The organism is Streptomyces sp. NPDC040610 (assembly GCF_055594065.1).
In genome coordinates, this window is the sequence record NZ_JBVIXA010000002.1 from 1,216,682 (window position 1) to 1,322,973 (window position 106,292).

A 106,292-nucleotide genomic window follows, 5' to 3' on the forward strand; every position below is an offset into this window, starting at 1 on the left:
TGCGCCGCCCCACGAGCCGCACGCCGTGCTCCCGCGCCAACGGGTCCGCCCCGGCGAGCGCGTCACCCACGAGGTCGTACACGGAGATCCGCGACAGCGACAGGGCGAGCGCGCCCGCGTGGATGCGGGAGAGTTCGAAGAGGTCGCCGACCATGCCGTTGAGGCGCTCCACCTCCGTGCGGATCTGCCGCAAATAGCGGTCGGGCTCCGCCGCCACGCCGTCCTCCAGGGCCTCCGCCATGGCCCGCAGGCCCGCGAGCGGCGTCCGCAGGTCGTGCGAGATCCAGGCGACCAGCTCGCGGCGGGAGCTCTCCAGGGCCCGCTCGCGCTCCCGGGACTCGGCGAGCCGCGCGCTGGTCGACTCCAGCTCCCGGGTGAGGGCGGCGAGTTCGGCGGTCGCGGGCTCGTCGGGCGCGGCGAAGCTGCCGCCCGTGCCGAAGGAACGGGCCGCGAGCGTCAGCGCCCTGCTGCGGGCCACTACCCACCGGCCGAGCAGCAGTGCGGTGGCCAGCGACACCGCGGCGGCCATGGCGACGACCACGGTGACCACGGTCAGGTCGTGCCGGGACAGGAACATCTGCCAGGCCACGGCCAGCGTCCCGGCGAGCATCGTGGTCACGGCCACGGCCACGACGACGGTCAGGGACACGACGAGGGAGCGGTGCCGCAGCAGGCGCAGGGCGAGGGCGCCGAGCAGTCCGGCGGCTACGGCGCCGAGGAAGGCGTAGACGGCGATGAGGAGGATGTCGTTCATGGGTGGGGGGGGCTCCCGCCGGGCTTGGTGTGCGGGGCCGCGACCGCGTGGGCCGGGTCCGCGGCCGTCTTCGGGTCCGCGCCCGCAACCGACCGCGGAGCCGCGCCCCCACCCGCCTGCGGAGCCGCGCCCGAGCCCCTCTCCGAGGCCGAATCCGCTCCCGGCCCCGAGGCCGTGTCCGCACCCGTCCCTGGATCCGCCTCCGCACCCCGCTCCGGATCCCCGCCGTCGAGGCGATACCCGACCCCCCACACCGTCTGGATCAGCCGCGGCGCCGCCGGGTCGTCCTCCACCTTTCCGCGCAGCCTGCGCACATGGACCGTCACCGTGGACAGGTCGCCGAAGTCCCAGCCCCACACCTCCCGCATCAGCTCCTCCCGGCCGAAGGCCCGCCCGGGGTGGCACAGGAAGAACGCGAGGAGGTCGAACTCCCGTACCGTCAGGGCGAGTTCGGCGCCTTTCTTGGTGGCGCGGCGGCCCTCCGGGTCGAGGCTGAGGCCCGCCGCGCGAAGCAGCGAGCCGCCGGGGCGCGGGCGGGGCGCGGACGCCTGACTGCGGCGCAGCACCGACTCCACCCGCAGCACCAGCTCACGCGGGCTGAACGGCTTGGTGACGTAGTCGTCGGCGCCTATCTCGAGGCCCAGGATCCGGTCGTCCTCGTCGCCCCGAGCCGTCAGCATGATCACGGGCACGGGCCCCCGCGCCCGGAGCCTGCGGCACACCTCCAGGCCGTCCATGCCGGGCAGCATCAGGTCGAGCACGACGAGGTCGGGCCAGCGGGCACCGGCGCGCTCGAGGGCGGCCGGGCCGTCCTCCGCCTGCTCCACCTCGTACCCGGCGCGGTCCAGATAGCCGGTGACGACCTCGGCGACGGTGCGGTCGTCGTCCACGACGAGGACGTGGGCGCCGGGGCCAGGGGCGGCGCCCACGCCAGAGCCGGGTCCGGTGCCGGTGCCGGGGCGGGGTCCGGGTCCGGTGCCGGAGCCGAGGCCGGGTCCGGGGCGGGGGCCAGGTGCGGTGCCGCCGACCCCCGGTCCGCTGCCGGGGGTCACGGGCTCGCGGGCCCCGGACCCCGAGGGTGCTGTGTCCATGCGACAAGCCTCGCACCACACCCCCGCGCGCGAGGCCCGGAAGCCGCCGCGGCCTGCGGCTGTCCTCGTTTCGTAAGGACTGGCGGCCGCTCGCGGGCAGGGGCGGACGGCGTCGGCGAGGGCCCGGCGTCGCCCCCGTGCCACGCGGATCCGGCGTCCGTGTTTCGTAAGGACGCGGCACCCTTTTTGCCCCTTTTCGCTTCGTAGGGTGAATGCCGTGAACCCCTCCTCCCCCGCCATCCGTGGCCCCCTCGGCGACCCCCCGTCCCCGGCCTCCGCGCCCCCGCGCCCCGCCGCGCCGCCTCGACCCGCGCGGGCCGACATCGTCCTCCCCTGCCTCAATGAGGCCGCCGCGCTGCCGTGGGTGCTCGCGCACGTCCCGGCGGGCTGGCGCGCCATCGTCGTGGACAACGGTTCCACCGACGGCTCCGCGGAGTTGGCGCGCTCGCTCGGGGCGACCGTGGTGCGGGAGCCAAGGCGCGGTTTCGGCGCCGCCTGCCACGCGGGGCTCACCGCGGCGGACGCGGACGTGGTCTGCTTCTGCGACTGCGACGCGTCCATGGACCCGCGCGAGCTCGAACCGTTCGTACGCGAGGTGGCCGCGGGCCGCGCCGATCTCGTCCTCGGCCGTCGGCGCCCCCAGGCACGCGGCGCCTGGCCACCTCACGCGCGCGCGGGCAACCTCGCGCTGGCCCGGATGCTGCGCCGCCGCACCGGCCTGCGCCTGCACGACCTGGGCCCGCTGCGGGCGGCCCGCCGCGCGGACCTGCTGGCCCTGGCCCTGTCGGACCGGCGCAGCGGCTATCCGCTCCAGATGGTGGTGCGGGCCGCGGACGCGGGCTGGCGGATCGAGGAGCGGGACGTGCCCTATCTGCCGCGCACCGGAAAGTCGAAGGTCACCGGTACGTGGCGGGGCACCTGGCAGGCGGTACGGGACATGCGCGCCGTACTCGCCGAACCTCCGGGCACGGGGGCGCGACCGACGCGGGAGGGGCGGGAGGGCTCGACGCGATGACCCCCGACCTCACCCTCCTGATCATCGCCAAGGCCCCCGTCCCCGGCCGCGTGAAGACCCGGCTCACCCCGCCCTACACGCCTGAGGAAGCCGCTCGGCTCGCCGAGGCCGCGCTCGTCGACACCCTGCACGCCGTGCTCACCGTGCCCGCGCGGCGGCGTGTGCTGGTGCTCGACGGGGCGCCGGGGCGCTGGCTCCCGGACGGCGTCGACGTGGTGCCGCAGTGTGCGGGCGGGTTGGACGAGCGGCTCGCCGGGGCGTTCGGCGCCTGCGCGGGGCCGGCGCTGCTCGTCGGCATGGACACCCCGCAGGTCACCCCGGCGCTGCTCGCGCCCGCGCTCGCCGCGGACGCCTGGCGCGACGCCGACGCCTGGTTCGGCCCGGCGGCGGACGGCGGGTTCTGGGCACTGGGCCTGGCCGCGCCCGATCCGGGGCTGCTGCGGGGCGTGCCGATGTCCACGCCGACGACGGGGGCCGTCCAGCGCGCCCGCCTCACCGCCGCGGGCCTGCGTGTGCGGGACCTGCCGGTGCTGCGGGACGTCGACACGGCGTCCGACGCGGCGGCGGTCGCGGGGGCAGCGCCGGACACCCGGTTCGCGGCGGAACTCGCCCGCCTGGCCGGGGCCGGGCGCCGATGAGCACGGTCGTGCCGCCCCCGGACGCGGTCCCCTCGTGGTGCGCGGGGCCGTACGCCGACGCGCTGCGCGCCGGGCGCGGCCCGCTGTTCCTGCGCCGCACGGACGGCTGGCTGCTGCCGCTTGACGTGGAGCGCTGGTGCGCGGCGCCCGACCCGGCCGACCTGTCGGCGCTGCGCCACTGCACGGGGCCCGTCCTCGACATCGGCTGCGGCCCGGGCCGCCTGGTGGCCGCGCTCGCCGCCCTCGGCCGGCGCGCACTCGGCATCGACGTGAGCGAGGCGGCGGTCCGGCACACGGTGGGGCTCGGCGGGACGGCGCTGCGCCGGTCGGTGTTCGAGACGCTGCCGGGCGAGGGGCGCTGGGGCACCGCGCTGCTCATGGACGGCAACATCGGCATCGGGGGCGACCCCGCCGCGCTGCTCGCGAGGGTGGCCGAACTCCTCGCGCCGCGCGGTCTTCTGATCGCCGAGACCGCGCCCGTCGACGTCGACGAGCGGGTGTGCGTGCACCTCGACGACGGCCGGGGGCAGTCCGATCCCGACGAGGTGTTCCCGTGGGCCAGGATCGGCACGCCCGCGCTGCTCGGTCACTCCCGCGCGGCGGGCTGGCAGGTCGCCGACCAGTGGTCGACGGGCGGCCGCCGCTTCGTGGCGCTGCGCCGCCGGTAGCCGCGCGAGGGGGCGGACGGGCGTGGGGCGTACCGGATCCGCGCCGGGCGGGCGCCGCACACACTCCCCCCCCCGCACCGCACACAACCCCACCGCACATCAGCCCCGCCTCGCGCCCGCCTCCGGCCCCGCTCCCGCCTCGCGCCCGGTGCCTGCCTCCCGCCCGACCCCCGTATCCCGCCCCGGCCGCGACGCCGACCACCCGCGCAGCACGCACCACAGCGCCGACCCCGCGAACAGTGCCGCCGTCACGAGCAGCCAGCGCGTCAGGAACACGTCGGCGGGCAGGGTCGTCGACCGTTCGTAGCGCGGGACCTGACGTGTGATCAGCGGGTACCAGACCAGCAGGAGCAGCAGCGAGAGCGCCGCCGGGACGCGGACGTACATCGTCCGCTCCCGGCGCCCACCAACACGCCCGCCGACCAGCGCCGTCACCGCGCGGTCGGCGGCCGCGTACACCGGCACCAGGACCAGGTCGTGCAGCAGCGCCGCGCCCACGAACCACACCGTGACCATGAGCCAGTCGTCGGCGAGCAGCCGCACACCCGCGTAGAGCGCGAGCGCGAACGAGGCGAGCAGCAGCAGAAGGTGGAGCGGGCCTTCCCCGTACCAGCGCCGCAGCAGGGAGGTCACCTGCTTCATCTGCTTCACCTGCTTCATCACAGTTCTCCGAAGGTCAGCCGGGACACCCATTTGGTGTTCAGTACGCCGGGTGCGGCGGGCACGATGACGCGGGCCGGGTAGCCGTGGTCCGGCGTCAGATCGGCGCCGTTGACGCGCAGCGCCAGCAGGGAGCGGGTGTCGCGCACCTGGTTGTCGCGCAGGGCGGCCTTGCGGAAGGCGCCCCGGAGTTGGAGGGATTCCACGAGCACGCCGGGTACGTCGGCGGCGTTCCCGTCGTATCCGGCGAGCGCGGCGAGGTCCCGCAGACGTACGCCGCTCCACTCCTGGTCGGACGTGGACCAGCCCTCGACGCAGGCGATGGGCAGGTCGGCGGTGTGCTGGGCGAGGTCGAGGAGGTCGGCGCGGGTCAGGCGCAGGGTGCGGCCGGGGCCCGCGACGACGAGGCGCCAGGACGCGCCGGTGCGGTCGGGGCCGACTCCCACGGACCGGGCGGTCTTGTTGATCTGGAAGGCGCCGGGCCCCCGGCCGGGGTCGTCGCCACCGTGCGGGGCGAACAGCGCCGTGGCGCGCGGCCATCCGTCGAAGCTCTGCCCCGCCGTCGTGGTGAACAGCAGCAGCGAGCCCCCGCCGACGAGGCCGAGCGCACCGCGCCGGGACACGGTGGGCTCGGCGGGCCGGGGCGCGGCAAGCCCGTCCCCGCCCTCGGCACCGCCGTCCGCCTCGCGCCCGGCACCCCCGTCCGCGCCACGCACCTCCCGCGTACGCAGCCGCTCCCGCAGCCCGCCCGCGCGCAACACCCGCACCGTCTGCGGCAGTTTGAGCGCCGCGTGCGCGACGAAGGCGGCGAAGAACACCCACGCGCCGTAGAAGTGCAGCGGGTAGAAGGACCCCGGGAAGACGTACTCCAACTGGACGTTGAGGACGCCGGTGGCGAACACGAAGAGCGCGCCGCCCACGAGCAGCAGCAGCGAGAGCCGTTCCAGGGCGTGGCCGAGGGACCGCGCGGGCGGCAGCGCGAAGAGCTTGGGGAGCACCGACCACAGCTTGGCGAGGAGCACCGGGATCAGCGTGATCCCGACGGTGACGTGCAGGCCCTGCGTGAGCCGGTACAACCAGTGCGGGTCGGTGGGCCAGGCGAAGAGGTAGAAGCCGAGCAGGCCCTTGTCGGGTGTCTTGTCGTTGACCGGCGCGAGGCCGGGGTTGTACGCGGCGTACGACAGCAGGCCGGTGACGAACAGGAGGGTCACCCCGAACAGGAGCACCGTGCCGAGCACGGCGGTGAACCACGTCCCGCGCAGCGGGCTGCGCCAGAAGCCGGGCGCCGACGGCATGTGGTCCTTGAGCCTCGTCGGCTTCGTCGGCTTCGTCGGCGCTTCGCGGAACGAGGTCCGACGAGGGGTCCTGCGGGAAGGTGGGGGTGCGTCGCGCATGCTGCGTCCTCGGCGGTCCACGCGACGTGGGTCCGTCGCCCTGTCCCGACCGTAAGCCGCGCGACCTGCGGTTCGGCGTCCGCGACAGATGACGAAACGCTGACGGGGCGCCCCGGATCCACAAGATCTGACGGTCCGGTGACGCGGCCCCGCGCGCACACCGTCCGAAGCCTCCGGCGACCTACCGTGCCAAGCGTGAACCACCCCGAACCACGCCACCCCGCACCACACCCGTCCGCACCGCACCCGTCCGGATCACACCGGTCCGGCCCCCGCCGCGACCTCGTAGCCGCCGCCCTCGCCGTCCTCCTCGTCACCGCGGCCGTCGTCGTCGGCCGCTACCTGGAGGACCACGACGGCAGCCTGCACGTCAACTGGCCTCCCCTGTACGCCAAGTGGGACCCGCACCTCGGCCCGGGAACCCCGGCCGCGCTCGCCGTGGCCGCGGCCGTCGTCGCGTACGGGCCCGCGCTCGCCGCACGCCTGCCCTGGCGGGCGCTGCTCGCGGCCGCGTGGGCGGCCGCCACCGCGTGGATCTGGTCCCTCGCCCTGGTCGACGGCTGGCATCGGGGCGTCGCCGAGCGCCTCACCACGAAGTACGAGTACCTGCGGGTGATCGACCGGTTCGACGACATCCCGGCGGCGCTGCGGGAGTTCACGCGGCACATCGTGCAGGTGCCCGGCGAGTACCACTGGCCCGCGCACACCGCGGGCCATCCCCCGGGCGCGCCCCTGACGTTCGTCCTCCTGGACCGGATCGGCCTGGGCGGCGGCGGATGGGCGGGCGCGTTCGTCATCACGGCGGGCGGTACGGCGGTGCTCGCCGTGCTCCTGACGGTACGGGCCCTCGCGGACGAGTCGACGGCCCGCCGCGCGGCGCCGTTCCTGGTGCTCGCGCCCGCCGCCGTGTGGACGGGGGCGTCGGCGGACGGCTACTTCGCCGCGGTCACGGCCTGGATGACGGCGCTGCTCGCCCTGGCCGCGACGCGCACGACCCGCCACCCCGCCCTCGCCGCCACCGGTGCCGGTCTGCTGTTCGGCCTGGCCTGCTATCTGTCGTACGGCCTGACGCTCTTCGTCCTGATCGCCGCCGGTGTCGTGCTCGTCGCCCGGACAGCGCGCCCGCTGCCGTACTTCGTAGCGGGAGCGGCGGTGGTGCCGCTGGTGTTCACGGCGTTCGGCTTCAACTGGTGGGAGGCGTACCACCTGTTGGTGGACCGCTACTACCAGGGGGCGGCGGGCGTGCGGCCGTACTGGTACTGGGTGTGGGCCAATCCGGCGTGCACGGTGTTCGTCGTCGGGCTCGCGACGGTGGCCGGGCTGCGGCGGACGCTCGCGGTGGCACCGGGCGCGGTGCGCCGCCGCCGCACCCGGGACTCCACGGCGGCCGACCGCCTCGTGGGCCTGGCCCTGGCGGCCCTCCTCGCGGTCGCCGCCGCGGACCTGTCCGGCATGAGCAAGGCGGAGACGGAACGCATCTGGCTGCCGTTCGCGCTCTTCCTGCTGCCCGCGGCGGCGCTGCTGCCCCGCCCGTCCGCGCGGGCGTGGCTGACGGCGCAGGCGGTGCTCGCCCTCGCCGTCAACCACCTTCTGTTCACCGGCTGGTGAGCCCGGCCGGGGCGAGCGGGGCCGCGGTCAGACGCGGTCGGTGATCCGCTCCAGCGGTACGTACTTGAAGTTCTGGTTGCCACTGGAGCCGGGTGCGCCGTTGGAGCCGTCCTGGCAGATGAACACGCCCTTGGGGAACGCGGAGCCGAGGCCCGTGGCGGTGGCGTCGATGCCGTCGGTGTCCTCGCAGTCGTCGGCGGCGGTGCCGGACGCGACGCCGAAGCGGCCGAGGTAGGCGCCGCTGCGCCGGTCGTACACGGTGAAGTCGTTGCTGCCCTGCGAGGAGACGAACAGGCGGTTCCCGGCGGCGGCGATGCCCTCGGTGTCGGCGGTCAGGTGACCGCCGGAGCCGGTGGAGTCGAGCTTGGTGCGGGCGGTCCCCGCGCCCGGCTCGGCGCCGTACACCCACACGCCGACGTCCTCCTCGCCGAGGTAGAGCTTGCCGGTGCTCTCGTCCGCGTAGCAGCCCTCGACCGCGGACCCGGCGTCGAAGAGCCGCACGGAGGTCGCCGTCACCGTGTCGCCGCTGACGGCGAGTTCCCACTGCTCGACGCGGCCCGAGGTGGAGTTCGGGTAGGCGTAGAGCTTCCCGGACTGCGGGGATTCGTACAGGCAGACGCCGTGCGCCGTGACCTCGGTCGGCACGTCCTTGAGGTGCTTGAGGCGTCGCGTCGCGGGGTCGATCCGGTACACGTGCAGCGCGCCGTCGCCGCCCGCCGCCTCGTCGTCCGCGGACACGACGACGTTGCCGCGTACGTCGACGTTGTTGCCGTGGTCCCCGTCGACCCGCTGGAGGCGCGCGCCCTTGAGGTCGTAGACCTCCAGCGCGCCCTTCTTGTCCGTGCCCACCACGACGGACTTCGCCGGGTCGTCCGGGTGCACCCAGATCGCCGGGTCGTCGGCGGCGTCCCCGCTGTGCGACACCGGCGCGGTCTCCACCGTCGCGGTCACGTCGAAGTCCGCGGCGGCCCGCGCGGGCAGCGCGGCCTGGAGGACGAGCGCGGCGGCACCGGCCATGGCACTCGCGGAGAGCAGGGAGGTACGGAGCTTTCGGGTGACGGGCACCGGTGGTCCTCTTTCGTAGGGGGTGGACGAGCGGGACGAGCGTGCCAGCGGTGCGCTAGCGCCCCGTGAACACGAGTTGAACGTACGCGGTCACGCACCGTGGCTACGAGAGGGCGCCCCGCCCGTGCTCCCCGGCCGCCTCCGCCGACGCCGCGTCCACACCCGCGCACACCGCAGCCCACGCCTGCGCCGCGAGCATCTTGCGGTCGTGCCCGTGCAGCGGCTCGTGCGCGGTGACCCGCACCGTGAGTCCCCGCGCGACCGCCACCCGCCGCAGCGACCCCCCGAAGCCCTCGTCCGCGAGGAACGCCGCCGCCGTACTCGCCGCACCGCCCTGCCGGTACGCCACCGTCACCGGCCGCACCGGCACGCCCGCGTCCACCGCGGCCTGGAACGCGGCCCGCCGGAACCTCCCGGAGCCGACCGAGCACCACGTGGTGGCCTGCGGGAACACGAGCACCGACCGCCCGGACGCCAGCGTCTTGGCCAACTCGCCGACCATGAGCGGAAGTTCCCTGCGGCCGCCCTCGCGGTCGATGAACTGTGTGCCCATGCGGCGGGCGAGCGTGCCGACCACGGGCCAGCGACCGATCTCCTTCTTGGCGACGAAGGACACCGGCTCGACCGCGAGCAGCGCGACGACGTCCAGCCACGAGATGTGGTTGGCGACGATCAGGGTTCCGGTGTCGGTGCCCGGCACGCTCAGCGGCGCGAGGGCCGCCTCCAGGTCGACGCCGAGCGCCCGCAGGACCCGCCGCGCCTGCACGCGCGGCGCCGTGTCCCCCGCGAGGCGTTCCCCCAGGAGCAGGCTGCGCCCGAGCTCCCGGGCGACGGCCGCGTACCGCAGCGCCTCCTCGGGGGGCCCGACCCGGGTCGCGGGCCGTACCGCACAGGCGCGCGGACAGCCCGCGTCCACGGCCCAGGGGTTCACGCGCTCCTCCCCGTCGCGGCGGAGCCACGCTCGGCGTCGCCGAGGAAGAACCGGCGGTGCCGGTCGCTCAGCCGCTCGGTGTCGAGCAGCACGAAGAAGTCGGCGGAGTCGAACTCCGGGTCGTGCGCGGGCGCCCCGCACATCCAGGCGCCGAGGCGCAGATAGCCGCGCAGGAGCGGCGGCAGGTCGGCGTAGGTCGGCCGGTGTCCGGCGGGATCGCCGGGCGTCCACGGGCGGTGCGGGTGCACGCGCAGCTCGGGCGGCGAGACGTGCTTGGCGGTGCCGAGCAGCCAGGCGCTCGCGGCCGCCGTGCCGCCGTCGGCGAGCGGCACGGAGGCGCAGCCCGCCAGGTAGCGGTGGCCGGAGAGCAGCACATAGCGGGCGAGGGCCGACCACATCAGGTTGATCACGGCGCCGGAGCGGTGATCCGGGTGCACGCAGGAGCGCCCGGCCTCGACGGTGGCGGAGCGCAGCGGAAGCAGGACCGAGAGGTCGAACTCGCCGTCGGAGTAGAGGCGTTCGGTGCGCCCGGGCGGGATCAGGCGGTAGGTGCCGACGACGTCGCCGCTGATGGTGTCGGTGATGATCAGGTGGTCCGCGAGCGCGTCGAACGCGTCGATGTCGTGCCCGGGCACGGGGGTGTCGAGCGCGGCGCCCATCTCCTCGCCGAAGACCTGGAAGCGCAGCCGCTGGGCGGCCCGGATCTGCTCCTCGGAGTCGGCGATGGACGGGACGTAGCGCGGGGTGTCGGGGGTGACCGGGGCGCCTGGGGCAGGGGCGGTGGTCGGGGTGACCGGGGCGGCGGGTGCGGCCGGGGTCGCGGGGATGAGGGGTGTCGCGGGGGTGAAGGGTGTCGCGGGCATGACACGTTCTCCGTTCGATGGGGACGGACGGGGAGTCCGCTGAAACCGACGGGCGGGAGTGACAGGAGCGGGGAGGGGGAAGCGGGGCGACACGGGGAAGCGAAGGGAGTGCGGCGATGCGGTGGTACGGGTGAGCGTGCGGCCGACTGCGGGAAAGGCGCCTGTTCAGCACGGTGACCGCCCTGGCTGAACTGCGCACAAGGTGCGCGAGACCGATCGTGCCGACCCTCGTGAGCATCAGGTGAACGGCGGTGGTCGCGCCCAGGCCCGCGCCCCCGGGTACGGTCGTCGCACGCCGGCGGGCGATCCCGTCCGGCGCGGCCACGGGAGGGGCGTTCCGCATGATGGGCAGCAAGCAGCTGAAGATCGGCCTGCGGGTCAAGGATCTCCAGGTCTCCGGCGACCTCTACTTGAAGCTCGGCTTCCGCGAGCTGCCGAACGACGAGCAGCCGCACCTGCGCTATCTCACCTTCGGCCACACCTGGCTGATCCTGACGGCCCGGGAGGCGCACGGGTACTACGACGAGGAGCGCGGCGCGGCGGCCCGCCGGGGCCCGCTCGGCCTCGGCTTCACGCTGGCCGTGCCGACGCCCGACCTCGACGCGGCCCACGCCCTGTGGCGCGCCGAGGGCCTGCCGGTGCTCACGGAGCCCGAGGACACGGACTGGGCACGGATCTTCGTGGGCCTGGACCCGGACGGCTACGAGGTGTCGTTCGAGCAGTTCCACGAGGAGTACCGCGGGACGAGGGGCTGAGGGGCCGTGCCGCATCCGCTGCCGCTCACCGGCATCACGGTCCTCAGCCTGGAGCAGGCCGTCGCCGCGCCCTTCGCGACCCGCCAGCTCGCCGACCTCGGCGCCCGGGTGATCAAGGTGGAGCGCCCCGGCGGGGGCGACTTCGCGCGGCGCTACGACACCACCGTGCACGGCGAGGCCAGCTATTTCGTGTGGCTGAACCGCTCCAAGGAATCGCTCACGCTGGATGTGAAGTCGGCGGCCGGACAGGAGGTCCTGCGCGAACTCCTCGCGGGCGCCGACGTGTTCGTGCAGAACCTAGCGCCGGGCGCGGCCGACCGTCTCGGCCTGGGGGCGGCGGACCTCCAGGCCCGCCACCCGTCCCTGATCACCTGCACGGTCAGCGGCTACGGCACCAGCGGCTCCTGGGCGGACCGCAAGGCGTACGACATGTTGGTGCAGTGCCAGACCGGCCTGCTCTCGCTCACGGGCACACCCGAGGAGGCCGTGCGGGTCGGGATCTCGGTGGCCGACATAGCGGCGGGGATGTACGCCTACAGCGGCATCCTGTCGGCGCTGTTCACGCGCGCGACGACGGGCCGGGCGCCCGCCGTCGAGGTGTCCCTCTTCGACGCGCTTGCCGAGTGGATGAGCCAGCCCGCGTACTACACGCGGTACGGCGGCACGCAGCCCCCGCGCGTCGGCGCCCGGCACGCGACGGTGGCGCCGTACGGCGTGTTCACCGCGGCCGACGGCAAGGAGGTGCTGCTCTCCGTACAGAACGAACGGGAGTGGGCGGCGCTCTGCGAGGACTTCCTCGGGCGGCCCGAGCTGGTGGCCGACCCGCGCTTCGCCGACGGTTCCGCGCGGGTGGCGCACCGCGAGGAGCTGGACGCGGCGATCCAGGCCCGGTTCGCGGAGCTGGACGGCGCGGCGGCGACGGCGCTGCTCGACGCCGCGAACATCGCCAACGCGGGCGTCAACACCGTGCCGGACTTCCTCGACCACCCGGCCCTCACCGAGCGCGGCCGCTGGCGCGAGGTGGGCCTGCCGGGCGCGGCGGCCGCCTTCCAGGCCCTCGTGCCGCCCGCCGACCTGTCCGGGGTGAGCCCGCGCATGGACCCGGTGCCGGGCGTGGGCGAGCACACGGAGCGCATCCTGGCGGAGCTGGGCCGACAGACGGCGGACATCGAGCGGCTGCGCGCCGAGGGCGTCATCTCCTAGGTCCCGGAAGGGTGTTGGCGCCGACCGACGCGGAGGTCAGGACGTCCGCCCCGGCCCGCCCTGTCAGACGCCGAGCCCCTCGATCACCGTCGCGTTCGGCAGCCCCACGAACGCCTTGCCCGGCACGATCAGCTTGCCGCGTCGGCTGCCGCTGCCGATCAGGACGTGCGGCAGGTCCGCCACCGCGGCGTCGACAAGGAGCGGCCAGGTGTCGGGGAGGCCGATGGGGGTGATGCCGCCGTACTCCATGCCGGTCTCGCCGACGGCGGTGTCCATCGGTGCGAACGACGCCTTGCGGGCGCCGAGTTGGCGGCGTACGACGCCGTTGACGTCGACGCGCGCCGCCGACAGGACCAGGCACGCGGCGAGCGTCGTCTCGCCCCCGCGCTTGCCCGCGACGACGACGCAGTTCGCGGACCGGGCGAGCAGTTCGGGGCCGTAGTGCTCCACGAACGTGGCGGTGTCGGCCCACTGCGGGTCGGTGTCGACATGGATCAACTCGTCGGCAGGGACAGCCCCGCTCCAGCCGCGGACGGCGGCGGCGACGGGGGCGACAAGGAGGTCGAGGGCTTCTGGGGCGGTGCGGACTACGTCGAAGTCACCGAGAGGAGCGCGCATGGCGGCACGGTAACTCAGTACGCTCCCGCGTGAGCGGGCGGGACCGACACGGCCATCGTCATCTCGACCGGCTCCGCACCCTTGTTGTGATACCCGTGCGCCACATTGGCCTCGAACGACGCCGCCGACCCGGCCGCCACGAGGTGCTCCTCGCCGTCCACGACCAGGGTCAGCTCGCCGGACCTGACGTGCAGCAGCTCCATCGTCCCCGGCGGGTGCGCGTCGGAGTCGCTGCCGTCGCCCGGCATCAACTGCCACGTCCACAGCTCGAAGGGGCCCCGCGACTCGGTCCCGACCAGGAGCGTCGTGCTGCTGCCCGCCTCCGTGGACCACATCCGCACGGCCTGCTCGGGCGGCACAAGCCGCACGTGCGACCCCTGTTCGTAGTCGAGCAGGGTGGTGATGCTGACGCCGAGCGCGTCCGCGAGCTTGACCGTGATGCCCACGGAGGGGTTCGTACGGGCCTGCTCGATCTGGATGATCATGCCGCGGCTGACGCCCGCGCGGGCCGCGAGCGCGTCGAGCGTGAAGTTCCGTTCGGTGCGCCAGCGCTTGAGGTTGCGCGCGAGCGACTGAGTCAGCTGGTCGAGGTCCGACACATTCCGTCCAATATTTTGGATGACAGAGTTCACTGTACTGAACTACGGTGTGGTGCACCTGATGGTTCCCGAAGGTTCACCACACTGTACTGCGAGGCTTCCCATGACGGGACTGACAGCACTGTTCGCCCTGGCCACCAGCCTGCTGTGGGGCCTCGCCGACTTCGGCGGCGGACTGCTGACCCGACGCATCCCGGCGCTCACGGTGGTCGTCGCCTCCCAGTGCGTCGCGGTGGCCGTCCTCGGCGTGATCGTGGTCTCCACCGGCGCCTGGAGCGAGTGGGGCCCGCAGCTGTGGTTCGCGGTCGGCGCGGGGCTCGTCGGCCCGGTCGCGATGCTCGCCTTCTACAAGGCCCTCGCGCTCGGCCCCATGGGCGTCGTCTCGCCGCTCGGCTCGCTCGGCGTGGCCGTGCCGGTGGGCGTCGGGCTCATGCTGGGCGAGCGGCCGGGCCTCGGGCAGTTCGCGGGCATCGCGGTGGCCGTCGTGGGCATCGTCCTCGCGGGCGGCCCGGAGCTGCGCGGCGCCCCGGTGCAGCGGCAGGCGGTGCTCCTGACCCTCCTCGCCGCGTTCGGCTTCGGCGCGGTCATGGCCCTCATCGCGGAGGCGTCGAGCAGCGTCACCGGCCTGTTCCTGGCGCTGTTCGTGCAGCGCGTGACCAATGTGCTCGCGGGCGGCACGGCGCTGTACGTCTCCGTGCGGCGGGGCGCCGTCGCGCTCCCCGAGGGCCGGGGAATGGGCGTCATCCGGTCCGCGCTGCCCGCGCTCGCCTTCGTGGGCCTCGCGGACGTCGCCGCCAACGGGACGTACGCGATGGCGGCCCAGCGCGGGCCCGTCACCGTCGCCGCCGTGCTCGCCTCGCTCTACCCGATCGTGACGGCGCTCGCGGCGCGCGGCCTCCTCAAGGAACGGCTGCGCGGGGTGCAAGCCGCGGGGGCGGGCCTTGCGCTGGTGGGCACAGTGCTGCTGGCGACGGGCTGAGCCGCGGCAGCGCGCCGCCGGATGTGCCACACCGGGCCGTCGTGCGCCCGCAGGTCCGTCGTGGCTGGTCGCGCCCACGCGGCGGAGCCGCAGATCGACACAGCCCCTCGCCCCTTCAGGGCGCCACCGGGACCGCTCAGACGTTCCCCTCGACCTCGGCCAGCCGCGCCGCTTCCAGGTCGGTCAACTCGCCCAGCGCGAGAAGCTGTTCCGGCGTGATCCCCTCGGGTATCGGAACCGGCGCCGGAGTCCGCAGCGGCGGCTCCCAGCCCCGCTCCGCGCACCACGTCCGCACGACCCGGGCGGGCGCCCCGGCCACCACCGCGTGGTCGGGCACCTCGCCCCGCACCACCGCACCGGCGGCGACAACCACATTGCGGCCGATCCGGGCCCCGGGCAGGATCACGGCGCCGGTGCCGACCCAGCAGCCGGGCCCGATCTCGACGGGCTCCATCCGCGGCCACTGCTTGCCGATCGGGGTATGGGGGTCGTCGTAGGAATGGTTCGTCGAGGTCACGTACACATACGGACCGAAGTAGCAGTCGTCGCCGATGGTCACCGTCGTGTCCGCGATGACATGGCTGCCGCGGCCGAGCACGACGCCGTCGCCGATGCGCAGGATCGGGTCGGGGCCGAGGTCGAGGTCGGGCATCAACCCGGCGGTCAGCGTGACCTGTTCGCCGACGACGCAGTGCGCGCCGAGCCGGATCCAGGGCGCTCCGAAGACCGTGCCCTGCGGGAACGCGAGGCGCGTGCCCTCGCCGATCGCGCCGAACCGCAGCCGTCCGGGCCGCCGCGCGGTGACGGCGCCGGTGCGCTGCACCCAGTCCCACCCGGCGTGGACGGCGCGCTGCGCCACGCGGCGCCGCCAGGCGGCCAGCGATGAGAACACGTTCTTGTTCCTGGGCACCCGCTCACGTTACTCAGCCGGGCGCGCGCCGAGCACGCCGACGACCTGTGATCTTCACCCCACACGGCGGCGGCCGCCCCGCCGTCCCGTACGGTTCGCTCAGGCGCGACACGGGGACGACGACGCGATGCCGCCACCCGCGGCACGGGTAGGCACGGGAAAGCACGGGAAAGCACGGGAAAGAGGGAGCGAGCCGATGAGCCAGCAGGCACTCGTCATGGGCTTGGCCGGCAAGGAGCCGAAGGTCGACCAGGAGGCCTTCACCGCACCCACGTCGGTGGTGATCGGCGAGGTGACGCTGAGCGCGGGCGCGAGCACCTGGTACGGCGCGGTGCTGCGCGCCGACTGCGGGCCCATCGAGATCGGGGCCGACAGCAACATCCAGGACAACTGCACCCTGCACGTCGACCCGGGCTTCCCGATGTCGATCGGCGAGCGCGTCTCGGTCGGCCACAACGCGGTCCTGCACGGCTGCACCGTCGAGGACGACTGCCTCATCGGCATGGGTGCGACGGTCCTCAACGGCGCCGTGATCGGCGCCGGTTCCCTCGTCGCCGCGCAGGCGCTGGTGCCGCAGGGGATGCGGGTGCCGCCCGGCTCGCTGGTCGCGGGCGTCCCCGCGAAGGTCAAGCGCGAGCTGACCGAGGAGGAGCGCGCGGGCATCTCCCTCAACGGCACGCTGTACGTGGAGCTGGCCAAGGCCCACCGCGAGGCGAACGCGTCCCGGGAGAGCAACGGGCCCCGGGAGAGCTAGGGCCTGTGCCATCGCCCGCCCGGACCGAGGCGGTCCGAGCGGGCGGTGGGTCCGTCAGCCGTCCTGCTTGACGCAGGTCAGGTCCTTGCCCGGCAGCTTGCCGGTGGCCAGGTAGGCGTTGACCCGCGCGTCCACGCAGGCGTTGCCGTAATAGCCGTAGATCCCGTGCCGGTTGGCGCCCTTCAGGGTGATCAGCTTGGAGCTGGGCAGCATGCCGTGCAGCGCCACGGTGCCCTGGTAGTCGCTGCGCGGGTCACCGGTCGCGCCCACGAGCAGCGCCGGGGTGTCGTGCCGGACCTGGGTGGGCTTCTCGCGGGGACGGTCCCAGAAGGCGCACGGGTTGATGTTGTTGGTCAGCGGTCCCATCAGCGGGTGCGCGGCGCGGCTGCGCCGGATGTCCCGCCAGTAGCGCTCCGGGTCGCGCGGGGCGGCCGCGTCGCCGCACAGGATGGCCGTCTGCACGCTGCCGTAGTGCGAGTCCCTGCCGGTGATGTAGGACCGCAGGGCGTCGGTGAACTCCGGGGAGAGCCGGGTCGGTTGCCCCTTGGCCGCCTTGACCAGCACGGACACCTGCTCGCCGAGGGCCGCGCGGGCGGCGTCGGTGTCGTCGGCGATGCCCATGACGAGCAGGGTCGGCACGATGGTGTCGTCGAGCCGGAAGGTGTCGGGCGCGGTGCCGACGGTCAGGCCGCGCGCGGACGCCTCGATGGTCCGGTCGACGGCGGCGAGCACCTGGGCGCGGGTGCGGCCGAGGCCGTACGTGTCGTGCCGCCGCGCCGCCCATCGCGCCCAGTCGGACAGCGCCTGCTCGTTCTCGGCCTCCGTGCCGCGCAGCAGCCGGGGGGTGTAGCGGCGCGGGTCGAGCACCCCGTCGAGGACGACGCGGTCGTAGCGGCCGGGGAACATCTGGGTGTAGACGGTGCCGAGGTAGGTGCCGTACGAGTAGCCCAGGTAGGAGATCTTCCGCTCGCCGAGGGCGGCGCGGATGACGTCCATGTCGCGGGCGGTGTCGCGGGTGCTGACGAAGGGCAGCACGGACTTGTTGGTGGCGCGGCACTTGGCGGCCAGGTCCTTGTGCAGGGCGACCTGCCGGTCGAAGCCCGCGCGGCCGACCCCGGCGGAGAAGATTGCGCTGGAGACGGGCCACCCGCAGTCCAGCGGGGTGCTGCGGCCGACGAAGCGCGGGTCGACGCCGACGATGTCGTAGCGCGCGCCGACGTCCTTCATCGCCTTGCGGATGTCCGGGGCGTCACCGAGCGAAGTGCCCCCGGGGCCACCGCCGTTCAACAGGATCGGGCCGACGCGGTGGCGGGTGTCGGTGGCCTTGATCCGCGATATGGCGACGGTCATGGTGCGGCCGCCGGGGTCGGAGTAGTCGATGGGGACGGTGACGTCCGCGCAGCGGGCACCCGCCTCCTCCAGGGCGTGGCCGGTCTCGTCGTCCGGCCCGAGGACGCAGCTGCGCCAGTCGAGGCGCTGGTCGTGGAAGCGCCCGAGACCGGCGGCGGGAGCCGTGGTGCCCGCGCCGCGCTCCGCCGCGGGGGTCGTGATCGCCGAGGCCAGGGTGGGCGTGGTGGTGAGGCAGGCGGCGAGGGCGAGGCCCACTGCCGAGGTGCGGCGCACGGCGGCGCTGGTGCGTGTCACGGGTTCTCCTTGAGGCGCGAGGTGCGGTCGGGCGGACACAGGGCGGTGTCGACGACGGCCCGGAAGTCCTGTTCGGCGTGTTCGGTGGCGGGCACCTGGTTGAGGGCGAGGGCGACGGTGCGGCCGCCGGGGCCGACCGCGCCGAGGGCCCGGTGCCCGCCGGGAACCGTGCCGCCGTGTCCCCACCAGTGGCCGCCGCACGCCAGCGGCGAGGAGATCAGGCCGAGGCCGTACCGGGCGCCGGGCCAGAGCCGGTCCGGGTCGGCGGGGACGGTGCGCTTCATCTCGGCGAGCCAGCGGGCGGGCAGCAGCTTTCCGCCGAACAGCGCGCCGAAGAAGCGGTTGACGTCGTTGGGCGTCGAGACCAGGGCACCGCCGGCGCCGCCGAAGGTCATGTTCCACTCGGTGCCGTCGACGCGGGCGGGCGCCGTGCCGTCCCGCTCGCCGCCGGCCCGGGAGGGCATCAGGTCGCTCCGCGCCCCGTCCGGGCCGGGGAAGTAACTGCGTGAGTGCCCGCCCCGAATCCGCGTGGCATCGCCCGGCCAATAGGTGTCCCGCAGGCCGAGCTTCCGGATGACACGGCGGTTCACCTCCGCCTCGACGCGGTGCCCGGTGACCTTCTCGACGATGAGCCCCGCGACGACGGTGTTGGTCGTCGCGTAGTGCCACTTCTTGTCCGGGTGCGGCATCGTGAGGGCGGTGGCGATCTGTTCGCGGGGTTCGAAGTGCCGGAAGCGCCACTCGTTCACGGGTCGCTCGGCGAGGGCTTCGACGTAGTCGGGAAGTCCGCTGGTGTGCTGGAGGAGTTGGCGCACGGTGATCTTTCGCCCGTCGTATCCGTTGCCCCGGATCAGGCCCGGCAGATAGCGCTCGACGGGCGCGTCGAGGCCGATCCGGCCCTCCGCGGCGAGTTGCACGACGACGGTGACGGTGAACGTCTTGCTGACGCTGCCGATCCGCAGCCGGTCCCCCGCGTCCATCCGGCGGCCGCTGCCCAGGTCGGCGACGCCCCGTGCGACGGACCAGCGCCCGCAGCGCCGGTCGACCACTTCGGCGGCGACGCCGGGGATGCCGTGGCGGTCGACGAGGGGTCCCAGGGAGCCCTTGACCGCGCCGCGCGCCGCGTCGCAGCCGGGCGGCGGAGCGGGAGTCGGGGCGGGAGTCGGGGCCGCCGGACGGGGCCCGGTGCCGGGTCGGGCCGCCGCGTCCGCCACGGGGACGAGCAGCGTCAACGCCGCCGTCACCACGGCCAACACGGTCGCCCGCCCGGCTCGACGGCGCCCGGGCAAGGGCGATAAGGCCGGCGAAGCCGTCAAGGACGCTCTCTTCTCGGTGCGCTCTACACATGTCATGCCGACCGACGCTAGGGACCTGACAGCCCGCGCTCACTGGAGCCTGCCCCCGGAAGCGGACGGGGGCAGACCCCCCGGACCCGGGGAAGCGCAGGCCACACCCCCTGGCGGGGCCGTGGGCGGACCTGGACGGCGCCGGGCGCGCGGAGGCAGGGGCGGGGGCCACGGCGGGCGGTGGCGCCGGGCGCACATGCGCGTACCCGCTCGCGCGCGACGCACGAGCGGGTACGAAAGAGCGGGTACGAAAGGGGGTGCGGGAAAACGGGAGTGCGGGCCGGTCCGCACCGGACCCGGCACACGGCTCAACTTCCGGCGGAACTCCGCGTGGCCGCGAGCGCCGCCTCGTCCTCGGCGGCGGCGACCCCGTCGGCCTTCGCAGCGGCCGCGCCGTCCGTCACAGCGTCCCCAGCGGTCTTCGCGGCAGCCCCATCGGCCTCCGCCTGCGCGGGCACCCCGGCCCCGGCCAGCGCCGCGTGCTCCTCCGCCGCCTTCTTGGCCCGCCGCTTCACCAGCAGCATCGAGCCGATGCCGATGAGGACGGCGATGCCGAGACCGACGTACGAGAAGCGCTTGAGCCAGTCCTCCGCGACCACGCCGATGTAGTAGATGACGGCGGTGGTGCCGCCCGCCCACACGATGCCGCCGAGGACGTTGGCGATGGCGAACTTCCAGTACGGCATGCGCAGCACACCGGCGAGCGGCCCGGCGAAGATCCGCAGGAGCGCCACGAAGCGGCCGAAGAAGACCGCCCACATGCCCCACTTCTGGAACGACCGCTCGGCGCTGCCGACGTTCGCCTCACTGAAGTGCTTGGGGAACTTCCGCCCCAGCCAGGCGAGAAGTGGTCGGCCGCCCTTGCGTCCGATCGCGTAGCCGATGGAGTCGCCGATCACCGCGCCCGCGACGGCGCAGGCGCCGAGGATCACCGGGTTCACGTCGCCGTGCTGGGACGAGAGCAGCGCGGCGGAGACGAGGACGATCTCGCCGGGCAGCGGGATGCCGAGTGACTCCAGGCCGATCACGAGGCCCACGAGCAGGTAGACGCTGACGGCCGGTACATTCTCCAGCCACTCCTGGACGTGCAACCCGGTTCCTTCCGCTGTGCTGGTGAATCCCCCGGCGTGCGCGTCCTTGTCGATCACGCACGACGGGGAAGCCTACCTGCTCAGCGGGGTGCGGCCGCGTCCCGCAGATCGCGGTGGCGCGCCCGGTGCGCGACCGCGTCGATCATGGTGCCGCCCGCCGATCCGGTACGCGGGGAAAGGGTGGCGCCGGGGTGAGTCCGCTGGTCGGGAGCCGACGGGGTGCCGCCCGCGGGCGGGGCACTCCGGAGTGGACGAAGGAGCCCGGGTACGCGGTCATCTGCCGGGCCAGGGCGCGCTGTTCGGCGTTCAGGGGCGAGCGCGGGCCGAAGTGTTGGAACAGATATTGCCCTGCGTTTACGTGCGTCGCACCGTTCTGCACCGGCACCGGCACCGGCACCTTCACCGCCCCGTACCCGCGCACTCATCGCTGTCGCCCCCACTGCGGCATCCCACTTGCCCCTGCCAGGTGGACGCGGGCGCGGGCCGCTCCTGCTCCCGCTCCTGCTTCCGGTCCGGGTACGCCGGGCCGCAGAACACCGCCGCGGCGATCAGCGCCGCCATGAACCCCTGGCTCCACGCTGTCGCCACGGCCCGCTTCCGGCAGGCGGCGGCAGCGGCCAGGACGGCGAAGAGCCCGACCGCCCCGGCGGCGATGAGGTAGCCGTCCAGGCGGTCGGGCTCTGCTTCGGTGCCGCCCGCGGGGAAGAAGGAGACCCCCGACAGGAGCCACGCCCCGAACACCACGACGAGGACGGCCCCTTCGAGCAGGAAGAGGCCGACGGCGGCGGTGATGTCGGCGCGCCGGTCGGCGCCGGTGTCATTGGAGGCGTCGAAGGCGGGCGGCGCGCTCGGCAGGCTCATGCCACCCATGCTCGACGCCGGGCCCCGCGCGTGCCTGAGTACGCATACTCAGGCGGTCGGCAGGACGCGGCCACCGGGCCGTACCCCCGGGCTACTTCGGGTCGTTGGGGCGCAGCGTCCACACCACGGTCATCTCGCCGGTCACGGCGCCGTCCTCGCGCGTGATGGCGATCGCGACCGGGAACTCCGGGCGCTGCCCCGCGTCCAGCTCGGCGACCACGTCGGCGACCGGGCGGCCGAGCGTGGCGGTGGCCGTGACCGTCCCCATCGCGAGCTTCTTGTACGCGATGTCGGCGCGCACCGCGAGCGGCACGGCCCGGGAGAGGTGCGCACCGAAGGCGGCGAGCACGATGGCGCCACTCGCGGACTCGCCCAGCGTGAACATGGCTCCGGCGTGCGGTCCGCCCACGTGGTTGTGGTACTCGCTCTGGTCCGGCAGCACGACCACGGCCCGCTCGGGCGTGGTCTCGCCGAACTGGAGGTTCAGGGTCTTGGCCATCGGCACGGTGGCGGCGAGCATCTCGCCGATCGACATCTGGTCTGCGCTCATGCGGGGATGTTACCCACGAGTAGCCTTCCTTGGCCAGGGGTTCACCGAGCGGAGACCGGGACCATCCGGCACCCCGCCCCTCGCAGAGCCGCCACCCGCGACCGCACCCAATCCCCCAGCATCCGGGGCACTCTCGGCAACGGCGAGGGCGCTCGCGGCCGCCGCGACCCCGCACCCGTATCGTGATCCGCCATGAGCCCGCAGGACCAGAACCCGTACCAGCAGCCGAACCCCTATCAGCAGCCGGGATATCAGCAGCCTCAGCAGCCGCCCCAGCAACCTGATTACCCGCAGCCCGGCGCCTACCAGCAGCCCGCCGCCGCGCCGCAGGGGCAGTGGACGGGCGCCCCGACGCACCCGGGCGCGCCGCAGCCGCCGGGCACGGGCGGGAACGGGAGCGGTGGCGGCGGGAACAGGACCAAGGTCGTCGCGATCGTCGCGGCGGCCGCCGTGGTCGTGGCCGCGGGCGTCACCGGCTTCCTGATACTCGGCGACGACAACGACAAGGCCGACAAGGCCGACAAGGCCGACTCCTCGGAGCAGGCGAACGACAAGCCGTCGTCGCCGTCGGACGGTGACGACAGCGACCGGGGCACGGACAGCGGCGGGCCGAAGGCGACCGTTCCGGGCTGGAACGTCGTCGTGAACCCCAAGTGGGGCACCGCCTTCGACGTACCGCCCGACTGGCAGGTGGAGGGTCCGAACCGGGCCATCAACATGGAGGACCACAAGACGGGCGAGCCGGTGGCGACGATGGGCTCGCCCGCCGTCCTCAAGCCCAAGTGGTGCACCTCCGACGAGGACAAGGACGGCCGGTACGAGGACACCGAGCTGGCCGCCGCGGGCACCAAGGGCGGGCGCGGCGGCAAGAACACCGACGAGGTCGCGATCAACACCGTCGGCTGGTGGATCTACGGCGGCTACACGCAGCCGGACAAGAAGACGATGACGTACGACGAGAAGGCGAAGCCGTACACCACCAAGTCCGGGATCAAGGGCAGCATCGCGTGGGGCAAGTCGACGAACACGCCGCAGCGGGGCAAGTGCGCGTCGGACGGCAAGGCGATCACGTTCGGCTTCAAGAACTCCGAGGGCGAGTTCGTGTCGTGGAGCCTCTACGGCGCCCGGGGCGTCAAGGAGGAGATCCCGGACTCGACGATCATGAAGATCCTCGCCACGGTGCGGCTGCACGGCAAGCCGACGGGCTGACGGCGCAGTCGGGCTGACGCCGCAGTCGCCTGGGCGGCGGGCGGCACGGTCCGGCGGGGGGCGCGAGACGTGATCTCGCGCCCATCAGTACTACTTCTTCACCACTTCGTCACCGCTTCGTCCGCCCCCGGCTCCGGTGCCGGTCCGGCAGACGACCGGGCGTGGCACCCGGGGCCCGTGCCCATCTATGGTTACTGGCCATGTGGCCAGAACAGCAGCCGCCCGGGGGCGAGCAGAACCCGCAGGACCAGGGTCCCAACCCGTACCAGCAGCCCGGGTACCAACAGCCCAATCCGTATCAGCAGCCCGGATACCAGCAACAGCCCGGGCCCCAGCAGCCCAATCCCTACCAGCAGCCGCCCGCCGGGCAGCCCCCCGTGGGCCAGCCCGCGCAGCCGGGGCAGCCGCAGTGGGGCGCGCCGACGTTCCCGATGGGGACGCCCCAGGCGGGCGGGCCCGACCCTAGCGGCGGCGGGAACGGCGGCGGCAACAGGACGAAGGTCACGGCCATCGTCGCGGCGATCGCCGTGGTCGCGGCCGCGGGCGTCACCGGCTTCCTGGTCCTCGGCGGCGACGGCGACGACAAGGCGGACAAGGCGGCCCCCAAGCCGTCCAAGTCGGTCACCAAGAAGCCGAGTCCCACGGCGTCGGACGACGACAACCCGCGCGGCACGGACGGCGACCCCAAGCCGACCATCCCCGGCTGGCAGGTCGTGGTGAACCCCAAGTGGGGCACCGCCTTCGACGTACCGGCGGACTGGACGATCAAGTCGCCGGACACCTTCATCGGTTTCGAGGACCGCAAGAAGGGCGACGGCAGCGCGCTGATCATCATGTCCGCGCCCGCGATCTACAAAGAGAAGTGGTGCACGTCCGACGACGACAAGGACGGGCAGAAGGACGACACCTCGCTCGCGGTCGTCGGCACCAAGGGCCAGAACGGCGCCAAGAACACCAAGGACGTGTCCCGCAACGACTCGGCGTGGTGGGTCTTCGGCGGCTACACCGGCCAGAAGAAGTCCGACAAGAAGAAGATCAAGATCGGCAAGGTCAAGTCGTACACCACGAAGTCCGGCATCACGGGCAGCGTGACGACGTCCACGACGTCCGGTGCCGACAAGTCGGACAAGTGCGACTCGGACGGCAAGGCCACGACGTTCGCGTTCAAGAACGCGTCGGGCGACTACGTGGCGTGGTCCATGTACGGCGCCAAGGGCGTGAAGGACGAGGTCTCCGACGCCCAGGTGAAGAAGATCCTCTCGACGGTGCGGCTGCAGGGCGACCCCGAGGACGCCTCCTGATCCCCGGCTCCCGCCGCGCTGTGTTCTGACCCCTGCCGGGCCGCGTCCCGGCGCCTTCGGACCAGGCCCTCTCCCGGGCCGGGCCTGAGTCCTGAACCGATTCTCCGGCCGCCGTCACGGCGGCCGGAGAATCGGTTTGTCAGGGTGGTGGTCCGCCGGGGATAGTCCCGTGGTGACCTCACCCACCACCTCCCGCCGCCCCTCCTGGGCCGGGCGCAACTACACGCTCCTCACCGCCGCCGCGATCATCACCAACCTCGGTGGCCACGGCGCGCTCATCGCGGCGGCGTTCGCGGTGCTCGACGCCGGGGGCGACGGCGGTGACGTGGGTCTGGTCGCCGCGGCCCGCACGGTGCCGCTCGTGCTGTTCCTGCTCATCGGCGGCGCGGTGGCCGACCGGCTGCCGCGGCACCACGTCATGGTCGCCGCCAACACCCTCAACTGCCTCTCCCAGGCCGCGTTCGCCGCCGTCGTGCTCGCCGGTGACCCGCAGCTTTGGCAGATGATGCTGCTCACCGCGCTCGGCGGCACCGGCCAGGCGTTCTTCGGGCCCGCGTCCGAGGGCATGCTCCTGTCCTCCGTCAGCGGCGAGCAGGCCGGGCGCGCCTTCGCGCTGTACCGGATGGCCATGCAGGGCGCGGGCCTCGGCGGCGCCGCGCTCGGCGGCCTGCTGGTCGCGGTGATCGGGCCCGGCTGGGTGCTCGCCGTGGACGCGGTGGCGTTCGCCGCGGCCGGTGCGCTGCGCGCCTTCCTCGACGTCGGCCACATACCGCGGCGCGAGCCCGGCGGTGGCCTCCTCGCCGATCTGCGGGACGGCTGGCGGGAGGTCGTCGGGCGGCCCTGGCTGTGGTCGATCGTGGCGCAGTTCTCGGTGGTGGTGGCGGTGGTCGGCGCGGCCGAGTCCGTGTTCGGGCCGCTGGTCGCCGAGGACGAGTTGGGCGGCGCGGGACCCTGGGGGCTGGCGCTCGGGGCGTTCGGCGCGGGCACGGTCGGCGGGGCGCTGCTGATGATGCGCTGGAAGCCGCGGCGGCTGCTGCTCGCCGGTACGTTGTGCGTCTTCCCGCTGGCCGCGCCGTCCGCCGCGCTCGCGGTGCCGCTGCCGGTGGCCGGGCTCGCGGCGGTGATGTTCGTGAGCGGCGTCGCCATCGAGGTGTTCGGCGTCTCGTGGATGACGGCCATGCACCAGGAGATCCCCGAGGACAAGCTGTCGCGCGTCTCGGCGTACGACTGGTTCGGCTCCGTGGCGATGGTGCCGCTGGCGACGGCGCTCGCGGGCCCCGCCGAGCAGACCTTCGGCCGGTCCGCCTCGCTGTGGGGGTGCGCGGTGCTCGTGGTCGTGGTGACGGCGGCGGTGCTGCTCGTTCCTGACGTACGGAATCTGACGCGGCGTACGAAGGCGGTGGTGGCCGCGGGACCGGGAGCCGGGGCCCCGGACGCGGACGCGGTCTCGTCGGAGAAGCCGTCCGTCTGAACGAAGGCCGAGGAACGGAGCGGTTCCGACGGGACCGGGTCGGGCCCGACGCCCCCCTCAGCCGACGCTGAACGCCCCGTCCGGCGGCTGCGGCGAGGCCTCGGCGTCCGCGTCCCGTACGACCCGCGCGTCCCCGATGAAGCTCCGCAGCGCCTCCCCCCGCACGACCCGCGCGGGGAACGCGTCCGCGGCGGTGCGCCGGACGAGGGCGTCCACGTCGACCGGTTCGCGGGAGGCGAGGAGGACGGCGTTGCCGAAGCGGCGGCCGCGCAGCACGGCGGGCTCGGCGATCAGCGCCAGCTCCTCGAAGACCGTGGCGAGGGTGGCCAGTTGGGAGCGGAGGAAGGCGAAGGGCGCGCCGTCGGCGAGGTTCGCGGCGTAGCAGCCGTCCGCACGCAGCACCCGGCGCACGGCACGGGCGTACGCGTCCGACGTGAGGTGCGCGGGCACCCGGGAGCCGCCGAACACATCGCCCACGAGCACATCGGCGACTCCCGCGGGCGCGGCCTCCACCCAGGCGCGGGCGTCCGCGCCGTGCACGGTGATCCCGGAGCCCGGCGGCAGCGGCAGCTCCTCGACGACGAGTTCGAGCAGCCCCCGGTCCGCGTCCACGACGTCCTGGCGCGACCCCGGCCGGGTCGCGGCGACATAGCGGGGCAGGGTGAGCGCGCCCCCGCCGAGGTGCACGACGTCGAGCGGACGGCCCGGCGCGGCGACGGTGTCCAGGACGTGCCCGAGCCTGCGGGCGTACTCGAACTCCAGGTACGTGGGCTCGTCCAGGTCGACATAGGACTGCGGGGCCCCGTCGACGGTCAGGAGCCAGGCCCGCGCCCGATCCACGTCGGGGAGCAGCTTCGCGGTGCCGTGGTCGACGGCGCGGGTGATGGGGAGCGGCTCGGTGTCGGGGGGTGGGGTGGGCGACGTCTCGGGGGGCGTTGCGGGTGCCGTCGCGGCGGGCGCTTCGGGCGGCGCCTCAGCGGGCGTTGCCGGTGTCGCTCCGGCGGGCGTTGCGGTTATCGCCTCGGGGTCGGATCGCTCGGCGGGCTCGTTCACCGCTCCATTGTGCCCGTGTCCGGCCCTCCTTCCATGCCTCCGGCAGGGGGTGGGCCCGCCCCCTGACCGGAAGCGGGCCCACCCCGCCGCGACGCCCCGCCGCCGAACAGCGGCGGGGCGTCGTCCCGGACGGGTCGGACGGCACGGCGTCAGCCGACCTCCGTGACCGTGCCCGCCCCCACGGTCCGCCCGCCCTCGCGGATGGCGAAGCCGAGCCCCGGCTCCAGGGGGATCTCGCGGCCCAGCTCGACGGTCATGGTGACCGTGTCGCCGGGCCGGGCGACGGCCGCCTCGCCGAGGTCGATGTCGCCGACGACGTCCGCGGTGCGGATGTAGAACTGCGGGCGGTAGCCCGTGGACACCGGGGTGCTGCGGCCGCCCTCGCGGGTGGACAGGACGTACACCTGCGCGGTGAAGCGGCGGCGCGGACTGAGGCTGCCGGGGGCCGCGACCACGTGGCCGCGGCGGACGCCGTCGCGTGGCATGCCGCGCAGGAGCAGAGCGACGTTGTCCCCGGCCTGCGCGGAGTCCATCGGCTTGCCGAAGGTCTCCAGGCCGGTGACGACCGTCTCCGTGTCGCCGTCGGCGCCGAGCACCTGCACCCGGTCGCCGACGCGGACGGTGCCGCGCTCGACGGCGCCGGTGACGACGGTGCCCCTGCCGGTGATCGTGAGGACGTTCTCGACCGGGAGCAGGAAGGGCGCGTCGACGTACCGCTCCGGCATCGGGACGTAGGTGTCCACCGCGTCGAGCAGCGCCTCGATCGACGCCGTCCACCGCGGGTCCCCCGCCAGGGCCTTGAGCCCGGAGACCCGGACCACGGGCACGGCGTCCCCGCCGTACCCGTGCGCGGACAGCAGCTCGCGGACCTCCAGCTCGACGAGGTCGGTCAGCTCCGGGTCGCCCGCGTCCGCCTTGTTCAGGGCCACCACAATGTGGTCGACGCCGACCTGCCGGGCGAGCAGCACGTGCTCGGCGGTCTGCGGCATGACGCCGTCGAGCGCGGACACGACGAGGATCGCGCCGTCGAGCTGCGCGGCGCCCGTGACCATGTTCTTCACGTAGTCGGCGTGGCCGGGCATGTCGACGTGGGCGTAGTGCCGGGTGTCGGTCTCGTACTCGACGTGCGCGATGTTGATGGTGATGCCGCGCTGCGCCTCCTCCGGCGCCCGGTCGATGCGGTCGAAGGGCACGAACGTGCCGGTGCCGCGCTCGCTGAGGACCTTGGTGATGGCGGCGGTCAGGGTGGTCTTGCCGTGGTCGACGTGGCCCATCGTGCCGATGTTGAGGTGGGGCTTGGTGCGGACGTAAGCCGTCTTGGACATGGTGGTTCCTTCTCCGGAACTCGAAAGGTGTGGCCCGCGGCGCGGACGGCCTGCGGACGGGGACCCCCGGGGGCCTGGCCGACCCTCCCCCTGCGGGGTCCGCCGGAATGTCCGGGGAGGGTCAGCTTCGGGCGCCGTCGGAAGGAAGCGCGGCGAGTGCGGCCGGCGGTGCGGCGACCGCGGGGGCGAGCGGAGGGACGGCAGCCTCGACCGCGTCCGCGACTGCGGACGTGAGCGGGAAGGAGGCGTGCCGGAACATGTCGACGATCATCGCCGACGCCCCGGTCCGCGTCGAATCATTTTCCGTGACACACCGGCCACACAGGGCAGTTGTGCCGCGTCAGTCCCCGATGTTCTTCAGCGCCTCACGCACGGACAGGGGCGCGAGGACAGCGCGACGGCGCGCGACGAAGTCCCGTACGGCGTCGGGGTCCGTCTTCGCGTACTCCCGCAGGCACCAGCCGATGGCCTTGCGGATGAAGAAGTCGGGGTGCTGTGCCTGCCGTTCGCAGTACGCGAAGAGGCGGTCGGTGTCCGTGGCGTCCTTGTAGCGCAGCTGGTGCAGCAGCGCGGTCCTGGCCGCCCACAGGTCCTCGTCCTCGATCCAGGCGTCCATGTCGGCCTTCAGCGCGGGGTCGGCGGCGACGAGGCCGCCCACGACGTGCGCGGCGAGCGCGTCGACGGTGTCCCACCACGGGCGGGTCGTCACCAGCTGGCGGGCGACGGGCAGGAAGCCGGACGAGCACCGCCGCACGTGCCGCCGCAGATAGTCGACGGCGAAGTACTGGTACTCGCGCTCCGGCAGCTCCCAGCAGCGCAGGGCGATCGCGGCGCAGTCCGCCTCGTCGGGGCGCGGCGTCCCGGCGAGGACGTCCCGGTGCAGTGCGCGCCGCACGGGCGAACCGATGCCGAGGAAGGGCGCGATGTCCCTCATGTACGCCCGCATGTCCGCGGCCCGGACCGGATCGGCTGCCTCCGCGTAGTGCGCGGCGAGGCGTTCCAGGACGGTGTCGGCCAGGGGACTCGGCGGCACTGTGACGCTCATGAGACGCACCATACGGCGATCAGACACATGAGCCGGTTAGTCTCTCCGGATGCTCGACACCGCCGCCGCCCCGACGCCGGGCCTCGCCGTGCGCTGCACCCGGGTGCTCCTGTCACCGTGGTCGCGGCTGTCCCTGCTCGTGCTGATGCTGGCCGCGGCCGGCACGGGCGTGCTGCTCTTCGAGCCGCAGCGGCTGCTGTCGGAGGGCTGGCCGCCGCAGCTGAACGGCGCCGCCGCGGTGTGCGCGTTCGCGGTGGCGTACGGCATGTGTACGGTCGCGTTCGTGCCCCGGCCGCTGCTCAATCTGGCGGCGGGCGCGCTGTTCGGCTCGCAGGCCGGGATTCCCGCGGCGATCGTGGGCACGGTCCTCGGGGCCGGGGTGTCCTTCGGGCTCGGCCGGGTGCTCGGGCAGGACGCGCTGCGGCCGCTGCTCCGGGGCCGCTGGCTGAAGGCGGCCGACGGCCAGCTGAGCAAGCACGGGTTCCGCTCGATGCTCGCGGTGCGGCTCTTCCCCGGCGTGCCGTTCGCCGCCGCCAACTACTGCGCCGCCGTGTCCCGCATGAGCTGGCTGCCGTTCCTGCTCGCCACCGCCCTGGGCTCGATCCCGAACACGGCGGCGTACGTCATAGCGGGCGCCCGCGCGTCGACGCCGACGTCGCCCGCGTTCCTGATCGCGATGGGGTTCATCGCGGTGACGGGTCTCGGGGGCGCGGTGGTGGCGTGGTGCAAGCGGCATCGGCTGCGGGGCGGGCACTGAGACGCCGCGGGGCCCGTCGGCCACCACCGGGACGCCCCGAGCGACGGCCCTCGCACGAGTGCTTCATCTTGTGCCGCTACGCTGCCCCCGTCGAGGCACGTGATCGCCCTCCAGGCCCCTCGCGCGACCCCGCGCACGCCCGCGTCACGCCTCGCCGCCCCTGGTCCCCCGCCCACGCTTCTGACCGCCACCGCACGGGTCAGCACCCGATCAGTTACTGGACGGCGCAGTTTTCATGTCTTGGCTCGAATCGTTCATCCTCGGACTCGTCCAGGGACTGACCGAGTTCCTTCCGATCTCATCCAGCGCTCATCTGCGACTGACCGCGGCGTTCGCGGGCTGGCACGACCCGGGTGCCGCCTTCACCGCGATCACCCAGATCGGCACGGAGACCGCGGTCCTGATCTACTTCCGCAAGGACATCGGACGGATCATCAGCGCCTGGTTCGGCTCGCTGACCGGCAAGGTGCCGCGCTCGGACCACGACGCGCAGATGGGCTGGCTGGTGATCGTCGGCTCGATCCCCATCGGTGTCCTCGGCATCACGCTCAAGGACCAGATCGAGGGGCCGTTCCGCGATCTGCGCCTCATCGCCACGACGCTGATCGTCATGGGCATCGTCCTCGGCGTCGCCGACCGCCTCGCGGCCCGCGACGAGACCGGCGGCAAGCACCGTGCCGTGCGCGAGCGCAAGGGCCTCAAGGAACTGGGCGTCAGGGACGGCCTGATCTTCGGCGTCTGCCAGGCCATGGCCCTCATCCCCGGCGTCTCCCGCTCCGGCGCCACGATCAGCGGCGGCCTCCTCATGGGCTACACCCGCGAGAGCGCGGCCCGCTACTCCTTCCTCCTCGCCATCCCCGCCGTCCTCGCCTCGGGCGCGTACGAACTCAAGGACGCGGGCGAGGGCCATGTCTCCTGGGGCCCGACGATCTTCGCCACGATCATCGCCTTCGTGGTCGGCTACGCGGTGATCGCGTGGTTCATGAAGTTCATCACCACCAAGAGCTTCATGCCGTTCGTCTACTACCGCATCCTGCTCGGCATCATCCTGTTTGCGCTGGTGGGAGCGGGTGCGCTCAGCCCGCACGCGGGTGAATCGGGAGGGTGATCTGATGGCGGGACGCGCAATTCTCTCTAGTTGAATCTAGAGGTTATTAGAGAATACTGGGGCCCATTCGAGTCCATTCTCCTTGATCAACTCCCAGTCCTCTCCCACCCCCGTCGGACACGCGAAGACGGCCCCCACCCTGTCGGTGGGGGCCGTCTTCGCGTTGCACCGAGGACCAGGACGGAGGCTCCACCTGGGGGGTGGATTGCCGCCCCCGCCCTGGCCGTACTATCCAACGATCCAGTTAGGCACATGACACGGGCAATTACGCCATCCGTTTGTGCAGATTCGTGCACCACCTGAACCGAGCCCGCCGGAGGGTGACAGTCGCCGGTCGAATACCGCCCGCCTGCCGACAAGGGGGTGCGCGACAGGCGGGCGGCGCTGATGGCGCGGGCAGGGTCTGGGCTCACGCCGAGCCAAGGAGAAACGTTCTGCCGTCATTTCACTGCGGGACGCCTCTTGTCGGGAGCGTGTGCTGGCGGCACACGACGGTGCTCTATTCGCACGGGGCCTGAATCAGTGACACCCGGTGCGGCCATGACGAAAGGTCACTGGCGTCGCGCCGGCCATCACTACCCCATCCAAGATCACACGATTTACCTGGACAGGTAAAGACATCGAGCCATGATCGTCAGAACTTTGACGGATGCCGCTCGACCCCATGCCCCCCTGGGTACTCACCCGTCGCCAGGACATCGGGATGCAGATACGAGCCGCCCGCCAACACGCTGGCCTCTCCCAACTCCAGCTCGGCGAGCGTGTCGGCCGCGACCACAAGACCATCAGCCGGTGGGAGAACGCGATCCGCGTCCCCAGCCTCACCGACCTGCTCCTCCTCGCCGACGCCCTCGACGTGCCGCTCGCCGACCTCGTCCGCTGACCCTCAGCGCCGCGACCCCCGCCGACCAGCAGCCAACCGCGCCGCACGCACAGCACGCCGCAGACGATCACCCTCCTCGCAACGGTCGCTCTCGCTCTGACACGGTCGGCAGACCTCAAGATGGCGGAGATGGATCCAGTACGCCTCTTCCGCCCGCGTGACGGCCTGGTCGGTGGAGGTCACGACTCGATCGCCTCCAGAGGATCAGCCGCCGCCAGCAGCGCGGCAAGGTGTGCTGGATGCACCACGTCGCCCGCGAACTTCGGCTGAACCACCCACACCGCGAGCATCGCGAGGTCGCCGATCCGGGGCACGCCGAGGTAGGTGCCCGCGCCGAGGTGCTCCTCCTTGCCGTCCCACGGGGCGCCGGCGGGCACGAGAACGTAGTACGGGCCCCCGCTGTACCGGGTGTCGCGGAACACGGGCCCGTCCAGCCAGGCGGCCAGCGCCGCGGCCACCGTCTCGGCCTCGGAGCTGCTGACCGCAGCGTGGATCCGCGCGGCCGGTACCCGGATCGCATCGAAGCGACGCCCGAGCGGGAGCAGAGCCACCCCGTGCCGGACCCACTCCGCGTGGGCCTGCTCCGGTATCGGGTGCGTACGCGCGAGCCACATGGTGACCAGCCGCGCCTCCTTGGTCAGGGTCATCCGAACGCCTCCGCGGGAAGTCTCGGCCCGCCAGGGCCGAGCGCAGCGCCGAGCCGTGCGGCCTCCGTCAGGTGACCACTGCCGTCCGGGAGTTCGAGCCAGAACCGGCCGCATATCGGGTACGTCGGCGACGGCACCTGGAGAATCCATCCCGGCGGGTGGACGGTCAGGGAGCGGACGTCGGCCAACTCCTCCGCAGCATCGGCCGGCACCAGCCACCAGGCGGACCGAACGCGGTTGTCCACCAGGAGCGGCCCGCGGTGCCGGGGAGGGATCCGCTCGTGCGCCGTGAGCGCGATGTCGAGCACGGTCTCAGCGGCGAGCCAGTGCGGTCCGCTGGCGATCGGGGCCAGGCCCCCCAGGTGCCAGACATCGCGTACGAGGTCGGGCCGGGGTGAACAGGCGGCGAGCCAGTCGTCGGCCGCGGCGCAGTGCGTCGAGCGCGTCGGTGCGTCCATGACCAGCACCGTAGAGAGACGGCGGGAACCTTTGATGATCGATTGCGCCCGATTGCGAATCTCAGGCAGGCAGTTGCGCCTGCTTGCTCACGAGTAGTCCAGCGCCGCCCTCGCGCGACCAATCAGACGTCTCGCGATAGATCCGTACTCCGCCGACTCGGAGAGCCACTCCCACGCCCGCTCGTACAGGCGGATGTCCTCCTCGCCGGTGAGCCACAACTCTTCGCTGATCGTCTCGACGATGACGAGCCGCTCGTCGTAGATCCAGAACGCATGCGGGGCAGTACGGCGCAACTGCGTGCCGAACGGCAGGATGCCCAGCTCGACACGGGGCTGCCCGACGAGGTTGTACAACCGATCCAGCTGCTCAGCCATCACGCCCTCCGGACACGAACGGTGGTACAGCGCGGCCTCGCACACGAGGAACCGGAACATCTTCTCCGGGTCGTACAGCGCCTCCTGCCGCCGCATCCGAGCAGCGACTGCGGCCTCGGTCGTCGGGGCGATACCGCGGAACTCCGCGTTGCTGTCGAAGATGACACGGGCGTACTCCGGCGTCTGGAACATCCCGGGAACACGCGACACCTCAAGGCCCCGGATCATCTGGGTGGCCTCGGTCTGCCGTACGGCGATCTCCTGCCGACCGCGGTGCCCGCCCGCAAGCTGGCGTCGCCAGGACCGGTGCCGCTGCTTCATGTCCAGCCCGGCGAGCAGGCCATGCAACTCGGCCTCGGCGTCCGCCCGGCCGATGGCGCGGGCCCACCCAGTGAGGTCCTCGCGGGTGGGGGTCTGCTTGCCGTTTTGCAGACGAGACACCTTCGACGCCTGCCAGCCGAGCTTCTGTGCGAGGTCCTTGCCTTCCAGACCGGCCTCGGTGCGCAGCTCGCGGAGCCGCGCACCGAGGGCCTCCCTGGCTGTCTGGAAATCCGTGGTCACATCGGGGAACGTACCCGCTCGATGAACTCGGCGGTACGGACCGCGTGGTGCCAGGCAGCGTCCCGGACCTGGCACGCGGCGAGCACCTCGGCCGGATCCTCAGTGACGTACACGCCGAGAGTGGTGTCCTCCTCGTCGAAAGCGAACCGCGCGAGGACCGTCGAGTCGAAGAGCCAGAAGTCGAACTCCGGCAGACGGAGTTGCTCAGCCCGTGCCCGGGGCAGGTTCCGGATGTCCTCGCCCGCAGACACGTTGCCGAGGCCGGTGGCGAGGAGGAACTCCTGCCCCTGCGTCGCCGGTTCGTCCACGAGGCGGACGCGCTCGAACCTCTTGCCTTGCTCGGTCTGCGCGCGGACGTTGTCGTGCCAGCCGCTGGGCTCGTTGGTGATGTCCTCGCCCGCGAGCCAGCGCTCCCACTTCGGGCTCCGACGGTCGGAGGCGTATCCGCGGCGGGTCTCCAGTCGCCATGCGGTGTGGCGGAACTCGCGGAAGAGGTGCGAGATCTCAGCGAACGGTACGAGCTTCGGGACGTCGGCCCGTGGGGCGTAGCGCGTGAGCAGGGCGCGAGGCACGCGGACGAACGTCTCGTTGTCCTTCACGTCGCGAAGCTGGACGAGGTGCTCGGGGTCGTTCTCGCGGTCGCCCTGGACGAGGATCTCGTCCGTCTCCGGGATCTCGTAGAGGGTCGGGCAGTCTCCCTCTTCGCTGGTGGTGCCGATGAACCTGAGCGTCATATGGCCCTCCGTCTGCGCTGGTTGAGGAACCAGCATGCTGTCGCCCCCGCGAACTCGCCGCCTGATTGCGCGAGATTGCTCCGACAGACGTTCGGCCGCTGATTGCGCGCAAGCGAATGAGACGTCCGTGACGGCTGTCGCTGCGAGCCCCTACGCTTGTCGCATGTCCCCCGACCCCCGCCGCCCTGGCACCGCACGCCCTCCCGCGGCCATCAACGAGGACATCCGCTCGCTCTGGCAGCGCCACGACCCCCGCGTACGCCTCACCCCCACCCAACGCGCCCTCTACGAGCGGCTCCTGGTCGAGTGGGTCCTCGCGATGCGCGCCGGAATCGTCGCAGCGGCCTGACCCAGAGCACGACGAACCGGGCAGAGGCCCCGTTCAGTACTGACGGCGCGCAGGATCCAGCGCGGCCGCCTGCGGCGCTGGATCATCACCAGGATCAGGAGCACCGTCCCGACGGCACACCAACGCATCCGGATCACCCGGCGGCGGCTGCAACGAATACCCCTCCGGACACGTCTGCCCATCCCGCCCATCCACGCCATCCTCCCCAGGCGGCCCCTGCTCACCAGCCGGACCCGCCGGACCCGGCTCACCCTGCGGCCCGGGCGGGCCCGCCACGCCGTCGGCACCAGAGGACCCCGGCGCACCAGGCGCGCCGCTCGGACCGGGATCCCCACCAGCCCCGTCCGCACCATCACGCCCCGAAGACCCATCCTGGCCCGGCCGCCCGGACGCCCCCGACCGGCCCGGCTCACCCGCAGGACCCCGCGGCCCCGGAATCGGCACCGGCACCTCCGCCCGATCCGGCAGATCCTCCACCGCCCGCGTCGGATCCGGCGCCACCGGCGTCTTCCCCTCCGCCTTCACCTGCTCCCTCAGGGCCCGCACATCCCCCGCCAGCGTCGACACCGCCTCACCACGGAGGTTGGCCTCCGAGATAGCCTCCTGCCGCGCGCTCGTCTCGCGGTGAATCAGCAGCAGCGACATCAGCACCCCGCCGCCGAGGATGAGGAGCACGGCGGTGATCCACAGCAGGTGTCGCCTGCGATACAGCAGGCTCTCCGCGCGCGTCACGGCGTCCCCCCGAGTTGCTGCACCAGCAAGCGCAGGCGCGCCGCCTCAAGCTTCTCCGCAGCCAGCTCGGCGCGCACGGTCGCGAGCTCGCTGCGCAGCTCGGCCCGCTCTTCCTGGAGCTGGTCCGTCAGGCTGTTGAAGCCGTTCACCGCAGCGCCCTCCCTGGCTGCCCGGTTAGCGCCGCGCTGGCCGTACATGGCCGCCGCCGCAGCCACCGGCCCCGCGATCAACGCGGCGACGGCCGTGACCATGGCGGCGTCCATGCCACCTCCCCGACGCTCGCATGGCGCAGACTCAGCTCCCCGACACCGGACCAGACGGCGGCGTGCTCGGCGTGTTCGGCACAGCCCAGGTGAAGCCGAGCGCGCCAAGCACCGCGATCAGCGCAGCCCACCCTTCGGCCGCAGTGACGGTGTCGTCCGTGAGCGCGGCGCCGACCGTCCCGGCCCCCGCGGCAAGGGCGGCGACGATGGCCTTGGTGTACTTCGAGATCTTCATGGTTCAGTCCTCTCTCTGCTCGAGCGCGCGGCTGCGCGCATCGACGTCCTTCATGCGCCCACCTGGAACCCGTACTTGGCGCCGAGGCGCCTGAGGGAGTTCGAGCCAGGGATGCCGTCAGCGTCCGTCCCCGAGTAGCCGCAGGACCTCTGCCACTTCACGTACGCCGTGAGCGTGGCGGTGCCCCAGTGCCCGTCCGACCGGACCTTGGCCAGCAGCCCGGCGTCGACGAGCGCCGCCTCCACGATCGCCACCCCCCGGTATGAGACGGGGGCGCCGGCCTTCGTCGGGTCGGTCTTCGCCGCCTTGATCAGCTTCGACAGCGACACCTCCGGCGGCTGCGGCGCCGGCAGCGACGGACCCGGCGCCGGGCTGCCCAGCCGCTTCGCGACCCGGTCCCGCATGTACCCCATGCCGAAGCCCCTGGGGTCGACCTTGCCGGGCTGCCACTCCAGATGACCGACCACCGACCGCTCCGACCAGCCGTGATGGCGGCATATCGCGGCGCTGACCTTCTCGATCGCGAGGAGTTGCGCCGCAGGCCACGGATCCGTGCCGTTGCCGAGGTTCTCGCACTCGAAGCCGTAGAAGTGCCGGTTCCCGTCGGCCGTCGTCTCGTTGTCCACAGGCAGGGCGCGCTCGTCGATGACCGCGCGCAGCACGTCGTCGTCGCCGAGGCCGGCATGGTTCGCTCGGCCATAGCCGACGAGATGCACACGGCCGTCCTTCGCTATGACGCCGTGGCACAGCGGTCCGGGCAGCGTGCTGTGGCCGGTGCGGCAGATCTGCACAGTGCGATCAGTCCCGAACGTCACGGTGTGGTGGATCATCACGCCGTGCACCGGCCCCCACGGGCCCTTCGCGTTGCGGTTGTGGTGCTCCCAGTCGCCGACCTCGACGACCGTGACGCCTTCGTCGCGGAGCAGCTCGGCGAACGCAGCCGCGCTCGGTGGTGTGGCCATGGCCGTACCCCTTTCAGTAGTCCCAGGTCATGCCGATGAACTGGGCATGCGTGACCGCGACCGGCTGGTGGTGGTCGTGCCACACCTCCACCGCCACCGGCTGCCCCGCGCGGCCGTAGAACGCCCACGAGCCGAGGTGGAACTCACGCCCCGCGGTATCGCCGCCGTCGGCCGAACCCGTCGAATCCCGGGCCCCATACGGGTCACGGACGAACCGCTCCATGAACTGCCGCACCCGCGCATCGCCGTCGGGCTGCACGATCGAGTCCCAGTGCACGAACCGGAACCACATGAAGTCGCCGCTGTGCGTCGGCACGATCAGCGCCGAGGCCCGGTCGCGGAGCTGGCCGTCGCCCCGGGCCATACGGGCGTCGTCCCGCAGCACCGTGTCGTACCGCACGGTCGTCCACGTCTCCGGCTCGATGAGCTGCGCCGAGTTGGTGTAGAGCTTGCACTGGGTAGCCACAGCAGCCTCCTCAGGCGATCCGCTGGAACGTCAGCCAGCTGTCGGTGTAGAGCACGGTCGCGGCTGCGTTGGAGGTGTTCTGAGCCCACTGGAGCGCGATGTTCCCGGCGGTCGTACTCATGCGGAACAGACCGGAGACGGGCGTGAAGTGGGTGCTGTCGCTGGTGCCGTAGCCGGTGCGGAAGCTCGAGACGTCGTTGGTCTCCGTGCGGATCGAGTAGCCCGCCGTCCCGGCCGCGCCGGACCCCGAGCCGGGCATGAGCCAGGCCCACTCACCGAGGCAGCCGGCAGGCACCGCGAACTGGAGCTTGATGTCCGGCGTCGGGTCCGTGAAGTACTTGATCCAGCCCACCATCGTGTAGACCGCGGCCGCCTCAGCAGGGAAAACGAGGTGCGTGTCATCAAGGAACGTGGTCGTCGCCGCGCGCGACTCGTCCGCGGTCTTCCGCACGGTCTGCGGCTGCATCGACCTCAGCAGCGACGCGGTAGCCCGCTGACCGGCGAGCGGTATCGGGTACGCCTCAGGCACAGCGGCCTCCTTACAGGGCGAGGATCGTCGGGGTGGCCAGGCGCACATCCGCGCCTGCTGAATGCGCCTTGACGACGCCGTTGACGGACCGGGCCACGGTGAACGTCTGCGGGTTCACGATCCGCGCGTTCTGGTACCTGACCTGAGGGTTCACGTTGGTGTTCGAGGACGACGAGATCGACCGCACCCCGACATGCGTAGCCGTCGTGATCGACCCGTCCGTCACCGACACCTGCCAGCCCGGCATCTCCACCAGGTCCGTCGCAGCCCACGCCTTGGCCATCAGCACCGCACCGCACGCCTGGAACCGCACCCGGTAATAGACCCCCGCGACGTACGTGTCCGGCAGGGTGTAGCTGCCGAGCGACGTCTCCGTTCCACCGACACGCTTCCGGATCGTCAGGATGATCGTGTTCGAGGTCGTGAACTCGACGCGCGCCATGTAGAGGTTGTCCGAGTCGAGGTACCGGCCCATCGGCCCACCGGACAAGAAGCCACCCGTCGCCAGCGCGCTCGCGGCCACGTCCACGTAGTAGTCGAAGTCTGTGAAGACCACCTCGGTGAAGCTGCGGCGCGAGGCGTTCACCGAGGCCAGCGTGTGCGACCCCACGTTGCTGCCGACGGCGTAGTCCGCCGCGGTCCCTCCGCCTGTCGTCCACGCCTGCCCGCTGTCGGCCGTGCCCCAGCCGTTCGACACCGTTCGGTTGAACGTGTCCGTCAGCCACGGGGCCACCGCGGTCACACGCATGACCTCACCGCTGATCCGGATGTCGAACGGCGCCTCGGCGGCATCCGTCGTCCAGAGCGTCGACTCGCCCGCCGACGGCACCACCATGAGCGACGTCGCCCCCGACGACACCGCAGACAGCAGCTCCGAGCCGTCGGTATCGATGCGGGCGTCGAGGCTGTCGAGGTAGCCCACCGTGTACGGCGACGCGGGCGCGCACGTGAAGATCAGCCGGTGCTCGAAGTGGGTGATCGTCTCTTCGGTTCCGAGGACGAGCTGATCGATGGTGTCGGGCGGCAGCCAGCTCGGCGGGTTCTGGATCTGGACGCGGTCGCCCTGCCGCAGGCCGAGCACGGCCTGCTTCAGTGCAGGGTCCGCTACGAACGAGGCGTGCGCGAGGTTCACCGCGATCGTCGGATGCCGGGCTTCGTCCACCGTGCCGAGGTGCACCCGCCACGCCGCCTGGTCCCGCAGCACGGCCGCGTCCGTGCTGGCCAGGTTCAACGTCACGTCTGTGCCGGGGCCGTACACGCCCACCCCTGCAGGCGGCAGTGCCGTCGACAGGGCGCCCTCGGTCTCCTCGTACGTGGCGCTCACGCCGTTGACGGTGACCGTGACCCTGTTCTGCGTCCGCTGATCGTCCTCCACCGGCACGGGCACCTGCGCCAACTGCGCGCCGGAGTAGTCGAGCACGAGCGCGGCATCCTGGTTGTACAGCGACGCCCGCGTCCGATACCCGAGCCCCAGCACCGCGCGCGACTCGAACAGCATCCCACCGTCAGCCTCAACGCACTCCCGCATCAACGCCAGCGGGTTGCTCTTGCCCTGCGCGCCCATCTCCACGGTGTCGTCCAGATCCCCGACCCCGTCGAAGGGAATGGCCTCCTCACCGCACAGCCGCTGGACCCGGCGGCCCGCGGACTCGCCGATCGGGTTGATCCGCACGCCGAGGGCCGTCGTTGCGGTGATCGCGTTCTCCACCGTCACGTGCCCGACCGCGACACCCGGCAGATACTGCGTCCCCCCAAGCCCCACCACCGAGCGGCTGGCCGGACCGAACTGCACCCGCGTCACACGGCTGAGCTGCGTCAACGTAGCGGTGTCGGTGACGCTGTACACCGTGCCGCTGTTCACGTCCGTGAGCCGAATCGCCCGGTCGATGCTCGTGCCGTTCTCGGCGAACTCGATCGACACGTAGAGCTGGCGCCCGCGGATATCCAGCGTGTGCGGGAGCGCCGCGCCGAGCTCGGAGCCGTCGGCGTCGTGCTGGGTGAGGACGAGGCTCTTGGTGTCCGTGACGTAGTACAGCTCCCAGAACTGGGCCGAGCCCGGGCTGTAGTCGAACTGATCGATTGCGCACAGCACCTTGCCGTTAGACAGCCCGTCAGCAGGGATCGACGCCAGGAACCGCACCTGTGTGGCCGTCGGCTCGTCGTACCGGGCGACGCCGCCGGACAACGACGCCGTGGTCAGATCCGGCAGTGGATCGGACGCCTTGAAACCGTCGTACGAGGCCAGCGTCGGCGTGCCAGACCACCGCATCGGCGACCCCGAGACGAGCGCCGAAGCCAACTGCGTCGACTCCACCGGGTCCTCGCACGGCCAGTACGCCACCACCTGCGGCAGCAGCGGATCCGTAACCGCGTGGTAGATCACCGACCGCTCCGGCGCCGGGCCCTGCGCGAGCCGCCGGATGATGCCGCTCACCTCGACGTCCGTCCACACATCGGTGCCGGTGTTGTCCCAGCCCTGAGCCCAATCGGAGACCTCGCCCCAGATTCGGTACGACTTGCCGCCCAGCCCGTCCGGCACGCTGACCCGGACCGGCTGATTGCGGCCGATCAGCCCGTAGTACGGCCCGCTCGGATTCCTCGGGCTGAACCGGCCGTCCGTGTTGCGGAGCTGCAATGCGGCCGTGGCGTGCTCCGTCTGCGAGCCCTCATCCCGGATCCCGCGCGTGATCCGGATCTGCCCGGAGTCGTCGCGCACCAGGACGTGGCCCGTGACGGTGATGTCCACCCACTCGCCGTTGATCCACAGCTCGACCGTCACCGGCTCGCCAGTCGATGCCTCCCCGGACGCGCCGAGCGGACCAGCCACGGCGCCCATACGCCGCTGCCAGCCCATCACCCGCGCTGCGAGACCACCCGGCATCGGTCACTCGTCCCAGGTGACCTTGCAGCGCAGATCCACCGCCGTCGTCGGCGTCGTGGCCCTGACCCTCAGGAACCGGGAGACGGCGATGATCGGCCGCTCGTCCGGCATCCACTGGTAGGTGTAGGACAGCGGCGACTCGCCGGAGACCGAGCTGAGGGACACCGCATCGAACGTGCGCGTCGCCGTGATGGACCCCTCGGCCGACGCCGTGTAACCGGTCAGGGCCGTGCCGCCGATACACAACGACGCAGGGGCATTGGGGTCAAGGGGCTGGATGCCCGCAGCGACGTGCGCGGTGACCGTGGCCGCTACGTCGGTCTGGATCAGCTCGATTACCGCGTCGGCGCCCGGCGGGTCGTCGAGCGTGAAAGACCAGCTGATGAGCTGGATCTGGCGCGTTGACGGCGTCGCCACCTGAAGCATGGTCTTGATGGCCGTCCCGGTCGTCACCGACTGCTGCGCGGCAGTGGTCGGTGCCGGACCGTTCCACGAGGTGTACCTGTGCATCTCTCTCCCTACGCCCCCATCAGGGCGGCCTGGACATTGCCGCCGCGCGTACGCACCGCACGGCGGCCGGTGTCGATCCACAGCTGGCCGAAGTCGCGGCCGCCGATGTTGAGCTGGATGACGAGCGGCTGGCTGTTCGACGCGGCGGGGGCCGCGGCCAGACGGCGCGAGTCCGGACCCGACCGCACACGCGAACCCACCGGCAGATCCAGCAACTCCGGCTCGTGCTCGCCCACCCACGTCAGCCCACTGCGGATACCGCCCGACGCCGCGGCGCCGACGATGCCGCCGGCCGCCTTCCGCCCACGGATGCCGCGCGAGATCGTCCGCTCGATGCTCTTCGCGAGCCGGATCATCGCCTTCTCCAGCCGGTCCTGCTGCTTCTGGAGGCCCTTGACCAGCTTCTCCTGAGCCTTGATCGCCGCCCCGTAGAACGCGTCCGCCGCGGTCTTCCCCGACGCCAACGCAGACTTCGCGATCTGGGCCTGCAACGCGTTCATGGACTTGATCTCAGAGGACGACCCGCGCAGCAGCGCGCCCGCGGTCTCCAGCCCGCCGCCCTCGATACCGGCCTCGGCGATCTGCCGGAGAAGCCCCTTGTCGAGGCCCTTCTTCTTCAGGCTGGACAGAGCGCCGGAGAATGCGGTCGCCTTGTCCCGGCTCTGGACGAGGCCGCTCATGATGGACCCCACCGTGATCGGCTTGCCGTCGCTCTGCCCGCGGGTGATGCTCGCCGACGACAACACGTTGGAGCGCACGGACTCGCGGAGCTGCGAGGCGGACGACTTCAGGTCGTTGAGCTTGTCCTTCGCCTTGTCCAACGCGCCGTTGACCTTGCTCAGCGCCTTCTCGTGTCGGATCAGGCCGCGGCCCGCAGAGTCCAGCGCGCGCAGCAGACGCCGCTCCGTGCCCCCGGTTGTCGCCCTCTTCACGTTGCCGCGCGCGGCGTTCAGCGCCGAGACGAGCGACCCGAGGTCAGAAGGAGCGCCGACGGCCTTCTCGAACGGGGTGAGCCTGTACGACGCCTTCCGCCCGAAGTGGCTGATGCCGAACTGATCACGCAGCTCCGCACGAGCCTCGTTCCGGACCCGCGCCGCCTCACGAGCCCGCTCCTTAGCCTGCCGAGCCCGCGCCGCACGCTGAGCCTTCGTCAGCCCGCCTCGCCGCAGGCCCGGCACCGTCAACCTGCCATCGTTCAGGGCGTCGAGGAACTTGATCCCGTACTTCTGAACCGCCCTCGCCTGCACGACGTACTCGCTGTTCGACACAGCGGCAGCCGCGCCGGAGCCGAACGTTGCGAAGATCGAGTCTGATGTGGGGGTGCCAGGCCCCTCGACGAGGCCTCCACTGGGGAAGTGCTGGATCTCGCCGCCGCCCGCGTAGCCGCGTACCGGCCCGCCGCGGGCCCGGAAGCTGTCCGCCTGCCGCTTCACCGCGTCGGCGGTCGTGCGGATCTCCTTGCGGACGTGCTCGGAGATCGTGAGGCGCCGCGTCGTGATCGTGATGCTCTTGCTCGACAGGCGGTCCCTGGCGCCTTGCACGGCCCGGATGTTGGACAGGGCAGAGCCGGTGCGCGCGGTCACGGAGAGGCGCCCGTCCGGCAACCGCCTGACCTTGAAGCCGACACTCTCCAACGCCTTGATCGCAGAGCCAGACAAGGCCTTGACCGTGACGCTCTTCGACCCAGGCGTCGCCTTGATCTTCCGGATCACCGAGTTCAGGCCCGCGATCGCGTCCTCGCGCTCCATCTTGATCTTCGTCTTCTTGGAGCTCGGGATCTTCATGATCTGACCCGCGAGCTGCTTCGCCTCCGACGCCGACAACCCCATCGCCTGCGCGTGCTTGAGGAACTCCTTCCGCCCGCGCGAGTAGATCCCGTTGACCTGCTCCCAGCTTCCGCCGGACTCGCGGGCGGAGGCCGCAGCTTCCTTGGTCTTGTTCGCGAGATCCGTGAGCGCCGTCGCAGCGGCTTGCGCCTTCGGCGAGTTGACGTCCAACTGCCCGTTGATCATCCGCAGCGACCCGGCGTTCTCGCCTGCCGCCTTCGCCGCCGCGTCGATGCTCGCCTCGAAAGCGATCATCCCGCCGAGCGCCGAACGGTTCACATCGTTCAAGGCCTCGATGCTCTGCCTCAACCCATCCGCGCTCTGCTTCTGCGCGTTCAGCTTCTGCTGCACCGCCAGCGCCTGCTGGCCGAACAGACCCATCGACTGAGCGGCGAGCTCCTGCTCAAACTTCACGTCCGCCAGCGCCGACTTGTAGTCATCCATCTGCGACGCGAAATCCGACGCCTTGCCGCTCTTCGCGTACGCCGTCTTCAACCGCTCGAACGCCGCCGCAGCGATGTCCGCCTTCCCACCCCTAACCAGGTTCGTCAGGCTGGTATCGATCGCATCGAGGCGCTCCTTGGCCTCCTTGACCGGCGTGGAGTCAGCCATCCCCAGCGAGAAAACCTTGACGAGGCCCTGCTGCACGTTGTCCACCAAGGCCGGGTCGCTCGCCGACCGGAGCGACTCGTACAGCCCATCCAGGTCCTTACCGAAAAGGCGGGCCGCCTCGCCCCCAGACTTCCCGGACTGCCCCAGTCGCCCCAGCGAGCCCGTGAGCTTGTCGACGTCCGGCGGAGCCTGCCGGCCGATGTCCCCCAGCTTGCTGACTGCCACCACCAGCAGCCCGATTCCCGCTGCGACGACCCCGATTTTCGCTGCCCTCGACAGTGCCCCGAAGGCGGCCGCGAGCCCGGACAGGCCGCCGCCCGCCGCGACCGACGCGGCCCGCATCGCGGCCAGTGACGCGCCGAACGCGGCGATGCCGCCGCCTGCCGCCCCCAGCCCCGCTGCGGCGAGCGATACCGCCTTGAAGACGACTACGAACTGCAGCAGCGTCGACAGCACGTCGGTGGGGATGGCGTTGATGAGCTGCGCGAACGCGTTGACCGCGCTGAGGATCCCGACACCGACGTCCGACGCAGCGGCCACCACGTGCACCAGCGCCCGGCTGAGGTTGCCGAGGGTCTCGGCGACCTGTGGGCCGACCTCGCGTACGTAGGACATGAACTCGCCGAGCTGCGAGCTGCCCGCGCCGCCCTGCATCACCCGCATGAAGTGGACGAGCCCGTCCGTGGCCCTGCTCAGCACGCCGCCCGCGAACTGCGCGAACGTGTCCATCAGCCGCTCGAACCCGGACGAGTTGACGCCGCCCGCGAGGACCGTCATCAGCCGATCCAGCTCGCTGCTCGTCGACCGGACCAGCGGCGACAGCCGCGGCAACAGCCCCCCGAACGTCGCGAAACCCTTGGTGACGACCGGCATCGTGTCCCCGGCCAGCGAGTTCGACCATGCCTTGTACTGGTCCTTGAACACCGACAGCGCCGCCGCAGCCCGCCGCGTCGCCGGGTCCATGTCCTTCACCGACCGCAGATACGCGGCCTCGGCCTTCGTCGCCTGCTCCGAGGCCTTCCCGTGCTCCTTGACCGCGTCCTTGTACTTCTTCTCGGCCTCCGACGCCTTCATCATCGCCGCGACTTGGCCGCCGATCGCCAGCCCGAACGCCGCCACCGCAACGCCCGCCGCCGCCAGGTTCCCCGCGATGGGGACAGCCGCCGCAGCGATCGGTATCAGCGCCGGGGACAGCAACAACGCGGCCTGCTTGAGGCGCTGCATCCCGCCAGACGCGCCGCCGCTGGACGTGCGGATCGTCCCGAGGCTGCCCCGCAGTCCGGCGAGAGTGGTGGTCAGGCGCCGCATGCTGGCGTCGAGGTCGTCGCTGTCGGAGCGCAGGGTACGCGTCCGGTCCGACAAGCTGCTGAGGCGCCCGTCTGCGGTCTGCGCCCGCACGTTGAAGCTCCGCAGAGAGTTCGCCGCGCCCGCCACCTGCGTACGTAGCTCGCCCATCGCCGCTGCCGCTGCAGCGGCCCGGCCCCGCAGCGTGCGCAGCGCCCGCGAGGCGTCCTCGGCCTGCTGTTCCAGCGAGTTCAGGGCAGCAGCCGTTGCCGTCGCCCGGGCCGCCAGCGAGCCGAGCGCCGTGTCGGCGCCCCGGGCGTCGCCGCGCAAGTCCCGCATCGCGGTAGCCGCGGCGGAGATCTGGCTGGTCTGCCCGTGGAACGTGGCGGTCAGGCGGACGGGGCTCTCCCGCTTCAGGTCACGAAGCCCCGCCTTGATCGACGCCACGCCGCTACCGACCTGGTCGTCAAGCCTGGCGGTGATCCGGATATCACCTGCCGCCCGCAGGCTGCGGAGCGCCAGCGTGGCCGACTGGGCCCGGTTCTCCATCTGCCGCAGGGAGTGCCCGGTCGCCGTGGAGCGGGTGTCGAGCGTGCGCAGCGCCTGGGCTGCTGATGTCGCGTTCTGCTTGAGACCGTTGATCGAGGAGTTGACGGCGGCGAGACCACCCGCGGTCTGGTTGGCGACCCGTACGCGGATCTCGATGTCATTCCCCACCGCCGTCCACCTCCTCCTGCGGGGTGCCGCGTCGTTCGATCTCTAGGAGCCGCAGAAGTTCCGGGTCTTCTGCGAGCAGGGTGGACAGGGTGTAGCCGGGGAAGCGCTGGAGCAGCCCGAGGATCAGGCGGGCACGGCGGTACTCTCCGGGGGCAGTGACAAGGTTTCCGTCGGGATCGATGCCACCGGGGATAGCTCGGTGTCGGTCGAGGGCTCGTCCAAAGGGGCGGCCACTCCGGCGACGGCGTTCTGCCAGGCGTCGATGATCGCCCAGTTGAATTCGAGGTCGAGGGAGCGGATTCCGTCGAACGTGGTGGGCACGGGCTCGCCCGTGTCGGGGTCGTCGACGTTCCACTCGATGAGCCGGTCGGCCATCAGCTTCAGCATCGAGAGGATCGCCTCGTCGCTGCCGTCGGCGCGCGCAGTGTCGAGGTCGATCATCTGGCCCGTGTTCAGGCCGCGGATGCGGACCTCAAGGCCCTCGTACTCCTCGCCCTCGAATTCGAGCGTGTAGATCTTCTGCTTCGGGCGGTATCCCATTACGGCCGCCTCTCAGGCCCACGTCGGCACGGTGCCGTCGGCGAGCACGCCGGGCACCGCCCACGTGAGCTCGCCGGAGTCGGCCCGGGTCAGCGGGTAGTCCGTGTACAGGAGTTCCCCGGCCAGGGTCTGCCCGGACACGGTGAGCGTCGTGGTGCGGGCCACGGAGGTGCTGGTGACGGTCTTGAACACGTCGTGGCTGGCGTTCGCGGCGTCGTTGAAGACGCCGTTCAGTGTCACCGACATGTCCGCGAGCAGCAGCAACCTCTCGTAGGCACTCTTGTCGATGCCGGTGATGTCCTGCACGCCACGCGGCGTGGCGAGCTGGAGGTTCGTGATGTCGTTCTTGATCGCCCGCGGCGTGCCCGATGCGTCGTCCACCGACGCCGTAGTCCAGCCGAGGCCGCTTTCTTTCGCCATGGTCGTTCCCTTCTGGTTGCAGCTACGCCTCAGCGAGCTTCGGTTCGTGGACCCACGTAGCTGCGTGCTCCGTGGCGGGCGCGAGGGAGCCGAACATCTGGCGAATGCCGTCGGAGCCGACCCAGCCCTTGTGGAAGCGCGTCGCGTGGGTGATCGAGTAGCCGTCGGCGATGACCTTCACGGTGTGGACGGCCTTGCCGCCGTCGGCCATTGCGTACAGCCGGTCGCTCGGGCCAGCGATGGTGATGGTGAAGCCCACCGGGCCGGGAACCCGTGTCACGGCCGCCCCATCGTCGGGGATCTCGTGCATCATCACCGGAGTTGTGCAGGTGAGGTCGGCATACTCGCCTTCGAGGTCGGTGCCGTTGACCACGAGCTTTGTGTCCATGGCTACCCCCGTTCCATCGCGTCTGAGAGCCCCTGCTGGTGCTCCGCGAAGTTCTCCACCCAGTGCTCCGGGCGCGCGTGCTGCCGGTCCGGGGTGCCGCGGGGGTTGCCCCGCCAGTCCCCGTCCCGGACCACGTACAGCTCCGGGCGGTCCAGACGCGTGCGGTGCTGCCCGGCGCGGAAGCACGCCTGTCCGGCCTCGTACACCAGCCACGTCTCGCCCTCGGCGACGCGCAGTTCGTGGAAGCGGCGCCCGCTCGTGCGGGCGGCGTGGAGCATCTGCTCGTCCAGGCCCTCGACGCGCACGCGCCAGCCCTGGCGGTGATCCGCGCAGTCGACCTCCGCGCAGGTCGCCTTGCGCCAGTGCGAGGAGACAGGCGCGAGGATCGCGAACGTCTTGTATGCCTCGGCCGGCATCTTCGGCTCGATACGGTTCACGGCGTGCAGCATCAGAAGACCACCCCTGCGATCTCGTTCTTGACGACCACGACGGCGAAGGCCAGCGAGGAGAAGCCGCCGGTCGTGACGGTGACCGCGCGCAGGTAGCGGCGGACTGTAGACACGTTCGAAATGGCGATGCGCTCAGCGCTGTTCCCGGCGGTGAGCTGAGTGAAGGCCAGCCCAGCGACGTCGGCGAAGCTGACGTTGTCCGCCGAGTCCTGGATCTTCACGGTCACGTCAGTGCCGGTGAACGCCATCGCCTGGAGGTAGGCCTGCGCGCCGAAGCTGGCCGATGCGGCGGTATCGATGCTCGTGCCGTCGGTGGCGGCGGTGTCGGTGCGGATCCCGGCCGTCAGGGAGCGGCCCCACTCGACGCCGAACGCGTTGCACTGCGCCTCGGTCTGGAAGGTGAACTCACCGCTGTCGCCCCGGTTACCGTCGTAGTTGATCTGCTTGGCGACCATGGCCGCGGCCGGGTTGCCGAGCGTCGTGCCACGGAAGTAGGTACAGATCACGTCGGCGGTGGGCAGCGTGGATAGCCGCTCGTGCGCGCGGTCGGTGCCCGGGTTGAAGAAGGCCTGCCAGCCCATGGTGCCGGTGCGTAGGCCCCCGATCCGCTCAGGTGCGCTCTTGTCGATGCCCGTGACCTCGATCGGTGCGGGCCCACCTGACACGCTGACGCTGCCGATGTCGCCGGAGACGTCGTAGCCCGAAATGTAAAAGTTGTCACCAAGGCCGGACTGCTTTGCCACGTCAGGCCACCTCCGTCCAAAGGTCATTGACGACGCACGGGACAGCGATCGTCATCACGCGGTACAGCACGCCGTCGTGCTGCAGGTAGCCCGCCCGCACGTCCAGGGGCGTCCCGTACGCGCCGAGCAGATCGACGGAGCGCAGCAGCCCGCCGAGGGTGAAGTCGCCGCTGTACGCGGCACACAGGGCATCAGCCGCAGCGAGCATCTGCGGGTCGATCGCGTCCGCGGGCTCCTGCACGGCGGACGTGTACAGGCGCACGTTGAACACGAGCAGCACGGAGACGCTGTCGAGGCCGGAGGCCCGCACCGGGGTGACACGGTCGGCCCACACGCCAGCGGTGAGGCCGCCGGTGGACGGCGGGTTCTTGGGCTCGTGGCCGTTGACCCTCTCGAAGTAGCCGCTGGCCTGAGCGTGGGAGACGAGCGCATCTGTGAGGCCGAGGATGTCGAGGGCCATGGGTCAGCCCCCCATCTCGGGGAGGTGGCGCTGCACGGCGCGCTCGGCGATCTGCGGGCCGCGCGCGGCGACGAGCGCCTTCGTACGGCGCCAGTGGGAGTAGCCGGGGAAGCGGGTCACCGGGCTGTTGCGGGAGCCCACGCCTTCCAGCCACGGCCCGTACACCACGCCCTGGTCGTGGACGAGGGAGGTGTCCCCGCTGACGCGAGTGGTCGTCACGCGGGACTCGTAGTAGCCCGTCGGGTGCCGGAACGCGGCGCCCATCAGGGCGAGCGCGTGCGTCTCGGCGAACTCGGCGATGTCCTCGCGCGCGTCGTCGCAGGCGTCCTGCATCGCGCGCGCTGCTCGGCCGTCGAACAGCGGGCCACGGAAGGAGATCTCGATGCTCATACGGACCTCACCCGACCCTTGCGGCCGTGCGAGCGGTACACCCGCTCGCTCAGAGCCGCGAGCGCGGATGCGTCGAGGGTCCGCTCGCTGCTCCCGCCCTCGCTCGACTTCCGGGTCCGGGCGTATCCGGACGTCTCAGCGCCGAGACGTGTGATCGCCTCCGCGATCGCCAGGCCCCGGACCGGGCCGGGCGGATCCCAGCGCTGCACCGTGGCACCCAGCGAGTGCGTGGCCGCCGTCGTGCCGAGCGCGCCACGGGCGACAGCCAGCGTCCGCGAGGCGTAGATGTCCACGCCCGCAGCGTGCGCGGCAAGCACACTGCCGTCCCACGCCCGCTTCACCGTCAGCGTGGTGCCCGCGATGTCGACGATGAGCATCCGCTCCGACTCGACGAGCAGGACCTCGTCGACCGCGAACGCCGCGCCGTCCGCCACGGCCACGGCCACCGCGTTCGCCTGCGCGGTCAGGCCCGAGCCGCCGAGGTTCTGCCCGGTGTCGGCCATCGCCCGGCCGGTGACGAGCATCCGCTCGGAGTCGACGCGCAGCACCGACCCCACCCCCAGAACGGCTGCAGCGGCGCCGTTCACGCTGAGCGTGGTGGCCGAGGCCGAGGAGACCGCGGCCGCGAGTGCGCCGGCTGCTGTCTCGTCGTCGCGGTAGCCCCACAGCCCGGTGATGGAGATGTCGCGCTGGTGGGTGTCGCCACCGCCGAACGCCGCAGCCGAGGCGAGGTCGATCTCCAGACGGTTGTACGGGGGCCCGCTGCGGTTGGGCTCCAGGAGGTAGTCGGTAGAGGCGATGACCGTGCCGCCGGAGGAGAGGGCGACGACGGAGATGAGCTCGGAGTCGTCCAGCCACAGCCGCCACGACGCGGCGCGCTGCGGGTTCGGCCAGTCGAAGAAGCGCGTGCCCAGCTCGGGGTAGAACCGGCGGTGGCACAGGGCCTCGATGTCGCGGGATGCCGACTCCAGCGCCCGGTCGATCTGCCCGGCGTTGCGCGCGGTCGCCTTGGAGTCGAGGGCGCGCATCACGTCCTCGCGGGTGGCGTACCAGGGCTGCATCGTCACGACCTCCCTGTCAGGAGGGAGTCGACGTGACCGACGCGGCGGCCGCCCGCTGCCCAGATCGAGCCGTCGAACTTGCAGTACAGCTCGCCGCGCGGGCCTGTGCGCAGGGGCTCCCCGCAGTCACCGCATGCTTCGGGGGTGCGGTCGCGGTCCTCGCGGTACTGGTGCGCGCCCTCGCGGAGGATGTCGAGCAGCCCGTACCACGGCCCTTGAGCCGGGACGGCCTCCGGCTCCGGTTCCGGGGTGTCTGGTGCGCCGTCGTGTGCCGTCGCGGTGAGTCCGCCGAAGGCGGCCGTGGCGGTGCCTCGTACGGTGCGGGTCCCGGACGCTGCTCCTGTCAGGCCGCCAAGGGCAGCCGTGGCCGCGGCAAGTACGGTGCGTGCGCCCGCCGCAGTCCCGGTGAGCCCGCCGAACGAGCTTGCTGCGCTGCCGCTGACGGTGCGCACGCCTGCGGCAGTGGCGCCGAGGCCGCCGAACGCCCCGAGAGCGGTGCCGGTGACGTTGGCCGAGAGCGGCGGGTCGTCCTCAGTGGACAGTGCGGTCGTTCCGGCCGTGAGGTTGCGGCCGTTGCCGGAGATGTCGTTGATGTTCGTGAGCATGGGCCAGTTCGCCCACACCCCGGACGTGCGGACGATCGTCGCTGATGCCCACTCGGCCTCGATCTCAGCCTGCGACAGGACGGCAGACCACACGCGTACGTAGGCGAGGCCGCCGTTGAACCACTCGCCCGAGTCCCCGGCCGACCGGCCGAACAGCGTGATCCCGTCGGGCGTAGCGCCGCCGGACACCTGCCCAGTCACGGCGTTCGTGGAGCCGCCGATCGTCCGCGTGTAGATCGTCGCGTCGGTGGCACCGGTCCCCGCGATCGTGACGGCGAGCATCCGCCACGTGTCGACCGCGAGCGCGTCCGCGCCGATGATCCCGCCAGTGTTGCCGGGGCTCACGACAACCGGCGTGGTGCCGCTGCTGCCGGTCGCGATGTTGACCGCCGTCGACCCGCCGCCGCCCGAGTGCAGCCGCATCATCGTCGAGAAATCATCGCGATCGACGCGCAGCCGAGCCCACATGGTGACCGTGAACGCCGTCGCGGGCGCTGGCGGGGCGCTGGCTGTGTACGAGATGCGGTCGCTGGCTTGGTCGGAACGCTGGGACATTCGCGGTCACCTCCTCTCTGGGGCTTGGGTTGGTCAGGCTGCGACGGGCAGCGTCAGGTCGAGTTCGCCGGTGGGGATCGTGAACGTGTCGGCAGTCGTGACCGCGTTCGCCGTGACCGTCCCGGACCCCCCGAAGTTCCCGCCGGACGACGCCGACCAGAGCGAGAAGTGCGTGTAGTCCTCGGTACCGGCCACCACCGTCCACACGAGATCCGCCGTGGTGGTCTTCGCCGCGCCGGACGCGGACGCCCACGTGGCCTGCTTGCGGGTCGTCTCGGTCGCGGCGTTCGAGGTGCCTGCGGCGCCGGGGTCCCCCACGTGGAGCTTGACCCACGGGTAGGCGGTGCCCTGGTTATCCAGGTGCGTGTTCGCCGCCGCGGTGGAGAATCCGACGGTCACGGCCTACTCCGCCTCTGCCGCGCGGACGTCGTCCTCGGTGAGGCGCTGCACCAGGTCGTCCCGCTTGCCGGACTTCGGCAGGCTGCGGGCGCCGAGCTGTTCCTTCAGCTCTTCGACAGTCCAGTCCCCATAGCCCGGGGCGACGTCGTCGGCCGGTTCCGGCAGCGACTCGACAGCCTCCTCAACCTCCTCCGTCTCGGGAGCTGGCCATACGTCCGGGTCGTCGCTGTTGCCCCACGCGCCGCCCACAACCGCGGCGCCCGCGATGGTGGGCCCGCCGTGGCGGGTGATCTTCGGCATGGCGCCGTCCTCCTCGTGATCCGTCGAGCGGCAGTGCGGGCACGCCGGGAGGCCCACCGCGAACAGCGCCGTGCACTCCCGGCATCGCCTCAGTGCCATGTCAGCCCGCCACCAACGTGGCGCCGTCGGTCAGAGGCACCCACGTCGCGTACCAAGTGATCGCGCCATCAGGGTTCGTGCCGGTCGTGACCTGCTCGACGTCTCCGGTCGTGACGACCAGGTTGCGGAGGGCGCCAGCGTTCTTCGCGAGGGAGTACTCGAAGATCGCGCCGTTAGTAGCCGGGTCGTCGATCGACCCTGCGAAGCCGATGACCGTCCCGACCGCCGTGTCCGTCGTGCCGATGTCGGTCGCTTCGTTGATGTCGCTCGTGTCACCCGTGGTCGGGTTGACCTGCAGCTTCACGGTGTCGGCAACGGTGATCGCGGTGGTGACCTTGCCCCACAGGGCTGTGATCAGCACCTCCCCGCCAGCGACAGTGAAGATGGTGCGGGTGTCCGCGGCGAACGCGCCCGACGGGCTGGACACCGGGGAGCTGCCGAGGAGCAGAGACCGGAGGGCCGTGCCCGAAGGAGGAGATGCGCTCATGATTCAGCCCCTCTCAGACCAGAGCCGGAAGGTTCTCAGGCGCACGCTGCACCTTGAGGTCATGCAGGATCGCCACCACCGTGCCGGTCGACGTGGACGCCACCTTGACGTGCGTGTGACCGTCGGGAAGCTCCGACTCGTCGATGGTGAACACCGAGCAGTCGTGGCCCGCGGTGCCCGCGTTGACGACCGTCGACGCCGCGGCCTGGGTCTCCGCCGACCAGGCGCCGCCGGTGCCGGTGCTGTCGTAGAAGTGGTCGACGGTGGCGAGCACCGCCGCGCCGGAGCCGCCTGCGCTGGCCGCGGACGTCACGGTGTACGTGTCGCCAGCGGCGAGGTGGCAGACGAAGCTGACTGCTCCGGCGTCCCTGAGGGGGACGTACACGTCGTCGGCTACCGCGACGACGTTGAAGACCCTTCCGAGTCCGTCCATGGTGTTGCCTTCCTTACGGGGGGTTAATGCCGTTTCGGGGTGGCCTCGGCAGGGGCGTTACTGCCTGCCGAGGCTGGCGTTGGATCAGGCTCGGGTCTCGACCTTCACGAACGGGGACAGGGTGTTGGAGCCCTTGCGGGGGGTGATCGCGGACTTGATCCACGGGGTGCCGTCGACACGCTCGATCACGCGCATCGCGGTCTTGTCGTTGCCGAACTTGAACTCGGTCGACGTGGCGGACTGCATGGCCTGCCGGTCACCGATCAGGTAGTAGCCGAAGTCGACGAAGTTGATGTCGCCCGACGTGCCGACGGAGGAGACCTTCTCGGTCCACACGACCGGTCGGCCGAGGATCGTGACCGGGGGCGCGCCGGCGCCGTCGCCGTTGCCGATCCACACCGCGCTGCCGCCGGTTCCGACCGAGAGGGCCATGGTGGCGATCTCGGGGAAGGTGTCGATGTGCGCCACCCACACCGCGCGGCCGATCGAGGCCGGGAGCATCCGGGAGTAGCACTTGACGATGTTCTCCCACAGGATCGTGCCCGCGGTCTGGCTGCTCTGCTTGGTCACGGACACGGCGGCCGGGGCGTTGAGGAAGCCCAGGGGCTGGCCGACGCCGACGCCGTCGATGAACGCGCAGTCCTCGAACCAGGCCAGGGCCTCGGGGTAGGACTCGTTCATGAACTGTTCGAGGCTGATGATCGAGTCCTGGAACAGTTCGTTCGGGATCTCGCTGTAGAGGGTGAGCTTCTTCGCGATGAGCTCGATGCGGCCGAACGTCGGGGAGCTGTCGGTGAGCGCGCCGCCCTCTTCGGTCCAGTAGCCGACGATCCCGCCGTGCACGCTCGATGCGTTCGACGTGTTGTCGATCATCGGGTAGGGGACGGTGAGGGACTCCATGGGGACGACGCGAGCGCGGGAGCGGACAACGGCCATCTCCAGTGCTACCCGCAGGAGTTCAGAGCGCAGGAACTCGGGGATGAGGAACCCGCCGTCGGACGGGACGCTGGACCCGAACGCGTTCTGGATCTTCTTGATGTCCGAGCGCGCGGCCAGGGACTCCTGTGTGTTCGCGCCCTGCCACGTCTGGGAGAGGTACTCGCCCCAGCCCGTGAACTGCTTGTCGAGCGCGGCGCCGGGGGCCTTCGGGTTGTAGTGCTTCGACCGGGCGACGGGCGGCGCGGTGGGGTCGAGGTTGAGGCGGTTGATGCTGTTGAGGAGTTTGTCGTTGCGGAGGATGTCCGCGAACTGCTTCTGGGTCTCCTCGCGGATCTGCGCCTCGATGCTGGGGTCCTTCGCGGCCTGCGTCTTGGCGTAGCCGGTGATGAAGTCCCGGAGCGAGTCCTTGTCCTTGACGATGTCCTTCAGCGTCGCGGTGTCGCCGAGCGCTTCGGCGAGCTCGTCGGCGTCGCGCGGGATGGTGGGTGTAGCCACAGTGCCTCCTCAGGCTTCCGTCGCCGCGCTGGACGACGCCGTGGGTTCGGTCAGGTGGGATGTGAGCTCGGCCCACGGATCGGGCTCGGGCTGGGTGAGGTGGGCGACCGTGGCCGTCCAGTCGTCGAGGGGTGCTTGGGGTGCGGGCACTGCGGCGGGGGGCTCCTCCGCGCTGGCCTCGGCTGCAGGTTCGGCGCCGCCCGCTGCTGTGGGTACGGGCGGCGCCGCTACGGCGGCCCGGAGCGTGGCCACCGCCTCCTCGCCGAGGAGGTCAGCGAGGCTGACCACCAGCTGCGGCGAGGCGTCTTCGGGCGCGGCATCTGCGCGCGGCGGCCCGGGCGCCGGCTTCGGTGTCTCCGGCCGCCGCGGGCCCGTGTAGCCGTACGCCGCGAAGTCGTACCGGCGCTGCATCTCCGGCTCTTCCTCCGGCTCGCCCTGCTTCGGCTCCTCGCCCTGTTTCTTCGGCAGGGGCAGACACTCATCCGCCAGGCCCGCGTCGACGGCGTCCTCGGGGAGGTACCAGGTCTCCGCGCGCATCCGCTCGCGCCACTGCTCGCGGGTGCCACCCGCGCGGGCCGCGTAGGAATCGGCGATGTTGTCGCTGATGAGGTCGAGAAGCTCTTCCATCTCGCCCATGTCGGCGGCGTTGCCCATGCAGAGCCCGGACGCGTCGTGGATCATCAGCATCGTCTGCGGGGCCATGACGATCCGGTCCCCGGCCATCGCGATGACCGAGGCGATGGATGCGGCGATGCCGTCGACCTGGATCGTGACGTTCGCGGGGTGGGAGCGGAGCGCGTTGGCGATGGCCACGCCCTCAAACACCGAGCCGCCCGGGCTGTTGACGCGCACCCGCATGCGGGGCGACGTGATGGTCTTCAGGTCTTCGATGAACTGATCGGCGGTCGCGCCGAACCAGCCGCCGATCTCGTCGTACAGCATGAGCTCGGCCTCGTCGGGGTCCGCCGCGTTGCTGATGCGGTACCAGGACCGGGCCTCGATGCCGAGGTGCGTGCGCTGCGCATCGGCCTGCTCGCGCTGGCGGGCGACGAAGCGGGCGACGGTGGCGGGCAAGGTGATCATTCGTCGTCCCTCGTCTTCTTCCGCTTGACGACCTTGCAGCGGCAGTCGTTGCCGTGCTCGGCCCCGACGCACTTCACGTAGCCGGACCCGCCCGGGTAGTCCTTGTAGGCCTGCGCGCGGTTGCGGTAGACCTGCCCGTCGTTGTCGGCGCACGGGCCGCAGGTGTTGTCGTCGATGTGGGCCACGGCCTCCCACCGCATCGCGGCCTCGATGTCCTCGCCGAGGAGCCCGGCGACCGTGGCGCCCCACGCGTCCACCGGCTCCTCGTCGGGGACTACGGGGGCGGGCTCGTCAGACGCCCCGGCGGCTGGCGGCGGGGTGTCTGCCTTCGGCTTCTCCGGCACCTTGAAGCCGAGCATCGGCAAGATCGTCGGCGCGAGCAGCGGCGCCCGCGTCACGAGCTTGATGAGCAGCTCACGGTCCGGGTCCGCGCCGGGCGCGCCGAACTGGATCTCTGGCAGGTCGAACGCTTCGAGGACGGCCGGGCCGTACGCGCCCGCCTCGATCAGCTGTGCTGCGGCGCCGACCTTCGCGGTCAGCGTGGTCGCCTCGGTCTCCGCATCCGGCGGGACCGGGTTCTCGTAGTCGAACTCCAGGCCCTCGGCGGCCCGGCCGAACATGGGCAGCAGCTCGTGGTTGAGCGCCGCCTTGATCCGCTCCAGGCGGGGCACCGTCATCTGCTCGGCGAACCACGCCTTCGCCGCGAGCGCAGAGGCGCGGTTGATGTCCTCGAAGTCCCCGATCGCCGTCTTCGAGATGCCGTACGCCTCGCGGACCCGGTCGGCGGTGGCGCCCCGCAGCTCGACGAACTGCATGTCGCGCTGACTGATGGTGCGGTCGACCCACTTGCCGTGCTCCAGGATCGCCACGCGGTGAGCGTTGCCGACGCCGCGGTGCTGCTCGTTCCACCGCTCGCGCAGCTCGTCGAACTCGGTGTCGTTCAGGCCCTGCGGGACCTCGATGATCCCGCCTGGCTGCGCGCTGTTGACGAAGAAGGCGCGTGACCATTCGGCCGCGTACCGGCTGGTGTCGAGGTCGGGGAGGATCGACAGCACCGGCGACAGCCCGCGGTACGGGTCGAGGGGGTTCGGGCGGCGGAGCTGGATGACCTCGTCGAGTTCGAGGGGTATCTGCTCGCCGTCGGGCGACGTATACACGTAGCCGCGCAGGAACCGCTCCCGGTCCGGGACCGGGACGATGCGGTCGGGCCGTACGGGCCACATCTCCAGCGGCAGGGAGAACCCAGTGGCCCGCGCGATCACCCACCAGGACTCGCCGGTGAGGTCGTAGTGCTGCGTGCTGGACTCTACGAACTCCTGCCGCGGCATGAACGCGTTGGGGCGATTCCACAGATCGAGCGCGGCGTGGGAGGTGACCTCGTCGCGGTCCTCGGCACGGCCGGACTTGGCCTTGCGGTAGAGCTTCCAGTCCACCAGGGCCGTGGCGTTGCTGGTGCGGTCGACGATCGCGAAGAGCGTGCCGACGGCGGACATGGCCCGCATCTGGCTTTCGGCGTCGCGGCGCTGCATGTACGCGCCGTACGTGGCGGCGCGGCCGACGAGGGGGACGGGGAGGTTCGCGGTGGCGGCGCTGGCGCGGTTGAGGAGGGCACCGAGGAGGGTTCTGGCCACCGGCCCCTCCTCCCTGCGCTACTTGCCGTAGACCCGCCAGTTCAGGACGAAGCAGCCGATGCCTGCGACAGCGACTCCCGCCACCACATTGATCAACATGGCAGATCCCGACAACAGGATGATGCCAGACGTGTCAAGCAGAACGGGCATCGCGGCATTCAATCTGCCTGCTGACCTGCCCATTGCCTTACGAACTCGACTCACAGCCACCTCACTCGCGTCCGGCTTCCACTGTAGAAAGCCAACAAAAGCGCATCGGCGTTATCGGGCGACCGCCCCAGCCGCTTCTTGATCTCGTCCTTCGGCTCCACCTGAATCCGGCCCTGCGCATCGACGTCCCACAGCGGCGCGAGCATCTGCGCCACCGTCGTGTCGCCGTTCTCCATGACGGACAGGTCCCAGCCCTTGCGCTCCGACAGGCCGCGGCCGACCTCCCACCAGATCTCGGCGCGCAGGTTCTTGAACTTGTCGGGCTTGCTGGCCTTCTCGGAGACGTTCACGGCGACGACCCGCGCACGGTGCTTGCCCTGACTCGCGAGGTTCCGCAGCTCGCCGATCACGCCGAACCCGACGCCGATCGAGTCGACCTTCACCGCGCCCGCGCCGCTCTCCATGAGCGCCTGGAGCACGAGCGGCGCGATCTTCTCCGGCCGGTCCGTGTGGGCCCGCCACTCCCGCCCGGCGCGGCGGCCGCGGCGCTCACGGATGACGGTCTCGTCCCCACCGCCGCCGACATCAACGCCGAGCTCGACGGGCTCCAGGTCCTCCGCCTTGAGCTTGGTCTCGGGGTCGATGCGGCAGGCCGCGATGTCGCTGGCGCGCACGACGCGGTTGGGGGCGTCCTCGCTGAACTCGCCCAAGACCTTGCTGCGGTAGAGGGGGTTGTCCTCGCCCCACTCCTTCGCCTTCTCCTCCACCCACTCCCGGCCCACCAGGGCCTGCGCCACCGGCTCCGGGACTTCCTCGCCGGTCAGGTTCGGGGTGTCGAACGCGCTGATGCCGATCACGTGCCAGCCGGAGCCGGGCACGCACACCTTCCGGAAGTGGCTGGACGGGGAGTCGGGGTTGCCGATCGCGAGGATCCGGCAGTCCGCGTTCGTCGTCAGCGCGTCCGCCGCCACCCACAACTGCTCGGGGATGCCGCACGCCTCGTCGAGGATCACGAGCACGTACCGGGCGTGGATGCCCTGGAACGCTGACTCGTCGTGGTCGGCGGGCTTCCGGCCGAACGCGACGAGCTCGTCGTCGATGTGCCACTCGGTCTGGTTCACGCGGCCAGCGAGCTTGCCGCGGCGGTGGGTTCGGCGGATGTACCGCCACAGGATCGCTCGGACCTGCGCGAAGGTCGGCGCCGAGGTGACGACGAAGGCCTCGCCGGGCGGGTGCGTGTCGAGCCACCACGACGCCACGAGCGAGGCCGTGTGGGATTTGCCCGCGCCGTGGCAGGACCGTACCGCGGTGCGCCGGTGGTCGCGGACGCTGAGCATGATCTCGCGCTGCTTCGACCACACGATCTGCCGCAGGCGTTCCTGTACCCAGCCGACGGGGTTGTGCGCGTACAGGCGCGAGCGCTCGTGGAGGGCGTGGCGGTCGACCTTGCTGCGGAGCTGGTCGCGGATCTCGCGCAGGGCCTTGGTGTCCCCGGCGCGCACCAGTTGCTCGACCTGGTGGCGGACGCTGTCACGCGTCGGGGTCGTCACCGGCGCCGTCCGGGCCGAGGGCGGTGTCGAGGAGGCGACCGATCTCGCGGCCGAGTTGCTCAGCCTCCACGCTGACGCGGGAGGGGGCGTCGAGGCCGAGGAGCTTGCGGAAGCTCTCGCGGGTGCGGAGCGCGCGGTCGATGGCCTTGAGCTTCATCTCGTCGTCGTGGAGGGGCGCTCCGGTGTCGTCGTGGACGATCTGGCCGTAGGAGACGACGTAGTGGTCGCGTTGGAGGATGTCGAGGACCTCGTCGTACATCGCTTCGAGGCGGGTGACTTCGAGGGTGACGAGGTTCTTGCCGGCGCCGTCGACGGCTTCGCGCACGGCGCGGCGGCAGGCGTCGATGGCGGAGCGTTTGGTGATGCCGAGTTCGTCGGCGATCTGCTGGTAGGTGTGGCCTTGGGCTCGGAGTTCGGCGGCGTGGGCGTCTCGGCGTGCGGTGTCAAGGCTGCGTTCGTAGCGGCCGTTGCCGTCGCGGGCGTCTTGGTTCGGGTTGGCCATGGCGCCCTCCTCGCGATGGTTACTGTCTGACGTGGTTTGATGGTAACGGCGCGTGCAACTGGTGGACGGCGCGCTGGAGGCCCGCTTCCGGGGTAGGGGCGGGCCTCTGTCGTGTGCGGGGTCAGGCGGTGAAGACGTGGATGTCGTCGAGGGGCTCGTGGCTGGTGACGCGGACGATGCGCAGTGGGTGGCCGTCTCGGTCGAGGGTCTGCCACTCGTCGATGTTGGCGCCGGTGGCGCGCGCCGTGGCGATGCTGGCCTCCGTGTCGTGGGCGGTTGAGTGGCCCCAGAGGGAGCCGTGGTTGTCGAAGGTGGCGACGGTTGCGGTGGTCGGCGAGGTGGGCATGGTGGGCCCCTTCGGGTCAGGCGGCGAGCAGAAGGCGTGCGGCGAGCTGGTGGTAGCACCGTGACCCCTTGAGCCCGGCGGGGCAGGTGCAGGCGGTGGGGGCGGTGCGGTAGGTCTCGGTGCCGTCGGTGGAGACGGCGATGAAGACGACGCTGCGGAGGGGGATGATCGCGGCGTCGGCGATCAGTTCGCGGGCGCTGGCGACCTGGTGGGGCTTGTAGTCGGTGAGGTCGACGTTGACGTTGCGGATGTGGCGGGCGCAGGTGGGGCCGTAGCCGGTGGCCTGGCTCTTGGTGGAGCGGAGGGTGCGGCCGCAGCGGAGGCAGTTGGTGTGGGTGGTGGTCTGCATGGTGGCCTCCTCGGCGCGACTTCCCCTTACGCCAACAAGCTTGGCATATCGAGTTGGCTATACGCAACAAGGTTGGCCTACTTGATTGGCCAATATTGTGGGAGACTCGTCTCCATGGACACCGCCAAGCTCGAACTCGCAGCCCAGCGCTACCGAGAAGCCGAGACCGCCCTCGAAGCCGCACGCATCGACCTGCAAGCCGAAGCCGTCGCCTTTCTCCGCTCGACCGACGAGCGAGGGGCACAGGCCGCCGTGGTCAAGGTGACCGGCTGGACACGCGAGTACCTGCGACGACTCGTCAAGAGCAGCGAGGAGAAGGCCGGATGAGCGAGGTCGAAGCCCTGCGCTCGGCTCTAACTGAGGAACTGTCCTGCCTCTGGACCGACCTCCAGACTGCGCGCCGCAGCGCCTACAAGGGCAACTGGTCCATGCAGTGCGACTGGATCGTCGAGCGCATCAAGGCGATCACGCCGCTCGTCGGCCCGACACCGTGGACCGCCTTGGACATCGAGCTGATCGAGGACGGCGTGTATCAGCGAATCCACGAGGAGATCGGGGTGGACGCGCCATACGACGAGGCAGGGGTGCGCGAGCATCGGGCGTACCTCAACGCCAGCGCGGGCCCGGTGCGCCCGGACGAGGAGCCTACGCCATGAGCCTGACAGCGCTTCTCCGTCGCGTCCTCCGCCGCGGGGGCGGCACGATGCCCGAACCGCCACCGCTCGCGCCCGACGAGGAGCGCGTCATCCTGTCGCCAGGCTGGAACGGGCCAACGATGGAGACCTCGGCGAACTACACCGGGCGCGGTCTGAACGCCTACCGCAAGCCCACCGCATGACGAAGGCCCCGCCCGGACCACCGGAGCGGGGCCGCTGCGCGACGCGCTAGTCGTCGAGCGTGTCCTCCAACATCTTGTTCTTGTCGAACCGACCCTCGTCGTCCGTCCATCCCAGATCATCGAGGACGTGCGACACCAGCAGCGCGTCGTAGTCCTCATCCTTCAGCCCGTCGCACGCGGCGGGCTTCCCCTTGTCGCCCTTCGGCCGCTCCTTCAGTGCGGTGACACAGTCGTCGGCGATGTCGTCGTACGACGGCCTGCTGAGCCACCACACGCCGCCCCCTACGAGGAGCAGGACGGAGGCGATGACGGCGATGAGAGTGCTGCGGCGCATGGTCCCCCCAAGCGGTGTTGAGGGCCGGATCGTAGCGACGCACGGTGCCCGCGCGGGCGGGAATACCGAATGCCCCGCGGCGACGGAGTGGCGCGGCGGGGCATTCGTGCCGGGCGCGACCCGGCGTGAGTCTCCAGTGTGGCAGGCCGTCAGCCTGCGGGTGGGGTCAGATGCAGGGGAAGTGCGTGCGAGGGTAGTAGCCGCCGCAGCGGGCGCAGTAGATCGTGGTGAAGTCGATGCCGAGGATGATGCAGATGAGGCGTCGTCGCATGGTGGTGCTCCTGTCTCGGGTTCGGTCAGTGGCCGACGCCCATGCAGTCCGCGAGGACCAGGGCGAGCAGCACGAGGACGGCGAGGCAACTCCCGGAGGGCAGCAGCCCGTCGCCGCGGGCTTCGTGGTGGACGCGGTCGATGTGGTCGCCGTCGGCAGGGCGGTGGCCGCCGTGCGCCGCGTCCCGATGGGCGTCGCGGTCGGCCTCGGCGTCCTCGCGGTTGTCACGTCTGGCGGGGCCGATGGTGCGGCACTGATCGCACCGGTACAGGTACGGCATCACGTGCTCCGGCTCTGTTGGAGGCGGTGTGCGTCGGCCGGGTCTTTGATGATCGACATCCCCTCTCGGACATCGACCACGGGCGTGTTGTTGGTGTTGGTGTTGGCGCGTTCATCTGCGACAACACCCCCAACCGGAGGGGGAGTCGGGGCGGGGGGCGGGGGCGGCAGGTCGTCGCGGTGGACGCCGGGCCCGTTCCCGGCCCGGGTGCGCACCCCCGCGCGGGTGGGGATGCCGGCCTCGGCGAGGGCCTCGCGGACGGCCCGGGTGGAGGGCCGGTTGAGGGGTGCGCAGAGGGCTGTGAGGAGGGCTCCGCGGTCGTCGCCGACGGCCTCTCGGACGGCGTCCAGTACGGCTCTGTCCTCGGGCTCGGCGGGAGGCTCGGGGGGCGCTTCGCTGAGCGGTTCGTCGGAGGGTTCGGGGGTGGCCTTGCGCCGAGGCCGGGCGGCGAGTTCGGCGGCCTCTCGGGCGGGGGCGTGCATCCATGCTGCGCCGCACCACAACACGGCGAGGAAGGTGAGGGCCCACGGGCGGTAGTACAGGCAGGCCCACGTCGTGACGGCGCCAGCCCACCATGCGGCGGCGGTTCCGATGCGGGTGCGGATGCGGGTGGCGAGGGTGCCGGAGCCGAGGAGGAACAGGCTGAAGAGGCTGGGCCGCCGGGTCGGGGTGGTCTTCTCCCCCGCTTTGTTGATCTTGGGGAGTTTCATCAGGCAGTGCTCTGCTGGACGTTGGCGATGGCGTCGGAGAGGTAGCTCCAGGACCCGCCCGCGCCGGAGGCGACGTACCAGAAGATGATCCCGAGGACGCCGACCTGCTTGGTCGTCAGTTTCTTCCACAGGATGACGATGGCCAGGCAGAGCGCGAGCGCGGGCATGGTGACGCCTGGGATGATCTCGCGGGTGGTGGCGACGAGGCTGCCGACGAGGTCGGGCACGATCTTGAAGATGCCGCCTGCGGCGGCGTACGCGGACCCGGCGAGCATGGAGAAGAACAGGGTCCACCACCAGCCGAGGGGCTTCATCTTGCCGCCGCCGGGGATGCCGACGAGGAGCAGGACGGTGAGGGCCACGGCGAGGCCGACCGGGGTGAGGTTGCCGAAGATGGTCATGGTCAGGTCCTAGGTGGGGTTGCCGTAGAGGAGGGCGCCGACGACGGCGGAGGAGGCGGGGACGGCGCCGAGCCAGGCGACGGGGCCCCACCAGTGCTGGGTGTTGCGGTAGGTGCATACGCAGAGGAAGGCGACGACGAGCCAGAACACGGACTGCGGGTCGGCGAGGCCGTGGTCGGCGATCCATTCGGCGACGTCGGTGGAGAGCTGGACGAGGCCGATCTCCCATCCGAGGTAGGCGGCGCTGCCGTGGTAGCCGAGCCACTTGAGGCGGCCGGGGATGGCGTCCCAGGCGTCCATGAGGGACTGGCGGGGGCTGGGGACCGGCGGGGCGATGGGGGCGCGGCGCCGGGGCTTGGGGTTCTTGTCCGGCTGCTGGGGGTGGGGCTCCGGCGGCGGGTCCGCGCCATCGGTCGGCTCCTCGGCTGCCGGTGGCGGGGCGGTGCGGTGCCAGGGGCGCCGGTGGTCCTTGGCGGGCTCGGGAGCTGGCGTCGGCCGCTCGTCGAGGTGCAGTTGTTCGCGCAGGTCGTCTGCCGCAGGGCTGTCGGGCGGGGTGTCGTCCGGCGGGTCCGGGGGGTCCGGGGGTGGTGCGGGGCGGGCGTCGGGGCCGACTCCTGCGCGGCGGAGGATGCCGCGGATGCGGAGCTCGTCGGGTCCGGGCGGTATGGCCATGGCGGGGTCCTAGTGGATGAGGTGGGCGGTGAGCGCTGCGGTGGCGGTGGCGGCGGTGAGGGTGGCGGCGGGGCGCCGGTGGCCGTGCGCGGCGGCGGACAGGGCTAGGAACAGCGCGATGAACTCGGTGAGGACGGAGCTGGTGGGGCTGGCGAGTCCGGCGAGGACGAACAGGTGCCAGGCGTCGGCGACATCGCGCAGGACGCTGGTGCTCACGGGCTGCCCCCGGCTGCTCGGAGGAGGCAGAGGCCGAGTACGCACGCTGCGGCGAGGGTGAGGGCGGCGGCGCGGACGATGAGCACGGGCCGGTAGCGGGTGCCGGGGGCGGCGGCGGTGAGGATGATCAGCACGCCGAGGGAGACGACTGCGGCGAGGGCGAGGACGGTCTCGGTGGGGCCGGTCACGAGTAGCCACCCCCGCCCTTCCCGACGGCGGGCCGCGGGTTCCGGGACAGCACGGTGCGGATGTACGCGGTGTCGACGGCGTGGCCGTTCCGCGCGAGGAGATGCGCGATGTCGGCCGGGCGTGCGTGCGCATCAGGCTGCAGCACGGATGATGCGTGGAGGATCAGCTCGGTCTTGTTCGAGGTTTGCGGCAGTGCAATCGGGGGCGGTGTCGGGCCGCTGGCCTGGGGCGCATCAGGGTTCGCGTCATCCGCATCTGGTGATGCGTCGGCCGCTTCATCGGGCGTATCAGGTGATGCGTGGGTGTGCTGGTCGATGAAGGAGGCGAGGTCGCCGGTGTTCTCGAACCAGTCGGTGTCGCCGATGCGGTAGGGGGCGAAGAGGGCGTGCATGCGGCGTTGGATGTCGTGGCCGCCGTGGACGGCGCAGAGGAGATTGCTGTGGTCGGGGAGGCCGGGAGATGCGCTGATCTTGATGTGGTTGCCGCTGGCGAGGAAGTACACGGCAGGACTGCCATGCAGGGCAGTGGGGTCCTCGACGGGCGTGCCGGGGGTGCCGCGCAGTTCGACGGCCGGGTGAGCGGGCTCGATGCTCTCCTCAGGCGCCGCGTCCGGCTGTTCCTCGGCGTGGCCGAGTGCGAGCCGCTCAGCCTCGACTAGGCCCTGCCCGCGCTGGAGCTCACGCCGGATCGGGATCATCGCGAGCTGGCCGTCCACGGCCGCGCGACGCTTGGCGACCCACTGCTCGGTGCGCGGGTCGAGCGGGCGGGCGTGGGCGCGCATGGCGATCGTCCATCCGCCCTTGGCGAGCAGGGACACGGCGGCTCCTGCCGCGCCGACGACCCACTGTCCGGTGAGGTGGCCGTGGGCGTACACGGCGGCCATGGACACCGCGAGGGCCCAGTGTCCGGCGCGGCGGGGCAGTGTGGCGCGCTTGGGGTGGTAGCGCAGGAGCCATTCGACGGCCATGCACAGGATCCATGCGGTGTCGAAGGCGATGCCGGCGCCGTACGCGACGGCGGGGGTGACGGCCATGGAGAGGAGGTCGCCGATGCTGGCGGTTGTCCACGTCAGTGAGACGGCGACGAGGAGGCAGGCGAGGACGGTGACGGTGTGGCGGACGATCTGGTCCCAGTCGCGGGGCGGTTGGGGGGTCTCGACGGTGTACTGCTCGTCGACCATCTCTGTGTGGCCGTCGACGGTGTGCGGCACCTGTCGGGTGCGCGTGATGGTGCGGGTCTTCACGGTGTGGCTCCGGGTGGAGGGGCCGGGCCCGCGCGGGTGGGGCCCGGCCGGGTGGGTCAGCCGTACGAGCGGTAGCGGGCGGCCTCGATGCGGTAGCGAGCGGCCTCGATGCGGGCGGCCATCTGCGCGCGGCCGTGCGGGAGCGCGGGGACGTCGACGATGGGGATGCCGCAGCGCTTCGCGATGGCCCTGATGGCGTCGGTGTAGACGTCGATGTCGTCCGGGGCGCCGGACGGTGGGGCGTCGGGGGTGTCCCAGATCGCGTGGCACAGGGCGGCGACGGCGTCGAGGGTGGGGTCGTTGTGCATGGCCTCGGCGGCGTTCTGGAGGGCGGTGGCGAGGGCGGCGGAGTCGGTCACGTCGGGTCCCCGATCTGCCAGGGCTGGACGCGGTCCTCGTGGTGGTGGGCGTCGCGGTTGCCCTGCGCGCCCAGGTAGTCCTGGCGGGCCCGCGCGAGGAGCTCCTCCGCGGTCGCCGCCGCGTCGAGGACAACCGGGACGGGCCGCACGGGGCCGGCGGGCTGCTCGCTCATCGCAGCCCCCTCGCCGCGCCGCGCAGCACGCGGGCTTGGACGCCGTGCGTGTTGCCCTCGACGCCTGCGGGGATCGCCGCCCATGCGCGGGCCGCGGCCTCGTCGGCGACGGTGGTGGGCAGGTGGTGGAGGAGCTTGGCGACCGCGATGGTGACCGCGCGGCGGAGGGCGGCCTCGGTGGCGCGGCGGCGTGCGCCCATCTGCTCCAGCACGTCGGCCGCGTAGGTGAGGACCTGTGCGGCGTACGAAGGTGCGGGGAGCGTGGGGGTGGGCTGTTCAGGGGGCTGATCGATACGCTCGGGCATTGCCTGCCCTTTCGTCAGAGTGAGGGTGGGCAGCCCCGGCCCATATGGAGCGGTAACTCCGGGCCGGGGCCTTGTTGTTGCTCAGCGCGGGCTCTCACCACGTGCTGTACGGTGACCATACACTAGTCGTGCGGTCACCATACAGGCGTCTGGTGAAGGCCCGCCAAATCAGGAAGGTGCGGGCGTGGCTGACGAGGAGGAGGTGGAGCGGGTGCTCGATGCGCTTGATGCCGTTGAACGCATCGCCGATCCGGAGGCGCGGTCACGCGCACAGGTTCAGATCACGGCGGCGACGCGGGAGCGCGCGGCTCGATGGACTGCCGAGAGGGCCGAGCTCGCGAACCAGATGAAGGCCGAGGGCGAGTCGGTCCGGGGGATCGCGAAGCGGCTGGGGGTGAAGCCGAGCACCGTTCAAGATCTGCTGCGCGGCTACAAGGGGTCAGGGAAGGACCGGCCGCGGGTCGAGGGCGGGGAGGAGTAGCGGTGGATGATCTCGTGCAGTGGCTCGGCGAGCAGTACGACGAGGACGAGCGGATCGCACGGGCCTGTCCCGGCGATGGCGCGTGGGATGCAGATGGGTTCGCGTTCTACGGCCGCGAACTCTCACCCGAAGTTCGTGCGCACGTGGTCGTCCACGATCCGGCGCGGGTGCTGCGCGAGATCGACGCCAAGCGGCAGCTCCTCGCTAAGTACGCCGACGTCTCAGCCAACGACGTCGACGAGGTGGAGTACGCGAACGGGTACGCCAGCGCGCTCGGCGACGCCGTGCGGCTGGCCGCGCTGCCGTACGCGGACCGGCTGGGGTACCGCGAGGAGTGGCGGCCGTAGTCGCACGCGCTTGAGCCCCGGCGACGTGCCGGGGCTTTCGTGTGTCGTGCGGCGCGCGGCTGGCGTGGTGCGTGACGCGGCTTAGGATCTGGCCACGTGGCTGATAGAGACCTCCCTGATGAATTGATCGAGCTGGAACGTTCCGCCGAGGAGGCGCGCGCCGCGCTCGCTGGCCTCGACGGCGAGGCGTACGACGCGCAGTGGCGCGCCTGGCGGGACGCGGCCGGGCGCTTCCAGGCCGCGGTCACCGAGCATGCCGCGCGCGACGGCATGACCATGTCGCGGTACGAACTGGAGCAGGCCGTGAAGCGGGCCGTACGGCACGCGGAGGAGGACTCGGCCGAGTAAGGGCTCGGCGTGCCGGATTCACGGGCCCAGCGCACGCTGGAGGTATGACCGCTGCCCCGATAGTCGTGCACCCGCCATCGCCGTCGGGCGGCCGGCGGGTGACGGTGCGGGACGAGATCCTCGGCCTCGCGCACTCGGACGCCGATCTCCTGGAGTTCCTGCGGCGGGCCGGGCTGCCGGATGGCGAGCAGCTGCTCGATGACGCGGCATGGGTGGAATGGCGCGGTGGGCGGGCGCATCAGTACGAAGAGCCTTGAGCGGGTCAGCGCTGGTCACCCGGCACTACGCTGCGCGCCATGCCTATCGACTGGGGAGACGCTGGCGGATGGGTCGGGGGCGTCGCGGGAGTTGCCGCCTTCGTAGTGGCCTGGAGGGGGAACGCGCACTCCAAGAAGGCGAACGGCGAGGCCGAGAAGGCCAACAAGCTCGCGGCGAGAGCGAACGATAAGAGCGACGAGTCGAACGCCATCGCCCGCCATTCCAACGTGATCGCCGAGGAGGCCAACACGCTCGTGCGTGAGGTGAACGAGGTGGTCCTGCGCCAGGAGCGGCGAGAGACGGAAAACCCGGACGTGGCCTGGGAGGGCAAATGGATAGGACCAGGCCAGTACGAGCTCCGGCGGCGGGGTAACGGTGTTGCTCATCAGGTCGTGGCCAGGGTCACGGTGGACGAGGAGGAGGTCGAGGGCGCAGCAGACCGTGTTGGGCCTGGCGAACGAGTGGTTCTGGAGTTCCCGGCGGCTCGACACGAGCTGGAGCGGGAGCGGCGCGAACTTCAGCAACAGCCGAGGGCCTTGTACGGTTCGGGGCCTGACTACTTGAGGTACTACCGCCACGTGATCGAGGAATGGGTGCAGTGGCGGACGGACGCTGGTGCGCCTGCGACGCACAGGGAAACGTTCACACTGCAGTCTCTAGGAGATCTTGAGTAGTGCTGAGCGGGCGCCCCTTTCAGGAGCGTAGCGGGCGCCCGGGGTGGAGTGGTGGGACTCCTGCGGCCAGAGTCCCACGTGTGGCGGGCAGGACCGGGCAGCTCACCACATCCGGCAGGCACGCCACAGCAGCTCGGCCACGAGGGGGTGGCCGTGCCCAGTGAGCCAGCAGCCAGCCCGGTCGATCTGGCTGTGCACTGCCAGTCGAAAGCGGGCGCGCAGGGGCAGGGCGTTGAGCAGAGTGGTCATGGGGCGCCCTTCCAGTTCGGGCCGCGCAGGGCGGCCGGGACGCTGCTCGTTGGCTTGGCGTCCATGAGCCGCATCAGGGCGGCGAGGTAGCCCGGGGGCTGAGGCTCGGGGCGTTCGGGCTCGGGCCGATCCAGCGCGGCGCGCTGCTCGTCGGTGAGGCCGTAGCCCTCGGCGACGGCGAGCAGCGTGGGGCAGTCGTTGACGTGTTCGGTGATCGGGCCGGGGCAGTACCCGCCGTCGTACCCGCAGCCCTCGCACGCGTAGTGCCCTGGCCAGCCGCCGCCTTGGGGGCGGTGCTCTTCGAGGATCTTCCGGTCGGCCGCGCACCGGCGCAGCACCTCGGGCGGCTTGTGGTGTTCGATGTGCCGCTCGTCGTGCTCAACGCCCCGGTCTACGTACTCGACCTGGCCGAGGACGTGGTGGAGGTCGTTACTGGCCCGTCGGGCTCGTTCTTCGCGCTGGCGGATCTGCTGGGTGATCCAGCCGTGCAGGTCAGGCACCGGACCCCTCCTCATCATGCAGCTCGATCACTGGGTGCGCGGCTTCAGGGTTGCCGTACGCTGCCCGCCACCGCGACTCGAATTCCCTTATGTCCGTTTCGCTGAGCTTGGCCATCGGCGCGGGCCGCCAGTCCTCCACCAACTCCACGACCAGCGACGCGCGCTCGACGTCGTAGCCGACGACCCGGTACAGAACCTGATCCGCGATGTTCACGAGATCCGGGTCGCCGACCTCGCCGATGCTCGCGGGCAATGTGAGGTCGCGGATGACTTGCAGACCGAGGAGCGCGCGAGCGGGCGCGTGGTCGACGATGACGCCTCGCCCGCGCTGGCGGGTGACTTGGATCTCGCCGAGGCCGGGGCAGTCGTGCTCTTTGTGGTCCTGGATGCCGGGTTTCAGGCAGGTGGTGCAGACGCTCATCGGTCGCCGCCCATCTCGACGTCGTGGTTCCGGTCGGCGTCGGCGCATTCGCGGACGCTCGGGCCCTCGTCGTGGGCGGGCCGGGGCGGCGGGACGATCGTGACGGGCGTGCCGGTGGCCATGGCGTGGTCGATGTCGGCCTCGGTCATGTCCGTGTCGTCGGGCTCGGTCGCTTGGGTCACTGCCGGGCCGGTCTCGGCGTGCTCCTCGGACACGTGCCGGTCACGGGCGCGCTCGGCGGATTGCTGGCTGAAGTGGTCGAGGGACAGCCAGCCGTCGCAGGTGTCGGTGCCCCAGCAGCGGAAGCACCAGGCGATCTCGCCCCGGTCGGTGCGGTAGCGGTCGATGATGAGGCCAGTGTGAGGCTCGGACGTTGCCGGGACGGGCTGCTCGTCGAGGGCGGCCAGGACTGCTTCGGCTGCGGCGTCCATGTCGAGGCAGGCGTTCGGGTCTTGGCCGGTGTGAGCCCACTGCTCGGCCAGGGCGCGGACGCGGGCGAGGGCGGCCTCGGCTTGGCCGAGGGCGGCTTCGTGGTCACACTCGATCGGGTCTGAGCAAGACGACACTGGCCTGAGGGTAAGGATCTCGCTCAACGCCGAGCTCGTGGCCGCCTGCGTGATGGCGGGTACGTCGACGGGCTCACCAACGAGCTCCTGTCGGAGGGTCTCGCCGACCGCGCGGGCGACCCGCGCGGTGAGGTCTTGGGCGTCGGTGGTGTCCACGGTGACGTGGAGGGTGAGCTGGTTGGTCACTTCTTCCTCCGTGCTGCGCGCTGGATGGCGCGGCGGGTGGCGCGGTTCGGGCGGGGTGCTGGGGTGTCGTCGGTGGTGTGCTGCTCGACGTGGACGAGGTGCTGCTCCCACAGCGCCCCGGGGTGTGGGGCGTGCTCGCCCCGGGGCGTGGACGAAGGGGCGGTCATGCGGCGCTCCGGTCGTCGTAGTGGGCTTCCAGGTCGGCGATGACGGCCCGCTCGTGAGCGTCGAGCGGCGCCCCGTCCCGGGGCGTGCGGGCGGCGGCCGGGCGCGGGCAGTCGGGTCCGTGGATGGCGCCGTCGGAGTGCTGCCAGAACGAGCAGCACGGGGCGGGCGGGGGCGGAGGTGCGGGCCGGGCGGCGCGCTCGGCACGCTGCATCAGGGCCCGCGCGCGGCGGTCAGCGGCGGCGTCGCAGCGCCCGCACCAGGCGAGGACCAGGGCGCCGTAGACGAGCCCGACGGTGGGGATGGCGTGGCCGTGGTGGCCGGTGTACGCGGCGCCGGTGGCGAGGAGGGCGGCGCCGGTGTAGCAGGCGAGGGCGGTGCGGCGGCGGGGCGTCATGGCTGGCTCCCGGTGTTGACCGCGCGGGCCACAGCGAGGGCCTCGTCGAGGAAGGCGCTGCCCTCGTCGTGCGTGCTGCTCGCCGTGGCCTCCAGCCAGTCGGCGAGGGCGAGGCCGACGGTGGGGTCCATGGCGGCGATGTACGCGGCGAGGGAGCGGCCTTCCTCGCTGTCCATGCGGGTGTCGAGGACGTCGTAGGTGTGGCCGGGGCGGGGGTCGCCCATGTGGATGGTGAACCCGTGGTCTCCGATGCCTCGTTGTGTCCAGGGGGCGGGCGGTACGGCGTTGGTGAGGGTGCGGAGTTTCTCGGCGGCGGCGTGGAGTTCGTCGGCGGGGGTGATCGTCATGGGCTGACCTTGATCTCGTGGAGGGGCGTGCGGGCGGCGAGTTGGGCGTGCAGTTCTCGGACGCGGGCCATGGCCCGCGGGTCACGCCGGGAGAGTGCGCGCCGTGCCAGGGCGGGGAGTTGGTGCCAGCAGGTCTGGCACAGGTACTGGCCGGGGCGCCGGTGAGCGTGGCAGGTGGGGTTGGGGCAGGGCGTGGTCATCAGCTGAGGTCCTCGTCGGTGGGCCGGTTGACGCGGTGGATGCGTATGGGCGGGGGTTCTGGGGGTGGCGGGTCGTGGCGGTGGCGCCAGGCCCGGATGGTGTTGACCGGGTCGGTGGTCAGCAGCAGGGCGAGTAGCACGGCTTGTCGGGGCTTGCTGGCCCATCGGTCGAGGTGGAAGCGGAGTTGCCAGTTGGTCCACTCGGCGAGGCGGTCGTGGGGGCGGAGGCGGCCGAGGGCGTAGCCGACGGCGAGCGCGACGGTGAGGGCGATGGCGAGCGTCATGAGGCCCCCTGGTTGCGAGCGGCTGTGTGGCCGTCTGCGGGGCGTGTGCGGCGTCGAGCGAGAATCCGGGCGCTGATGGGTCCGCGAGCCCAGGAGGGGCCCGTGTGGCGCCGCCTGAGGGCCCGCCAGGCCCACGCGACGAGCGCCGCGAGGCCGAGCGTGACGATGGCGGCTACGGCTGCGGCGGCGAGGATCCACCAGAGGAACGCGCGGAACAGCGTGAACGCGGTGTCGATGGCCTCGCCGATCACGACGGCCCCGGGGAGCGCTCGCCCTCGGCAGCGGGCTGTCGGCAGACGTTCCAGTCGCAGGGGCTGTCGGGTTCGGTGTGCCAGCACTGGACGGGTGCGTCTTCGGTGTCGGCCTGCTGCGCCTCGTCGGCCATGCGGCGGAGGTCGCCGACCTGCTCATGAATCGCATCCCAGGTGGCGCCGGTTCCGAGCCCGAGCTTCACGGACAGAGCGAAGCGGTGGCCCTCAACGGTGGCGCGCCCCGTCTCGATCAGGCCCTGGTGTCCCTCGCGCATGCACCGAGCGCCGACCTTGGCCAAGCCCTGGTCGCGCTGGGCGTCCTCTTCGAGCACCTGGACTCGCGCCCGTAGATGGCCCTCCTCGGTGAGCGCGGGAGGCGGCGTGACGGCGGCCCGGTCGGCGGGCGCGGGGAGGACGGCCAGGAGGAAGCCGATGTCGTCCGCCGCGTGGGCCAGAGCGGCCGCTTCCTCGTAGCTGAGCAGCGGCCCCGCCTCACACGAGCCACGCTTCCGACCGAAATCGTTCGGGGCGTCAGCGACCAACTCGTTGCAGTCGAGCGCGGAGCGGTGGTCAACGAACCAGCCGGTGGGCTCGTCGTCGCAGGACAGGCAGCGGCAGCCGTCGGCGCCGTGCTGGTGCGGGGTGGCTTCCCATTCCCGGGCGGCGAGGACCGCGTGACGGCGCTGGATGCTGGCGATGCGGTCGCGGAGGTCGGCCCGGTCGGCGGACGGCTGCACGGCGGCCTGCTGCTCCAGCTCGGCGACCCGGGCCTCCGCCTGCTCGGCGCGGTCGCGCATCTGTGTCCAGTCGCGGCGGAGTCGGTCGGTGTCGCGGCCGAGCATGTCTCGCTCGGCGGTGAGGTGGGCCTGCTCGGCGTCCGCCACCGCGAGAACGGCGCCGGTGATCCACGTGATCCAGTCGTTGATGCGCTCGGCGCCGGGCTCGCCGACCAACTCGGCGTCCTGGAGGCCGAACCGCATGTTCGGGCCGAACGCCGCCGCGTACCGGTCTCGGCGCTCGGCGTCGGCGGGCACAGACGGCACGGCGGTCCGGGATGCGTCGTAGGCGTCCAGCAGCGCCTCCGGCGACCCGTACCCGAGCGCGCCCACGCAGAAGTTGAAATCGACCGCGCGCAGCAGATCCTCACGGACACTGCCAGCGCCGTCGACAGGCCTCGCCTCGGGCTCGGCCGTGGCCTCGGCGAGCATCCCGGCAACCGCCCGGCACACCCGTGCGTGCTGCTCCGGGAACGACGGGACGTGCGGGCCGGGGATCGCGACGGCATCCCACAGGGCGTCGGCCTGCAGCACGGTGAGACCGTCGGCCGGGCCGGTGGAGGCGGGCACAGGCGGCACGGCGGCGGGCGCGGTGTCGAAGTCCCGCTCATCCGGCCGCACCGCCAGCAGCGACAAGTCGGCCGGGGCCTCAGCCAGCCGCCGCAGCCAGTCCACCGACACAGTCCGGCGCCCGGAGAACGTCTCCGCGTGCTCGGCAACGAGGCACAGCAGCGCTCCCTCCAGCTGCTCGCGCGCGTCCTGGATGCGGTCGTTGTAGTCGCGCTGCTGCCGCTTGCCCTCGCCGGTCAGGGCCTCCCCGCTCGGGTGGTAGCGGTGGTGTCCGTAGGCGGCGAGCTGGAACATCTCTGCTTGGGCCAGGTTGTACGCCTGCTGGGTGGGCGTCAGGCCTGTGGCGGACGGTTCAGGCATGGTCATCTCCGGTGGGTTCGTGGTGTGCTGGGTGGTGCGGCCCGCCCCGGTAGCCACGGGGCGGGCCGTCCTGCTGCTCATCGCGGGTCGTCGACCGGCATCCAGCGCGTCACGGTGACGGGCCGTTCCTCGACCTCGACGGCGGTGACCGTCGGCCCGCGCCAGCCGTAGCCGTCGGGGGCGCCGCCGACCTCGAAGTCGCCGGTGTCGATGGGCGCTTCGTAGGTGATCGCGTACGTCTTGCCGTCGTCCTCGGCGTGGAAGATGCAGCGGCGCTGCTGGGAGTACTTCAGGACGGTGACGTGCTCGTCGGCGAGGAGGACGTCGCTGTAGTCGACGTCGTCGGGGTGGTCGGGTGGGACGCCGAGGGCGGCGAGCTGCTCGCGGGTGAACTGGCGGGTGGCCATGTCGGTGCTCCTGGTGTCGGGTTGGAAGGTCAGGACTTCGTGCTGGACTGAGGCCTGGCAGGGGCGCCTCGTCGGCGGTCGGTGCCTCGCCGGAAGTCGTCACGCGCTTCCCGGAGGATCAGGAAGAAGGGCAGCGCGAATTCCAGGCCGACGAGCGCTGCCGGGTTCAGTTCGCTGAGCAGGCCGTGGACCTCTGCCTCGTCGAGTTCGATGTGAATGAGGCGCTGGCCGGGCAGGTGGTTGGCGTAGATCCGGTCCATGGTCGGAACCTCCTGGGTGTGCGAGGGAGTGCCCGGGGCGGGATTCGAACCCGCAAGTGGGGCCGCTTTTAAGGCGGCTGCGTCTGCCGTTGCGCCACCCGGGCCGGTCGGGGTCAGTGGGCGCCGAGGTCGAACAGCCCGTCGCCGGTCTCGTCGACCTGGCAGGGCTCGGTGGGGCGAGGGAGACAGCCGGTGTGCACGTGCTGCGGGTCTGGATTGGGGTTCCCGGCGTCGAGATCGAGACCGCAGCGGGTCTTGGCGGGGCTGCTCTCGGCGGGGCGGTGGCCGAGGGTGGGGTGGTCGGGGAAGGAGATCCAGTCGGTCATGTGCTGCTCCTGGTGGGTTGGGTCGGCGGCCGCGCGGCTCAGGCGCAGATCGGGCAGCGGTGGAAGGCGTCCGTCGACTCGTGGCAGAGGTCGATACAGCGGCGGCACCAGGGCGTGTCGCGGTGCTGGGCGTGGCCGTCGAAGCGGGTGTCGGCCGGGTCGAACGGGACCTTGCACTTCCCGCAGGCTGCTGGCTGCTGCTCGGCACCCTCGTCCTCACCAGAACCCGCGGCCAGGAAGTCGCGGACGGCCCTGTCGGCACGGCCGGTCTCGGCGTCCCGCCTGGCGAGCTGGTCGATGAGGTACTTCCGCTGGCCCTTCAGGCGGTGGACTTCGGCGAGCAGCGCGTCGACGTCCTGCCGGGCGTGCCGCACGAACGCCTCGTCCGCGGCGGCATCGTCGCCGTCGCCGAAGTCCAGCGTTCCCACGCCGCGGAGGTGCGGGCCGCGGAGGTAGGCGTAGAACTGCGGGCCGTACTTGGAGTACTCCTCCCAGGGGCCGGGGGTGGCGGCGTTGGCGCGGGCTTCGATGTGGTCGAGCTGCTCGTCGGTGAGCGGGGTGGGCTGGCTGGTCATGGGCTGGTTGCTCCTGAGTGGTTGGGGTGGTGTGCGGATGGGCGCGGTCAGGCGCCGCGGGTGTTGAGGCGGGAGGGGCTCCGGTACTCGCAGCGGCGGCTTCGGAGGATGCTGGCGAGCGGACACGTCGGCTGAAGCGGTGCAGGGGTCCAGGCGAGGGCCTTGGCGAACTCGGGGAAGCGGTCGTTGACGACGGGGAGGGCGTACCAGTCGAGGGGCTCGCCGTTGATGGCGTCGACGGGCCACGTGTAGTGGGCGAGGAAGTTGCCCCACGGGGCGTCGTCGCCCCAGGCGGTGAAGGGGACGGACTCGAAGACACCGCCGCCCCATCCGCTGTGGACGGACCAGATGATCGGGACGGCGTCGCTCTCCAGCCACTCGCGGTGGCCACGCTCCAGGTACTGGACGTACTCCTCGAACTGGCCCTGCCCGTCGAGTTCCCAGACGTCGTCGACCATGGCGGAGCAGTCGAGTTCGGGGTACAGGAAGAGGTCTGAGCGGTGCTCGTGGCCGGATTGGCGCCCGGTGTAGGTCCAACGCCCGGTTCCGGCCGGGAGGGCGGTGCGATCTGGGTTGCGGTTGTGGACGACGTTGTACTTCGGCCGCTCGGTCTTGATGGCGGCCTTCTCTGCGGTGAGCGCAGCGTCTCGGCTGGGGTGGTGCTCGACCTCTATGCGGGCGACGTTGAGGTACCAGGGCTTGTCGTCGCCGTGTTCGTCGAGGCGGCGGGGGATGCGGTTGGTGATGCCGATGTAGAGGAGCTGCGTGGTGGAGTCGTAGAAGCGGTAGAGGCTGACAGTGGTGTGCATGGGGTGCTCCGTGGGATTCCTGTGGCGGTCGCACCCCCTCCCTCTACGTAGTAGAGGGGGGTGCGTGAGTTTCCGGCGTGAGTTATGTGTGAGTTTTTGATCTGGGGATTCCTTGATCGTCGTGAGGGGCGTGAGTTTCCGCGTGAGATACCCGCGTGAGTTTCGGGCCGTGAGTTTCTGACCTGCGGATACTGGGGGTTCGTGAGTTTCGTGAGGTGGCGTGAGTTTCTGCGTGAGTAAGGCCGTGAGTTTCCGCGTGAGTTTCCGTGAGGATCATGAAGCGACCTCTCCGCCCGGGCTGAACGCGGCCACGTAGCCCGACTCCTTGCCCCGCCCACCCCCGTTGGCGATCTTGTGGGCGAGCCCCTTCTCAACGAGCTGCTCCAGCCGTCTGCGGGCCTTCTCGACCTCGGAAGCGGACGGCTTGCCCTTGTCCGGGGAGTAGATCTGGCAGGCCAGTTGCTGGGCCGTCAGGGGCCCCTTGGCGTGGGCGAGGATGTCGAGGACATCGACCTCGTGCCAGACCTCGGTGACGCCGCGGGGGTGGTCGTGCTTGAGGCGCCATGGGCCGCACTCGGACGACGGCTGCTTGAGGTGCTTGAAGGAGACGATCGGGTCACCGGCCGCCCCCCACAGGGAGACGACGGATCCGGCGCCCGCAGTGATCCACGTGGATCCGTACAGCTCGTCGAGTCCGGTGGGTTCCTTGCCGGAGTCCTTGCCGCCGCCCTGCTTGCGGTGGTGATGCAGGGCCATGACCTCGACGCCCTCGACGAGGGTGCGCTGGATCGCGGAGTTGATGGCCTGCCCGCCTTCCTCCTTGGCGAGTTCGCCGGCCATGTCCTTGAGGGAGTCGACGCAGACCATGTCGGCGCCAGCCTGCTGGCACAGGCGCAGGAGGATGCTGGGGTCCTTGACGAAGTCCCGCGGTGGCGGCCCCGGCCAAAACGTCAGGTGCCGGTCGAGGAGTTCGCGGTGTTCGGGCGTGACCATGCGGGCCATGGAGCGGGCGGCCTGCTGGGGGCGGTCGGAGGCGAGGTAGAGGACGCGCTTGGCGGGCCGCACGGCGAAGCCCAGGGCGTGGGGGCGGACGCCGATGGCGGCGAGGAGGACCTGCTGCCCGAGAGTGGTCTTCCCGACCCCAGGAGGTCCGGCGATGATCAGGGCTTCGCTTTCTGCCCACAGGACTTGGCCGTCTTCGCCCCAGACTGCGGGGACGGTGTCCGGCCGGTCGAGGATGAACGACCCGCCAGGCACGAAGCGGGAGGTGCCGCCGGAGTCGCGGCTGGTGCGCTCTTGCACGTAGCCCGTGATCTGGTCTTCGAGGTCGTCGATGTTGCCGCCGGTGAAGACGCCGGAGCGCAGTCGGACGGCGAGGGCGTCGATGCGCCGCAGCCGGGTCTTCTCGCGGACGAGCTCGGCGTAGTACGCGGCGTCGCCCGGGCCCGCCTCGCCGGAGATCTGCCAGATGAGCGCCCCACCGTCGACTTGGCGGAGCTGGCCGAGCTTCTCGATGGCGGCTTGCAGGCTGATGGGGTCGGCGTGCTTGCCCTCGGAGAGCTGGTGGCCGATGACGTCCCACAGGATCTGGTGCCCGGGCACGGTGAAGTCGTGGCTGTCGATGAGTTCTGCGGCGCTTTGGTGCTCGGCGGGCTGGTGGATGCAGCGTGCCAGGAGCGCGCGTTCGGCGGCTGGGTCAGCGGGGGGCGTTCGGCTGAGGCCGTCGTCGTCCGCCTCGTTGCGCGGGATGTGGCGGACGTTGTCCACGTGCTGGCTCCTCAGAACAAGGTGGTGGGGTCGGCGGGCGGGCAGCGGTGTTCGGTGACGTGGGGGTGGGGGCAGTCGGGTGGGTGGGTGGAGCCGAGCCAGATGAGGCGGCGGGCGCCGAGGCTGCTGGTTTTGAGGCACCAGATGAGCCGGTTGGGTTCCCGTAGCGCCTGCTGCTCAGCGGCCGTGAGGGGGGTGAGGTCGGCTGTCACGCTCAGCGCGGCCCGGTCCCCGACGAGTTGGCGGAGGATGGGGGCGCCGCACGAGGGGCAGCGCTGGGGGCCACCGCCCCTCGCGCGGCCGCCCATCAGGCGGGGGTCCCGTTCATGACGGGCTGCTCGATCTGCTCGCCGATGGCGGTGACGACGTCGGTGAACGCGGTCCGCAGGACGTCGGCCGGGCGCTCCAGCTTGTAGCCGAGCTGGAGCGGGCCGCCGTTGATCCGGTACCGCAGGCGCGCGGTGAGCTTGTAGCCCTCGCTGCCTTCGAAGGGGACGAGGCCGACGACGAAGGTCTCGGGGATGACCAGCTCGCCCTTCTGCCCGGCCTTCGCGGTGACCGTCTCGACGTAGGCGAGCTTGCGTTCACCGGACTGGAGGCGGGTGCCGGACTGGAACTCGGCCTTGGCGACGCCCTGGATGGACTGGGCGATCTCCAGCATGGTGGCGGCGGAGGGTTCGAGGAGTTCGGGGAGGTGGTCCTCCAGGAACTCGGCGAACTGCTCTTGGCACATGAGCTTGCCGTCGAGGGCGAGCCACTGCTTCCACGCTTCGGTGGTGCGCAGGGCGAGGGTGAGGCGGTGGTCGCTCCAGCGGGCGGTGTCGCCGGTGTGGGCGTCGAGGACGGCGGTGACGGTGAGGCGTTCGGCGTCGGCGTAGACCTCGGTGTCGGTGTCGGCGTGCTTGCCGAAGTAGGCGTGGAAACTTTCGGTGTCGCGGACGGTGGTGGTGCCCGCCTTCCGCGGCGGCTGCCCGGTGTGCTCGGGCCCGGTGAGGTCGACGGTCTTCACTCCAGCCGCAGTGTGGAAGGCGTGGACCTTGCCGGGTTCCAGCGCGACGGGCGGGGCGGTACGGAGGGCGGTGTCGACGATGGTCTGCGCATCGCCGGTGGTGCTGCTGAGTTCGGTGATGGTCACGATCAGGCGTCCTTGTAGGTGTCGTTGGCGGGTGCGGTGCGGAACTCGATGGACATCTGGCGGGGGTCCTCGCGGACGGGCTGGCCGTCGTCGTCGAGGAAGTAGAGGGACTTGACGGGGGTGGGCTTGGGGGCCTTGACCGCGGACTCGACGCCGATCGGGAGCGGCGCGGACTCGACGCCGTTGGCCGGGGGCTCGACGACGATGGTGATGCGGAGTTCGCCCTTCTTGCCGTGGGCGCGGACGGCGTCGAGGAGCTGGTGGAACTCGGCGGAGAGGTCTTCGTCGGTGCGGCCGTTGAGGTGGCTGGCGAGGAACGCGGCGACGGGCGCCTGCTGGTGGTCGGTGTCGGGCTGGGTGGTCACGTGGTGGCTCCTTGCTGGTTGGCCGGGCAGGTGGCCCGGTGGTCGGTGATCGGGTTGTTGCGGATGTGGAGGCCGCCCATCGAGGCGCTCACCCGGTGTCCTGGAGGCCGTGCCACTGCTCGTAGCTCCGGCGCCGGCGGCTGGCCTCGCGCAGGGGGTTGTCTTCCAGGCAGGCGGCGGCGACGCAGCCGTCGCGGTCGCAGGTCCGGAGCACGTGTCCCACGGGCGGGCGCCCGTGGGCGGCGGCGAAACCGAGCTGGTTCACGGTGTAGGAGGTGCCGCGCACGCTGATGAAGTGGCGGGGGTCGATCCAGATCAGGTGTCCGTCTTCGGGCAGCGTGTGCTGCTCGTAGATGTGGCGGAGCAGGGTGATCGGGTCCTGGGTGGCGTCGGCGACGGCCCGGGCGGTGATCCCGCCTGCCTTGCGGAGGAAGGTCTTGCGTTCGCTGACGGTGCAGCCGCCGCGCATGGCCCACTGGTCGCGTTCGGTGTAGGCGGCGGTGAGGCACTGGACGCGGACCGGGCACCGGGCGCAGATTCGCCGGGCTGCTTCGGTGCTGGCGTCGTCGCGGGCGTAGAAGATCTCCCGGTCGGCGGTGAGGCAGGCGGCCTGGTCGCGCCAGTCCGTGCGGCGCGGAGGGGTGAGGCCGTGGGCGGAGGCGCGGCTCATGAGCGGGTCACCGCCTCGCGGGTCGGCCAGCGCACGGAGTCGAGCGCGCGGCGCCGGTCGTCGGCGATGACGGCGAGGGGGTAGCCGAGCCAGTGCAGGCCCATCGCCATCAGGACGTAGGCGTCGGCCTCGTCGTACCTGGCCGCGCCCTCGGTGGTGATGCCGTAGGTGTCGGCAACGGATTGCCGCAGCGCGGCCTTGAGGGCCGTGCCCTTCAGGCGCTTGCCGGTGCCAGGGTCGGTGGGCGCTGCGGTGCCGACCGCGTAGATCATGCGCTGGCCGGGGGTGACGACGGCGTAGGGGATGCGCCGCTTCCACAGGTCGTGGCGGACCATCCACCGCATCGCGGCGAGGGCGTCGGCGCCCTGGTTGTTGTGGCCGTAGGCGGCGCCTTCGATGACGACGAAGTCGGCGTGGCGGGTGTGGTCGGCGATCCCGGCGAGCTGCTGCTCGAAGCGGGAGTGCTGGGACTGGCCCTTGGCGCGGACGTAGTCGGTCCAGCCCTCGCCTGCGATGCCGGTGATGCCCATCGCGACGTCGAGGCCGATCACCTTGGGGATCTGGCTGTGGTTCTGGCTGGGGATCTGCGGCCCGGCCGCAGCGGCCGTGGCCTCCAGGCCGAACAGGGTGTCGCTCATGCCAGCACCGCCGCGACGCGGGCCCCGAGCCACTGGGCGACGTTGCAGGACACGGCGTTCCCGGCCTGCATGGTCTGCTCGCCCTTGGTGCCGTGGACGATGTAGTCGTCGGGGAAGCGCTGCGCGAGGAGCTGCTCCCGGGGCTGGATCATCCGGTAGTGGCAGTCCTCCAGCGCCGGGGCCGGGCCGAGCAGCCCGGCGGAGTCGACGGTGCCGAGCGTGTGCAGCGGCTCGGCCACCGTCTTGGACGCGGCGTTGCGGTAGGGGACGACGAGCCAGTGGTGGCGGCCCTGCCCGGTGACGGTGTCGACGGGCTCGGAGACGGGGCGGGCGGCGCTGTTGCGGCGGAGGGTGACGATGAACGAGTCGTCGGCCTGCGGCGGGGTCACCAGGGCCTCGAAGCCCTTGGGGTTGGCCATGCGGGTGCGCATCGGTTCGGAGGTCGTCGTGCACGTGGTGTTCCAGGTGCCGCCGGACGGCACCAGGACGGCGTCGCCGATCTTCGCGGTGCGCGCGGGCAGCGGCCCGGCGTCGGCGGGGAAGGCGCGGCCGTCGTGCCCGCCGTGGTTCACGGTCAGGACCATGCGGCGGTCGCCGAGGAGATCGAGGCCCTTGCGGATGCGGGCGACGGTGTTCTCCGCCAGCGGTCGCAGCCCGTGCGTCTCGCGGTCGGCGATGCGCACCCCGAGGTTCGACCAGTCGATGATCGAGGCGGCCGGGCGGACGTACGGCTCGACGACCGCGTGACGGCAGCGGGGCCCGTTGGGGCAGCGGTAGACGTACTGCTGCCCGTACTTGCCCAGGCGGCGGCCGCCCTCCTTCTTCCAGGACTGGAACGCCGCGACCGTCTCCTCGCACACCGGGCACCAGGCCCGCGGGCGCGGCGCGACATCGGGCAGCGGGATGCCCTCGCGGGTGCACACGATGTAGATCCGGTCCCGCCACTGCGGGGCCGCGTCGTTCCCGTCCTCGTCTCCGGCGTGCGCGCTCGACAGGGACACGAACTGGATGTTGTATCCGAGGGTGCGCATCCCGGAGAGCCAGACGTCGAACAGCTCCCAGTCGGCGGCCTCCATCACGTTCTCCACCAGGACCGCGCGGTAGCGGTGGACCTCGGTGGCGCGGATGACGTCCCAGAACGTGGCCCGGGTGCGGTCGAACGCGCCCGAGCTGATCGGCCCGAACTCCTCCAGGCCGAGCTGCCCGTGACCGGCATCGGAGCGGCGGGCCTTACGGCGGCGCCCGCCCGCGGGGCTCAGCTCGGTGCAGATCGGGGACGCCCACAGCACGTCGGTGTGGGGCAAGCGCCGCATGTCGTAGTTGTTGACGTCGGCGCACAGGTGGTCGGCGTCGCGGTGGTTCGCGGCGTGAGTCTCGATGGCGCGCTGCCAGTGGTTCGCGGCGAGCCGCAGCTCGAAGCCGGCGGCGACGAGGCCGGTGGAGGATCCTCCGGCGCCGCAGAAGATGTCGGTGAAGGTCAGGCTCATGTCGAGTCCCCCGGGGTGTTCGTTGAGCACGTCCAGCAGGTGCGGCTGCCGTTGCGGTTCACCGCGTGTGCGGTCTCGCTCTCGCACTTCTCGCAGTGCGCGTACTCCGCGCCCACGACCTTGTCGCGGCGCAGGAGCAGGGCCAGGGTGTCCTCGTCAGTGACCCCGTGCGGGGCGGGGCCGACGGGCGGGGCGATCGGACCGTCGGGCAGGAGGAGCGGCCGGGGCCGGTGACGGCCGGTCGGCGCGACGATCTGCCGGAGGACTCTGAAAGGGCTGGTCATGGCGCGCTCGTCTCCTTCGTGGCGCCGGGGCTGGGAGGTCGGCGCCAGGCGAGGACCGCGGGGGCCGTCGCCCCGCAGGCGTCATCGAGCCGGGCCTGAAGCAGCGCCCGGTCCCGCTCGCCGCGGGCGAGGTCGGCCCGGTAGCGGGCACACGCCCGGGCAAGGCGGTCGATACGGTCGGCCTGGCCCTCAATGTCCGCGTCGTGCGCGCCCTCGGCCGCGAGCAGCTGCTCGATCCGCTCAGCCAGGGCCGTGTTGCGGCCCGCGGTACGGACAGCGGCGGCGCGCTGCGCGGCAGCCTCCGCACGGGCGGCATCCCGCTCAGCGCACGCCGCGTCCCGCTCGGCCTCCGCGCATGTCGCGCGGATCTGCAGGCAGGACATACGCCTGACGCGCCGTAGCCAGATCTTCCGGCCCCACATCAGTGGTCACCGCCCTGACGCTGGGCCGGGACGAGGGGCCAGCGGCCATCCACCACCGCGTCCGGATTCCCGGAACGACGAAGGAAGCCCTGGTAGTTCGCGGCCCACCGCTCGTGCCAGTGCACCTGCCAGCCGTGCAGGACCCGCGCAGGAACCTGCACCCCTTCGTGCCTGTCGGCGAGAGCCCGAGCCACCCCGAGCGCGGCCAGCGCGTCAGCATCCGCCGTGTGCGCGTCCGTCAGCCCGACGCCATAGTGAGCCGCGAGCGACTCCAGGTTCCGGCGCCCCTTGCGGTACTTGTCGACAGCCCGGTCAAGGACCAGAGGGTCGATGATCGGGGCCACGGCGCCGATCCGGTCGGCGACCGTCGGGACTCCGTGCCGTGCGCATTCGGCGTCGAGCAGGGACAGGTCGAAGGGCGCGTTCATCACGACGAGCGCGGCGTGACCGGCCGACAACTCGCCAGCGAGCGCGTCAGCGACCTCCTCGACGACCTGCTTGGCCGGGCGACCGTGAGCCCGGGCGTGCTCGGTACTCACCCCGTGGACGTCGTACGCGCCCTTCGGGATCTCCGCCCCGTCCAGGTCGGACAGCCAGCGCAGGACCTCGCCGTTCGGCCGGACGAGGGCCGCGGTGACGATGCGGTCGGTGGCGGTGCTCAGACCGTTGGTCTCGCAGTCGTAGGACGCGAGCGGCGCGCGGTGCCAAGGAAGTTCGACGTGCCCGGTCAGGTCGGGCTGCACGGCGGTGTTCACTCGGCACCCCCGGCGGTGAGCTCCGGCAGCACGGCGGCGGCGAGCCGGCCCTCACGCCAGGCGGCCATGACCTGGTCACGGCCGTCCTTCTTGAACCGCACGCTGTGCGTACGGGCCCGGGCCGGTGCGATCGCGACCCCCGGAACGTCGTGGATGACGCCGGTCTCCCCGTCCGCCCACTCCGTGCTGCCAGACGCCGTCAGCTCGGCGAGGAGCTTCTTCGTGAACGCCTCGCGGACCTCGGTGACGAACCGGCGCTCGATCTCGCTGGCGAAGTTCTCGCGGACCCAGTCGGTGAACTTCCCCTCGTCGACGATCTTGGCGGCGGTTTCGCCGGAGGCAAGGCTGACGGAGGCGATGTCTGGGCCATCGGGCAGGGCGACGGCGACCTGACGGGCGCCAGTCTCCTCGGCGGCGGCATCGAGGAGCGTCTGCGTCTCGGTGCGGGCCTCCTTGTAGGCGTCGTTGACGACGTCGAGGAGGGTCTTCAGGAACGCCTCACGGGCTGCGGCGTCTTTCAGGCTCATGTTCGTGATCTCCTTGAGGGAGCGGGGCCCTGCCTGCTTGCGTCGGGCAGGACCCCGTCGGCTGCGGCGGATCAGGCAGCGGTGCCGGTGAGGATCTGCGTCATCTCCCGCAGCTCCTTCGCGCCGGCCTCGCTGATCGGCAGGCCGTAGGACCGCTCGAAGTCGGCGTCGACGGTGTCGAGCCCGACGGCCGCGGCGGCAGCGCGCAGTTCCTTCTCGGCGGCCTGCGCGTCGGCCACCAGGTCTACGGCGGGGGGCTCGACGACCTCGGCGTCCACGACCTCGCCGCCGCTGTCGACTGTCGGGGCCTGCTGCTCGGCGGCGGCCTTCTCCTTGCCGATCGCGACGATCTCGTTCAGCACATGCGCGGGGGCGCCCGCCTGCTTCGCTGCCTGCCAGACCGCGCGGACTGCGTCTGCGTCGGCTGCCTCGGTCGCTTCGTTGATGAAGTCCCGGCCGCCGGACAGGTCGCCTTCTGCCTCGGCGTAGGACGTCGGCGCGGGCTTGGCCCACGGATCGTCGTCGCCCGGCTGAACCCTGCGCAGGTGCCGCTCCCCGCCCGCCGGGTTGTCGGCCTGCGCCATCTCCTCGGCCGTGTACACCCCGGCCAAGTCGTGCGGGAACGCCATGCGCAGCGCGAGCGCCTCGGCGCACTTCGCCGTCATGGTCGCGGGCATCTTGCCCCACAGCCCCGACGGCTCCCCGCCCTTCTTCGTCTGGACGTACTCCGTGTACCGGGCCACCGCCGAGAAGCGCATCCCGTTCCGGATCACGGTGACCTTCGCGGCGGCGGGCGGCGCGTCCGACAGCCACACGTCCTGCCACCGGCCGTCCTTCGCACACCACAGGGTGTCCTCGTAGCCGAGCGCGTGCCCGGCCTCAGCGGAAGCCCGGTGCGCGATGACGCGATAGCCGTCGATGCTGGTCTGCGGGGTGTAGACCTTCCGCTGCTGCTGCCCGTTCCACCGGCCGATCAGATAGATCTGGCGGGAGAACGGGTCCAGGCGAGTGCGCTGGCAGAGGTGGAGGAACGCGGACAGCTCGGCGGGGGCCACCTGGTTGTCGATGCCGGACTGCTGGAGTACGGCCTGCTGGTCCGGGGTCCAGTTCGTCTGGTCGGGGCGGATGGCGAGGGTGCCGCCGGTCTTGGCGAGTTCGGCGCTCACGGGCGCACGTCCTTCCCGGGATTCGGGTGCTGGTGGGGTGGGTCGGGTCGGCTGGCCGGGCCCGGCGGCCGGGACCGAAGTCCCGGCGCGCGCGGTCGTGTTCGTCATGCGGCATCAGCCCCCTCAGCCGGAGCCGGAGCCGCAGCGGGCCGGAGCGCGCGGACGGCGTCGTCCCACGCGGCCTGCCGCGCCCACACCGCGCCGTACGCGGCCTCCGCGCGGGCAGCGATCGCCCGAGCCCCAGCCCGCCCGGCGAGAACCTCGCCCCGCGCGATCTGGCCCAGGACGCGCTCGGCGTCTTCGCGCGGAGTCATCGCGAGCCACCCCCCACGTACTGCACGAGGACCTCGCACCCGTACTCCGTGAGCCGCGTCCGGGCTCGGAACGCACCCGCAGGCCGGTACACCGACACCTGGCTGAGCCTGGCTCCCGCGGTATGGATGTCGTGGACGGTGCCCTCGGCGGACTGGCTGGACCGGTACTCGCCGACGACGTGCCAGACCCCCGGCTCGCGGCGGGCGAGAGAGGCAATGGCGGCGTGGTCGACGCGCGGTCGAGGAGCGAGGCGGCTCATGAGCGGCCGTCCTTCCTGGTAGCGAGGGTGAAGAAGCGGCGTTCGTCGACCTCGTGCCGGTCGAGGTGGCCCCAGAGGTGGAGGTGGCGGAGGTCCCTGCGCGCGACCGCACGAAGGCGCCCGCTGGGGGCTCCGGCCGGGGCGAGCGGAGTACCGCGGTACAGGGCCTGGACGCGCTTGGTGGTCCACTCCCCGCCTCGGGCACGGATCGCGTAGAGGAGCGCCATGAGGCGGCCGGCACGCTCGCCAGGCCCGCGGCCGCACTTCTCCTCGATCCCGTCCGCCGTACGACGCAGGCGCTCGACGGCGTCGCCTCGGCCGGGGTCGCACTCGTAGTCCTGCGGCAGAGCGCTGATCGCGTCAGCAGCCCTGCGCAGCACGGCGGCCTCGGCCAGTTGAAGGGCGCGGCTCGCGGTCGCCGGGTCCGGGTGGCGGGCGATCAGCGTGGAGAACACGAAGTCGTCGGCGCTCATGCGGCACCACCGATCTGGCGCTGCTCGGGCAGCGGGTTCGCCTTGAGGTGGGCGCGGGTGCGAGCGTGCGACGGGTGCTTGATCAGCGACGCGCCCTTCGACGAGCGCTCGGCGCGGGCCGGGTTGAAACGGCCCAACACGGCGATCGCCGCGTCCAGTTCGTCCCGCAGCCGCAGAGCCGCCGTCAGGTCCAACTCGACCTGTGCGTCGTCCATCGCGGCCGCGTCCTCGACGTGCTCCACGAGCGCGTCCAGCTCGCCCTCACGCGGTGAGGCCACGGCCTCGGCGAGCGCGTCGAGCTGCGCGATCACGTCCTCGCGGGCCTCGTCATCCGACGCCCACGTCGCGACCAGGGAGACGAGCGTGTCGTGCCGGATCCGGTCCACGCGGAGGATCGCGGCGAGTTGGTCGACACGGAGACTGAAGCTGACCTGCGGGTTCGTCGACTCGTTCATCGGACGACCCCCTTCCGGGCAGAGAGGATCAGGAGGAGAGCGGCGGCCGACAGCGCGGCGCGGGCGTACGCCTCACGCGCAGCGGCCGGGGTGGCACGCAGCCACGCGGGCGTCAGGTACTTGGCGTTGACCAACAGCAGCCACGGCACCAGCGACGCCGCGAACACGCTGACGGCGAAACAGATCGCCGCCGCGATCTCAGACGGGGACTCGGTCACGGCGCACCGTCCGTCTCGGGCAAGTCCCGGGGCACGAGGTAGTCGCGATGCAGCGGCGACTCGTACGGCTCCTCACGGAGCGCCTGCGTGGGGGCGAGGAACGCCGTCAGCCGGTCCGCCGACACCTCCACCGACGGCCGCCGCTCGGCCTCCAGCTCGGCGACCCGAGCCCGCAGCTGCTGCAACTCCGCAGCCACCTCAGGCGACATGAGCATCCCCGCCGCATCGACCGCGAACGCGATCCCCATCGGCGTACGGTCCCGCTCCTGCGCCCGGCAGATCACACCAGCCAGATGGTTCAGCGCGTTCGTGTTCACGCGGCCACCGCCGCACGGATGTAAGCCATGACCGACTCGCCCATCGGCACCGGCACCGACACCCTCACCGGCACCGACGAACCGTCCGCCCGCGGCGGCGTCGAGGTGAGCAGCGTCCACAGCTCCAGACCGTCACCGGCCGAACTCACGTGGACGATCCCGCCCCGCTCCCGGAGCCACTCGCCGAGGTCATCCAGGTCGGGAACCGTCACGAACACGGCCTCCGGCCGGGCGATCACGGTCGGCGCGGGCAGGGCGTAGAAGTCGAGCATCGCCTCAACGGCGACGCGGTTGTCACTGATCAGCCCGAACTCGCTGAGCGGTCGGACGACGATAGGCTCCGCTTTCACGGTGACCTCATTTCTTGTGGTGGTGAGGCGCCGAGTCGTGGGGTCGCTCAGGCCGGGAAGTCGGAGCGGCCCTGCGGCGCTTGAATCAGGAAGTCGCGGACTGAGAAGCCGCGCTGCCGCGACGACGCGGTCGGCCCGTGCTCGGGCGCGGCTTGCTCCGGCCATCGACCTTGTTCCGCTGCATCTCCGCGATGACCGCGAGGTCCGAGTCGCTGAACATCAGCTGGCCAGCCATGCGGTGGCACGGGAACTTCGGGCCGTCCTTCGCGTCCCGGTTCACGCCGACACGGAGCCACTTCTGTCCGCGCTTATCGGCCTCGTCCTCGGTAGCCAGGCCGAGCCGGACAGTGGCCTGCTTGAGGTTGTAGAAGCGCTCCAGGACGGACTCAGCGGAGGGCTTGTTCCTGCTGGGGGGAGCCTTGGCGGCGGGCATGTATTTCCTCTCGTGCCGCCTCCTCGGTCGGGGCGAGGAGGCGGTGATCGTCGTCGGGCACGTGAAGGACGGTGCGCAGGCGCTTGTACGTGGGGGGCCGCATGACGGCGCGATGGCCTGTTTCGAGCTGGCTCAGGTACGGCCTGCTGATCGCGGCGCGAGCAGCGCAGTCGTCCTGAGTCAGGCCGAGGGCCATGCGACGGGTGCGGATAGCCGTCCCGTCCACCTGGAAGGTGGTTGGGGGTCTGTGCATGTGATGAAGCTAGCGGCGTCATCTAGATTTTTCTAGAGAAACTCGCCAGTAACCTCTAATAAAGTCTAGATTCATCTAACTTCAGGGGCGAGTTTCGGCAGGTCAGCGCCAAGATTGGGTCATGGGGCCAGGCCGTTATGGCGGTAGCTAGAGGTAGCTGCGATGATTGGCGCCATGGCGCCCCCCAGCGATCAGACCGCCCGTCACCTGCAGAAACTCGCTGCGCTCGTGACGCAACGACGCATCACTCTCGGACTGACGAGCAAGGATGCGGGAGCAGCCCGGTGCAGCCTCTCCCGGATGACCTACCGCAAGGTGGAGGCGGGCGAGCGCGTGACCGAGACGTCGTACGCCAAGCTGGAGGTCGGCTACGGCTTCCGCCCCGGCTCGTGCAAGGGAGTCCTGGACGGGGCCGACTCGATCACCCTGGAGGACGGAACCGAGCTGATCGAGGGCGGCCAGATGCGCGAATACGTCGACCCGGACCAGCTCGCCAAGGTGATGCCGAGCGCCCTCACGAAATCGGCGGGCCTGTATGCGCCAGAGCTAACACTGGGTCAGATCGAGTCGATCGCCGAGGAGTTCATGGAGGAACTGCGGAGACTCGGCATCATGCCGAAAGACAACTGATCTGCACTCCTTGGCGTACAACCATTCGTACGTAATCGAATCGTAACTCTACGGAGCTGATGAACCTCAACATCCCCCTCCCGCCCAGCCGTTCCGCATGCAACTCTGACGGTCCACCTGGGGGGTTCTCCGAGCAGTGGAGGGGGACCTATGGCGACGGTCATAACCTACGATCGGCCCGGCTTCACGGCCCACGTGCTGGTCATCAAAGGACAGATCGTCTGTGGACTGACCCCAGCAGCCGCCACCGACGCGGGAATTCAGGCCCGCGTCAGACGGCTGATGAAGGGTCAGGGAATCGACTGCCGAGAGTGCGGCGGCTGCCCAGTCGGCCAGCCACACTGAAGCGGTCAGCACGCGGACGCCGGCGGTAGGGGTGCCTGCCGGCACATCCGCTCACCATGTTCGCCAGTCATCTGGGGGATGACGAGTGCCCTACGCAGAGCAGCGCGGCAACAAGTGGCGAGTCCGGTGGAACACCGGGAAGAAGAACGACGAGGGTCGCTGGATATTCGACAGCCAAGGCGGGTTCGACACCCGCGATGACGCCATCGAGTACGGCCTGGACCGCGAGTCGGACATCCGCAACGACCGGTACGTCTCCAAGCGTGACGGATCGGTCCTCATGAGGGACTACTGCCGGACGTGGCCTGACACGCAGGACGTCGGCCACCTGCGCAAGAAGGCGGTCAAGTCGATGATCCGCCTCTACATCGAGCCCCGCTGGGGCGACCTCGCCGTCGGCGACATCAAGGCCTCGGCGTACCGGGCCTGGAAGATGTGGATTGACGAGCAGCCGAACATCGGCGAGGGGTACGGCCGCGAAATCCTCGGCACCTTCTCGATGATGATGGACGACGCGGTCGAGGACGGCATGCGCCAGGCCTCCCCCGTCCAGAAGAAGCGGCGGCGCGGGAAGTACGTCAAGAAGAAGAAGGAACGCAAGCGCGACATGGCGCTCGCCGACGTGCACCAGCTCGCCTGCAACGGGCTCATGTTCTGGGGGTTCCCCGGCTACGTATTCGTCCTCACGATGGCGTTCACCGGGATGCGGCCGGCCGAACTCTACGCGCTGCGCCGCGAGTACTGCTCCCCGAACTGGCCAGCCTCTGACCCACTGGACGACCCGGAGGAAGAGGACCGCGAGGAGCGGCACGCCGAGGACATGGAGCGCTACGGCCCCGACCTGATGCCTGCGGTCCGAGTGCAGTGGCAGCACCAGTGGAAGGACGGCGTGCTGTCGCTGTTGCCACCGAAGTACGAGTCCCGCCGCCCGCTCGTCGTGCCACCGTTTCTGGCCGAGCTGCTGGAGATGCTGCTCGCCTCGCATCAGAGCGAGTGGGTGTTTCCGTCAATCACTGGCAACGAACTGGCGAAGGCGAACTTCACGTACTACTACTGGCGGAAGATCGCTGACGGGCAGAAGCCGCGTACGCCGCGAGCCAAGGGCGGCGGCCGGGGCGGGTCGTGGCGAGTGCTGCCGGGTTGGGAGCCAGTGAAGAACTGGGCGGGCAAGAGGCTGTACCTGCTGCGTCACGGCCAGAAGGAGTGGCTCGACGAGGACGGCCACAGCAGGATCGCGTCGGAGTCCCGGATGGGTCACGAAGTAGCCGGCGTTGAGGGCTTGTACGCGAACGTGACAGTGAAGATGGAGCAGGCCATCATGGAGTCGCTGCAGGCTCGGTGGCGGAAGTTCGTGGTGTCTCTCCCGGCGGACTGGATGCCCCGTTCTCCCACTCCTCTCCCATTGGATCTTGAGGAGTGGATGAAGATGCAGGTAAAGGCGGCTAAGGCTCAGTTATCCTGCATTGGTTCATGAAGTTCATCACCACCAAGAGCTTCATGCCGTTCGTCTACTACCGCATCCTGCTCGGCATCATCCTGTTCATCCTGGTGGGCGCGGGCACCCTGAGCCCGCACGCGGGCGAGTCGGCGGGGTAGCGGGGGCGGGCCTCTCGACGACCGTCAACTGGTCACCGTGCGTAGTCACTTTGGCCTCATGTGTCCCTCTGCTACCTAAAACGGCGATCTGGGCACGTTGTGTAGGCAAGGGGGGCGCTTTTTCCGTCCGATGGGTGCACGCTGGTCGTACGGGCGTATCCCCCGAGCGGCCGCCGCCGGCTCGTCGGCGGGGGCGGCGGCCGCGAGGTGCGAGGACGTGGCGGCTCCCCCTCCGCCGTGCGTCCTCGCACCGCTGCCCTCTCCTCGGGGGCGGGCGCGAGCCTCCCCCGAGGAGAGGAGGAGCCGGGACCGCGGTGTCCGCTGCCTGGAGCGCGGCCCCGGCTGCCTCATCCCCTCTTTCGTGCGGCGTCCGTCAGGAACAGCCGCCCGTCAAGGACCGTCGCCCGCAGGGCAGCCGGTCGCCGGAGATCACCGCCCGACCGCGTCCCCCGGGGCAGGGAGGGCGGGTGCGGCCGCATGGCGAGTCCGGTGAAGTCCGTGACAAGTCCCGGGGATTCCGTGAGCAGCCCGCGGGACCTCGTGGAAAGTCCGTGGGAGGTCCGTGGGAAATCCAAGGGGCCGTTCCTGGGCGATGCCCATGCCTCGGTGGCCGCGTCCTGACCATGCCTGTACCCACGGTAGTCAAACCAGTCCACGCAGTGAAGACCGCTGCCGCAAACGGGAGGCGATTCCTCCACGCACGGCCACCCCACGTGCGTCCCTGTCTCCGGTGGCCTCAACTCCCCCAGGAGTCGGCCCGTCCGCACCGCCGACGGCGACGGTCGCCCCGCCGGGCCCGCACCGCAGCACATGGTGCTCGCCGCTCAGGACCGGCCCGGTCAGCGTGAGGAAACGGACGTCCACCGTGACGTCCAGGCCCCGCGCCCCCGCGGCATGCCGACACGCACCCACCTCATCGATCGCGACCACCCACCGGGGCCGCCCCAGCGCCGTGACCGCCCGGACCGCACGACGGACGCCGCCACCGCCGTCGCCCTCGCCGTCGCCGTCCGCCTCATCGGCCTCCAGGACGACCAGTTGACGGGGAGCCACCACGGGCGGCAGCGCCCGCGCGACCGGCCCCGCCTCCGACACCAGCGCCACCGGAGCCCCGTCCCGGACCACCAGGCCGACCAGTTCCACGTACGGGCGCCCGCGCCGGGCCACCGCGAGGCGTCCCGTCCAGGCCCGGGCCAGCACCTCACGGCACTCGGCCTCCGTCATGCGGCGCACGGTCCCCACAGTCGACCTCCTTGTGCCGCCGCGGCCCGGGAGGGGCGCGGACGAACAGGGATGACACCCCCGAGAGGGGGCGAGCCGGGGTCCGGGGCACTGTCCGCCGTCGGCCCCCTGCCCGGAGCGGGCGGGGCCTCGACGCTTCGGTTCCTGGTTCTCTCGGTACCTGGTTCTTTCGGTACCTCGTTCTCTTGGTACCTCGTTCTCTCTTGGTACCTCGTTCTCTTCGTTCCTCACTTCTCTTATACGCGGTCCGGCTCCGCTTGGACCCCGGCGGGAGAAGAACGGCGGAGATGTATACGGGCCCGCCGCCCGAAGGCAGCGGGCCCGTACCAGGCGTACCGGGGCGTGGCGATCAGCAGCGCATGGCCCACGTGTGGGAGTCGCCCTTGTCGTTGGCCGCGCCGTTGCTGGCGACCTCCTGGCCCGGGGTGAGGCAGATGGTCATGTCGCCGCCCTGGCCGGACCGCGAGTACACCTTGACGTGGTCCTTGATCCCAGGACCCGAGATGCCGTGGTTGGCCCACGCGGAGTCCTCGTCCGCGATGTAGCTCTCCCACCAGCTGTCGTCGCCGGACCAGTTGGCGCGCTGGCCCCCGTAGTCGGCGTGCTCCCAGGCGCAGAACTCGCCGCTGGGGCAGTCGGCGGCCCCGGCCGGTGCGGCGACGGCGAGGCTTCCGGCCACCATGAGTGCCGCGGCCATGCCGAGGAGGGCCCGCCTGACGGCCCTCGCCCTCGGGGCGGACGCGGATCCTGGAGTGGCTTCGAGGGCGGATGCGGCGGTGGTGGGGGCGGAGGCGGAGTGCTTCAGCGTCATGTCGGGCTGCTTGTCCTTCTGTTCGGAGGGTCTGGTCGCTGGGGAGAACCCCCGCCCGTGGACCGGGAAGAGGGCACGGCGATGCTGCCCCCGCCCGGATTCACGCATTCCGCCCTTCACCCAAAGGTGGAGAAGTCCGTATCACCCTTTACGCCACGCGCGGCGACCGCCCGTGCACCTGGCTGCCCCGCCGCCTGCCCCGGGCCGGATGGCGGCCCCGGCGGCCTCCCGCCGTCTGGGCGAGCGCGTCGAGGTGGGCCTGGACGTACGGCACGGCCACATGCTCCAACTCGCCCTCGATGAAGGCGGGCTGGACGTTGACCTCGAAGACGACCCCGCCGTTCTCGATGGCCAGGTCGACCCCGGCGAAGGGCAGTCCGACCGACGCGGTGGCGGCGACGGCCAGTTCGGTGAGGCGGTGCGGCAGGTCGCGCGGGGCGATGAAGGTGGCGGTCGCCCCCTGGCAGGTGTTGCAGGGGGTGTCCGTCGCGGCCTGGATGTGCTCGCGGGCGTGGATGACGCGGCCGCCGAGGACGAACACGCGGAACTGGTGCCGTTGGCCGTCGGCGGTGGTGTTGCCCGCGTCCCGCGAGAGCAGCCAGGCGCTGCGCCGACGCGCGTAGTACTCGGCCGCCTCGGCCAGTTGGTCCTCGGAGGTGACGTGGAAGGTGTCGCTGCCGCCGGTGCCGACGACCGGCCTGGCCCAGGTGTCGCGGCCGAGCTCGTCGAAGGCGGCAGCCGCCTCGGACGCGCTCGGCCGCTCCAGAACGACCGTGTCCATCTGCGCGACGCCGTCCCGCTGGAAGCGGGCGACCGTGCGGTCCTTCTCCGTGGCCGTCCGCCACGCCGTCACCCCGGCGCCGAGGGTCACCGCCCGGTGGTGGGCGAGGAGACGCTGGAACGCGGCGAGGGAGCGGCGCCGGTGCGGCGGGATCTCGTACAGCACGACCACGTCGGGCACCACCTCCAGGCCCTGGTCGGGCACGTCGAGGCGTAACCGGATCCCGTCGCGGTCGCGGACGCGGCCGGTGCCGCACGGGGCGAAGTGGTGGGAGTCGATGCGGTGGGGCGGTGCGCCGGTGAGGAGTTCCACGGCGCGGGCCAGGTAGTCCCGGCAGCCCTCGGGGGACGTGGGATCGGTGATCAGGGCGACGCACGGTCCGGACACGGCTGCCTCCAGCGGCTCTCGGCGCGCACTCGGTCCGCGCGCACGTCGTGGCGCGGGCCCGGGCGGAGGTCACGGCGGAGCGGGGCCGGGTCGCGGCAGCAGGTCGCCGGGGCCCGTACGGCGCCGCGTCCGCGCCCGCCGGCCGTCCCGGCGGTGGCGGGCCGGGGCGACGCCCGGCCGGGGGTTCTGGTGACCACGGGACGGGGCTGTGCCCTCCCCCGATACGTGCCGCGGGGCCGTGGCCCCGTGTGCCGTTTCCGTACTCGGTTCCGTGTCCCTGCTCAGTGCCGTACTCGGATTCCGTGCTCGGTACCGCAGCGCCATGGGCCCCACACTGTAAGCGCGGGCCGGACCCCCGGCCAGTGCGCAGGCGCGCCGGTCTCCCGCGCCCGGTCTGCGCCTCGTGCGCCCTGTACGCGCCCCTCCTGGCGCGCGGTCCGCGCGGGGCGGCGCACCCCATCTCGGCGGTCCGGGCCCGAGCGGCCGTACGGCATCCCATCCGCTGCCGTAGGGCATCGCATCGGCGGGCCTTACGAACCGCCCCCTCCGGTGGGACGCTCGCAGCGACCCGCCGTGCGGGGCGTCCGGACGCACGGCGACGGGACCGCACGTGTACTGGGGGGATCTGCCATGGATCGTCTGCTCGCCGGTCAACGGCTGGACGTCGGGGGCCAGTTGACCTCGTCCAACGGTCGGATACGCCTCGTCATGCAGGGGGACGGCAACCTGGTCCTCTACCGCACGGACGACGACGTCGCGCTGTGGGCCTCCGACACCTGGCAGCAGCCCGTCACCCGCGCGGTGATGCAGCACGACGGCAACGTCGTCCTCTACTCGGACGAGGACAAGCCCTACTGGGCGACGAACACCGACGGCAACCCGGGCTCCTGGCTCGTCGCGCAGGACGACGGGAACCTCGTCCTGTACGCCAGCTCCGGGGCGGCGCTGTGGGCCTCGGACACCGTGCAGCGCTTCGGGCCCGTCGCCGTGCCGGGGTTCCTCCCCTCGACCAGGGCGCCGCTGTTCGGCAACAACCCGTGGCCGCCCGGGACAGCGCTCCGGATCGACGTGTTCGGCCTCCCCGTGACCTCCGTCGACGTGACCGGCATGGGGCTGTGCGGCGGCATGTCGTTCCTGGCCCGGGACATCTTCGAGAGCGGCACCCCGCAACTGCGCGGCCGCTCGTCGCGGGACATCCCCGTCGAGCTGGCCCAGCACCTCCTCGCCCGGCTCCTCGACAGCTTCATGGGGCCCGGCGTGGTCCAGCGCTGGCTGGGCGACACCCAGGGCCTCAGCCACGACACCGTGTTCTGGGGGGACGGCCTCTTCCGCCGCACCCTCGCCCAGGTCCCGGCGGTCCTGGACGACATCGACAACGGCGTCCTGAGCCCGCTCGGCCTCGTCCTGGTCCGCTCCTACGCGCCCTGGGACGTCTTCCTGAACCACGTGGTCCTGGCGTGGGGGTACGAGCGGCACGGCGATGTGCTGACGCTGCGTACGTACGACTGCAACCACCCCGGCGAGGACGACGTCGTCATCCAGCTCGACATCAGCTCCCCCACCCCCTCCAAGACCATCACCACCAACGGAACCAGCGACGGCGCCACCCCCGGCGAGATCCGCGGCTTCTTCCGCATCCCCTACACGCACGCCGACCCGTCCCCCGCCTACATCGACGGCGCCACCGTCGGCTCCACCGCGCACCCGCCGGCCCGGATGGCGCCGGGCGCCACGGCCCAGGTGACGCTGACGGCGACGAACACCGGCTCGACCAGCTGGGCCGCGCGCGACTCCCACCGCCTCGGCAGCCAGGCCCCGCAGGACAACACCCTCTGGGGAACGGGCCGGGTGAACCTGCCGAAGGCCACGGTGGACCCCGGCGAGCGGGTCCAGTTCCGGTTCACCGCGACGGCTCCGGGCACGCCCGGCCGCTACGCGTTCTGCTGGCAGATGCTCCAGGAGGGGGTCACCTGGTTCGGCCAGGCCAGCCCCCGGATCGTGGTGGCTGTCGGCGGGACGTCCGGGGTGTGCGAGCAGTTGCACGCGCGGTACGTGGACCTCGCCGAGCAACTCGACGACGTACGCGGGCAGATCCGGCAGATCGACTGGAGCGATCCGTACGAGGCGCGGCGGGAGCAGGGCAGGCTCGTCCGGCAGGCCGAGAGTCTGCGCAAGCATCTCGACACGGTGGAGCGGGACGAGCGGACGCACGGGTGCGCGCCGAGCTGAGGCCGGGACCCACACCCGCAGGCCGCGCACCCGCGTGGCCCACGCCCTCGGGCCGCGCGCCCGCAAGCCCCGTACCCGCGTGCCGTACTGACCTCGTCGCTCACATCGGGAACGACCGCAGCCGCACCTCACCCACCGGCCACGGGGCCGCCTCGCGCCCCTCCCCCAACGGCGTCCACATCGTCCGCAGCGGCATGACCACCGGCCCGTCGGGCTGCTCCACGTGGACGTCGCCCGTCAAGGCCCGCCAGCCGAGCCGGTCGTAGAGGGCGACGAGGGGCGGGCGGCAGAAGAGGAGGGCGTGCCGGGGGCCCATGGTGCGGGCGTGGTCGAGCGCCGCCGTGAGGACGGTCCGCGCGAGGCCCCGGCCCCGCACGTCGGGCGCGACGGCCACACCGCCGACGCCGATCACCTCCGTGGCGTTCCCGTCGATCGCTATCGGCAGCCGCAACAGGCCCGCGTGGGCGACGAGTCGGCCCGCCGCCGATCTGACGCCGAAGTGTTCCTCCTTGGGCAGCCACGTCAGGCCGGTCTCCGCGACCCCGAACGGGTCGGCGCCGTCGCCGAGGATCTCGTTCTGGTCGGCCCGGGAGTACGCGGCGAGCCGGACCGCGGTCAGGGCTCCGAAATCATGATCAACCATGTCCGCATGATGCGTGGCGGGACGGCGTGGGGACAAGTGCGGACAAGTGAAGAGCGCGACACGAGGCAACCCCGGTACGCGCGTTGTCATCCTCCAGGTCCGGGGCCCAGTGATCTCTCCAGGGATCCGGGGTGGCTGACGAACAGGATGAAACCGGAGGAATGTCTTGATCCATGTCCCGCGCTCGGTGACCGCCGCCGCGGCGGTCCTCGCGCTGGCGGTGGGGGTGCCGGGCCTCGCGCACGCGCAGCCGTCCGCCGACCGAATACCGCCCGCGTCACCCAGACCCGCCACGCTGCCTGGCACCCCCGCGTCGCCGGGAGAGGCCGGGGACCAACTGCCCAAGGGGTGGCGGGTCGACGGGTCCGGCGCCCGCAAGGAGCTGGTCTGGCGCGCCCCGGAGGAAGTGCCGATGGGCGACTCCCGGGTCGAGTTCTACTCCGGCGACCGCCTCCTCGGCGTCCCGGTGCCCCACGACGACCGGCGGACCTTCCGGCTGCGGCTCGACGACACCCACGTCGGACCGGCCGCGGAGCTGCGGGCGCAGGCCGGCGGCCGCCGTCTGGACGAGGGCGCGAAGGAGGAGTCCGCGCCGCGGATCTCGCCGCCCGCCGCCTCCGCCGAGGAGTCGGCCCCGCAGCCCGCGAACCGCGTCGACCCGGGCGTGCCGGGCAAGTACCGCACGGTGAGCGGTGAGTACACCCAGAAGTCGGTGCGCCTGCCCGGCTTCCCCGCGCCGGTGGAGATGCGCGGCACCGTGGTCGGGCCCGTCGACGCCCCGGGCAAGCGGCCGCTCGCGCTGTTCCTGCACGGCCGCCACTACACCTGCTACAACGCCCGCGGCGACCAGGACGGCGGCTGGCCCTGCAAGGGCAGCATGAAGCCGGTGCCGAGCCACCGGGGCTATCTGCACGACCAGAAGCTCCTGGCCTCGCAGGGCTATGTGACGGTGTCGATCGCCGCCAACGGCATCAACGGCCAGGACGACGTGGCCGAGGACGGCGGTGCCGAGGCCCGTTCGTCGCTCGTACGTCAGCACCTCGGCCGCTGGGCGGACTGGGCCGCGGGCCGCGGCGACGTGCCGAAGGCCGTGCGCGCCACCGCACCCGCCGACCTGTCCCGCGTGCTGCTCGTCGGCCACTCCCGGGGCGGCGAGGGCGTCAACCGCGCCGCGCTCGACAGCCTCGCGCCGCCGCCCGCCGCCGAGGACGGGGCTCCGGGCCCGGCGCGCTGGAACATCCGCGGCACCGTCCTGATCGGCCCCACGATCTTCGGCCAGAACCCGGTCCCCGACGTGCCGTCGATGACCGTCCTGCCCGGCTGCGACGGCGACGTGTCCGACCTCCAGGGCCAGATCTACGCCGACGGGACGCGCGGCGTCAGCCGCGGCACGGCCCTGCACAGCGCGGTCTACGTGGTCGGCGCCAACCACAACTTCTTCAACACCGAGTGGACACCGGGGCAGGCCAAGGCGCCCGCGGACGACGACTTCAGCTCCGGCAGCAGGCCCGACGCGGTGTGCGCCAAGGGCAAGGCGACGCGCCTCACCGCCAAGCAGCAGCAGAAGGCGGGCTCCACGTACATCGCGGCGGCGGCCCGCCTGTTCGTCGGCGGTGACGACCGGGTACGCCCGCTGCTCGACGGCTCCGGCCGCCGCGCCCCCTCGGCAAAGCCCGCGCGCGTACTCACCCACGCCGTCGGCGGCAACCGCACCCCCGCGTTCGTGCCGAGCTCCTCGCTCGCGGTGTCCGGCGGACGGCTGTGCGCCCAGGTGGACCGCAAGGCATCCCGCTCCTGCCTCGCCCCCGACGTGCGCGGCGCCTCGCCGCACTTCGCGGCCTGGGGCCCCTCGCCGGAGCCGGGCCGCCACGCGGTCGCGATGCGCTGGACGCAGTCGGGCACCCCGACGAAGCTCCGGCCGAAGAAGCCGGTGTCCCTCGCGGGCGCCGACAAGCTGGCCCTGCGCGTGATCGTGCCGCCCAACTCCACCGGCACCCGCCTCGACGTCGCCGTCACCGACGCCTCGGGCCACCGGGCGAAGCTCGGCCAGGTCCGCGTGAACGGGCTGCCGGGCACCGAGATGACCGCCTCCTACTGGGGGCGCGAGGTCCGCGTACCGCTGTCCGCCGCCGCCCGCGCCGGAGTCGACCTCAAGCAGGTCGCCTCCCTGGAGCTGACCCCGAGCAACCGGTCCGGGCGCGCCTGGCTGATGGACGCGTGGGGCTGGCGCCCGGGCACTCCGGACGCCGGGACCGCCGACCTCGCGCGGGTCGACATCGGCCGGCTCAAGGTCGACGAGGGCGACTCCGGGGCGCGCACCTACCAGGTGCCGGTCCAGGTCTCCGGGCACGGCACCGGCAAGGTCCGGCTGTTCGTGACCGACCCCCGTACGCACAGGACCACGAACCGGACCGTGACGGTGCGCCCGGGCGGCGCCGCCGTCGAGGTGCCCGTCACCGTGCGGGGCGACAAGCTCTACGGCGCCGACGCCTCCCACGAGGTCATGGCCAAGGCCGTCAGCGGCACGATGGTCGGCTCCCACCAGGGCGGGGTCCTCGTGCGCAACGACGACCCGATGCCGAAGGTCAGCGTGAAGCCCGTCGCGGACCGGGTCACCGAGGGCAAGCCCCTCAAGTGGCGCGTGACGCTGTCCGAGGCGGCCGACACCGACATCGAGGCCGGACTCGAACTCCGCAAGGTCACCAGCGGCACCGAACTGTCCACCAAGGACGTGAGCAAGCGCTGGCTGAAGGAGACCTTCGACCGGTCGCCGAACCCGGCACGCCGTCTGTCCAAGGTGTCGGAGATGCCGTACATCCCGGCGGGCATCGCCGCGGGCAAGCGCAGCGTCGAGGTGACCGTGCCCACCGTCAAGGACAGGGTGCGGGAGTCGAAGGAGACCGTGCGGCTGCGCCTTGTCACCTACGACCAGTCGTGGCAGCAGCACCGCGGCCCGACGGTCACCGGGACGGTGCGCGACCCGGCGTAGTCCGGCCGCGTGCCGCGTCCCAGGCGGCGGCGTCCGCGCCGCCGATGAAGTGCACGTCGTACCGGTCCTGTTCGGGCAGGAGGCTGTCGAACGTGTCCAGGCCGTGCTGCACACGGCCCAGGGTGCGGAAGTAGCCGAACCGGTCGACACCCGGTGTCAGGACCGCGAGCAGCGCGGCGGTCGCACCGCCCGCCGCGCCGAACGCGTGCGGCATCCCGGGCGGGATGACGACGAGACCCCCACGGGTCACCGTCGTCATCCCGCCGTCCAGGGAGAACTCCACGGCTCCGTCGAGGATGTAGAACAGCTCCGTCGACCGCGCGTGGAAGTGCGGCCTGGCGCCGTCCGCGCCCGCGCCCAGGGCCAGCCGGTTGGCTCCCAGGGCGCCGCCGGTGTCCGCGGCGTCGGCCAGCAGGTCGAAGCCGCCGCCGTGCGGAAGGGGTACGTGTTCGGCGGCCCCGGCCCGCACCACGAGGGCGCCGGGCCGGTCCGGGGCGTTGCCGCCATCCGAGGCATCCAAGGCATTCGGCGTGCCCGGGGCATCCGGGGGCGCTTGATTCGTCATGGTCCGCGTTCTCCCTGTTCTCTCTTCCGGTTGCCGGTTGCCGGTTGCCGGTTGCCGGTTGCCGGTTGCCGGTTGCCGGTTGCCGATTTCCCGTTTCCGACTTCCGGCTCCCGGCTTCCGGTCCCGTCGCGCGCTGCGACCTTCTTCGTGGCTCCCATTCGATCCGGGGAAGAAGCCGCGAACCACCAGCAGTTGTTCCCTGCAGAAATCACCGATCGTGATGAATCGGCGCCGCAGGAGGAACCCGTGGAACTGCGCCAGCTCCAGTACTTCGCCGCCGTGGCCGACGAGGGCGGCTTCAGCCGGGCCGCCGAGCGGCTCGGCATCGTGCAGTCGGCGGTCAGCCAGCAGGTCCGCCGACTGGAACGCGAGCTGGGCGTCGCGCTGTTCGACCGTTCCACGCGGCACGTGCGCCTCTCCGCCGCGGGCGAGCGGCTGCTGCCCGAGGCCCGCGCCGTGCTCGCGGCGGCCCTGCGTACCCGGCAGGTCGCCGCCGACATCGCGTCCGGCGACGAGGGGCTGCTCCGCCTCGGCACCGTCCAGGGGCCGGGCGACCGGACGTACCGCCTCCTGGACGAGCTGCGGCGCACGGCTCCCCGGCTCCGGGTACGGCTGTGTCGGCTGCCCCTCACCGAGCGGCTCGCGGCGGTGCGCTCCGGCGAGCTGGACGCGGCGCTGGTGCGGGCGGCGGTGACGGCGCCGGGGCTCGAACTGCTTCCGGTCTGGCGGGATCCGCTGTACGTGGCGCTGCCCGAGGAGCACCCGGCGGCAGCCCTGCCCGACGACGGGCCGGAGCCCGCGTCCGGCCCCGCCCCGGCGAGCGCCCCGCCCCTGCGCCTCGAACAGCTGGCGGGCCTCCCGCTGCGCCTGGCCCCGCGCGAGCACAACCCGCCCTTTCACGACCTGGTGACCGGCGCGCTGCGGGCCGCCGGGGTGGAGCCGCCGCCCGGGCCGCCGTTCACCACCCTCCAGGAGACCCTGACCGGCCTGGCGGAGCAGCGCGCCGACTCCCCGTCCTGGACGGTCTTCTACGAGGTGACGGGGCTGCCGCCGGTGCCCCGCGTGGCCGTACGACGCCTTGCCGCGCCCGAACTCACCACGTCCCTCGCCGTGTTGCCCGGCCCGCCCGGCCCGCCGCTGCGCCACCTGCTCCAGGCGCTGCGGGCCTGAGGCTCAGCCGGTCCGTCCGCCGCCCGGGCGCGGGTCGTCCTGGTGCTGCTGCTGGTAGTGGCCGCGCCAACGCGGTGTCGCCGCACCCTCCATGAGCACCATCACGACGTCGTGGGCGAGTGAGTCCGTCACGGGCAGATGCCCGAAGAGCACGCGGTGGTACGTGGTGGCGCCGAGCATGTCCAGGAGCAGGTCGATGTCGGCGTCGGGCCGGATGTCGCCCCGCTCGATGCCCCGGCGCAGCGCCGCCTCCGTCGTGGCCCTGCGGGGGCGGAAGAGGGTTTCGGTGAAGACGCGGTCCAGCTCCGGATCGTCGGCCAGTTCGGCCACGAGCGCGGGCAGCGTCCTGCGTCCCAGCGTCCCGCCGAACGCCTGGCTCAGGGTCTCGACGCCGAGGATGAGATCGCAGTGCGTGCAGCCGGTGTCGGGGGTGGGCGCGGTGCCCACGGTCTCCGCGAGCGCGGCGACGACCAGGCGCTGCCGGGAGGGCCAGCGGCGGCGGATGGCCGGCTTGGTCGTACCGGCGCGGCGCGCGACGCCCTCCATCGTCAGGTTCGGGTAACCGGACTCCTCCAGGAGCGCCAGCGTCGCTTCCAGGATGGCCTCGTCGAGCCGTGCGTCGCGGGGCCTCCCCGTCCGGCCGGTCTCTGGGGCGGAACGAGCGGCGTGGGCCACGGACTCGGGGGTTGCCATGACGGTCAGTATAGGTAGCATCTATTTTCGTTCCGTTCCGGATCGAAACTTAAAGAGGAGGGTCGACCTTGCCGTCCGAGCAGGAAACGACCACGCAGGAAACGACCACGCAGGAACCGCCCGCGCGGGAATCGGGTACGCAGACACCGGGTGCGCGGGAATCGGGTGCGCGGCAGGCGCCCGCGCCGAGCGCCCGCCCCGAGAGCGCCTTCCGCGCCCCCTACTCCGCCCTCACCTGGGGCATCGTGCTCTCCGTCGGACTCGTCGCCTTCGAGTCGATGGGGGTCGCCACCGTGCTCCCCGAGATCGCGGGCCGCCTCGGCGGACTCAACGCGTACGGCTGGGGCCTGTCCGCGCTGATGCTGGCCAACCTCATCGGCACCGTCGCCGCGGGCGTCGCCGCCGACCGCCGCGGCCCGGCCCGCCCGCTCGCCCTCGGCCTCGCGGTCTTCGCCGTCGGCTGCGCGCTCGCCGGGGCCGCGCCCAACTGGCCCGTCTTCCTGGCCGGGCGGTTCCTCCAGGGGCTCGGCGTCGGGGCGGTCATGGCGCTGGCATACACCGCCATCGCGCTGGCCTATCCGCAACGCCTGCGTGCGCGTATGTTCGCCCTGGTCTCCGGCGCCTGGACCGTGCCGTCCCTGGTGGGCCCGAGCATCGCCGCCGTGATCTCCGACCAGGTGTCCTGGCGCGGCGTGTTCGTCCTGCTGCTGCCCCTGATCGCGGCCGCGGCGGCGCTCGCGCTGCCGCAGCTGCGCCGCCTCGGGAGCCCGGGAGGCCGGCAAGACCCGAGCCCGGCCGCGACGGCGACCCCGTGGTGGTCCACCCCCGTCACCCGCAGCGTCCTGCTCGCCGCCGGGACCGGCCTCCTCCTCGCGGGCCTCCAACTGCGTCAACTCGCCCTCCTGATCCCCCTGGCCGCCGTCGGCGCCGCCACGGCCGTGCTCGCGCTGCGCCGGGTCACACCGGCGGGCACGCTGTCGGTGCGCCGGGGCGTTCCCGCCGGTGTCGTCCTGCGCTTCCTGCTCTGCGGCGCCTACTTCGGCAGCGAGGCGTTCCTGCCCCTGGGCCTGGTCAGGCTGCGCGAACTGAGCGCCACGGAGGCCGGGTTGGGGCTCTCGGCGGGCGCCATCACATGGGTGCTCGGGGCGACGTGGCAGGGCCGGGCCGACAGCCGCTGGAGCGGGCGGTCGCGGGCCGTGCCGATCGCCGCCGGGTTCGCGGTCCTGCTCGTGGGGATCGCCGTGATGGCGCTCGGCGTCCTGGTCGACGAGGTGCCCGCCCTGACGGCCGTGGCGGGCTGGGCCATCGGCGGCGCGGGCATGGGCGTGGCCTTCAACGCGGCGACCACCGACGCCATGGAGCAGGCACCGGCCGACCGGCAGGGCGAGGCAAGCGGCTCGATGCAGCTCGCGCAGACCCTCGCGGTGGCGGTCCTCAGCGGCCTCGGCGGGGCCGCCGTGACCCTGTCCGCGGCCCACGGCGGCTCGGTGTCCCTCGCCCTGACGGTGACCTTCGCCCTCACCGCGGCACTCGCTGCCGCCGGAGTCCTGACGGCGCGTCGCATCAGGCCCCGCGCCGCCTGACAGGCGCCGGCCCCGGTCCAGTGCCGGTGATGCCGCTGTCCGACGGCGGCATCACCGAACGCGGGCACCCGACGCCCCAAGTGACGTACGGAATCGTGCCGTCCATCACTGCCCGAAACCGCCGCGCCGCGCCCCAACCGGCCCCAAGGGCCTCCCTCCGCCCCGCTGACCAGCGCGCCTGCCCCAACTCGCGCCGGACGCGCGCGCCTTGCGTCGCCCCGGCGCGATCACGTGCCGCAGGTGTGCGGTAGCTGACAGTTCCGATTGTCAGGGCTATCCCCTAGGCTTGACGTCATGCCCCTCACCCCTCAACCCCATGGTTCCGTGCGGTCGTCGGCCGAGTTGAACGAGCGGATACGCGGCCTGTGGCTGCGTGCGGGCGGCCGCCTCTCCGTCGAACAGCGGCGGGAGTACGAGCAGTTGGTGACCGAGTGGGCCGAGGCGGTACGGGCGGAGATCGTGCAGGCCGCGTAAGCGGCACACAACGGGGGCGGTACGCACGCATCTTCCGCACGTGAGCCGTCCATCGGCGTCACCGCACCGGAGGTCCGCCCTCCACCGAGGAATTCCTCACCGCGCGCGAGCGATCCGGACCCGCTCGCGCGCACCCTCTCCCCCCTCGACCAGACCCATCCGGACCCGTCCGGGGCCATCCGACCCCATCCAGGCCCCTCCGGACGGGCACATCGAGCCACCCCGGCCCCCTGCGGCACAACGACTCACGCCCGGCCTCTTGGCTCCGCACCCCCGGTGCCCAAGACTGACCCGATGACGCAGCGCGTGGAACTCGCCGCAGTCCTTGACCGGTTGGCCATCGACACCCTCATCACCGACTACGCCATCACCGTCGACGACGGCGACTGGGACGCCTACCGTCGGCTGTTCGCACCCGAAGGACGCGCCGACTACCGCTCCGCCGGCGGCATCGAAGGACCCGCGTCCGAGGTCGCCGACTGGCTCACGGAGTCCCTGCGGATCTTCGCGGTACGCCAGCACCTCATCGTCAACCGCAGAATCCACTTCGACGTCCGCGACCAGGACATCGGCGACACCGCCCGGATACAGGCCGACTACGCCAACCCCATGCGGTTCGCGGACAAGGCCGACAGCGCGGGCACCGCACCCGACTTCGAATGCGGCGGGCGGTACGCCTTCACCGCTGTCCGCACCACCAACGGCTGGCAGCTGCGTCAGGTCGTCGTCCAGGAGAAGTGGCGCAGACAGAACTGGTCCGACCCGGTTACATGAACCAGGCGCCCCCTGTCCTAGATCGTCAGGGGCGCGCACACTGAACGTACGACGGCGGGGGGGCACCGGCCGCGTCGGACGGATCGGGGCAGAAAGGCGCGCTGCATGGACGCACTCGGCAGCAAGCGGCGGCACCGATGGGTGCCGCGGTGGGCGGACGCGACAGCGTGGCGGCGCGGTGATCGCACCACCATGGAGCAGCGCACCGCCCCGTGGCGGCGCGCCGACCTGGCCTCGCCGTGGCAGCGCGGTGCCCTCGCCGCCCTGTGCGGCGCCCTGCCCGCCCTGGCGTTCCCCGCGCCCTCCTGGTGGTGGTTCGCGTACGTCGCGCTCGTGCCGTGGCTGCTCCTCGCCCGCTCGGCCCCGACGGGCCGTCGCGCGGCCCTGGACGGATGGCTCGGCGGGCTCGGCTTCATGGTCGCCGTGCACCACTGGCTGCTGCCGAGTCTGCATGTGTTCACGCTGGTCATCGCCGCGCTGCTCGGCCTGCTGTGGGCGCCGTGGGGCTGGCTCGTACGCCACCTCATCGGCGGTACGCCCTCCCCGGGGCGCGCGGCCGCCGCGCTGCTCGTGCTTCCGTCCGGGTGGCTGATGGTGGAACTGGTGCGGTCCTGGGAGGGGCTCGGCGGGCCCTGGGGGCTGCTCGGCTCCAGCCAGTGGCAGGTCGAGCCCGCGCTGC

At 71.8% G+C, this 106,292-nt stretch carries 134 protein-coding genes, 1 tRNA gene and 2 pseudogenes (2 of these 137 running past the window's edge); 33 read left to right on the forward strand and 104 right to left on the reverse strand.

Annotated features, from left to right (window positions below; genetic code table 11):
* Positions 1-754 carry the 5' portion of a sensor histidine kinase gene (locus ACZ6AA_RS11685; protein WP_468459590.1) on the reverse strand. 362 nt of this gene lie to the left of the window's left edge, so 754 of the gene's 1,116 nt are visible here — the first part of the coding sequence; it begins with the start codon at positions 752-754; its stop codon lies off the left edge, out of view.
* Between the two features lie 203 nt (positions 755-957).
* Positions 958-1,845, reverse strand: a pseudogene (locus tag ACZ6AA_RS11690) (response regulator transcription factor); the annotation flags it as partial.
* A gap of 322 nt (positions 1,846-2,167) precedes the next feature.
* Here ACZ6AA_RS11690 and ACZ6AA_RS11695 point away from each other — a divergent pair.
* The 3 genes from ACZ6AA_RS11695 to ACZ6AA_RS11705 are packed head-to-tail and all read left to right on the forward strand — an operon-like array spanning position 2,168 to position 4,166.
* Positions 2,168-2,860, forward strand: coding sequence for a glycosyltransferase family 2 protein (locus ACZ6AA_RS11695; protein WP_468482326.1), 693 nt, complete (start codon positions 2,168-2,170; stop codon positions 2,858-2,860).
* On the forward strand, positions 2,857-3,498 hold the full coding sequence (locus ACZ6AA_RS11700; protein WP_471457581.1) for a TIGR04282 family arsenosugar biosynthesis glycosyltransferase: 642 nt from the start codon (positions 2,857-2,859) through the stop codon (positions 3,496-3,498). Before ACZ6AA_RS11695 ends, ACZ6AA_RS11700 begins: the two co-directional genes overlap by 4 nt.
* Complete coding sequence (locus tag ACZ6AA_RS11705) at positions 3,495-4,166, forward strand: methyltransferase domain-containing protein (protein ID WP_471457583.1); 672 nt, start codon at positions 3,495-3,497, stop codon at positions 4,164-4,166. Before ACZ6AA_RS11700 ends, ACZ6AA_RS11705 begins: the two co-directional genes overlap by 4 nt.
* Positions 4,167-4,265: 99 nt before the next feature.
* On the opposite strand, the gene ACZ6AA_RS11710 is transcribed toward ACZ6AA_RS11705, so the two are convergent.
* Both ACZ6AA_RS11710 and ACZ6AA_RS11715 read right to left on the reverse strand, forming a co-directional pair.
* On the reverse strand, positions 4,266-4,826 hold the full coding sequence (locus ACZ6AA_RS11710) for a hypothetical protein (protein WP_471457585.1): 561 nt from the start codon (positions 4,824-4,826) through the stop codon (positions 4,266-4,268).
* Positions 4,826-6,121: a molybdopterin-dependent oxidoreductase gene (locus ACZ6AA_RS11715; RefSeq protein WP_471457880.1), complete on the reverse strand. Its 1,296-nt coding sequence runs from the start codon at positions 6,119-6,121 to the stop codon at positions 4,826-4,828. Before ACZ6AA_RS11715 ends, ACZ6AA_RS11710 begins: the two co-directional genes overlap by 1 nt.
* A gap of 294 nt (positions 6,122-6,415) precedes the next feature.
* On the opposite strand from ACZ6AA_RS11715, the gene ACZ6AA_RS11720 reads away from it, so the two are divergent.
* Entirely contained in the window at positions 6,416-7,828 is a 1,413-nt protein-coding gene (locus ACZ6AA_RS11720; protein WP_471457587.1) for a hypothetical protein, read from the forward strand.
* A 27-nt stretch (positions 7,829-7,855) separates the two neighbouring features.
* On the opposite strand, the gene ACZ6AA_RS11725 is transcribed toward ACZ6AA_RS11720, so the two are convergent.
* From ACZ6AA_RS11725 to ACZ6AA_RS11735, 3 genes are all read right to left on the reverse strand, one after another.
* Positions 7,856-8,893: a phytase gene (locus ACZ6AA_RS11725; RefSeq protein ID WP_471457589.1), complete on the reverse strand. Its 1,038-nt coding sequence runs from the start codon at positions 8,891-8,893 to the stop codon at positions 7,856-7,858.
* A gap of 103 nt (positions 8,894-8,996) precedes the next feature.
* Complete coding sequence (locus ACZ6AA_RS11730; protein WP_471457591.1) at positions 8,997-9,824, reverse strand: lysophospholipid acyltransferase family protein; 828 nt, start codon at positions 9,822-9,824, stop codon at positions 8,997-8,999.
* The gene (locus tag ACZ6AA_RS11735; protein ID WP_468482210.1) at positions 9,821-10,687 is read right to left on the reverse strand and encodes a GNAT family N-acetyltransferase; all 867 of its coding nucleotides are present in this window, start codon (positions 10,685-10,687) and stop codon (positions 9,821-9,823) included. The genes ACZ6AA_RS11730 and ACZ6AA_RS11735 overlap by 4 nt, the downstream gene beginning before the upstream one ends.
* A 341-nt stretch (positions 10,688-11,028) precedes the next feature.
* Here ACZ6AA_RS11735 and ACZ6AA_RS11740 point away from each other — a divergent pair, with 341 nt between their 5' ends.
* Complete coding sequence (locus ACZ6AA_RS11740; protein ID WP_468482209.1) at positions 11,029-11,442, forward strand: VOC family protein; 414 nt, start codon at positions 11,029-11,031, stop codon at positions 11,440-11,442.
* A 6-nt stretch (positions 11,443-11,448) separates the two neighbouring features.
* Positions 11,449-12,645, forward strand: a complete 1,197-nt coding sequence (locus ACZ6AA_RS11745; RefSeq protein WP_471457594.1) for a CaiB/BaiF CoA transferase family protein — start codon at positions 11,449-11,451, stop codon at positions 12,643-12,645.
* Between the two features lie 63 nt (positions 12,646-12,708).
* On the opposite strand, the gene ACZ6AA_RS11750 is transcribed toward ACZ6AA_RS11745, so the two are convergent.
* Complete coding sequence (locus tag ACZ6AA_RS11750; RefSeq protein WP_468459609.1) at positions 12,709-13,263, reverse strand: YbaK/EbsC family protein; 555 nt, start codon at positions 13,261-13,263, stop codon at positions 12,709-12,711.
* 14 nt (positions 13,264-13,277) lie between these two features.
* The gene (locus ACZ6AA_RS11755; protein WP_471457596.1) at positions 13,278-13,862 is read right to left on the reverse strand and encodes a helix-turn-helix domain-containing protein; all 585 of its coding nucleotides are present in this window, start codon (positions 13,860-13,862) and stop codon (positions 13,278-13,280) included.
* Positions 13,863-13,974: 112 nt separating this feature from the next.
* Here ACZ6AA_RS11755 and ACZ6AA_RS11760 point away from each other — a divergent pair, with 112 nt between their 5' ends.
* A complete protein-coding gene (locus ACZ6AA_RS11760; protein WP_471457882.1) occupies positions 13,975-14,841 on the forward strand; it encodes an EamA family transporter in 867 nt (288 codons plus the stop codon).
* 136 nt (positions 14,842-14,977) lie between these two features.
* On the opposite strand, the gene ACZ6AA_RS11765 is transcribed toward ACZ6AA_RS11760, so the two are convergent.
* Positions 14,978-15,751, reverse strand: coding sequence for an acyltransferase (locus ACZ6AA_RS11765; RefSeq protein WP_468459613.1), 774 nt, complete (start codon positions 15,749-15,751; stop codon positions 14,978-14,980).
* Between the two features lie 196 nt (positions 15,752-15,947).
* On the opposite strand from ACZ6AA_RS11765, the gene ACZ6AA_RS11770 reads away from it, so the two are divergent.
* A complete protein-coding gene (locus ACZ6AA_RS11770; RefSeq protein ID WP_468459614.1) occupies positions 15,948-16,505 on the forward strand; it encodes a gamma carbonic anhydrase family protein in 558 nt (185 codons plus the stop codon).
* A 54-nt stretch (positions 16,506-16,559) separates the two neighbouring features.
* On the opposite strand, the gene ACZ6AA_RS11775 is transcribed toward ACZ6AA_RS11770, so the two are convergent.
* The 5 genes from ACZ6AA_RS11775 to ACZ6AA_RS11795 form a co-directional block, all read right to left on the reverse strand.
* Complete coding sequence (locus tag ACZ6AA_RS11775; protein WP_471457599.1) at positions 16,560-18,149, reverse strand: alpha/beta hydrolase; 1,590 nt, start codon at positions 18,147-18,149, stop codon at positions 16,560-16,562.
* Positions 18,146-19,402, reverse strand: a complete 1,257-nt coding sequence (locus ACZ6AA_RS11780; protein WP_468482323.1) for a serine hydrolase domain-containing protein — start codon at positions 19,400-19,402, stop codon at positions 18,146-18,148. The genes ACZ6AA_RS11775 and ACZ6AA_RS11780 overlap by 4 nt, the downstream gene beginning before the upstream one ends.
* A gap of 401 nt (positions 19,403-19,803) precedes the next feature.
* Positions 19,804-20,586, reverse strand: a complete 783-nt coding sequence (locus ACZ6AA_RS11785; protein WP_468459698.1) for a DedA family protein — start codon at positions 20,584-20,586, stop codon at positions 19,804-19,806.
* Between the two features lie 399 nt (positions 20,587-20,985).
* The gene (locus ACZ6AA_RS11790; protein WP_468482206.1) at positions 20,986-21,447 is read right to left on the reverse strand and encodes a DUF6234 family protein; all 462 of its coding nucleotides are present in this window, start codon (positions 21,445-21,447) and stop codon (positions 20,986-20,988) included.
* Positions 21,448-21,538: 91 nt separating this feature from the next.
* Positions 21,539-21,997, reverse strand: a complete 459-nt coding sequence (locus tag ACZ6AA_RS11795) for a DUF4442 domain-containing protein (protein WP_468459620.1) — start codon at positions 21,995-21,997, stop codon at positions 21,539-21,541.
* Between the two features lie 192 nt (positions 21,998-22,189).
* Between ACZ6AA_RS11795 and ACZ6AA_RS11800 the strand changes: the two genes are divergently transcribed.
* From ACZ6AA_RS11800 to ACZ6AA_RS11810, 3 genes are all read left to right on the forward strand, one after another.
* Positions 22,190-23,206: a DUF8017 domain-containing protein gene (locus tag ACZ6AA_RS11800; RefSeq protein ID WP_471457601.1), complete on the forward strand. Its 1,017-nt coding sequence runs from the start codon at positions 22,190-22,192 to the stop codon at positions 23,204-23,206.
* A gap of 200 nt (positions 23,207-23,406) precedes the next feature.
* Positions 23,407-24,507, forward strand: coding sequence for a DUF8017 domain-containing protein (locus ACZ6AA_RS11805; RefSeq protein WP_468459624.1), 1,101 nt, complete (start codon positions 23,407-23,409; stop codon positions 24,505-24,507).
* A 169-nt stretch (positions 24,508-24,676) separates the two neighbouring features.
* Positions 24,677-25,978 (forward strand): MFS transporter, encoded by a 1,302-nt coding sequence (locus ACZ6AA_RS11810; protein WP_468482203.1) that lies wholly within the window; start codon positions 24,677-24,679, stop codon positions 25,976-25,978.
* Positions 25,979-26,035: 57 nt separating this feature from the next.
* On the opposite strand, the gene ACZ6AA_RS11815 is transcribed toward ACZ6AA_RS11810, so the two are convergent.
* From ACZ6AA_RS11815 to ACZ6AA_RS11825, 3 genes are all read right to left on the reverse strand, one after another.
* Entirely contained in the window at positions 26,036-26,863 is an 828-nt protein-coding gene (locus ACZ6AA_RS11815) for a spermidine synthase (protein WP_468459699.1), read from the reverse strand.
* A gap of 317 nt (positions 26,864-27,180) precedes the next feature.
* Positions 27,181-28,356: an elongation factor Tu gene (tuf, locus tag ACZ6AA_RS11820; protein WP_468459628.1), complete on the reverse strand. Its 1,176-nt coding sequence runs from the start codon at positions 28,354-28,356 to the stop codon at positions 27,181-27,183.
* A 340-nt stretch (positions 28,357-28,696) separates the two neighbouring features.
* Positions 28,697-29,401 carry a DNA alkylation repair protein gene (locus ACZ6AA_RS11825; protein WP_468459632.1) on the reverse strand — a complete coding sequence of 235 codons (705 nt, stop codon included), beginning with the start codon at positions 29,399-29,401 and terminating at the stop codon, positions 28,697-28,699.
* Between the two features lie 49 nt (positions 29,402-29,450).
* Here ACZ6AA_RS11825 and ACZ6AA_RS11830 point away from each other — a divergent pair, with 49 nt between their 5' ends.
* The 3 genes from ACZ6AA_RS11830 (at position 29,451) to ACZ6AA_RS11840 (ending at position 32,149) form a co-directional block, all read left to right on the forward strand.
* A complete protein-coding gene (locus ACZ6AA_RS11830; protein ID WP_468482202.1) occupies positions 29,451-30,158 on the forward strand; it encodes a TVP38/TMEM64 family protein in 708 nt (235 codons plus the stop codon).
* Positions 30,159-30,393: 235 nt separating this feature from the next.
* Positions 30,394-31,266 carry an undecaprenyl-diphosphate phosphatase gene (locus ACZ6AA_RS11835; protein WP_471457605.1) on the forward strand — a complete coding sequence of 291 codons (873 nt, stop codon included), beginning with the start codon at positions 30,394-30,396 and terminating at the stop codon, positions 31,264-31,266.
* A gap of 703 nt (positions 31,267-31,969) precedes the next feature.
* Positions 31,970-32,149: a helix-turn-helix domain-containing protein gene (locus ACZ6AA_RS11840; RefSeq protein ID WP_471457606.1), complete on the forward strand. Its 180-nt coding sequence runs from the start codon at positions 31,970-31,972 to the stop codon at positions 32,147-32,149.
* Positions 32,150-32,328: 179 nt separating this feature from the next.
* Here the strand turns inward: ACZ6AA_RS11840 and ACZ6AA_RS11845 are convergent, their stop codons facing one another.
* The 4 genes from ACZ6AA_RS11845 to ACZ6AA_RS11860 form a co-directional block, all read right to left on the reverse strand.
* Positions 32,329-32,796 (reverse strand): hypothetical protein, encoded by a 468-nt coding sequence (locus ACZ6AA_RS11845; protein WP_471457608.1) that lies wholly within the window; start codon positions 32,794-32,796, stop codon positions 32,329-32,331.
* On the reverse strand, positions 32,793-33,254 hold the full coding sequence (locus ACZ6AA_RS11850) for a hypothetical protein (protein WP_471457610.1): 462 nt from the start codon (positions 33,252-33,254) through the stop codon (positions 32,793-32,795). The genes ACZ6AA_RS11845 and ACZ6AA_RS11850 overlap by 4 nt, the downstream gene beginning before the upstream one ends.
* Before the next feature lie 87 nt (positions 33,255-33,341).
* Positions 33,342-34,190, reverse strand: coding sequence for a helix-turn-helix domain-containing protein (locus ACZ6AA_RS11855; RefSeq protein WP_471457611.1), 849 nt, complete (start codon positions 34,188-34,190; stop codon positions 33,342-33,344).
* Positions 34,187-34,924, reverse strand: coding sequence for a DUF6879 family protein (locus tag ACZ6AA_RS11860; RefSeq protein ID WP_471457613.1), 738 nt, complete (start codon positions 34,922-34,924; stop codon positions 34,187-34,189). Before ACZ6AA_RS11860 ends, ACZ6AA_RS11855 begins: the two co-directional genes overlap by 4 nt.
* 163 nt (positions 34,925-35,087) lie before the next feature.
* Between ACZ6AA_RS11860 and ACZ6AA_RS11865 the strand changes: the two genes are divergently transcribed.
* Positions 35,088-35,273, forward strand: coding sequence for a hypothetical protein (locus ACZ6AA_RS11865; protein WP_471457614.1), 186 nt, complete (start codon positions 35,088-35,090; stop codon positions 35,271-35,273).
* Positions 35,274-36,001: 728 nt separating this feature from the next.
* Here the strand turns inward: ACZ6AA_RS11865 and ACZ6AA_RS11870 are convergent.
* From ACZ6AA_RS11870 to ACZ6AA_RS12005, 28 genes are all read right to left on the reverse strand, one after another.
* Positions 36,002-36,268, reverse strand: coding sequence for a hypothetical protein (locus ACZ6AA_RS11870; protein ID WP_471457616.1), 267 nt, complete (start codon positions 36,266-36,268; stop codon positions 36,002-36,004).
* Between the two features lie 31 nt (positions 36,269-36,299).
* A complete protein-coding gene (locus tag ACZ6AA_RS11875; protein ID WP_471457618.1) occupies positions 36,300-36,503 on the reverse strand; it encodes a hypothetical protein in 204 nt (67 codons plus the stop codon).
* A gap of 50 nt (positions 36,504-36,553) precedes the next feature.
* Entirely contained in the window at positions 36,554-37,465 is a 912-nt protein-coding gene (locus tag ACZ6AA_RS11880) for an N-acetylmuramoyl-L-alanine amidase (protein ID WP_471457620.1), read from the reverse strand.
* A gap of 13 nt (positions 37,466-37,478) precedes the next feature.
* Complete coding sequence (locus ACZ6AA_RS11885; RefSeq protein WP_471457622.1) at positions 37,479-37,931, reverse strand: hypothetical protein; 453 nt, start codon at positions 37,929-37,931, stop codon at positions 37,479-37,481.
* Between the two features lie 10 nt (positions 37,932-37,941).
* Positions 37,942-38,460 (reverse strand): hypothetical protein, encoded by a 519-nt coding sequence (locus tag ACZ6AA_RS11890; RefSeq protein WP_471457624.1) that lies wholly within the window; start codon positions 38,458-38,460, stop codon positions 37,942-37,944.
* A gap of 10 nt (positions 38,461-38,470) precedes the next feature.
* On the reverse strand, positions 38,471-41,341 hold the full coding sequence (locus ACZ6AA_RS11895; protein ID WP_471457626.1) for a hypothetical protein: 2,871 nt from the start codon (positions 41,339-41,341) through the stop codon (positions 38,471-38,473).
* 3 nt (positions 41,342-41,344) lie between these two features.
* Positions 41,345-41,851, reverse strand: coding sequence for a hypothetical protein (locus ACZ6AA_RS11900; RefSeq protein ID WP_471457628.1), 507 nt, complete (start codon positions 41,849-41,851; stop codon positions 41,345-41,347).
* Between the two features lie 8 nt (positions 41,852-41,859).
* Positions 41,860-46,290 (reverse strand): phage tail protein, encoded by a 4,431-nt coding sequence (locus ACZ6AA_RS11905; protein WP_471457630.1) that lies wholly within the window; start codon positions 46,288-46,290, stop codon positions 41,860-41,862.
* A gap of 123 nt (positions 46,291-46,413) precedes the next feature.
* The gene (locus ACZ6AA_RS11910) at positions 46,414-46,830 is read right to left on the reverse strand and encodes a hypothetical protein (RefSeq protein WP_471457632.1); all 417 of its coding nucleotides are present in this window, start codon (positions 46,828-46,830) and stop codon (positions 46,414-46,416) included.
* Positions 46,831-46,842: 12 nt separating this feature from the next.
* A complete protein-coding gene (locus ACZ6AA_RS11915; RefSeq protein WP_471457634.1) occupies positions 46,843-47,250 on the reverse strand; it encodes a hypothetical protein in 408 nt (135 codons plus the stop codon).
* Between the two features lie 22 nt (positions 47,251-47,272).
* Entirely contained in the window at positions 47,273-47,638 is a 366-nt protein-coding gene (locus tag ACZ6AA_RS11920) for a hypothetical protein (RefSeq protein ID WP_471457635.1), read from the reverse strand.
* Between the two features lie 2 nt (positions 47,639-47,640).
* Positions 47,641-48,054 carry a hypothetical protein gene (locus tag ACZ6AA_RS11925; protein ID WP_471457637.1) on the reverse strand — a complete coding sequence of 138 codons (414 nt, stop codon included), beginning with the start codon at positions 48,052-48,054 and terminating at the stop codon, positions 47,641-47,643.
* 32 nt (positions 48,055-48,086) lie between these two features.
* Positions 48,087-48,830 (reverse strand): hypothetical protein, encoded by a 744-nt coding sequence (locus ACZ6AA_RS11930; RefSeq protein ID WP_471457639.1) that lies wholly within the window; start codon positions 48,828-48,830, stop codon positions 48,087-48,089.
* A gap of 1 nt (position 48,831) precedes the next feature.
* Entirely contained in the window at positions 48,832-49,290 is a 459-nt protein-coding gene (locus ACZ6AA_RS11935) for a hypothetical protein (RefSeq protein ID WP_471457641.1), read from the reverse strand.
* A gap of 3 nt (positions 49,291-49,293) precedes the next feature.
* Positions 49,294-49,680 carry a hypothetical protein gene (locus ACZ6AA_RS11940; RefSeq protein WP_471457643.1) on the reverse strand — a complete coding sequence of 129 codons (387 nt, stop codon included), beginning with the start codon at positions 49,678-49,680 and terminating at the stop codon, positions 49,294-49,296.
* Complete coding sequence (locus ACZ6AA_RS11945; RefSeq protein ID WP_471457645.1) at positions 49,677-50,747, reverse strand: hypothetical protein; 1,071 nt, start codon at positions 50,745-50,747, stop codon at positions 49,677-49,679. The genes ACZ6AA_RS11940 and ACZ6AA_RS11945 overlap by 4 nt, the downstream gene beginning before the upstream one ends.
* Entirely contained in the window at positions 50,744-51,901 is a 1,158-nt protein-coding gene (locus ACZ6AA_RS11950) for a LamG-like jellyroll fold domain-containing protein (protein ID WP_471457647.1), read from the reverse strand. Before ACZ6AA_RS11950 ends, ACZ6AA_RS11945 begins: the two co-directional genes overlap by 4 nt.
* Before the next feature lie 33 nt (positions 51,902-51,934).
* Positions 51,935-52,300 carry a phage tail fiber protein gene (locus ACZ6AA_RS11955; protein WP_471457649.1) on the reverse strand — a complete coding sequence of 122 codons (366 nt, stop codon included), beginning with the start codon at positions 52,298-52,300 and terminating at the stop codon, positions 51,935-51,937.
* A gap of 3 nt (positions 52,301-52,303) precedes the next feature.
* A complete protein-coding gene (locus tag ACZ6AA_RS11960; protein ID WP_471457651.1) occupies positions 52,304-52,699 on the reverse strand; it encodes an SAP domain-containing protein in 396 nt (131 codons plus the stop codon).
* A gap of 1 nt (position 52,700) precedes the next feature.
* Complete coding sequence (locus ACZ6AA_RS11965; protein WP_471457653.1) at positions 52,701-53,186, reverse strand: hypothetical protein; 486 nt, start codon at positions 53,184-53,186, stop codon at positions 52,701-52,703.
* A 13-nt stretch (positions 53,187-53,199) separates the two neighbouring features.
* Entirely contained in the window at positions 53,200-53,619 is a 420-nt protein-coding gene (locus ACZ6AA_RS11970; RefSeq protein WP_471457655.1) for a hypothetical protein, read from the reverse strand.
* A gap of 84 nt (positions 53,620-53,703) precedes the next feature.
* Positions 53,704-55,053, reverse strand: a complete 1,350-nt coding sequence (locus ACZ6AA_RS11975; RefSeq protein ID WP_471457657.1) for a phage major capsid protein — start codon at positions 55,051-55,053, stop codon at positions 53,704-53,706.
* A 9-nt stretch (positions 55,054-55,062) separates the two neighbouring features.
* Positions 55,063-56,136 carry a head maturation protease, ClpP-related gene (locus ACZ6AA_RS11980; RefSeq protein WP_471457659.1) on the reverse strand — a complete coding sequence of 358 codons (1,074 nt, stop codon included), beginning with the start codon at positions 56,134-56,136 and terminating at the stop codon, positions 55,063-55,065.
* A complete protein-coding gene (locus tag ACZ6AA_RS11985) occupies positions 56,133-57,767 on the reverse strand; it encodes a phage portal protein (protein WP_471457661.1) in 1,635 nt (544 codons plus the stop codon). Before ACZ6AA_RS11985 ends, ACZ6AA_RS11980 begins: the two co-directional genes overlap by 4 nt.
* 200 nt (positions 57,768-57,967) lie before the next feature.
* Positions 57,968-59,467, reverse strand: coding sequence for a hypothetical protein (locus ACZ6AA_RS11990; protein WP_471457663.1), 1,500 nt, complete (start codon positions 59,465-59,467; stop codon positions 57,968-57,970).
* Complete coding sequence (locus ACZ6AA_RS11995; RefSeq protein ID WP_471457665.1) at positions 59,448-59,969, reverse strand: helix-turn-helix domain-containing protein; 522 nt, start codon at positions 59,967-59,969, stop codon at positions 59,448-59,450. The genes ACZ6AA_RS11990 and ACZ6AA_RS11995 overlap by 20 nt, the downstream gene beginning before the upstream one ends.
* A gap of 121 nt (positions 59,970-60,090) precedes the next feature.
* The gene (locus ACZ6AA_RS12000; RefSeq protein WP_471457667.1) at positions 60,091-60,315 is read right to left on the reverse strand and encodes a hypothetical protein; all 225 of its coding nucleotides are present in this window, start codon (positions 60,313-60,315) and stop codon (positions 60,091-60,093) included.
* 16 nt (positions 60,316-60,331) lie between these two features.
* Positions 60,332-60,664 carry a DUF6011 domain-containing protein gene (locus tag ACZ6AA_RS12005; protein WP_471457668.1) on the reverse strand — a complete coding sequence of 111 codons (333 nt, stop codon included), beginning with the start codon at positions 60,662-60,664 and terminating at the stop codon, positions 60,332-60,334.
* 114 nt (positions 60,665-60,778) lie between these two features.
* On the opposite strand from ACZ6AA_RS12005, the gene ACZ6AA_RS12010 reads away from it, so the two are divergent.
* Genes ACZ6AA_RS12010 through ACZ6AA_RS12020 form a run of 3 tightly spaced genes read left to right on the forward strand, consistent with a single transcriptional unit; the run spans position 60,779 to position 61,502 of the window.
* Positions 60,779-60,991, forward strand: a complete 213-nt coding sequence (locus ACZ6AA_RS12010; protein WP_471457670.1) for a hypothetical protein — start codon at positions 60,779-60,781, stop codon at positions 60,989-60,991.
* Positions 60,988-61,320: a hypothetical protein gene (locus ACZ6AA_RS12015; protein ID WP_471457672.1), complete on the forward strand. Its 333-nt coding sequence runs from the start codon at positions 60,988-60,990 to the stop codon at positions 61,318-61,320. The genes ACZ6AA_RS12010 and ACZ6AA_RS12015 overlap by 4 nt, the downstream gene beginning before the upstream one ends.
* Positions 61,317-61,502: a hypothetical protein gene (locus ACZ6AA_RS12020; protein WP_471457673.1), complete on the forward strand. Its 186-nt coding sequence runs from the start codon at positions 61,317-61,319 to the stop codon at positions 61,500-61,502. Before ACZ6AA_RS12015 ends, ACZ6AA_RS12020 begins: the two co-directional genes overlap by 4 nt.
* A gap of 46 nt (positions 61,503-61,548) precedes the next feature.
* Here the strand turns inward: ACZ6AA_RS12020 and ACZ6AA_RS12025 are convergent, their stop codons facing one another.
* The 11 genes from ACZ6AA_RS12025 to ACZ6AA_RS12075 form a co-directional block, all read right to left on the reverse strand.
* Positions 61,549-61,836, reverse strand: coding sequence for a hypothetical protein (locus ACZ6AA_RS12025; RefSeq protein WP_471457674.1), 288 nt, complete (start codon positions 61,834-61,836; stop codon positions 61,549-61,551).
* A gap of 296 nt (positions 61,837-62,132) precedes the next feature.
* Positions 62,133-62,387 (reverse strand): hypothetical protein, encoded by a 255-nt coding sequence (locus ACZ6AA_RS12030; RefSeq protein ID WP_471457675.1) that lies wholly within the window; start codon positions 62,385-62,387, stop codon positions 62,133-62,135.
* The gene (locus ACZ6AA_RS12035) at positions 62,387-63,097 is read right to left on the reverse strand and encodes a hypothetical protein (RefSeq protein ID WP_471457676.1); all 711 of its coding nucleotides are present in this window, start codon (positions 63,095-63,097) and stop codon (positions 62,387-62,389) included. The genes ACZ6AA_RS12030 and ACZ6AA_RS12035 overlap by 1 nt, the downstream gene beginning before the upstream one ends.
* On the reverse strand, positions 63,097-63,498 hold the full coding sequence (locus ACZ6AA_RS12040) for a hypothetical protein (protein ID WP_471457677.1): 402 nt from the start codon (positions 63,496-63,498) through the stop codon (positions 63,097-63,099). The genes ACZ6AA_RS12035 and ACZ6AA_RS12040 overlap by 1 nt, the downstream gene beginning before the upstream one ends.
* 9 nt (positions 63,499-63,507) lie before the next feature.
* Positions 63,508-64,170 carry a hypothetical protein gene (locus ACZ6AA_RS12045; RefSeq protein WP_471457678.1) on the reverse strand — a complete coding sequence of 221 codons (663 nt, stop codon included), beginning with the start codon at positions 64,168-64,170 and terminating at the stop codon, positions 63,508-63,510.
* Positions 64,171-64,179: 9 nt separating this feature from the next.
* Positions 64,180-64,386 carry a hypothetical protein gene (locus tag ACZ6AA_RS12050; protein WP_471457679.1) on the reverse strand — a complete coding sequence of 69 codons (207 nt, stop codon included), beginning with the start codon at positions 64,384-64,386 and terminating at the stop codon, positions 64,180-64,182.
* On the reverse strand, positions 64,383-64,574 hold the full coding sequence (locus tag ACZ6AA_RS12055) for a hypothetical protein (protein WP_471457680.1): 192 nt from the start codon (positions 64,572-64,574) through the stop codon (positions 64,383-64,385). Before ACZ6AA_RS12055 ends, ACZ6AA_RS12050 begins: the two co-directional genes overlap by 4 nt.
* On the reverse strand, positions 64,571-65,818 hold the full coding sequence (locus ACZ6AA_RS12060) for a hypothetical protein (protein WP_471457681.1): 1,248 nt from the start codon (positions 65,816-65,818) through the stop codon (positions 64,571-64,573). The genes ACZ6AA_RS12055 and ACZ6AA_RS12060 overlap by 4 nt, the downstream gene beginning before the upstream one ends.
* A gap of 56 nt (positions 65,819-65,874) precedes the next feature.
* Positions 65,875-66,177: a hypothetical protein gene (locus ACZ6AA_RS12065; protein ID WP_471457682.1), complete on the reverse strand. Its 303-nt coding sequence runs from the start codon at positions 66,175-66,177 to the stop codon at positions 65,875-65,877.
* Positions 66,174-66,350 (reverse strand): hypothetical protein, encoded by a 177-nt coding sequence (locus ACZ6AA_RS12070; RefSeq protein WP_471457683.1) that lies wholly within the window; start codon positions 66,348-66,350, stop codon positions 66,174-66,176. Before ACZ6AA_RS12070 ends, ACZ6AA_RS12065 begins: the two co-directional genes overlap by 4 nt.
* Positions 66,347-66,655 carry a hypothetical protein gene (locus ACZ6AA_RS12075; RefSeq protein WP_471457684.1) on the reverse strand — a complete coding sequence of 103 codons (309 nt, stop codon included), beginning with the start codon at positions 66,653-66,655 and terminating at the stop codon, positions 66,347-66,349. Before ACZ6AA_RS12075 ends, ACZ6AA_RS12070 begins: the two co-directional genes overlap by 4 nt.
* A 184-nt stretch (positions 66,656-66,839) precedes the next feature.
* Between ACZ6AA_RS12075 and ACZ6AA_RS12080 the strand changes: the two genes are divergently transcribed.
* The 5 genes from ACZ6AA_RS12080 (at position 66,840) to ACZ6AA_RS12100 (ending at position 68,763) form a co-directional block, all read left to right on the forward strand.
* Positions 66,840-67,136, forward strand: a complete 297-nt coding sequence (locus tag ACZ6AA_RS12080; RefSeq protein WP_471457686.1) for a helix-turn-helix domain-containing protein — start codon at positions 66,840-66,842, stop codon at positions 67,134-67,136.
* 2 nt (positions 67,137-67,138) lie between these two features.
* Positions 67,139-67,483, forward strand: a complete 345-nt coding sequence (locus ACZ6AA_RS12085) for a DUF6221 family protein (protein ID WP_471457688.1) — start codon at positions 67,139-67,141, stop codon at positions 67,481-67,483.
* Positions 67,484-67,579: 96 nt separating this feature from the next.
* A complete protein-coding gene (locus ACZ6AA_RS12090; protein WP_471457690.1) occupies positions 67,580-67,831 on the forward strand; it encodes a hypothetical protein in 252 nt (83 codons plus the stop codon).
* A gap of 44 nt (positions 67,832-67,875) precedes the next feature.
* A complete protein-coding gene (locus ACZ6AA_RS12095; RefSeq protein ID WP_471457692.1) occupies positions 67,876-68,088 on the forward strand; it encodes a hypothetical protein in 213 nt (70 codons plus the stop codon).
* A 39-nt stretch (positions 68,089-68,127) separates the two neighbouring features.
* Complete coding sequence (locus ACZ6AA_RS12100; RefSeq protein WP_471457694.1) at positions 68,128-68,763, forward strand: hypothetical protein; 636 nt, start codon at positions 68,128-68,130, stop codon at positions 68,761-68,763.
* A gap of 102 nt (positions 68,764-68,865) precedes the next feature.
* On the opposite strand, the gene ACZ6AA_RS12105 is transcribed toward ACZ6AA_RS12100, so the two are convergent.
* The 37 genes from ACZ6AA_RS12105 to ACZ6AA_RS12285 all read right to left on the reverse strand — a co-directional run bounded on the left by ACZ6AA_RS12105 (position 68,866) and on the right by ACZ6AA_RS12285 (position 88,701).
* Positions 68,866-69,012 carry a hypothetical protein gene (locus ACZ6AA_RS12105; RefSeq protein ID WP_471457696.1) on the reverse strand — a complete coding sequence of 49 codons (147 nt, stop codon included), beginning with the start codon at positions 69,010-69,012 and terminating at the stop codon, positions 68,866-68,868.
* Positions 69,009-69,512, reverse strand: a complete 504-nt coding sequence (locus ACZ6AA_RS12110) for a DUF6221 family protein (RefSeq protein WP_471457699.1) — start codon at positions 69,510-69,512, stop codon at positions 69,009-69,011. Before ACZ6AA_RS12110 ends, ACZ6AA_RS12105 begins: the two co-directional genes overlap by 4 nt.
* The gene (locus ACZ6AA_RS12115) at positions 69,505-69,933 is read right to left on the reverse strand and encodes a hypothetical protein (RefSeq protein ID WP_471457701.1); all 429 of its coding nucleotides are present in this window, start codon (positions 69,931-69,933) and stop codon (positions 69,505-69,507) included. Before ACZ6AA_RS12115 ends, ACZ6AA_RS12110 begins: the two co-directional genes overlap by 8 nt.
* The gene (locus ACZ6AA_RS12120) at positions 69,930-70,685 is read right to left on the reverse strand and encodes a hypothetical protein (protein WP_471457703.1); all 756 of its coding nucleotides are present in this window, start codon (positions 70,683-70,685) and stop codon (positions 69,930-69,932) included. The genes ACZ6AA_RS12115 and ACZ6AA_RS12120 overlap by 4 nt, the downstream gene beginning before the upstream one ends.
* Positions 70,682-70,852 (reverse strand): hypothetical protein, encoded by a 171-nt coding sequence (locus ACZ6AA_RS12125; RefSeq protein WP_471457705.1) that lies wholly within the window; start codon positions 70,850-70,852, stop codon positions 70,682-70,684. Before ACZ6AA_RS12125 ends, ACZ6AA_RS12120 begins: the two co-directional genes overlap by 4 nt.
* Positions 70,849-71,247, reverse strand: coding sequence for a hypothetical protein (locus ACZ6AA_RS12130; RefSeq protein WP_471457707.1), 399 nt, complete (start codon positions 71,245-71,247; stop codon positions 70,849-70,851). The genes ACZ6AA_RS12125 and ACZ6AA_RS12130 overlap by 4 nt, the downstream gene beginning before the upstream one ends.
* On the reverse strand, positions 71,244-71,594 hold the full coding sequence (locus ACZ6AA_RS12135) for a hypothetical protein (RefSeq protein WP_471457708.1): 351 nt from the start codon (positions 71,592-71,594) through the stop codon (positions 71,244-71,246). The genes ACZ6AA_RS12130 and ACZ6AA_RS12135 overlap by 4 nt, the downstream gene beginning before the upstream one ends.
* The gene (locus ACZ6AA_RS12140) at positions 71,591-71,794 is read right to left on the reverse strand and encodes a hypothetical protein (protein ID WP_471457710.1); all 204 of its coding nucleotides are present in this window, start codon (positions 71,792-71,794) and stop codon (positions 71,591-71,593) included. The genes ACZ6AA_RS12135 and ACZ6AA_RS12140 overlap by 4 nt, the downstream gene beginning before the upstream one ends.
* The gene (locus tag ACZ6AA_RS12145) at positions 71,794-72,078 is read right to left on the reverse strand and encodes a hypothetical protein (protein WP_471457712.1); all 285 of its coding nucleotides are present in this window, start codon (positions 72,076-72,078) and stop codon (positions 71,794-71,796) included. The genes ACZ6AA_RS12140 and ACZ6AA_RS12145 overlap by 1 nt, the downstream gene beginning before the upstream one ends.
* A gap of 247 nt (positions 72,079-72,325) precedes the next feature.
* Positions 72,326-74,035 carry a hypothetical protein gene (locus ACZ6AA_RS12150; protein ID WP_471457714.1) on the reverse strand — a complete coding sequence of 570 codons (1,710 nt, stop codon included), beginning with the start codon at positions 74,033-74,035 and terminating at the stop codon, positions 72,326-72,328.
* A 77-nt stretch (positions 74,036-74,112) separates the two neighbouring features.
* Positions 74,113-74,442, reverse strand: coding sequence for a hypothetical protein (locus ACZ6AA_RS12155; RefSeq protein ID WP_471457716.1), 330 nt, complete (start codon positions 74,440-74,442; stop codon positions 74,113-74,115).
* Positions 74,443-74,471: 29 nt separating this feature from the next.
* Positions 74,472-74,702 carry a hypothetical protein gene (locus ACZ6AA_RS12160; RefSeq protein ID WP_471457718.1) on the reverse strand — a complete coding sequence of 77 codons (231 nt, stop codon included), beginning with the start codon at positions 74,700-74,702 and terminating at the stop codon, positions 74,472-74,474.
* Between the two features lie 29 nt (positions 74,703-74,731).
* Positions 74,732-74,806, reverse strand: a tRNA-Leu gene (locus ACZ6AA_RS12165).
* A gap of 9 nt (positions 74,807-74,815) precedes the next feature.
* Positions 74,816-75,028: a hypothetical protein gene (locus tag ACZ6AA_RS12170; RefSeq protein ID WP_471457720.1), complete on the reverse strand. Its 213-nt coding sequence runs from the start codon at positions 75,026-75,028 to the stop codon at positions 74,816-74,818.
* Positions 75,029-75,066: 38 nt separating this feature from the next.
* The gene (locus tag ACZ6AA_RS12175) at positions 75,067-75,603 is read right to left on the reverse strand and encodes a hypothetical protein (protein ID WP_471457722.1); all 537 of its coding nucleotides are present in this window, start codon (positions 75,601-75,603) and stop codon (positions 75,067-75,069) included.
* Positions 75,604-75,650: 47 nt separating this feature from the next.
* On the reverse strand, positions 75,651-76,412 hold the full coding sequence (locus tag ACZ6AA_RS12180; protein WP_471457724.1) for a GIY-YIG nuclease family protein: 762 nt from the start codon (positions 76,410-76,412) through the stop codon (positions 75,651-75,653).
* 273 nt (positions 76,413-76,685) lie between these two features.
* On the reverse strand, positions 76,686-78,179 hold the full coding sequence (locus ACZ6AA_RS12185; protein WP_471457726.1) for a DnaB-like helicase N-terminal domain-containing protein: 1,494 nt from the start codon (positions 78,177-78,179) through the stop codon (positions 76,686-76,688).
* Positions 78,180-78,190: 11 nt separating this feature from the next.
* Positions 78,191-78,487: a hypothetical protein gene (locus ACZ6AA_RS12190; protein ID WP_471457728.1), complete on the reverse strand. Its 297-nt coding sequence runs from the start codon at positions 78,485-78,487 to the stop codon at positions 78,191-78,193.
* On the reverse strand, positions 78,487-79,314 hold the full coding sequence (locus tag ACZ6AA_RS12195; protein WP_471457730.1) for a YfdQ family protein: 828 nt from the start codon (positions 79,312-79,314) through the stop codon (positions 78,487-78,489). Before ACZ6AA_RS12195 ends, ACZ6AA_RS12190 begins: the two co-directional genes overlap by 1 nt.
* Before the next feature lie 2 nt (positions 79,315-79,316).
* Positions 79,317-79,679, reverse strand: coding sequence for a hypothetical protein (locus tag ACZ6AA_RS12200; protein ID WP_471457732.1), 363 nt, complete (start codon positions 79,677-79,679; stop codon positions 79,317-79,319).
* An 88-nt stretch (positions 79,680-79,767) separates the two neighbouring features.
* On the reverse strand, positions 79,768-80,349 hold the full coding sequence (locus tag ACZ6AA_RS12205) for a WhiB family transcriptional regulator (RefSeq protein WP_471457734.1): 582 nt from the start codon (positions 80,347-80,349) through the stop codon (positions 79,768-79,770).
* A complete protein-coding gene (locus ACZ6AA_RS12210; protein ID WP_471457736.1) occupies positions 80,346-80,987 on the reverse strand; it encodes a hypothetical protein in 642 nt (213 codons plus the stop codon). Before ACZ6AA_RS12210 ends, ACZ6AA_RS12205 begins: the two co-directional genes overlap by 4 nt.
* Entirely contained in the window at positions 80,984-82,474 is a 1,491-nt protein-coding gene (locus tag ACZ6AA_RS12215; RefSeq protein WP_471457738.1) for a DNA cytosine methyltransferase, read from the reverse strand. Before ACZ6AA_RS12215 ends, ACZ6AA_RS12210 begins: the two co-directional genes overlap by 4 nt.
* Positions 82,471-82,758, reverse strand: coding sequence for a hypothetical protein (locus tag ACZ6AA_RS12220; RefSeq protein ID WP_471457740.1), 288 nt, complete (start codon positions 82,756-82,758; stop codon positions 82,471-82,473). Before ACZ6AA_RS12220 ends, ACZ6AA_RS12215 begins: the two co-directional genes overlap by 4 nt.
* On the reverse strand, positions 82,755-83,141 hold the full coding sequence (locus tag ACZ6AA_RS12225; RefSeq protein ID WP_471457742.1) for a hypothetical protein: 387 nt from the start codon (positions 83,139-83,141) through the stop codon (positions 82,755-82,757). Before ACZ6AA_RS12225 ends, ACZ6AA_RS12220 begins: the two co-directional genes overlap by 4 nt.
* Positions 83,142-83,179: 38 nt before the next feature.
* Complete coding sequence (locus tag ACZ6AA_RS12230; protein ID WP_471457745.1) at positions 83,180-83,935, reverse strand: exonuclease domain-containing protein; 756 nt, start codon at positions 83,933-83,935, stop codon at positions 83,180-83,182.
* Entirely contained in the window at positions 83,932-84,462 is a 531-nt protein-coding gene (locus ACZ6AA_RS12235; protein WP_471457747.1) for a hypothetical protein, read from the reverse strand. Before ACZ6AA_RS12235 ends, ACZ6AA_RS12230 begins: the two co-directional genes overlap by 4 nt.
* Positions 84,463-84,533: 71 nt before the next feature.
* A complete protein-coding gene (gene bet / locus ACZ6AA_RS12240; protein WP_471457749.1) occupies positions 84,534-85,628 on the reverse strand; it encodes a phage recombination protein Bet in 1,095 nt (364 codons plus the stop codon).
* A gap of 104 nt (positions 85,629-85,732) precedes the next feature.
* Positions 85,733-85,942 (reverse strand): hypothetical protein, encoded by a 210-nt coding sequence (locus ACZ6AA_RS12245; protein ID WP_471457751.1) that lies wholly within the window; start codon positions 85,940-85,942, stop codon positions 85,733-85,735.
* Positions 85,939-86,202, reverse strand: a complete 264-nt coding sequence (locus ACZ6AA_RS12250) for a hypothetical protein (RefSeq protein ID WP_471457753.1) — start codon at positions 86,200-86,202, stop codon at positions 85,939-85,941. The genes ACZ6AA_RS12245 and ACZ6AA_RS12250 overlap by 4 nt, the downstream gene beginning before the upstream one ends.
* Positions 86,199-86,675 (reverse strand): hypothetical protein, encoded by a 477-nt coding sequence (locus ACZ6AA_RS12255; protein WP_471457755.1) that lies wholly within the window; start codon positions 86,673-86,675, stop codon positions 86,199-86,201. The genes ACZ6AA_RS12250 and ACZ6AA_RS12255 overlap by 4 nt, the downstream gene beginning before the upstream one ends.
* A complete protein-coding gene (locus tag ACZ6AA_RS12260) occupies positions 86,672-87,130 on the reverse strand; it encodes a hypothetical protein (RefSeq protein WP_471457757.1) in 459 nt (152 codons plus the stop codon). The genes ACZ6AA_RS12255 and ACZ6AA_RS12260 overlap by 4 nt, the downstream gene beginning before the upstream one ends.
* Complete coding sequence (locus ACZ6AA_RS12265; protein WP_471457759.1) at positions 87,127-87,348, reverse strand: hypothetical protein; 222 nt, start codon at positions 87,346-87,348, stop codon at positions 87,127-87,129. Before ACZ6AA_RS12265 ends, ACZ6AA_RS12260 begins: the two co-directional genes overlap by 4 nt.
* Positions 87,345-87,665 (reverse strand): hypothetical protein, encoded by a 321-nt coding sequence (locus ACZ6AA_RS12270; RefSeq protein ID WP_471457761.1) that lies wholly within the window; start codon positions 87,663-87,665, stop codon positions 87,345-87,347. Before ACZ6AA_RS12270 ends, ACZ6AA_RS12265 begins: the two co-directional genes overlap by 4 nt.
* Positions 87,662-88,015 (reverse strand): hypothetical protein, encoded by a 354-nt coding sequence (locus ACZ6AA_RS12275; RefSeq protein WP_471457764.1) that lies wholly within the window; start codon positions 88,013-88,015, stop codon positions 87,662-87,664. Before ACZ6AA_RS12275 ends, ACZ6AA_RS12270 begins: the two co-directional genes overlap by 4 nt.
* Positions 88,016-88,100: 85 nt before the next feature.
* Positions 88,101-88,448 (reverse strand): hypothetical protein, encoded by a 348-nt coding sequence (locus tag ACZ6AA_RS12280; protein WP_471457766.1) that lies wholly within the window; start codon positions 88,446-88,448, stop codon positions 88,101-88,103.
* Positions 88,402-88,701, reverse strand: coding sequence for a helix-turn-helix domain-containing protein (locus ACZ6AA_RS12285; RefSeq protein WP_471457768.1), 300 nt, complete (start codon positions 88,699-88,701; stop codon positions 88,402-88,404). The genes ACZ6AA_RS12280 and ACZ6AA_RS12285 overlap by 47 nt, the downstream gene beginning before the upstream one ends.
* 300 nt (positions 88,702-89,001) lie before the next feature.
* On the opposite strand from ACZ6AA_RS12285, the gene ACZ6AA_RS12290 reads away from it, so the two are divergent.
* The 3 genes and pseudogenes from ACZ6AA_RS12290 to ACZ6AA_RS12300 form a co-directional block, all read left to right on the forward strand.
* Positions 89,002-89,331 (forward strand): hypothetical protein, encoded by a 330-nt coding sequence (locus tag ACZ6AA_RS12290; protein ID WP_471457770.1) that lies wholly within the window; start codon positions 89,002-89,004, stop codon positions 89,329-89,331.
* A gap of 430 nt (positions 89,332-89,761) precedes the next feature.
* Positions 89,762-91,150 (forward strand): integrase, encoded by a 1,389-nt coding sequence (locus ACZ6AA_RS12295; RefSeq protein WP_471457772.1) that lies wholly within the window; start codon positions 89,762-89,764, stop codon positions 91,148-91,150.
* Positions 91,138-91,272, forward strand: a pseudogene (locus ACZ6AA_RS12300) (undecaprenyl-diphosphatase); the annotation flags it as partial. The gene ACZ6AA_RS12295 and the pseudogene ACZ6AA_RS12300, both read left to right, overlap by 13 nt.
* A 642-nt stretch (positions 91,273-91,914) precedes the next feature.
* Here the strand turns inward: ACZ6AA_RS12300 and ACZ6AA_RS12305 are convergent.
* From ACZ6AA_RS12305 to ACZ6AA_RS12315, 3 genes are all read right to left on the reverse strand, one after another.
* Positions 91,915-92,496, reverse strand: a complete 582-nt coding sequence (locus ACZ6AA_RS12305) for a hypothetical protein (RefSeq protein ID WP_468459637.1) — start codon at positions 92,494-92,496, stop codon at positions 91,915-91,917.
* A 367-nt stretch (positions 92,497-92,863) separates the two neighbouring features.
* Positions 92,864-93,211, reverse strand: a complete 348-nt coding sequence (locus ACZ6AA_RS12310) for a peptidase inhibitor family I36 protein (RefSeq protein WP_468459701.1) — start codon at positions 93,209-93,211, stop codon at positions 92,864-92,866.
* Between the two features lie 262 nt (positions 93,212-93,473).
* Entirely contained in the window at positions 93,474-94,493 is a 1,020-nt protein-coding gene (locus ACZ6AA_RS12315) for an ATP-grasp domain-containing protein (protein ID WP_471457774.1), read from the reverse strand.
* Positions 94,494-95,123: 630 nt separating this feature from the next.
* On the opposite strand from ACZ6AA_RS12315, the gene ACZ6AA_RS12320 reads away from it, so the two are divergent.
* Positions 95,124-96,722, forward strand: coding sequence for an NBR1-Ig-like domain-containing protein (locus tag ACZ6AA_RS12320; protein ID WP_471457776.1), 1,599 nt, complete (start codon positions 95,124-95,126; stop codon positions 96,720-96,722).
* Positions 96,723-96,822: 100 nt separating this feature from the next.
* Here the strand turns inward: ACZ6AA_RS12320 and ACZ6AA_RS12325 are convergent, their stop codons facing one another.
* The gene (locus ACZ6AA_RS12325) at positions 96,823-97,365 is read right to left on the reverse strand and encodes a GNAT family N-acetyltransferase (RefSeq protein WP_468459643.1); all 543 of its coding nucleotides are present in this window, start codon (positions 97,363-97,365) and stop codon (positions 96,823-96,825) included.
* Positions 97,366-97,531: 166 nt separating this feature from the next.
* Here ACZ6AA_RS12325 and ACZ6AA_RS12330 point away from each other — a divergent pair, with 166 nt between their 5' ends.
* A complete protein-coding gene (locus ACZ6AA_RS12330) occupies positions 97,532-100,354 on the forward strand; it encodes an alpha/beta hydrolase family protein (protein ID WP_471457779.1) in 2,823 nt (940 codons plus the stop codon).
* Here ACZ6AA_RS12330 and ACZ6AA_RS12335 read toward each other — a convergent pair.
* Positions 100,326-100,919, reverse strand: a complete 594-nt coding sequence (locus ACZ6AA_RS12335; RefSeq protein ID WP_471457781.1) for a cupin domain-containing protein — start codon at positions 100,917-100,919, stop codon at positions 100,326-100,328. The two genes, ACZ6AA_RS12330 and ACZ6AA_RS12335, sit on opposite strands and share 29 nt — an antisense overlap.
* A 246-nt stretch (positions 100,920-101,165) precedes the next feature.
* Between ACZ6AA_RS12335 and ACZ6AA_RS12340 the strand changes: the two genes are divergently transcribed.
* Complete coding sequence (locus ACZ6AA_RS12340; RefSeq protein WP_468482197.1) at positions 101,166-102,089, forward strand: LysR family transcriptional regulator; 924 nt, start codon at positions 101,166-101,168, stop codon at positions 102,087-102,089.
* 3 nt (positions 102,090-102,092) lie between these two features.
* Here the strand turns inward: ACZ6AA_RS12340 and ACZ6AA_RS12345 are convergent, their stop codons facing one another.
* Positions 102,093-102,782 carry a TetR/AcrR family transcriptional regulator gene (locus ACZ6AA_RS12345; protein ID WP_471457784.1) on the reverse strand — a complete coding sequence of 230 codons (690 nt, stop codon included), beginning with the start codon at positions 102,780-102,782 and terminating at the stop codon, positions 102,093-102,095.
* A gap of 68 nt (positions 102,783-102,850) precedes the next feature.
* On the opposite strand from ACZ6AA_RS12345, the gene ACZ6AA_RS12350 reads away from it, so the two are divergent.
* The 4 genes from ACZ6AA_RS12350 to lnt form a co-directional block, all read left to right on the forward strand.
* Positions 102,851-104,365: an MFS transporter gene (locus ACZ6AA_RS12350; protein ID WP_471457786.1), complete on the forward strand. Its 1,515-nt coding sequence runs from the start codon at positions 102,851-102,853 to the stop codon at positions 104,363-104,365.
* A gap of 294 nt (positions 104,366-104,659) precedes the next feature.
* Entirely contained in the window at positions 104,660-104,839 is a 180-nt protein-coding gene (locus ACZ6AA_RS12355; RefSeq protein ID WP_078619226.1) for a hypothetical protein, read from the forward strand.
* 294 nt (positions 104,840-105,133) lie between these two features.
* Positions 105,134-105,613 (forward strand): nuclear transport factor 2 family protein, encoded by a 480-nt coding sequence (locus tag ACZ6AA_RS12360; RefSeq protein ID WP_471457788.1) that lies wholly within the window; start codon positions 105,134-105,136, stop codon positions 105,611-105,613.
* A gap of 192 nt (positions 105,614-105,805) precedes the next feature.
* Positions 105,806-106,292: the start of an apolipoprotein N-acyltransferase gene (gene lnt, locus ACZ6AA_RS12365; protein WP_471457884.1), read on the forward strand. It continues 1,121 nt past the right edge of the window; the window shows 487 of its 1,608 coding nt (coding positions 1-487); the start codon lies at positions 105,806-105,808; its stop codon lies off the right edge, out of view.

Coding starts and splice junctions, on each gene's coding strand:
- ACZ6AA_RS11700 (WP_471457581.1), top strand. CDS start 2,857: ATGACCCCCGACCTCACCCTCCTGATCATCGCCAAGGCCCCCGTCCCC.
- ACZ6AA_RS11705 (WP_471457583.1), top strand. CDS start 3,495: ATGAGCACGGTCGTGCCGCCCCCGGACGCGGTCCCCTCGTGGTGCGCG.
- ACZ6AA_RS11710 (WP_471457585.1), bottom strand. CDS start 4,826: ATGAAGCAGGTGAAGCAGATGAAGCAGGTGACCTCCCTGCTGCGGCGC.
- ACZ6AA_RS11715 (WP_471457880.1), bottom strand. CDS start 6,121: ATGCCGTCGGCGCCCGGCTTCTGGCGCAGCCCGCTGCGCGGGACGTGG.
- ACZ6AA_RS11735 (WP_468482210.1), bottom strand. CDS start 10,687: ATGCCCGCGACACCCTTCACCCCCGCGACACCCCTCATCCCCGCGACC.
- ACZ6AA_RS11740 (WP_468482209.1), top strand. CDS start 11,029: ATGATGGGCAGCAAGCAGCTGAAGATCGGCCTGCGGGTCAAGGATCTC.
- ACZ6AA_RS11750 (WP_468459609.1), bottom strand. CDS start 13,263: ATGCGCGCTCCTCTCGGTGACTTCGACGTAGTCCGCACCGCCCCAGAA.
- ACZ6AA_RS11770 (WP_468459614.1), top strand. CDS start 15,948: ATGAGCCAGCAGGCACTCGTCATGGGCTTGGCCGGCAAGGAGCCGAAG.
- ACZ6AA_RS11790 (WP_468482206.1), bottom strand. CDS start 21,447: ATGAGCCTGCCGAGCGCGCCGCCCGCCTTCGACGCCTCCAATGACACC.
- ACZ6AA_RS11795 (WP_468459620.1), bottom strand. CDS start 21,997: ATGAGCGCAGACCAGATGTCGATCGGCGAGATGCTCGCCGCCACCGTG.
- ACZ6AA_RS11800 (WP_471457601.1), top strand. CDS start 22,190: ATGAGCCCGCAGGACCAGAACCCGTACCAGCAGCCGAACCCCTATCAG.
- ACZ6AA_RS11805 (WP_468459624.1), top strand. CDS start 23,407: ATGTGGCCAGAACAGCAGCCGCCCGGGGGCGAGCAGAACCCGCAGGAC.
- tuf (WP_468459628.1), bottom strand. CDS start 28,356: ATGTCCAAGACGGCTTACGTCCGCACCAAGCCCCACCTCAACATCGGC.
- ACZ6AA_RS11825 (WP_468459632.1), bottom strand. CDS start 29,401: ATGAGCGTCACAGTGCCGCCGAGTCCCCTGGCCGACACCGTCCTGGAA.
- ACZ6AA_RS11830 (WP_468482202.1), top strand. CDS start 29,451: ATGCTCGACACCGCCGCCGCCCCGACGCCGGGCCTCGCCGTGCGCTGC.
- ACZ6AA_RS11835 (WP_471457605.1), top strand. CDS start 30,394: ATGTCTTGGCTCGAATCGTTCATCCTCGGACTCGTCCAGGGACTGACC.
- ACZ6AA_RS11840 (WP_471457606.1), top strand. CDS start 31,970: ATGCAGATACGAGCCGCCCGCCAACACGCTGGCCTCTCCCAACTCCAG.
- ACZ6AA_RS11845 (WP_471457608.1), bottom strand. CDS start 32,796: ATGACCCTGACCAAGGAGGCGCGGCTGGTCACCATGTGGCTCGCGCGT.
- ACZ6AA_RS11850 (WP_471457610.1), bottom strand. CDS start 33,254: ATGGACGCACCGACGCGCTCGACGCACTGCGCCGCGGCCGACGACTGG.
- ACZ6AA_RS11860 (WP_471457613.1), bottom strand. CDS start 34,924: ATGACGCTCAGGTTCATCGGCACCACCAGCGAAGAGGGAGACTGCCCG.
- ACZ6AA_RS11865 (WP_471457614.1), top strand. CDS start 35,088: ATGTCCCCCGACCCCCGCCGCCCTGGCACCGCACGCCCTCCCGCGGCC.
- ACZ6AA_RS11870 (WP_471457616.1), bottom strand. CDS start 36,268: ATGGACGCCGCCATGGTCACGGCCGTCGCCGCGTTGATCGCGGGGCCG.
- ACZ6AA_RS11875 (WP_471457618.1), bottom strand. CDS start 36,503: ATGAAGATCTCGAAGTACACCAAGGCCATCGTCGCCGCCCTTGCCGCG.
- ACZ6AA_RS11880 (WP_471457620.1), bottom strand. CDS start 37,465: ATGGCCACACCACCGAGCGCGGCTGCGTTCGCCGAGCTGCTCCGCGAC.
- ACZ6AA_RS11895 (WP_471457626.1), bottom strand. CDS start 41,341: ATGCCGGGTGGTCTCGCAGCGCGGGTGATGGGCTGGCAGCGGCGTATG.
- ACZ6AA_RS11900 (WP_471457628.1), bottom strand. CDS start 41,851: ATGCACAGGTACACCTCGTGGAACGGTCCGGCACCGACCACTGCCGCG.
- ACZ6AA_RS11910 (WP_471457632.1), bottom strand. CDS start 46,830: ATGGGATACCGCCCGAAGCAGAAGATCTACACGCTCGAATTCGAGGGC.
- ACZ6AA_RS11915 (WP_471457634.1), bottom strand. CDS start 47,250: ATGGCGAAAGAAAGCGGCCTCGGCTGGACTACGGCGTCGGTGGACGAC.
- ACZ6AA_RS11920 (WP_471457635.1), bottom strand. CDS start 47,638: ATGGACACAAAGCTCGTGGTCAACGGCACCGACCTCGAAGGCGAGTAT.
- ACZ6AA_RS11925 (WP_471457637.1), bottom strand. CDS start 48,054: ATGCCGGCCGAGGCATACAAGACGTTCGCGATCCTCGCGCCTGTCTCC.
- ACZ6AA_RS11935 (WP_471457641.1), bottom strand. CDS start 49,290: ATGGCCCTCGACATCCTCGGCCTCACAGATGCGCTCGTCTCCCACGCT.
- ACZ6AA_RS11940 (WP_471457643.1), bottom strand. CDS start 49,680: ATGAGCATCGAGATCTCCTTCCGTGGCCCGCTGTTCGACGGCCGAGCA.
- ACZ6AA_RS11950 (WP_471457647.1), bottom strand. CDS start 51,901: ATGTCCCAGCGTTCCGACCAAGCCAGCGACCGCATCTCGTACACAGCC.
- ACZ6AA_RS11960 (WP_471457651.1), bottom strand. CDS start 52,699: ATGGCACTGAGGCGATGCCGGGAGTGCACGGCGCTGTTCGCGGTGGGC.
- ACZ6AA_RS11965 (WP_471457653.1), bottom strand. CDS start 53,186: ATGAGCGCATCTCCTCCTTCGGGCACGGCCCTCCGGTCTCTGCTCCTC.
- ACZ6AA_RS11970 (WP_471457655.1), bottom strand. CDS start 53,619: ATGGACGGACTCGGAAGGGTCTTCAACGTCGTCGCGGTAGCCGACGAC.
- ACZ6AA_RS11980 (WP_471457659.1), bottom strand. CDS start 56,136: ATGATCACCTTGCCCGCCACCGTCGCCCGCTTCGTCGCCCGCCAGCGC.
- ACZ6AA_RS11995 (WP_471457665.1), bottom strand. CDS start 59,969: ATGGCCAACCCGAACCAAGACGCCCGCGACGGCAACGGCCGCTACGAA.
- ACZ6AA_RS12000 (WP_471457667.1), bottom strand. CDS start 60,315: ATGCCCACCTCGCCGACCACCGCAACCGTCGCCACCTTCGACAACCAC.
- ACZ6AA_RS12005 (WP_471457668.1), bottom strand. CDS start 60,664: ATGCAGACCACCACCCACACCAACTGCCTCCGCTGCGGCCGCACCCTC.
- ACZ6AA_RS12010 (WP_471457670.1), top strand. CDS start 60,779: ATGGACACCGCCAAGCTCGAACTCGCAGCCCAGCGCTACCGAGAAGCC.
- ACZ6AA_RS12015 (WP_471457672.1), top strand. CDS start 60,988: ATGAGCGAGGTCGAAGCCCTGCGCTCGGCTCTAACTGAGGAACTGTCC.
- ACZ6AA_RS12020 (WP_471457673.1), top strand. CDS start 61,317: ATGAGCCTGACAGCGCTTCTCCGTCGCGTCCTCCGCCGCGGGGGCGGC.
- ACZ6AA_RS12025 (WP_471457674.1), bottom strand. CDS start 61,836: ATGCGCCGCAGCACTCTCATCGCCGTCATCGCCTCCGTCCTGCTCCTC.
- ACZ6AA_RS12030 (WP_471457675.1), bottom strand. CDS start 62,387: ATGCCGTACCTGTACCGGTGCGATCAGTGCCGCACCATCGGCCCCGCC.
- ACZ6AA_RS12035 (WP_471457676.1), bottom strand. CDS start 63,097: ATGAAACTCCCCAAGATCAACAAAGCGGGGGAGAAGACCACCCCGACC.
- ACZ6AA_RS12040 (WP_471457677.1), bottom strand. CDS start 63,498: ATGACCATCTTCGGCAACCTCACCCCGGTCGGCCTCGCCGTGGCCCTC.
- ACZ6AA_RS12045 (WP_471457678.1), bottom strand. CDS start 64,170: ATGGCCATACCGCCCGGACCCGACGAGCTCCGCATCCGCGGCATCCTC.
- ACZ6AA_RS12070 (WP_471457683.1), bottom strand. CDS start 66,350: ATGAGCGAGCAGCCCGCCGGCCCCGTGCGGCCCGTCCCGGTTGTCCTC.
- ACZ6AA_RS12075 (WP_471457684.1), bottom strand. CDS start 66,655: ATGCCCGAGCGTATCGATCAGCCCCCTGAACAGCCCACCCCCACGCTC.
- ACZ6AA_RS12095 (WP_471457692.1), top strand. CDS start 67,876: ATGACCGCTGCCCCGATAGTCGTGCACCCGCCATCGCCGTCGGGCGGC.
- ACZ6AA_RS12100 (WP_471457694.1), top strand. CDS start 68,128: ATGCCTATCGACTGGGGAGACGCTGGCGGATGGGTCGGGGGCGTCGCG.
- ACZ6AA_RS12105 (WP_471457696.1), bottom strand. CDS start 69,012: ATGACCACTCTGCTCAACGCCCTGCCCCTGCGCGCCCGCTTTCGACTG.
- ACZ6AA_RS12115 (WP_471457701.1), bottom strand. CDS start 69,933: ATGAGCGTCTGCACCACCTGCCTGAAACCCGGCATCCAGGACCACAAA.
- ACZ6AA_RS12125 (WP_471457705.1), bottom strand. CDS start 70,852: ATGACCGCCCCTTCGTCCACGCCCCGGGGCGAGCACGCCCCACACCCC.
- ACZ6AA_RS12130 (WP_471457707.1), bottom strand. CDS start 71,247: ATGACGCCCCGCCGCCGCACCGCCCTCGCCTGCTACACCGGCGCCGCC.
- ACZ6AA_RS12135 (WP_471457708.1), bottom strand. CDS start 71,594: ATGACGATCACCCCCGCCGACGAACTCCACGCCGCCGCCGAGAAACTC.
- ACZ6AA_RS12140 (WP_471457710.1), bottom strand. CDS start 71,794: ATGACCACGCCCTGCCCCAACCCCACCTGCCACGCTCACCGGCGCCCC.
- ACZ6AA_RS12145 (WP_471457712.1), bottom strand. CDS start 72,078: ATGACGCTCGCCATCGCCCTCACCGTCGCGCTCGCCGTCGGCTACGCC.
- ACZ6AA_RS12150 (WP_471457714.1), bottom strand. CDS start 74,035: ATGCCTGAACCGTCCGCCACAGGCCTGACGCCCACCCAGCAGGCGTAC.
- ACZ6AA_RS12155 (WP_471457716.1), bottom strand. CDS start 74,442: ATGGCCACCCGCCAGTTCACCCGCGAGCAGCTCGCCGCCCTCGGCGTC.
- ACZ6AA_RS12160 (WP_471457718.1), bottom strand. CDS start 74,702: ATGGACCGGATCTACGCCAACCACCTGCCCGGCCAGCGCCTCATTCAC.
- ACZ6AA_RS12170 (WP_471457720.1), bottom strand. CDS start 75,028: ATGACCGACTGGATCTCCTTCCCCGACCACCCCACCCTCGGCCACCGC.
- ACZ6AA_RS12175 (WP_471457722.1), bottom strand. CDS start 75,603: ATGACCAGCCAGCCCACCCCGCTCACCGACGAGCAGCTCGACCACATC.
- ACZ6AA_RS12180 (WP_471457724.1), bottom strand. CDS start 76,412: ATGCACACCACTGTCAGCCTCTACCGCTTCTACGACTCCACCACGCAG.
- ACZ6AA_RS12190 (WP_471457728.1), bottom strand. CDS start 78,487: ATGGGCGGCCGCGCGAGGGGCGGTGGCCCCCAGCGCTGCCCCTCGTGC.
- ACZ6AA_RS12205 (WP_471457734.1), bottom strand. CDS start 80,349: ATGAGCCGCGCCTCCGCCCACGGCCTCACCCCTCCGCGCCGCACGGAC.
- ACZ6AA_RS12210 (WP_471457736.1), bottom strand. CDS start 80,987: ATGAGCGACACCCTGTTCGGCCTGGAGGCCACGGCCGCTGCGGCCGGG.
- ACZ6AA_RS12215 (WP_471457738.1), bottom strand. CDS start 82,474: ATGAGCCTGACCTTCACCGACATCTTCTGCGGCGCCGGAGGATCCTCC.
- ACZ6AA_RS12220 (WP_471457740.1), bottom strand. CDS start 82,758: ATGACCAGCCCTTTCAGAGTCCTCCGGCAGATCGTCGCGCCGACCGGC.
- ACZ6AA_RS12225 (WP_471457742.1), bottom strand. CDS start 83,141: ATGTCCTGCCTGCAGATCCGCGCGACATGCGCGGAGGCCGAGCGGGAC.
- ACZ6AA_RS12235 (WP_471457747.1), bottom strand. CDS start 84,462: ATGAGCCTGAAAGACGCCGCAGCCCGTGAGGCGTTCCTGAAGACCCTC.
- ACZ6AA_RS12245 (WP_471457751.1), bottom strand. CDS start 85,942: ATGACTCCGCGCGAAGACGCCGAGCGCGTCCTGGGCCAGATCGCGCGG.
- ACZ6AA_RS12250 (WP_471457753.1), bottom strand. CDS start 86,202: ATGAGCCGCCTCGCTCCTCGACCGCGCGTCGACCACGCCGCCATTGCC.
- ACZ6AA_RS12255 (WP_471457755.1), bottom strand. CDS start 86,675: ATGAGCGCCGACGACTTCGTGTTCTCCACGCTGATCGCCCGCCACCCG.
- ACZ6AA_RS12260 (WP_471457757.1), bottom strand. CDS start 87,130: ATGAACGAGTCGACGAACCCGCAGGTCAGCTTCAGTCTCCGTGTCGAC.
- ACZ6AA_RS12280 (WP_471457766.1), bottom strand. CDS start 88,448: ATGCCCGCCGCCAAGGCTCCCCCCAGCAGGAACAAGCCCTCCGCTGAG.
- ACZ6AA_RS12285 (WP_471457768.1), bottom strand. CDS start 88,701: ATGCACAGACCCCCAACCACCTTCCAGGTGGACGGGACGGCTATCCGC.
- ACZ6AA_RS12290 (WP_471457770.1), top strand. CDS start 89,002: ATGACCTACCGCAAGGTGGAGGCGGGCGAGCGCGTGACCGAGACGTCG.
- ACZ6AA_RS12305 (WP_468459637.1), bottom strand. CDS start 92,496: ATGACGGAGGCCGAGTGCCGTGAGGTGCTGGCCCGGGCCTGGACGGGA.
- ACZ6AA_RS12310 (WP_468459701.1), bottom strand. CDS start 93,211: ATGGCCGCGGCACTCATGGTGGCCGGAAGCCTCGCCGTCGCCGCACCG.
- ACZ6AA_RS12320 (WP_471457776.1), top strand. CDS start 95,124: ATGGATCGTCTGCTCGCCGGTCAACGGCTGGACGTCGGGGGCCAGTTG.
- ACZ6AA_RS12325 (WP_468459643.1), bottom strand. CDS start 97,365: ATGGTTGATCATGATTTCGGAGCCCTGACCGCGGTCCGGCTCGCCGCG.
- ACZ6AA_RS12335 (WP_471457781.1), bottom strand. CDS start 100,919: ATGACGAATCAAGCGCCCCCGGATGCCCCGGGCACGCCGAATGCCTTG.
- ACZ6AA_RS12345 (WP_471457784.1), bottom strand. CDS start 102,782: ATGGCAACCCCCGAGTCCGTGGCCCACGCCGCTCGTTCCGCCCCAGAG.
- ACZ6AA_RS12355 (WP_078619226.1), top strand. CDS start 104,660: ATGCCCCTCACCCCTCAACCCCATGGTTCCGTGCGGTCGTCGGCCGAG.
- ACZ6AA_RS12360 (WP_471457788.1), top strand. CDS start 105,134: ATGACGCAGCGCGTGGAACTCGCCGCAGTCCTTGACCGGTTGGCCATC.